This window comes from Kitasatospora sp. A2-31, from assembly GCF_022288725.1.
GTDB lineage: Bacteria > Actinomycetota > Actinomycetes > Streptomycetales > Streptomycetaceae > Kitasatospora.
The window spans coordinates 117525-232867 of the sequence record NZ_JAKNTA010000012.1 but is presented as its reverse complement, the minus strand read 5'-3'; the positions used below and the strand labels follow the sequence as shown (position 1 = coordinate 232867).

The window sequence follows — 115343 nt, the reverse complement described above, 5'->3', positions numbered from 1 at the left end:
GAGCGCGATCAGAGGTCAGTGGTGCCGAGCGCCAGGCCGATCAGGTCGTCGGCGTCCATGGCGTCGATCTCGTCCAGTTGGTCGTCCGCCTCGGCCGGGGGCTCCTCGGGCGCCGTGCCGGCGAGGGCGAGCAGCGCGTCGAGCAGGCCGGCGGCGCGCAGCCGGGCCGGCGCGATGGTGGCCAGCAGCCGGCTGACCTCGCCGTCGGAGGCGGCCGGGCCGTCCGGCTCGGCCGGTGCGGCCGGGGCCAGCTCGGCGAGCAGGTAGGCGGCCAGTGCGTCCGGTCGCGGGTGGTCGAAGACCAGCGTCGCCGGGAGCCGGAGCCCGGTGGCGGCGCCCAGCCGGTTGCGCAGCTCGACGGCGGTCAGCGAGTCGAAGCCGAGCTGCTTGAACGCGAGATCCGGCCGGATCGCCTCGTCGGTGGCGTGGCCGAGCACGACGGCCGCGTTGGTGCGCACCAGATCCAGCAGGGCGCGGGCCCGTTCGGCCTCGGGCAGGGCGGCCAGCCGGCGGGCCGGCGCGTCCGCCGCGCCGGTCCCGGTGACCGCCACCGACCGGCGGGCCGGCGAGCCGATCAGCCGGCGCAGCAGCGGCGGCACCGAGGAGGACTGGAGGGCGGTGCGGGCGGTCGCGACGTCGAGCCGCATCGCCACCAGCAGGGCCTCGTCGGCGTCCAGGGCCGAGTCGAACATCGCCAGGCCGTCGGCGTCGGAGAGCGGGCGGACGCCGGAGCGGCGCAGCCGGGTCAGGTCGGAGTCGTCGAGGTGGCCGGTCATCCCGCTGGCCTGCTCCCACAGGCCCCAGGCGATCGACAGGCCGGGCAGCCCGGCGGCGCGGCGCTGCTCGGCGAGGCCGTCGAGGAAGGCGTTGGCCGCCGCGTAGTTGCCCTGCCCGGGGCCGCCCAGGACGGCGGCCGAGGAGGAGAAGAGGACGAACGCGCCGAGGTCGGCGTCCCGGGTCAGCTCGTGCAGGTGCCAGGCGGCGTCCACCTTCGGGCGGAGCACCGCCGCCACCTGGGCGGGGGTCAGCGAGGCGATCACCGCGTCGTCCAGCACGCCGGCGGCGTGGACGACGCCGGTGAGCGGGTGCTCGGCGGGGACGGCGGCGAGCACCCGTGCCAGGGCGTCGCGGTCGGCCGTGTCGCAGGCGGTGACCGTCACCTGGGCGCCCAGCGCGGTGAGTTCGGCGGTCAGCTCGGCCGCGCCGGCGGCCTCCGGACCGCGCCGGCCGAGCAGCAGCAGGTGCCGCACGCCGTGCTCGGCGACCAGGCGGTGGGCGACCAGGCCGCCCAGCACGCCCGTGCCGCCGGTGATCAGCACGGTGCCGTCCGGGTCCGGCCCGGCGGGCATGGTGAGCACCACCTTGCCGGTGTGGCGGGCCTGGCTCATGAAGCGGAACGCGTCCGGTGCGCGCCGCACGTCCCAGGTGCGGGCGGGGATCGGGTGGAGCGTGCCGCGCTCGAACAGCGGCATCAGCTCGGCCGTCATCCGGCCGATCCGGTCGTAGCCGGCCTCGATCAGGTCGAACCAGAGGTAGGAGGTGCCGGGGTGGGCGGCGGTGACCTCGGCCGCGTCGCGGATGTCCGTCTTGCCCATCTCGGCGAACCGGCCGCCGTCCGCGAGCAGCCGCAGCGAGGCGTCGACGAACTCGTTGGCGAGCGAGTTCAGGACGACGTCCACGCCCCGGCCGCCGGTGGCGGCACGGATCCGCTGCTCGAAGCCGAGGTCGCGGGAGGAGGCGATCCGGTCCTCCGGGATCCCCAGCGAGCGCAGGGTGTCCCACTTGGCCGGGCTGGCCGTGGTGAACACCTCGGCGCCCAGGTGGCGGGCGAGTTGGATAGCGGCCATGCCCACGCCGCCGGTCGCCGAGTGGATCAGCACCGACTCGCCGGGGGCGAGCCGGGCGAGGTCCACCAGGCCGTAGTAGGCGGTGAGGAAGGCGATCGGCACCGAGGCGCCCTCGGTGAACGTCCAGTGCGCGGGCAGCGGGACGAGCAGCCGGTGGTCGACCACGGCGACCGGACCGAACGAGCCGGGCACCATGCCCATCACGCGGTCGCCCGGGGCGAACCCGGTCACGTCGGGGGCGGTCTCCAGCACCACGCCGGCGGCCTCGCCGCCCATGACGTCCTGGTCGACCATGCCCAGGCCGAGCAGCACGTCGCGGAAGTTCATCCCGGCGGCACGCACCGCCAGCCGGACCTGGCCGGGGCCGAGCGGCTCGGCAGCGGCGGGGTACGGGATGAGCGCGAGGTTCTCCAGGGTGCCCTTGGCGGTGGTGTCCAGCCGCCAGCCGGTGCCGTCCGCCGGTGGCTCCAGCAGCCGGCCGGTGGCGCCACGGACGAGTCGAGGGGCGTACAACCTGCCTTCGCGTACGGCCAGTTGTGGCTCGTCCGTGGCGAGGGCGGCGGCGAGCGCGTCCTTGGGGGCGGGGGAGCGGCGGTCGTCCAGGTCGATCAGGACGAGACGGCCCGGGTGCTCGGTCTGGGCGGACCGCAGCAGGCCCCAGATCGGCGCGGCGACCAGGTCGCGCACGCTCTCGCCACTGCCGGCCGGGACGGCGCCGGAGGTCAGGACGACCAGCCGCGAGGTGCTGAACTGATCAGCCGCTAGCCATTGCTGAAGCAGCGTCAGGGTACTGGTGGTGAGGTCGCGGACGGCGGTGGGGACGTCCGGCGAGTCGGCGCCGGTGCAGGTGACCAGCACCGCGTCGGGGACGGTCGCGCCGGCGGCGACGGCCTCGGCGAGGGCGGCGAGGTCCGGGTGGCCGCCGATCCGGAGGTCCTCGGACAGGCCCAGCCGGTCGGTGCCGAGCAGGACCCAGCGCCCGGCGGCGGCCTCGGCGGCGGGCAGCTCGGTCCAGTCCACCCGCAGCAGCGGGTCCGCGCCGTCCTGGCGCGCCGCCTGCAGCCGTTCCCGGTCCACCGGGCGGCTCGCCAGCGTCGCCACGGCGGCCACCGGGGCGCCGGACGCGTCGGCCACCTGGAGGGCGATCCCGTCCGGGCCGGCCGGGGAGACCCGCACCCGCAGGGCGGTCGCACCGGTGGCGTGCAGGGCGACACCGCTCCACGAGAACGGCAGCCGCACCTCGCCGGGCGAGGCGGCAGCGGTCGCGTGCAGGGCGGCGTCCAGCAGAGCGGGGTGCAGGCCGAAGCGCAGGGCGTCGTCGTGCTGCTCGGCCGGCAACCGCACGTCGGCGAACAGGTCGTCGCCCTGCCGCCAGAGCGCGCGCAGCCCCTGGAACGCCGGGCCGTAGCCGAGACCGTCCTCGGCCAGTCGGGGATAGAGCTCGGTGACGTCCACCGGAAGCGCGCCGGCCGGGGGCCACGCGGCGAGGTCCCAGGTCGGGCGCTCGGCGCCGACGGCCAGCACGCCGGTGGCGTGCCGTGACCAGGGGGCGTCGGGGCGGCCGGGCTGGTCGGGGCGGGAGTGCAGGGAGAAGGCGCGGCGGCCGTTCTCCTCCGGCGGACCGATCCGGAGCTGGAGCTGGACGGCGCCGTCGTCGGGGAGGAGGAGCGGTGCCTGGAGCGTCAGCTCGTCGAGGACGTCGCAGCCGGCGTGGTCACCGGCCTGGAGGGCGAGTTCGACGAGGGCGGTGCCGGGGAGGAGGGGGGTGTTGAAGACGGCGTGGTCGGTGAGCCAGGGGTGGGTGGTGAGGGAGATCCGGCCGGTGAGGATGATGTCGTCGCCGTCGGCGAGGGGGAGTAGTGCGGTGAGGAGGGGGTGGTTGGCGGGGGTGAGGCCGGCGGTGGTGACGTCGCCGGTCGGGGTGGGGGCGTCGAGCCAGAAGCGTTCGCGTTGGAAGGGGTAGGTGGGCAGGTCGAGGGGGTGGGTCGGGAGGGGCGGGTTGGTGGGCCAGGTGGGGGGGGCGCCGTGGACGTGGGCTTCGGCGAGGGAGGTGAGGAGGCGGCGGAGGCCGCCTTCGTCGCGGCGCAGGGAGCCGACGACGAGTGCCTGCCGGTCGGCGTTCTCGCTGATGTCCTGGACGGCCATGGTGAGGACGGGGTGGGGGCTGGTTTCGATGAAGGCGTGGTGGCCGTCGGTGAGGGCGGCGTGGGTGGCGTCGGTGAAGCGGACGGTCTGGCGGAGGTTGGTGTACCAGTAGTCGGCATCCAGCTGGGCGGTGTCGATCGGGGTGCCGGTGACCGTGGAGTAGAAGGGGATGGTGGCTGTCTTCGGCGTGATGCCGGCGAGCTTCTGGGCGAGCTGGGTTTGGATGGCTTCGACGTGGGGGCTGTGGGAGGCGTAGTCGACGTCGATGCGGCGGGCGCGGATGTCGTGTTGCTCGCAGTGGGTGAGGAGTTCGTCGAGGGCGTCGCGGTCGCCGGCGATGACGGTAGTGGTGGGGCCGTTGTGGGCGGCGATGGTCAGGCGTCCGTCCCAGCGGGTGAGGAGTTCGGCCGCGTTGTCGTGGCTGAGGGGGAGGGAGGCCATGCCGCCGTGGCCGCTGATGGCGAGGATGGCTTGGCTGCGCAGGGCGGCGATGCGGGCGCCGTCTTCCAACGAGAGGGCGCCGGCGATGGTGGCGGCGGCGATTTCGCCTTGGGAGTGGCCGATGACGGCGGCGGGTTCGATGCCGAGGGAGCGCCAGAGTTCGGCGAGGGAGACCATGACGGCGAAGAGGGCGGGTTGGATGACGTCGACGCGGGTGAGGTCGTCGTTGCCGCGCAGGACGTCCGTCAGTGACCAGTCGACGTACGGCGCGAGTGCGGCTTCGCACTGGGTGATCCAGTGGGCGAAGACGGTGGAGGTGTCGAGGAGTTCGGCGCCCATGCCGATCCATTGGGAGCCCTGGCCGGGGAAGACGAACACCGGACGGTCGAAGGTGCCGTGGCCCTGGAGGAGGCCGGGCGCGGTGGTGCCGTCGGCGAGGGCCGCGAGGCCGCTCAGCAACTCGGCACGGCTCTCGCCGATCACCACGGCCCGCTGCTCGAACACCGACCGGCCCGACACCAACGCCCCGGCCACCGCGGCCGGTTCCCATTCCGGGTGGGCTTCGACGGCCGCCCGCAACCGCCCGGCCTGCTCGCGCAGCGCCCGCTCGTCCCGCGCCGACAGCACCCACGGCACCACGCCACCCGCCGCTGCGCCGTGGTCGGCCGCCGGAACCTCCGGCGCCTGCTCCAGGATGACGTGTGCGTTGGTCCCGCTCACGCCGAACGAGGACACGGCCGCCCGTCGCGGGCGCCCGGTCCGAGGCCACTCCTGCGCCTGGGTGAGCAGCGAGACCGCCCCGGCCGACCAGTCGACGTGCGGCGTCGGCTCGTCGACGTGCAGGGTCCGCGGCAGCACGCCGTTGCGCATCGCCATGACCATCTTGATCACGCCGCCGACGCCGGCTGCGGCCTGGGTGTGGCCGAGGTTGGACTTCAACGACCCCAGCCAGAGCGGCCGTTCCGCCGGGCGTTCCTGCCCGTAGGTGGCCAGCAGCGCTTGGGCCTCGATCGGGTCGCCGAGCTTGGTGCCCGTGCCGTGCGCCTCGACGGCGTCGACCAGGTCGGGCGAGAGTTCGGCCTCGGCGAGCGCCTGCCGGATCACCCGCTGCTGCGAGGGCCCGTTGGGCGCGGAGAGGTTGCTGCTCGCGCCGTCCTGGTTGACCGACGACCCGCGCAGGACCGCGAGCACCCGGTGCCCGTTCCGCTCGGCGTCCGACAGGCGCTCGACCAGCAGCATTCCGGCGCCTTCGCCCCACGCCGTCCCGTCGGCCGCGGCGGCGAAGGACTTGCAGCGCCCGTCCCGGGCGAGGCCGCCCTGACGGCTGAACTCGACGAACGTGCTCGGGGTGGCCATCACCGTGACGCCGCCGGCCAGCGCCATCGTGCAGTCGCCGCGCCGGATCGCCTGCGCCGCCAGGTGCAGGGCGACCAGCGACGAGGAGCACGCCGTGTCCACCGTCACCGCCGGCCCCTCCAGGCCGAGGACGTAGGCGATCCGGCCGGAGGCGACGCTGCCCGCCGTCCCGCTCCCCAGGAAGCCGGCGACCGACTCGTCCACCGAGCCGAGGCGGGTGCCGTAGTCGTGGTACATCAGGCCCGCGAACACGCCGACCCGGGCCCCGCGCACCGTCGCCGGCCGGATGCCCGCCCGCTCGAAGGCCTCCCACGCGGTCTCCAGCAGCAGCCGCTGCTGCGGGTCCATCGCCAGGGCCTCGCGCGGGCTGATCCCGAAGAACGCGGGGTCGAACCGGTCCGCGTCGTCGAGGAACCCGCCCTCGCACACGTAGGAGGTGCCGGCGCGCAGGCCCTCGGGGTCGTAGAAGTCCTCGACCCGCCACCCGCGCCCGGCGGGCGGTTCGCCGACGGCGTCCCGCCCGGCGGCCACCAGCTCCCACAGCTCCTCCGGCGTCCGTACCCCGCCCGGGTACCGGCAGCTCATCCCGACGATCGCGATCGGGTCGCGGTCGGCCGCCTCCAGTTCGGCCACCCTGCGGCGTGCCTCGCCGAGCTCGGCGGCGGCCCACCGGAGGTGCTCGCGAAGCTTGTCTTCATGTGCCACTTGAGCCTGCTCCTATAGCCGGTGCGGGGTTCGACCTGGTTCTGCCTTCGCCCTCAGCGGGCGCGCAACTGGTCGAGTACGTCGAAGAGTTCGTCGTCGGTTGCCGAGGCGAGGTCGGGCCGGTCGGTGCCGTCCCGGCCGTCGTCGCCCCAGCGGGCGAGGAGGTCCTTCAGCCGGTGGGTGATCGCCGTCCGGGCGTGGTCGTCGTCGGTGTAGGGCGTCAGGAACTGCTCCAGTCGGTCGAGTTCGGCGAGCGCCGGGCCCACCGCCGTGGTCTCTCCGGTGTCGAACTCGGCGCAGAGGTGGTCGGCCAGCACCTCCGCGGTGGGGTAGTCGAAGACCAGGGTGCTCGGCAGCTGGAGGCCGGTGGCGTCCTGCAGCCGCTCCTGGAGTTCGAGGTTGGCGAGCGAGTCGAAGCCCAGGTCGACGAAGCCCTGGCCCGGGTCGATCGACTCGGGCGTGGACTCGGCCAGCACGATCGCCGCGTGGGTGCGCACCAGGTCGAGCAGGGCGCGTCGGCGGTCGGACTCCGGCATCGCCCGCAGGCGCTGCGCGAAGCCGGTCGTCCCGTCCTGCTCCTGGTCCGGCCCCGGCACGGGCGCCGACGCCACCGCCGTGGGCACCGGCGCCGTGGCCGACTCCCGCAGCAGCGAGGGAACTTGTCCCTGGTCGGCCCGGCCCCGCAGTACCGCGAGGTCCAGCCGAACGGGGACGAGCACCGACTCATTGATCATGATACGGGCGGTGTCGAAGAGATCAAGAGCCTCCGCCGTCGAAAGCGCACCGACGCCGTCCCGGGCCAACCGGCCGATGCTGAGCGGATCCAGACTTTCCGTCAGCTTGCTGCGCTCCGCCCACAGCCCCCAGGCCAGCGAGAGACCGGGCAGGCCCTCGGCACGGCGCCGCTGCGCGAACGCGTCGAGGAAGGCGTTGGCGGCCGCGTAGTTGGCCTGTCCGGCGGTGCCGAAGGTGCCCGAGGCGGAGGAGAACAGCACGAAGGCGTCGAGCGCGGAGTCCCGGGTCAGCTCGTGCAGGTGCCAGGCCGCGTCGACCTTCGGGCGCAGGACGGCGGCGAGCCGCTCGGGCGTGAGCGCGGCCAGCAGGCCGTCGTCGGCCACGCCGGCGGCGTGGACGACGGCCCGCAGCGGGTGGGCCGAGGGGATCGACCGCAGCAGGGCGGCCAGGGCCTCCCGGTCGGCGGTGTCGCAGGCGGCCACGGTGATCTCGGCCCCCTGCTCGGTCAGTTCGGCCACCAGCTCGGCCACGCCGGGCGTCCGCTCGCCCCGGCGCCCCGCCAGGAGGAGGTGCCGGGCGCCGCGCTCGACCAGGTGCCGGGCGACCAGGCCGCCCAGGGTGCCGGTGCCGCCGGTGACCAGGACGGTGCCGTCCGGGTCGAAGGCGGCGTCGCCACCGGTGGCCGGCTCGGCCTCCACCAGCCGTGGCGCCAGCAGGCCGGACCCGCGCAGCGCCAGTTGGGGCTCGTCGGAGGCGAGTGCCACGGCCAGGTCGGCCGCGGTGGGCGTCGCCACGTCGAGGTCCAGCAGGCCGAAGCGCCGGGGGTGTTCGGACTGGGCGGACCGCAGCAGTCCCCAGACGGCCGCCGCCGCGAGGTCGGGGGCGGGGTCGTCGGCTCCGGTGGACTGGGCACGGCTCGTCACCACGACCAGCCGCGCGGCGGCGAACCGCGGCTCGGCCAGCCAGGACCGGACCAGCCGGAGCGCGTCCGCGGTGGCGGTGTGGACGGCGGTCGGCACGTCGCCGCCGGTCGGAGCGATGGGGGCGAGGACCACGTTCGGCACGGGGGTACCGGCGGCGGCCAGCGCGGCGAGGTCGGGGTGGCGCTCCGGCGAGGCGTCCGGCAGCCCGGTGCCCACGACCGCCGTCCGCACGGTGGCGGGGTGCGGGGCCGGCGGCACCGGCGCCCAGCGGACGCGCCACAGCGAGCCGGAACCGCCGGCGGCCCCGGGCAGCCGGCGGGACCGCAGGCTCGCCACCGTGGCCACCGGCACGCCCGCCGGGTCTGCGGCCTCGACGGTCACCGCGTCCGGGCCGGCCGGGGCGAGCCGCACCCGCAGGGCCGTGGCGCCGGCCGCGCGGACCGAGACACCGTGCCAGGCGAACGGCACCGGCGTCGGCGCGTCCGCCTGCTCCGCGCCGGCCGCGTAGGCCTGCAGGGCGGCGTCCAGCAGCGCCGGGTGGAGGCCGTAGCGACGGGCATCGGCCCGGTCCGCCTCCGCCAGCGCCACCTCGGCGAACACCTCCTCGCCGCGCCGCCAGAGCGCGCGCAGTCCGCGGAAGGCGGGGCCGTACTCGATACCGAGGGCGGCGAAGCGGTCGTAGCAGCCGTCCAGGCCGACCGGCTCGGCGCCGGCCGGCGGCCAGACGACCAGGTCGGAGGAGGCCGTCGGCGCCTCGGGCGTCAGCGTGCCGGTGGCGTGCCTGGTCCAGACGGCGTGCTCGGGAGCGGCCGGGCGCGAGGACAGCTCCACCGCGCGGTGACCGGAACCGTCCGGGGCACCCACGGCCAGCCGGATCCGGACGCCGGCATCCGCGGCGGCCCCGGGCGCCGGAAGCTCCAGCGGCGCGTGCAGGGTCAGCTCGCCCAGGTCGGGGCAGCCCGTCCGCACGCCGGCCTCGCGGACCAGCTCGACCACGGCGGTGCCGGGCAGCAGCACGCGGCCCTGAACCGCGTGGTCGGCGAGCCAGGGCAGCTCGCGCGGGGAGAGCCGGCCGGTGAACAGCAGCCCGCCGCCATCCGGTAGTTCGATCAGGGCCTGGAGCATCGGGTGGCCCGTGGCCGTGAGACCGGCGGCGGTCACGTCGGGGTCGGCCGGCCCGTCCTCCAGCCAGTAACGCCGGCGCTGGAAGGCGTAGGTCGGCAGGTCCACCGGGCGGAGCCCGGCGACCGGGAACGCCGCCGCGAAGCGGACCGCCGCGCCGTGGACGTGCAGCTCGGCCAGCGCGGGGAGGAACCCGTCCGCGGCGGCGACCACCTGGACGTCCGGCCCGACCGTGGCGGTGATCCGTTCGGCCCGGTCGGTGCCGAGGACGACGAAGCGGCTGTGGCCGCGCTCCAGCAGCGTGCGCAGCGAGGCGTCCACGGCCTCGGTGAGCAGCGGGATCCGGCTCTCCGTCAGGGCGCCCGCCTCGCCGGACACCGCCGCGCGCGCACCCTCCACCAGGGACAGCGCCCCCGCGACGCAGGCGCCGGCGACCGCGCCGGAGCCCGGTGCCACCACGGCGGCCGGATCCACCCCGTGCTCCGCCCAGAGCCCGGCGAGGGCGACCAGCACCGCCCACGCCACCGCCCGGCCGACCTCGGGACGCGCCGGATCGGGCGCGCCCGCCGCGCCGCGCAGCACGTCCGTCGCGGACCAGCCGGCGACCTCGCGCAACGCGGCGTCGCACTCGGCGAGCCGCGCGGCGAACAGCGGCGTGGTGTCGAGCAGCCGCACCATCCGGTCGGGACGCTCCGGCGGCGAGTCCGGCAGCACGAACACCACCGGGCCGTCGTCCCGGGCGACGCCCGTGACCAGGCCGGGCCGGGACTCGCCCGCGGCCAGCGCCGCCAGGCCGGCCCGCAGGTCGCCGAGGTCCGCGCCCAGCAGCACGGCACGGTGCTCGAAGGCCGCCCGGTGGCGCGCCAGCGCCGCACCGACCTCGGCCGCGGTCTGCCCGGGATGCGCGGCCAGGTGGTCCAGCAGCCGCGTGGCCTGCGCGCGCAGCGCGGCTCCGGTCCGGCCGGAGAGCACCCACGGCACGGCCGCCCCGCCGGCGGGCCGCGGCCCGGCTTCCTCCCCCGGGAGGTCGGCGGCGGTCTCCTCGGCGGCCTCCTCCAGGATGAGGTGCGCATTGGTCCCGCTGACCCCGAAGGACGACACCCCGGCCCGGCGCGGCCGCCCCGTGGCCGGCCACTGCCGGGCCCCGGTCAGCGGCGCCACCGCGCCCGCCGACCAGTCCACGTGCGGATTGGGCTCGTCGAGGTGGAGCGTGCGCGGCAGCACGCCCTGCCGGATCGCCATCACCATCTTGATCACGCCGGCCACACCCGCCGCCGCCTGGGCGTGGCCGATGTTGGACTTCACCGAGCCGAGGTACAGCGGCTCCCCGCCGGACCGGTCCCGGCCGTAGGTGGCGAGCAGGGCCTGCGCCTCGATCGGGTCGCCGAGCGTCGTCCCGGTGCCGTGCGCCTCCACCGCGTCCACCTCGCGCGCGGCCAGCCCGGCGCGCTCCAGCGCCTGCCGGATCACCCGCTGCTGGGCGGGCCCGCTCGGCGCCGTCAGCCCGCTGCTGGCGCCGTCCTGGTTGACCGCGCTGCCCCGGATCACCGCGAGCACCCGGCGCCCGTTGCGCCGGGCGTCCGAGAGGCGCTCCAGCAGCAGCATCCCGACGCCCTCGCCGAGGCCCGTCCCGTCGGCACCGGCCGCGAAGGCCTTGCACCGCGCGTCGGTGGCCAGGCCGCGCTGCCGGCTGAACTCGACCAGGGCCATCGGCGAGGCCATCACGGTCACCCCGCCGGCCAGCGCCAGCGTGCAGTCGCCGTTCCGCAGCGCCTGCGCGGCCTGGTGCAGCGCGACCAGCGAGGACGAGCACGCCGTGTCCAGCGTGACGGCCGGGCCCTCCAGACCGAAGGCGTACGCGACCCGGCCGGAGGCGACGCTGCCGGTGCTGCCGTTGCCGACGTAGCCCTCGAACTCGCCCGGCACCCGGTGCAGCCGCGAGGCGTAGTCCTGGTAGATCACCCCGGCGAAGACGCCGGTCCGGGTGCCGCGCACCGACGCCGGGTCGATCCCGGCCCGCTCGAAGGCCTCCCAGGCCGTTTCGAGCAGCAGCCGCTGCTGCGGGTCGGTGGCCAGCGCCTCCCGGGCGCTCATGCCGAAGAACGCCGGGTCGAACTCGGCGGCGTCGTAAAGGAATCCGCCCTCACGGACGTACACCGAGCCGTGCCGGGCCGGGTCCGGGTCGTAGAGGTCCTCGCGCCAGCCGCGGTCGGTCGGGAGCGGGGAGATCACGTCCCGCTCCTCGGCCACCAGCCGCCAGAGGTCCTCGGGGGAGGTGACCCCGCCGGGGTAGCGGCACGCCATGCCGACGATCGCGATCGGCTCGCGGGCCCCCTCCTCGACCTCCTGCAGCCGCCGGCGCGTCCGGCGCAGGTCGATGGTCAGCCGCTTGAGGGTGTCGAGGACCTTCTCGTCGCTCGTCATTGCGCTGTGCGCCTCTCTGTTCAACGCGGGCTCCGACGACGGGGCCGGGTGGGCAGGTTCACGGGTTCCGCAGTTCGCCGTCGACGATGTCGAGGAGCTCGTCGAGCGTGGCGTCCCCGAACTCGTCCTCGTCGTCCGCGGGTTCGGCCGGCGCCGCGGCACTGCCGGCGCCGGTCGCGTCCAGCTGGGCGACCAGGCCGCGCAGCCGGGCGGCGAGCCGCTCGCGCCGCGGATCCCCGGCGGCGAGGTCGCGCAGACCGGCCTCCAGGCTGTCGAGGTCCAGCAGCTCCGGCTCCTCGGCCGGCCGCGCCAGCTGCCGCAGCAGCTCGCCGAGGTGCTCGGCGACGGCGACCGGCGTCGGGTGGTCGAAGACCAGCGTCGCCGGCAGCCGCAGGCCGGTGGCCGCGTTCAGCCGGTTGCGCAGTTCGACCGCGCGCAGCGAGTCGAACCCGGACTCCAGGAAGCCGCGCCCGCTGCCGACGTCCTGCGGCGAGGCGTGGCCCAGCACAGCGGCCACCTGAGCCCGCACCAACTCCACCAGGGCGTGGGACTGTTCGGCGGCCGAGAGCCCGGCGAGCGACAGTGCGGCCCCGGCCTCGGCCGGCGCGTCGGCCTGCGCCGCGCGTCGGGGTGCCGCGCCGAGCAGGGCGCGCAGCAGCGGGGACCGCCCCGCCGGCTCGCCGCCGCGCAGCGCGGGCAGGTCCAGCCGGACCGGCAGTACCAGCGGCCGCTCCTGGGCGAGGGCCGCGTCGAACAGCGCCAGACCCTCCGCGGTGGACATCGGCAGCACCCCGGAACGCTTCATCCGGGCCCGGTCCGCCTCGCTCAGGCCACCGGTCATCCCGCTGACCGCGGACCACAGCCCCCACGCCATCGACACCCCGGGCAGACCCAGCGCACGGCGGTGCGCGGCCAGGGCGTCCAGGTAGGCGTTGGCGGCGGCGTAGTTGGCCTGGCCCGCATTGCCCAGCAGCCCACCTGCCGCCGAGAACAGCACGAACAGCGCCGGCTTGGCGTCCCGGGTCAGCTCGTGCAGGTTCCACGCGGCGTCCGCCTTCGGCCGCAGGACGGCGGCCAGCCGCTCGGGCGTGATCGCGGCGAGCGTGCCGTCGTCCAGCACTCCGGCCGCGTGCACCACGCCGGTCAGCGGGTGCTCGGCGGGGACGGCCGCGAGTACCGCGGCCAGGGCCTCCCGGTCGGCGGCGTCGCACGCGGCGACCGTCACCTCGGCGCCCGACTCGGCCAGCGAGCGGACCAGTTCGTCGGCCCCGCGGGCCTGGCGGCCCTGCCGGCTGAGCAGCATCAGGTGTCGGACACCGTGCGTCTCGACCAGGTGCCGGGCGACCAGCGCGCCCAGCGTCCCCGTCCCGCCCGTGATCAGCACCGTGCCCTCGGGGTCCGGCGCGGGGGCGACGGACGGGCCGTCGGCGGGCCGCAGCCGCGCCAGCCGCGGCACGAACACCCGGCCGGCCCGGACCGCGTACTGCGGCTCGGCCCCGTCCAGCAGGAGCGACAGCGTGGCCGAGGCCTCGGCCAGGGCGCAGTCGAGGTCCACCAGGACCAGCCGGTCCGGGTGCTCGGCCTGCGCGGAGCGCACCGCGCCCCACACGGCGGCCGCGGCCAGATCGGGCGAGCCGGCCGCATCGTCGGCGTCGACGGCCCCGCGGGTCACCAGCACCAGGCGGGAGGCGGCGAACCGGTCGTCGGCCGTCCAGACCTGCAGCAGCGACAGCGCCCGCTCCACCGACTGCCGGGCGGCGTCCGCCGACACGGTGTCCGCGTCGGGCTCCGGCATCCACGGGACCACCACGGCCTCGGGCACCGGCGCCCCGGCGCCGACCGCGTCGGCGAGGGCAGCGAGGTGGGGGTACGACGCTCCGGCGATTCCCGCGAGCGCGGCCGGGCCGCCGAGCACGGCGGTACGGACGGCACGGGCGGCGGGGAGGCCGGACAGCTCGGTCCAGGCCACCTCGAAGAGCGAGTCGGCGGCGGCGCGCTGGACGGCCGAGCCGAGCTGCGCCCGGGCGAGCGGCCGGACGGCGAGCGACTCGACCGTGGCCACCGGCAGGCCGGTCTGGTCGGCCACCACCAGCGACATCTCGTCCGGCCCGGTCGGCGTGAGCCGGACCCGCAGCGCGCCGGCGCCGGTGGCGTGCAGGGCGACGCCGGTCCACGCGAACGGCAGCCGCACCCGCTCCGCGCCGTCGACCAGCGTGGTGTGCAGGGCCGCGTCCAGCAGCGCGGGGTGAAGGCCGAACCGGCCGGCGTCGGCGAACTGCTCCTGCGGCAGCCGGACCTCGCCGTAGACCTCCTCGCCGAGGCGCCACGCGGCACGGAGCCCGCGGAACGCCGGGCCGTACCCGAGCCCGTCCTCGGCCAGCCGCTCGTAGAGGCCGTCGAGGGGGACCGGCACGGCGCCGGCCGGCGGCCAGGCGGCACCGGTGGCCCATCCGGCGGCGGGCCCGGCCGGGGCGGCGGTGCCGGACGCGTGGCAGGTCCAGGCGGTGGTGGCCTCGGCGTTGTCGGGGGCGGAGTGGATGGTGAGGGGCCGACGGCCGGCGCCGTCCGACGCACCGACGCGCACGTGCACCCGGACCGCCTGCTGATCGGGCAGCACGAGGGGCACCTGGAGGGTCAGCTCCTCCAGACGGTCGCAGCCGAGCCGGCTGCCGGCGTGCAGGGCGAGCTCGACGAGCGAGGTGCCGGAGGCGAGGACGGTGTCCCACACGGCGTGGTCGGCCAGCCAGGGGTGGGTGGCGACGGAGAGCCGGCCGGTGAGGATCACGCCCTCGTCCTCGGGCAGCGGGACGGCGGCGGCGAGCATCGGGTGCTCGCCGGAGTCGAGTCCGGCGGTGCGCGGGTTGGCGGCTGCGGGCGGGGTGAGCCAGAAGCGCTCGCGTTGGAAGGGGTAGGTGGGGAGGTCGGGGTGGGGGGGGGGGTGGAGGGGGGGGGTCCAGTGGAGGGGGGGGCCGTGGTTGTGGAGGTGGGTGGCGGAGGTGAGGAGGCGGGTCCAGGTGCCTTCGTTGCGGCGGAGGGTGCCGGTGACGACGGTGTGGGGGGTGTCGAGGGTTTCTTCGATGGCGGGGGTGAGGACGGGGTGGGGGCTGGTTTCGATGTAGGTGGTGTGGCCGTCGGTGTGGGCGGCGTGGGTGGCGTCGGTGAAGCGGACGGTCTGGCGGAGGTTGGTGTACCAGTAGTCGGCATCCAGCTGGGTGGTGTCGATGAGGGTGCCGGTGACCGTGGAGTAGAAGGGGATGGTGGCTGTCTTGGGCGTGATGCCGGCGAGTTGGGTGGCCAGGTCGGCCCGGATGGCTTCGACGTGGGGGCTGTGGGAGGCGTAGTCGACGTCGATGCGGCGGGCGCGGATGTCGTGCTGTTCGCAGTGGGTGAGGAGTTCGTCGAGGGCGTCGCGGTCGCCGGCGATGACGGTGGTGGTGGGGCCGTTGTGGGCGGCGACGGTCAGGCGTCCGTCCCAGCGGGTGAGGAGTTCGGCCGTGTTGTCGTGGCTGAGGGGGAGGGAGGCCATGCCGCCGTGGCCGCTGATGGCGAGGATGGCTTGGCTGCGCAGGGCGGCGATGCGGGCGCCGTCTTCCAACGAGAGGGCGCCGGCGATGGTGGCGGCGGCGATTTCGCCTTGGGAGTGGCCGATGACGGCGGCGGGTTCGATGCCGAGGGAGCGCCAGAGTTCGGCGAGGGAGACCATGACGGCGAAGAGTGCGGGTTGGATGACGTCGACGCGGGTGAGGTCGTCGTTGCCGCGCAGGACGTCGGTGAGGGACCAGTCGACGTACGGCGCGAGTGCGGCTTCGCACTGGGTGATCCAGTGGGCGAAGACGGTGGAGGTGTCGAGGAGTTCGGCGCCCATGCCGATCCATTGGGAGCCCTGGCCGGGGAAGACGAACACCGGACGGTCGTGGGTGCCGTGGCCGGTGGGGGCGGTGCCGTCGGCGAGGGCGGTGAGGGAGGTGAGGAGTTCGTCGTGGTTGTGGCCGAGGGCGACGGCGCGGTGGTCGAGGGCGGCGCGTCCGGTGAGGAGGGTGTGGCCGACGGCGCGCAGGTCGGTGTCGGGGTGGTCCTGGAGGAAGGTGGCGAGTTGGGCGGCCTGGGCGCGCAGGGCGCGTTCGTCGCGGGCGGAGAGCACCCACGGCACCACCGCCGAGGGGGAGTTGACCTCGTTCGTTTCCTTCTGGGGCTCCTGCGGAGCCTCCTCCAGGATCACATGGGCGTTCGTCCCGCTGATCCCGAAGGCCGACACGCCCGCCCGGCGCGGACGCCCGTCCGCCTCCGGCCACTCCTGTGCCTCGGTGAGCACCGAGACCGCGCCGGACGCCCAGTCCACGTGCGTGGTCGGCTCGTCGACGTGGAGCGTGCGCGGGAGAACCCCGTGCCGGAGTGCGAGCACCATCTTGATGACCCCGGCGACGCCGGCCGCTGCCTGGGTGTGGCCGATGTTGGACTTCAACGACCCGAGCCGGAGCGGCCGTTCGGCCGGCCTCTCCTGCCCGTAGGTGGCCAGCAGCGCCTGCGCCTCGATGGGGTCCCCGAGCCGGGTGCCCGTGCCGTGCGCCTCGACCGCGTCCACGTCCGCGGCCGCCACCCGGGCGTCCGCCAGCGCCGCCCGGATCACCCGCTGCTGCGAGGGCCCGTTCGGCGCGGCGAGCCCGTTGCTGGCGCCGTCCTGGTTGATCGCCGAGCCGCGCACCACCGCGAGGACCGGGTGTCCGTTGCGCTGCGCGTCGGACAGGCGCTCCAGCAGCACCACTCCGGCGCCCTCGGCGAGGCCGAAGCCGTCCGCGGAGTCGGAGAACGCCTTGCAGCGGCCGCTCTGGGAGAGCGCCCCCATCCGGCTGAAGCCGATGAAGGAGTCCGGGGTCGGCATCACGACCGCGCCGCCCGCGATCGCCATCGAGCACTCGCCGTTGCGCAGGGCCTGGCCAGCCAGGTGCAGGGCCACCAGGGACGAGGAGCACGCCGTGTCGACGGTGATCGCCGGGCCCTCCAGGCCGAAGGCGTAGGCCAGTCGGCCAGAGATGACGCTGGTGACGCTGCCGGTGATGACGTAGTCCTCGATGGCCGACGGAGCCTCGGCCGAGCTGACGCCGTAGCCGTGCTGCATCGCGCCGACGAAGGCGCCGGTGCGGCTGCCGCGGAGCGTGGTGAGGTCGATGCCGGCGCGTTCGAAGGCCTCCCAGGAGGTCTCCAGCAGCAGCCGCTGCTGCGGGTCCATCGCCAGGGCCTCGCGCGGGCTGATCCCGAAGAACGCGGGGTCGAACCGGTCGACGTCCTGGAGGAACCCGCCCTGCTGGCCGGAGACCGCGTCCAGGTCCCAGCCGCGGTCGGTGGGCATACCGGAGACCACGTCGCCGTCCGTGACGAGCAACTGCCAGAGCGCCTCGGGGGTCGTGATGCCGCCCGGGAACCGGCAGGCCATACCGACGATCGCGATCGCCTCGTCGTCCGCGGCGCCGACCGACCCGGTCGGAGCGGCCGGGACGGCCTCCTCGACCGCACCCAGATCGAGCACCTCACGCCGCAGCTGGGCGGCGATCGCGGCCGGTGTCGGGTAGTCGAAGACCAGCGTCGCCGGCAGGCGCAGGCCCGTTGCGGCCGCCAGCCGGTTGCGCAGCTCGACCGCGGTCAGGGACTCGAACCCGAGCTCCTTGAAGGCTCGTTCGGGACGGACGGCTTCCGGGTCGCGCCGCCCCAGCACGGCGACGGCGTGGGTGGTGACCAGGTCCACGAGCACCCGGAGCTGCTCCGGCTCGGACAGGTCGGCCAGGGAACGGCGGAGTTCCGAGCCGGAGCCCGAGGTGTCGGCTTCCGCCTCGGCGGAGGACGCCAACACTGCCCGCGCCTCGGGAAGTTCGGCAAGCAACGGGCTCGGGCGCAGCGCGGTGAACAGGGGGACGAAGCGCTCCCAGTCGATCTCGGCCACCGCGACGAAGGTGTCGTCGTGGTCGAGCGCCTGCTGCAGGGCGGCGATCGCCGCCTCGGGACGCATCAGCGGCAGGCCCTGCCCACGCACGCGCTGACGGGTCCGCTCGACGTCCAGGTCGCCGAGGTTCCTCCAGGTGTTGACGGCGTCCTCCCAGACGCCCCAGGCCACCGACACCATCGGCAGACCGGCCGCACGGCCCTGTTCGGCCAGCGCGTCGAGCGCCGCGTTGGCGGCCGCATAGGCGGCGTGGTCCCCGCTGCCCCAGAAGCCGGCGATCGAGGAGAAGAGCACGAAGGCGTCCAGCGCCTCCGGGTCGAGCAGGTCGGCGAGGTGCCGGGCACCGTCCACCTTGGCGGCCAGCACCTTGTCGAAGCTCTCCAGCCCGGTGTCGGCCACGGACGTCAGCTCGATGAACGCGGCCGTGTGCAGGACCGCCCGCACCGTGTGGCCGTCCGCCCGCAGTTCCTCGAGCAGCGCGGACACCGCCTCGCGGTCCGCAATGTCGCACGCGGCCAGGGTGACGGCCACGCCCTGAGCCGTCAGCTCGGCCGCCAGTTCCGTCGCGCCCGCCGCGTTCGGGCCGGATCGGCTGGCCAGGACGAGGTGATCGGCGCCGTTGTCGGCCAGCCAGCGCGCGAGCCGCGGGCCGAGGCTCCCGGTACCGCCGGTGACCAGCACCGTGCCGCGCGGGCGCCATCGCCGGACCGGCCTGGCGTCCCCGAGCGGAGCGTGGACCATCCGCCGGGCGAACAGTCCGGCCGGACGCACCGCGATCTGGTCCTCGTCGGACGTCGCCGCCAGCACCCGGAGCAGCTGGCCGAGCGAGCGCTCGTCGGGCTGCTCCGGCAGGTCGACCAGGCCGCCCCAGAGCTGCGACTGCTCCAGAGCGACGACCCGGCCGAGGCCCCACAGCTGGGCCTGCACCGGATCGGCCGGAGCGTCGGACGGCCCCGTGGACACGGCGCCGTGGGTGGCGCACCAGAGCGGCGCCCGTACGCCGAGGTCGGCCAGCGCCTGGACGAGCGCAAGCGTCAGTGCGACGCCGACCGTCACCGTCCGCTTCTCGCGGTACCGGCTGTCGGCCAGGCCGAGGAACGACAGCACGCCGGCGTGGTCGGACGCGCAGTCGGCGAGCAGTTCGCTCAGTCGCCCGGCCAGGACCTCACGGTCCGCATCCCCGTCGGCCACCTCCAGCAGAACGCTCCGCGCACCGCGCACCCCGAGCACGCGGGTGGCCTCGGCGACCCACGCCGCCTCGGCGTGGCCGGCCGGAACGACGACCAGCCAGGTGCCGATGAGTGCGGACACGGCGTGCCCGGCGACCGGCTTCCAGGCGATCCGGTACCGCCAGTCGTCCACCGCGGAACGGTCGAGGCTCTGCCGGTGCCAGGAGGAGAGAGCGGGCAACAGGGCGGTCAGCGACCGGCGCTGCTCCTCGTCCTCGACCTCCAGCGTCGCGGCCAGAGCGGCGACGTCCTGCTCCGCGACGGCCTCCCAGAAGCCTGCGTCCACCGCCGTGCCCTCGGCCGGGCCCGAACCGACCGGGGCGGCGTCCTCGATCCACAGGTGCTGGTGCTGGAAGGGGTAGGTGGGGAGGTCGGGGTGGGGGGCGGGGTGGAGGAAGGGGGTCCAGTTGAGGGGGTGGCCGTGGTTGTGGAGGTGGGTGGCGGAGGTGAGGAGGCGGGTCCAGGTGCCTTCGTTGCGGCGGAGGGTGCCGGTGACGACGGTGTGGGGGGTGTCGAGGGTTTCCTCGATGGCGGGGGTGAGGACGGGGTGAGGGCTGGTTTCGATGTAGGTGGTGTGGCCGTCGGTGTGGGCGGCGTGGGTGGCGTCGGTGAAGCGGACGGTCTGGCGGAGGTTGGTGTACCAGTAGTCGGCATCCAACTGGGTGGTGTCGATCGGGGTGCCGGTGACCGTGGAGTAGAAGGGGATGGTGGCTGTCTTCGGCGCGATGCCGGCGAGTTGGGTGGCCAGGTCGGCCCGGATGGCTTCGACGTGGGGGCTGTGGGAGGCGTAGTCGACGTCGATGCGGCGGGCGCGGATGTCGTGCTGTTCGCAGTGGGTGAGGAGTTCGTCGAGGGCGTCGCGGTCGCCGGCGACGACGGTGGAGGTGGGGCCGTTGTGGGCGGCGACGGTCAGGCGCCCGTCCCACTGCTGGAGGAGTTCGGCCGCGTCCTGCTGGGCCAGCGGAAGGGAGGCCATGCCGCCGTGGCCGCTGATGGCGAGGATGGCTTGGCTGCGCAGGGCGGCGATGCGGGCGCCGTCTTCCAACGAGAGGGCGCCGGCGATGGTGGCGGCGGCGATTTCGCCTTGGGAGTGGCCGATGACGGCGGCGGGTTCGATGCCGAGGGAGCGCCAGAGTTCGGCGAGGGAGACCATGACGGCGAAGAGGGCGGGTTGGATGACGTCGACGCGGGTGAGGTCGTCGTTGCCGCGCAGGACGTCGGTGAGGGACCAGTCGACGTGGGGGGCGAGTGCTGCTTCGCACTTGGTGATCCAGTGGGCGAAGACGGTGGAGGTGTCGAGGAGTTCGGCGCCCATGCCGATCCATTGGGAGCCCTGGCCGGGGAAGACGAACACCGGTCGGTCGTGGGTGCCGTGGCCGGTGGGGGCGGTGCCGTCGGCGAGGGCGGTGAGGGAGGTGAGGAGTTCGTCGTGGTTGTGGCCGAGGGCGACGGCGCGGTGGTCGAGGGCGGCGCGTCCGGTGAGGAGGGTGTGGCCGACGGCGCGCAGGTCGGTGTCGGGGTGGTCCTGGAGGAAGGTGGCGAGTTGGGCGGCCTGGGCGCGCACGGCGCGTTCGTCGCGGGCGGAGAGCACCCACGGCACCACCGTGGAGGGGGAGTTGACCTCGGTCGTCTCCTTCTGGGGCTCCTGCGGAGCCTCTTCCAGGATCACATGGGCGTTCGTCCCGCTGATCCCGAACGAGGAGACGGCGGCTCGCCGGGCGCGTTCACCGGCCGGCCATTCCTTCGCCTCGGTGAGCAGTGACACGGCCCCGGCCGACCAGTCGACGTGCGTGGTCGGTTCGTCGACGTGGAGCGTGCGGGGCAGAACCCCGTTGCGCATCGCCATGACCATCTTGATCACGCCGCCCACCCCGGCCGCCGCCTGGGCGTGCCCGATGTTCGACTTCAACGACCCCAGCCAGAGCGGCCGTTCCGCCGGCCGGTCCTGCCCGTAGGTGGCCAGCAGCGCTTGCGCCTCGATCGGGTCCCCGAGCCGGGTGCCCGTCCCGTGCGCCTCGACCGCGTCGACCTCCGCGGCCGTCAGCCGGGCGTTCTTCAAGGCGTCCCGGATCGCCCGCTGTTGGGCCGGACCGTTCGGCGCGGAGAAGCCGCTGCTGCTCCCGTCCTGGTTGATCGCCGAGCCGCGCACCACCGCCAGCACCCGGTGTCCGTTGCGCTGCGCGTCGGACAGGCGCTCCACCAGCAGGATGCCGACGCCCTCCGCCCAGCCGGTGCCGTCCGCGGCGGCGGCGAAGGCCCGGCAGCGGCCGTCCGGAGAGAGCGCGCGCTGGCGGCTGAACTCGACGAACCCGCCCGGTCCGGTCATCACGGTGACGCCGCCGACGAGCGCCATCGAGCACTCGCCGTTCCGCAGCGCCTGTGCTGCCAGGTGCAGGGCGACCAGCGACGAGGAGCACGCCGTGTCGACCGTGACGGCCGGGCCCTCCAGGCCCAGGGTGTAGGCCACCCGGCCCGACACCACGCTGCCGAGGCTGCCCGTCATCAGGTAGCCCTCGAGGTCCTCGGGCGCCTGGCGCAGCCGCGCGGCGTAGTCCTGGTGCATCACGCCGGCGAAGACGCCGGTCCGGGTGCCGCGCACCGACGCCGGGTCGATGCCGGCCTGCTCGAAGGCCTCCCAGGAGGTCTCCAGCAGCAGCCGCTGCTGCGGGTGCATGGCCATGGCCTCGCGCGGGCTGATCCCGAAGAAGTCCGGGTCGAACAGCGGTGCCTCGTGCAGGAACCCGCCGGCCCGGGTGTAGGTCTTGCCGGCCGCCTCCGGGTCGGGGTCGTACAGCGCCTCGACGTCCCAGCCGCGGTCCTCCGGGAAGGCGGAGATCGCGTCCCGGCCGTCCGCGACCAACTGCCAGAGGTCGTCGGGGGACTTGACACCTCCGGGGTACCGGCAGGCCATGCCGACGATGGCGATCGGCTCGGAGGCCGCGGCGGTCAGCTTGCGGTTCTGCTGCCGCAGCGTCTCGGCCTCCTTGAGGGAGGCCCGCAGCGCCTTGACGACTTCTTCACTGGTGGTCATCGAGAACTCCGAAACTCCGAGCCGTTGAGACGTGGTGCGTAGTGGTCACTTGTCACCGAGGGCGACCCGGACGAGGCTCTCCAGGTCCATCGTGTCGAGCGCGCTTCCGTGCTCCTCCTCGTCGTCGTCCACCGCGGCGGATCCGTCGGCGGAGTCGGCGAGTTGGAGCAGCGTGCGGACCAGCCCGGCCTCCCGGAAGCGGTCGAGCGGGATCGCCGCCAGGGCCCGGCGGAACTCGTCCTCGCCGACCTCCGCGGGGTCCGGCTCCGCGGCCGCCTCCTCCGGCGGGAAGGCCGCGGCCTCCAGGTGCCGGGCGACGGCCGCCGGGGTCGGGTGGTCGAAGATCAGCGTGGCGGTCAGCCGGAGCCCGGCCTCCGCTCCGAGCCGGTTGCGCAGTTCGAGAGCGGTGAGCGAGTCGAGGCCGAGGTCGAGGAAGCCGCGGTCCGGTTCGACCCGGTCCGGCGAGGCGTAGCCCAGGACGGCGGCGACATGGGCACGGACCAGGTCGAGCACGGCGCGGGCCCGCTGCTCCGGCGACAGCCCGCCGAACCGCTCCCGGAACGACGTCGTCCCGGTGGCGACGGCCTCGCGGCGCCTGGGGGTGCGGATCAGGCCGCGGAGCAGCGGCGGCACCTCGGCCTGCGCGCGCAGAGCGGCGGTGTCCAGCCGGGCGGGCACCAGCACCGGCCGGTCCGTCCGCAGGGCGGCGTCGAACAGGGCCAGACCCTGGTCGGAGGGCATGGCCGCGAGGCCGGTACGGCTCAGCCGCACGAGGTCGGCCTCGGCGAGGTGCCGGGTCATCCCGCCGGCCTCCGCCCACAGGCCCCAGGCCAGGGACTGCGCGGGCAGGCCGGCAGCCCGGCGCCGCTGCGCGAGGGCGTCGAGGAAGGCGTTGGCAGCCGCGTAGCTCGACTGGCCGGACTGGCCGAGCACGCCGGCGGCCGAGGAGAACATCACGAAGGCCCGCAGCTCGCTCCCGCGCGTCAGCTCGTGGAGGTGCCAGGCCGCGTCGACCTTCGGCCGCAGCACAGCGGCGACGCGGTCCGGGGTCAGGGCGGTGATCACGCCGTCGTCCAGCACGCCGGCCGTGTGCACCACGCCGGCCAGCGGCTGCTCGGCGGGCACCGCGGCCAGGACGGCGGCGAGCGCGTCCCGGTCGGCGGCGTCGCAGGCCGCCACCGTCACCTGCGCGCCCGCGGCGGTGAGTTCGTCACGGAGTTCGGCCGCTCCGTCGGCGGCGAGCCCGTGCCGGCTGAGCAGCAGCAGGTGCCGCACGCCGTGCCGGGTGACCAGGTGGCGGGCGAACAGGCCGCCGAGCAGGCCGGTCCCGCCGGTCACCAGCACCGTGCCGGTCGGGCCGAACGGGCCCGCGGCCTCCGGCGCGTTCGGCGGGACGGTGGCCAGCCGGGCGGCGGACACCCGCCCGGCGCGCACGGCCAGTTGAGGTTCCGCGGAGGCGAGGGCCCGGACCAGCGCCGGATAGGAGTCGGGGTGCTCGTCGGTGTCGGCGAGGACGAAGCGGCCGGGGTTCTCCGACTGGGCGGACCGGAGCAGACCCCAGAGCGGGGCGTACACCAGGTCGGCGACGTCGTCCGCCGGGTCCGTCGCCACGGCGCCGCGGGTGAGCAGCACCAGACGGGAGGCGGCCAGCCGCTCCTCGGCCAGCCAGGCCTGGACGAGGCCGAGCGCGCCGGCGGCCGCCGCGTGGACGGCTGCCGCCGTCGGCTCGGCGCCGGGAAGGAACGGCACCACGACCGTCTCCGGCACCGGGGCACCGGCGGCGACGGCGGTGAGCAGGCCCGCGAGCTCGGCGAAACCCGGGCGATCTGCGGACGCGGCGTGTCCGGCGTGATCGGCGTCCAGCAGGAGCGGCGCGGCGGTTTCGGCGGCCGCGGGGGCGGCGGGCTGCACCGGCACCCACTCCACCTGGTGGAGCGAGTCGCGATGACCGTGGGCCGCGGCGCTGAACTGCTCGGCAGTGACCGGCCGCAGCGTCAGCGCACCGACCGAGACGACCGGGCGATCCCGTTCGTCGGTCGCCAGCAGCGAGACGGTGTCCGGGCCGGTCGGCGTCAGCCGGACCCGCAGCGATGTGGCGGAGACGGAATGGACGGTGACGTCGGACCAGGAGAACGGCAGGCGGACGCCGCTCGCGCCCTCCAACAGGCAGACGTGCAGGGCCGCGTCCAGCAGGGCGGGGTGCAGGCCGAAGCCGTCGCCGTGCCGCTCGGGCGGGAGGACGACCTCGGCGAGCAGTTCGTCGCCGCGCCGGCCGAAGGCGCGCAGCCCCTGGAACGCCGGGCCGTAGTCGAAGCCCGTGTCGGCCAGCCGGTCGTAGAGCGTACCGGCCGGCTCGAACGCCGCCGGCGGGGTCTGCCAGGCGGTCGGCGGCACCGCCGGGCCGTCGGCGGCCAGCACGCCGGTGGCGTGCCGGGTCCAGTCGTCGGTGTCCCGGGCCGAGTGGATCGTGAGGGGGCGCCGTCCGGTCGCGTCTGGGGCGCCGACACGGACCTGGAGACGGGTGGCGGGTCGCTCGGTGAGCGTCAGCGGGGCTTCGAGGGTGAGCTCTTCGAGGTGCTCGCAGTCGAGTCCGCGTCCGGCCTGGAGGGCGAGTTCGACGAGGGCAGTGCCAGGGAGGAGGGGGGTGCCGAAGACGGCGTGGTCGGTGAGCCAGGGGTGGGTGGTGAGGGAGATCCGGCCGGTGAGGATGACGTCGTCGCCGTCGGCGAGGGGGAGTAGTGCGGTGAGGAGGGGGTGGTTGGCGGGGGTGAGGCCGGCGGTGGTGACGTCGCCGGTCGGGGTGGGGGCGTCGAGCCAGAAGCGTTCGCGTTGGAAGGGGTAGGTGGGCAGGTCGAGGGGGTGGGGGGGGGGGGGTTGGTGGGCCAGGTGGGGGTGGCGCCGTGGACGTGGGCTTCGGCGAGGGAGGTGAGGAGGCGGCGGAGGCCGCCTTCGTCGCGGCGCAGGGAGCCGACGACGAGTGCCTGCCGGTCGGTGTCCTCGCTGATGTCCTGGACGGCCATGGTGAGGACGGGGTGGGGGCTGGTTTCGATGAAGGCGTGGTGGCCGTCGGTGAGGGCGGCATGGGTGGCGTCGGTGAAGCGGACGGTCTGGCGGAGGTTGGTGTACCAGTAGTCGGCGTCGAGTTGGGTGGTGTCGATCGGGGTGCCGGTGACCGTGGAGTAGAAGGGGATGGTGGCTGTCTTCGGCGTGATGCCGGCGAGCTTCTGTGCGAGCTGGGTTTGGATGGCTTCGACGTGGGGGCTGTGGGAGGCGTAGTCGACGTCGATGCGGCGGGCGCGGATGTCGTGCTGTTCGCAGTGGGTGAGGAGTTCGTCGAGGGCGTCGCGGTCGCCGGCGATGACGGTGGTGGTGGGGCCGTTGTGGGCGGCGATGGTCAGGCGTCCGTCCCAGCGGGTGAGGAGTTCGGCCGTGTCCTGCTGGGCCAGCGGAAGGGAGGCCATGCCGCCGTGGCCGCTGATGGCGAGGATGGCTTGGCTGCGCAGGGCCGCCACGCGGGCGCCGTCTTCCAACGAGAGGGCGCCGGCGATGGTGGCGGCGGCGATTTCGCCTTGGGAGTGGCCGATGACGGCGGCGGGTTCGATGCCGAGGGAGCGCCAGAGTTCGGCGAGGGAGACCATGACGGCGAAGAGTGCGGGTTGGATGACGTCGACGCGGGTGAGGTCGTCGTTGCCGCGCAGGACGTCGGTGAGTGACCAGTCGACGTGGGGGGCGAGTGCGGCTTCGCACTGGGTGATCCAGTGGGCGAAGACGGTAGAGGTGTCGAGGAGTTCGGCGCCCATGCCGATCCATTGGGAGCCCTGGCCGGGGAAGACGAACACCGGACGGTCGAAGGTGCCGTGGCCCTGGAGGAGGCCGGGGGCGGTGGTGCCGTCGGCGAGGGCCGTGAGGCCGCTCAGCAGTTCGGCACGGTTCTCGCCGATCACCACGGCCCGCTGCTCGAACACCGATCGGCCCGCCACCAAGGCCCCGGCCACCGCGGCCGGTTCCCATTCGGGGTGGGCCTCGACGGCCGCCCGCAACCGCCCGGCCTGCTCGCGCAGCGCCCGCTCGTCCCGCGCCGACAGCACCCACGGCACCACCGCTGGAACGGAGTTGGTCCTGGCCTCGTTGCCTTCCGGTGCTTCTTCCAGGATGACGTGCGCGTTGGTCCCGCTGATCCCGAACGAGGAGACGGCGGCTCGCCGGGCGCGTTCACCGGCCGGCCATTCCTTCGCCTCGGTGAGCAGTGACACGGCCCCGGCCGACCAGTCGACGTGCGGCGTCGGTTCGTCGACGTGGAGCGTGCGCGGCAGCACGCCGTTGCGCATCGCCATGACCATCTTGATCACGCCGCCCACCCCGGCCGCCGCCTGGGCGTGCCCGATGTTCGACTTCAACGACCCCAGCCAGAGCGGCCGTTCCGCCGGCCGCTCCTGCCCGTAGGTGGCCAGCAGCGCCTGCGCCTCGATCGGGTCGCCGAGCTTGGTGCCCGTGCCGTGCGCCTCGACCGCGTCCACGTCCGCCGCCGTCAGCCCGGCGTCGGCCAGCGCCGCCTCGACGACCCGCTGCTGCGAGGGCCCGTTGGGCGCGGAGAGTCCGTTGCTGGCGCCGTCCTGGTTGACCGCCGAGCCGCGCACGACGGCGAGCACCCGGTGCCCGTTGCGCTGGGCGTCCGAGAGCCGCTCCAGCAGCAGGACGCCCACGCCCTCCGCCCAGGCGGTCCCGTCCGCCGCGGTGGCGAAGGCCTTGCAGCGGCCGTCAGGGGCGAGGCCGCGCTGGCGGCTGAACTCCACGAACATGCCCGGCGCGGCCATCACGGCCGCCCCACCGGCGAGCGCCATCGAGCACTCGCCGTTCCGCAGCGCCTGCGCCGCCAGGTGCAGCGCGACGAGCGAGGACGAGCACGCCGTGTCGACCGTGATCGCCGGGCCCTCCAGCCCGTACACGTAGGACAGCCGGCCCGAGAGGACGCTCACCGTCGAACCGGTGAGCACGTGACCCTCGACGCCGCCGCCCGCCTCGTGCATGCGCGGGCCGTAGTCCTGCGTCATCGCGCCGACGTAGACACCGGTCCGGCTGCCGCGCACCGACGCCGGGTCGATACCGGCGCGTTCGAACGCCTCCCAGGAGGTCTCCAGCAGCAGCCGCTGCTGCGGGTCCATCGCCAGGGCCTCGCGCGGGCTGATCCCGAAGAACGCGGCGTCGAACCGGTCCGCGTCGCGCAGGAAGCCGCCCTCCCGGGCGTAGGTGTGGCCGCTCCGCTCCGGGTCGGGGTCGTACAGCGCCTCGACGTCCCAGCCGCGGTTGTCGGGGAACGGCGTGATCGCGTCCCGGCCGTCGGCGACGAGCTGCCACAGGTCCTCGGGGCTGCGGACCTCGCCGGGGAACCGGCAGGCCATCGCGACGATCGCGATCGGCTCGTCCGCGCCGGCCGACGCCGTGGACGCGGTGGGCGCCGTGGCCGCGAGGGACGTCGGGTCCTGGCCACCGGACAGCGCGGTGAGCAGGTACCGGCCCAGGGCCTCCGGCGTCGGGTGGTCGAAGAGCAGGGTCAGCGGCAGCCTCAGTCCGGTCGCCGCCGACAGCCGGTTGCGCAGCTCGACCGCCGTGGCGGAGTCGAACCCGAGGTCGCGGAAGGACCGGTCGCCGTGGGCTTCCACCGCCGTCCCGGGACCGCGCAGAGCGGCGATCTCGGCACGCACCAACTCGCCGACCCAACGGCGCTGTTCGGCGTCCGACCGGCCGGCGTCCGACCGAGCGGTGGCCGGCAGGGCGGCGCGGAACGGGTAGGTCGGCAGCGGAACCCGCCGTGCGCCGGAGCCGGCGAGGACGGCGGACCAGTCCACCGCCGTGCCGCGGACGTGCAGTTCGGCCATCGAGGCGAGCAGCCGGTCGGCCCCGCCCTGGTCGCGGCGGAGCGTGCCGACCACGGCGGCGTCGTCCGCCAGTCCGGTGTCCTCCAGGGTCTCCTGGAGGCCTCCGAGCAGTCCGGGGTGCGGGGCGACCTCCAGGAAGGTCCGGTGTCCGTCGGCCAGCAACGCGCGGGTGGCGTCCTCGAACCGGATCTCGTTGGTGATGTTCTCCACCCAGTACGCCCCGTCCAGCCCGGCCGTGTCGAGCAGGCCGCCGGTGAGCGAGGAGTAGAACGGGACGGCGGAGGTGTGCGGGCGGATGCCGGCGAGCTCGGAGAGCAGGCGCGCGCGGTCCAGGCGCAGGCCGGGCGAATGCGCGGCGAGCCCGTTGCTCAGCTTCTTCGCCGTGACGCCGTCGGCCGTCAGCTCGGCGAGGAGGGCGTCCACGGCGGCTCGGTCGCCGGAGAACAGGACGGACTGCGCGCCGTTGGTCCCGGCGACGTCCACCCGGCCGAGCTGCGGGTCGGCGGTCCGGCGGGCGAGCCGAGCCGCCAGCTGCTCGCGCGGGAGCAGGGCGGAGGCCAGGTCACCCTGACCGGCTGCGCCGGCCTGGGCCTGGCTCCACCGCGCCACCACCAGGGCGGCGTCGTCCAGGGTGAGCGCGCCCGCGACGTGGGCGGCGGCGATCTCGCCGAGGCTGGCGCCGACCACGGCGGCCGGCTCCACGCCGCAGGCGCGCCAGAGTGCGGCGAGCGAGACCATCACGGCGAACAGGACGGGCTGGACGACGTCCACCGGGACCAGGGCCGGGGCGCCCGGCGTTCCACGCAGCACGTCGGTCAGTGACCAGGGGACGTACGGTTCGAGCGCGTCCGCACACGCCTCCAGGTGCTCCCGGAACACCTCCGAGGACTCCAGCAGGTCGAGTGCCATGCCTGGCCACTGGGTGCCCTGGCCGGGGAAGACGAAGACCGCGCCGGTGGCGGCGCCCGCCGTTCCGGCCCCGGTGGCGGCCGTGCCGCGGACCAGCAGCGGGCCGAACTCGCCCTCGGTGAGGGCGCGCAGGCCGCGCAGCGCGTCCTCGCGGCCGTCGGCGACCAGGACGGCGCGCTGCTCGAACGCCGTCCTGGTCGTGGTCAGGGAGAGGCCGGCGTCGGTGATCCGGAGCTCGGGGTCGACCACGAGGCGCTCCTGGAGTGCCCGTGCCGTGGCGCGCAGGGCGGCGTCACTGCGGGCAGAGAGCACCAGCGGAGTGAATGGGGTGGCCAGCGGCCGCGGGGGAGCGGGCGCCGCCTCCGTGGGCTGGGCGTCGGCGGGCTGGGCGTCGGAGGACTGTGCCTCCGTGGCCTGGCCGGCGCGGTCCTCAGCGGCCACGGTCTGTTCGGCGACGGCCTGCTCGGCGACGGCCTCCGCGGGAAGGGCGCCGATCAGGGCGAGCGGGTCGCCGCCCGGCGCCGGGGCGGCGTCGGTGACGACGCCCATGATCCGGTCCCCGGCGCGTCGTGCCTCCGGCAGCCGCCGGAGCACCGCCAGGACGGTGCTGCCGTCGCCGGCGAGGGCGAGGTCGCACTCACCGCGCCGCAGGCTGGCCGCCGCCAGCGCGACGGCCGCCCGGGCGGCGGACGCCGAGGGCTCGACCACCGTCTGCGGGCCGCGCAGGTCCAGGACGGTGGCGAGGCGCTCCGCGGCGCGGTCCCCGGCCGACGTGGTGAGGAAGACGCCGGCCCGGCTCCCGCGCAGCGCGGCGGGGACGATCCCGGCGTCCTCCAGGGCGGCCCACCCGAGTTCCAGCGCGGCCCAGTCGGCCGGGCGGAACCCGGCGGCGCGTTCGGCCGGGACGCCGAAGAAGGCGGCGCCGCCGTCGGGGCCGTCGTGCCCCCGGGTGTCGGCGGCGGGTCCGGACGGCGGGCAGGACAGTCCGACGACGGCGACGGGGCCGTCCTCACACCTCGTCTGGTCCACGGCGTACTCGGCTTTCCTCTTCGTCTCGGCGCCTGCCCGGTCCGCCGGGGCAGGTGATGGCGCGTGCGGTGTGGTCGCCGCGAACTGCGGCCGGGTGTCCGGTGATCGGGCCGACCCGCGAACCGACCGGTGCGCGGTCGGCCGGGCGGCGACGTCCGGCGCGGTGGGCAGCCCGGGGCGGGGTGCGTCCCGGGTGCGTCGGTAGCGGTGCCTTCCCCTCCTCCGGCGGGCCGTCCGCGCCTTCGCGGCGGCTGCGTCCCGCCGTGCCCGGCGTGGTGGCGACCGCCTCGTGTTGATCTACGTACTCATCGAGCAGCACCCTGCCAGGGGCTTCTTGGTGGCGTCTTGGCGGTGACTTGGAGGGGACTTGGATCCGACTTGGAGCCTTCTTGGAGCGGCTTCGGACAACCGTCCCGACCTGCGAGGACGCGGACACGACAAAGAGTTGCCAAAGGTCTTGACTGGCATATCCATGTCAATCCAGCAAACCGAAACGGCCCGGTCGGCGGACGGGCGCGGGGCCCGCCGCCGACCGGGCCGTCCGCGGGGAACTTGCCGGGGTGACGCGTCGTCCGGCACCCCGCGCAGGGGTGCCGGACGGTGGTTCAGGCGGAACCGGCGAGGCGTTCGCCGCGCAGGATCGTGGCGAACAGCTCCTGCAACTCGCGGCCGGGGTCCACGCCGTACTCCTCCGCCAGTGTCCGGCGCGTCCGGTGGTAGGCGTCGATCGCCTCGGCCCGGCGGCCGGACCGGTAGAGCGCCTTCATCAACAGCCAGCTGAACCGTTCCCGGGCGGGGAACCGCATGGCGAGTGCGGGGAGTTCGGCGGCGATCATCGAGAAGTCGCGCTCCTCGGCCAACGCGGCCTCCCAGAGGCTCTCCAGCGCCAGGAGTCTCAACTCCTCGAAGCGCGAGGCCGCCTGCGCGCCCATCGCGTAGTCGCTCACTTCGGGGTAGGCGGACCCGCGCCACAGTGCCAGCGCCCGCTCCAGGGTCCGGCGCGCGTTCTGGTGCAGCCCGGCCTGGAGCTGCCGCCGGCCCTCGTGCAGCAGCCGCTCGAAGCGGAACGCGTCGATGCTGTCGTCGTCCACCGTCAGCACGTAACCGGTGGGCTCCCGCCGCAGGACCGTGTCCCGGCTGCGCGGCGGCCGGTTCGGCTCCAGCAGGCGCCGGAGGTTCGACACGTAGCTGTGCAGGTTCGCCATGACGTCGTTCGGTGGGTTCCGCGGCCAGACGGCCTCGGTGAGCTGTTCCGCCGTCATCGGCTGGCCGGGCGTCAGAAGGAGGGCGGTCAATACCGCCCGCTGGCGCGCCGACCCCGGATTCACTGGCCTTCCGTTGGCCTGAACCCCTAACGGGCCAAGAACACTGAAAATCACTGCGTGCCCCTCCGCCACAAGTCACCCCGAGTACCGCAGAAACGTCGTCGACCACCTGTCGGCAAGATCCTGATGCCGGGGGAGATCCCATGGAGCCGCACACGTTCTCGGACTGTCGGTGACAGAGTACTTGTAAATCCTCCCGAACTCAGGTCTGGATTCCTCGCGCTCGGGTTTGGTATGGCACGCCCGCATACCGGCTCGCCGCCGCCCGTCGAGGGACTTCCCCGGCGCCGCGGCCGCTCGCGCTACCGCTCCTGAGCTGCGACGACAACCCCCCGAGCGGCGGTTCCGGGCGTGACTCGGCCTCATCCGCCGAAAGCCGCGGGCATTTGAAGCCTGGACATCCGGCGCCCCGGTCCCGCCCGTACGTCCTCCTGTGCTGCGCCCCGACGGGAGGCCGACCGGCGCCGCGGCGGCAACCCGATTCCGGGCGTGCCGGGCAGCACTCGGATTGCGCCTCCCGGAGTCGTATTTGGCCGAATTCCTCTGGTGCGTCCCGCCGAGCGGCGGGCACCGCGGCGGCGTGTTCGGCGGTGTCCGGATCCCGTCGCCGCAGTGACCTGGAAGGGATGTCCGCGGCGGCTCCCAAACCCGTCGGCATGGTGATTTCGGCAACTCCGGCCGCTCCCTCGGAGGCTGACGGGAACCGCTCGACAGCCTCCCCGGACCGGCGCCCACCGGTCCCGCGGAGAGCTCCCGATGCTGTCAACGGGTAACTGCGGCGTGACAGTTGGTGTCCCCTGCCGGCAGGTCGAACCACCCCGGCGCGGAGAAGGCCGCCGGCCGCCCGGACACCGCCCGATCCGGCTCCGACCAGGCTCCGACCAGGCCGTCTCCGCCGGACCGAGCCTGCTCCGACGCCCTGCCTGCCGTCCGGAACAAGCCGATTGTTGGACTCATCGGACTCCGAAACGTCGCCCCGTCACGCGCCAGCGCGTGACCCGCGCGCAGCCCAGCCCGCGTGCCGTCGCGCTGCGGGCCGACGGGCCTGTCAGGGGTCTCGCCTAGAGTCCCGCCCATGACGACCTTGATGATCGACGGCGGGCCGATCGAGGCGGATGCGGTGGTCACCCGCGTGGGCGGTGGGCCGCTGGCACCGGAGGGGACCGCGTGGCCCTACTGCTCCTCCTGCGGCGGACCGATGCAGTTCCTCGCACAGATCGTCCTGGACGACCTCGACCGCGAGAGCGACAGCGACAGCGGCGGGAGCGGGGGCGGGGGCGGCCCGAGCGCGCACTGCGGAGTGCTCGCCCTGTTCGCCTGCCAGAACGCCCCCGGCGAGTGCGCGGACTGGGACGCGTCCTCCGGGGGTAACCAGGCGCTGGTCTTCCCGGTGGACGGCCTCCAGCCGATACCGCTGCCCCGGCAGGGCGGCTCCGGGGACGGGCTCGAAGAGGCCGAGGACGACGACGGGGACGACGACGGGGACGACGAGCGCGCGGACGAGAGTGTGCTGTTCCTCGGTACGACCCGGGCCGTCGGCCTGGCGTGCGAGGAGGACCCCGACTACGGCCGGGCCCGCGCGGCGTGGGCGGCGAGGACCGGTCGTGCGACGTCGGCCGTGCTCGGCCGGCTCGGCGGTGACCCGGACTGGCTCCAGTACGACGAGACCCCGTCCTGTTCCTCCTGCGCCCGCCCGATGTCCTTCGTCGCCCAGCTCCAGGAGGGACCGGACCCGATCACCGCGATGAACTTCGGGGGCGGTGGCACGGCTTACGCCTTCGCCTGCGCACCCTGTGCCGGAGCCGCCTTCCTCTGGCAGTGCTGACGAGCCCGTGGCCCGGGCCGGAGGGGGCGCCGGCCGGGGGGCATGGGGCGCGGGCTACTCGCCCTCGGTGAAGGCCTCGCGCAGACGGGCCTCCTCGTCCGCCGAGAGGTTGGTCTCCAGCAGCTCGGCGTGCCATCCCTCGAACTCGGCCCTGATCCGGTCGAGGACGGCGTCCGTGGTCAGCGCGAACAGCGCGGAGGAGCCGGGCGTCACCTTCTCCCGCACCTGCTTGATGAAGGCGTCGTCGATGCCGAAGTTGGCGAGGTGGCCGCCCAGCGCGCCCGAGGCCGCGCCGACCGCCATGCCGAGCACGGGGACGAAGAAGATCATGCCGAGGAGGAAGCCCCAGAACGCGCCGCCCAGGGCGCACATGCCGGTCATGTCGCTCAGGTGGCGGGTCTTGGGCTTGCGGGCGCCCTCGGGCCAGCTGACCACGGCGCCGTCCTGGACCTTGATCAGCTCCTGGCGTTGCAGCCGCTTCAGGGTGTCGAGGGCCTCATCGGCCCCGCTCGCGGTGGGGAAACGCCACACCGTCAGGGTCGCCATTTCGACCTCCGGTCTCGACGGACGGACACGCACAACGGCCTCCATCCTCGGCCCGGCCCCCGGACGCCGCCACACGAAGCGGTCCACCCGGGCGGCCCACCCGTCGAGGTGTCGTCAGGGGCGCGGGCGGTGATGTCGCCGTGCGAGGTGGTGGCACGGACGTCGAGTCCGGCGCTGCCGTCGTTCCGCAGGCCGTTGCCGATGCGGCCGTGGGCGGTGCCGGCGTCCAGGGTGGCGGAGACGCCGGCGGCGGCGCCGACGGTGATGTCGCCGGTGGTGTCATGGCACCGCGTCAGTCGCACAGGGCTGCCACGTGCGCCTTCACCAGTCCCATGCTCCGCGGGGCGCTCTGCTCGCGCCTCAGATCGGCCCCGAGATCGAAGACGTTGCCGACGAGGACCAGCTGCCGCTCAGCGTCCACGGTGGTGAGCGAAACGCTGGTGAAGCCGGGGCCTCCGCCGTCGGTCTCCCAGACACCGATCCGCCTGGCGTCCGGCCCCGAGCCGCAGGGCAGGTCGAGGTACTGAACGCCGAGTCCGTACGCCGCCGGGCCGGGGGTGGGCACCGTGGTCAGGAGTTCGCGCTGCTGGGCGGGGCGCAGCAGCTTGCCGGTGAACAGGGCGCGGTGGAACCGGGCCAGGTCGTCGACCGTGGAGATCATGGCGCCGGCGGTCCAGTCGTACGACGGGCTGAACCGGGTGACGTCCTGTCCTTTGAGGTCGTAACCGTGCAGGTGAGGGCCGTGAATGGTCGGGTCGGTCAGTGGGAAGGAGGTGTCCTTCAGGCCGAGCGGGGCGAGGATCCGCCGGTGGATCTCGGCGGGTGCACTGTGGTGTGTGACGGCTTCGATCACCAGACCGGCGAGCAGGTAGTTGGTGTTGGAGTAAGCCCAGCCGCGGCCGGGCAGCGGCTCGTGCTGGACGGCACGGGCGATCACTTCCCGCGGGGTGTACACGTAGTCCCAGTCATGGCGCTCCAGGTAGGGCGCGAAGAACGCCGGCTCGGTGGTCGGGTCGTAGATGCGCGAGGTGTGGTTGAGCAGCTGCCGGACGGTGACCGCTCGGCCGTCGTCGCCGTTCCCCCGGACTACGCCGGGCAGCCACTTCTCCACGCTGTCGTCCAGTGAGAGCCGTCCCTCGCCCTCCAGCTGCAGGAGCACCGTCGAGACGAACGCCTTGGTGTTGCTGGCGATCCGGAACCGCTGGTCCGGCCGGGCCCGCTCGCCGGTCGCCGTGTCCGCGAGGCCGGCCGCTACCCGCGACTCCAGCCCTCCGCGCCTGGCGTACGCCACGACTCCGGGGAAGCCGTCCGCGACCGCCTGCTCGATGCCCTCCCTGAGGCCGGCGGACTGCGATGCCGGCACCGGCTCCGCAACGGCCGCAGCCGGGAGGAACCCCAACACCGCCAACGCACAAATTCCCACCCGCAGTGCTGCGGCCCTCGCGCGTGCCCTCATCGATCGCCCCTGTTCGTGGTGTCCGTCCTGTTCGCGTCCAGCGTGCCGGGCGGCCGCGCGGTCGGCCATCGTGCTGCCACCCGGGTCGGTAGGGCGGTTTTCCGCACCCCCGGCCTTCCTGGCCCTCACCCTCTGTGCAGGGCGAAGTCCCGGCGGCGGGCCCACGGTCGGAGACCCGGCGGGCCTTGCCGGTTGCACCCCTAGCTGTCGAAGCCGAGGCCGCAGCGGTCCAGGGTGCGCAGCCAGAGGTTGCGCCGGCCGGCGTCGGCGTCGGCGCGGGTGAGGGCCCACTGGGTGATGCCGATGCCGATCGAGCGGGCCGGCTCGGGCGGGAACGGCAGCGGCTTGCGGCGGACCAGCTCCAGTGCGGTGCGCTCGGTGCGGGCACCGGCCAGCAGGTCGAGCATGACCTCGGCGCCGAAGCGCGTGGCGCCGACGCCCAGGCCGGTGAAGCCGGCGGCGTAGGCGACGCGGCCGCCGTGCGAGAGGTCGAAGAAGGCGCTGAACCGGGTGCAGGTGTCGATCGCGCCGCCCCAGGCGTGGCTGAAGCGGACGCCCTCCAGCTGGGGGAAGGTCCGGAAGAAGTGCCGGGCGAGGGTGGCGAAGGTCTCCGGCCGCTGGTCGCGCTCGGCCCGCACCCGGCTGCGGAACTGGTGGACGACGTCGTACCCGCCGAACAGGATGCGGTTGTCGGCGGAGAGCCGGACGTAGTGGAAGTGGTTGGCGCTGTCGGCGAAGCCCTGGCGGTGCTTCCAGCCGACCGAGGCGAGCTGCTGCCCGGTCAGCGGTTCGGTCATCAGCGCGTAGTCGTAGACCGGCACCGTGTACGGGCGGTGGCGGCGCAGCAGCGAGGGGAACGCGTTGGTGGCGAGCGCGACGCGGCGCGCGCCGACGCGGCCGTACGGGGTGCGGACGGTGATCCCGCGCGGGGAGTCGGTGAGCCCGGTGGCCGGGGTGTGCTCGTGGATGCACACGCCCAGGTCGAGACAGGCCTGCTTGAGGCCCCAGGCGAGGCGGGCGGGGTTGAGCATGGCGACGCCCTCGCGGTCCCAGAGTGCGCCGAGGAAGGTGGGGGAGTCGATCTCGGCGCGGACGGCCTCGCGGTCGAGGACGTCGGGCCGGCTTCCGTACCGGGCGGCGAGTTCGGCGAACTCGTGCAGGCCCTCGACCTGGTACGGCTCGGTGGCGACGACGAGGGAGCCGGTGCGCTCCCAGTTGCAGTCGATGCCGTGGCGCTCGACGGTGTCCTCCATGGCCTGGAGGTTGGCGGCGCCGAGCCGCTCCAGGGTGGCGAGTTCGCCGGGCCAGCGCTGGTGCCCGTTGGCGAGGCCGTGGGTGAGGCTGGCCTCGCAGAAGCCGCCGTTGCGGCCGGAGGCGGCCCAGCCGACCTCCTGGGCCTCGATCAGCACCACGTTCAGGGCGGGGTCGCGCTCCTTGGCGATCAGGGCGGTCCACAGGCCGCTGTAGCCGCCGCCGACCACCAGCAGGTCGCACCGGACGTCCCCGACCAGGGCGGGGGCGGGGGTGGGCCGCCGGGGGTCGTCCAGCCAGAACGGTACGGGCTGGGCGTCCTGGAGGGCGTGGACGGGGTCGGCCATGGGGGTGGCTCCTTCGGTGCGTGGGGGTTCGGGCCTCCGGATGCCGCCATCAGACCGCCGGGCCGACCTCAAGGTCAATGGCGTTGACATAAGGCTGTCCCGGCTCGCCGCCGCTCCGCGGTGGCCGGCTCAGCCCCGCCACTCCTCCGCCAGCAGTCCGAGTACCACCTGGTCCGTGAACTCCCCGCAGGCCCAGACCGAGACCGTCCGCCCGGTCTCGAGGGGTGCGGACGCAGGCTGAGTGCTGGACGGGTAAGGGTCCGGGCCCGCGACGGGGGTTGCGTCGCGAGCCCGGGGTGTGTGTGACCTGTATCAGCCGAGGGCCGTCAGGCGGTGCTGACGTAGAGCTTCCAGCGCTGGTTGGCGTTGCCGTTGCACTGCCAGAGACCGGGGACGGTCCCGTTGGCGTCGTTCCAGCCGGGCAGCTCCAGACAGGCGTTGGCGGTGGGGTTTTACAGCGAGCCGTCGCCTCGCAGCGTCCAGATCTGACCGGCAGCGCCGGTGCAGTCCATGATGGCGAGCGGAGTGCCCCAGCCGAGCTGGTTGTCACGAGTGGACACGCAGCGTCCGCCGGTGCGCAGAGTGCCGTCGGAGGGCAGGCCGAGCGGCGGGTGACCCGGACCGGGTCGCCCGCCGCCCCGCGGTGGCCGGCTCAGCCCCGCCACTCCTCCGCCAGCAGTCCGAGTACCACCTGGTCCGCGAACTCCCCGCAGGCCCAGGCCGAGCGGCGGAGCGTGCCCTCGGTGGTGAAGCCGGCCGCCGTGGCGGCGCGGACCATCGGCGCGTTGTCCGCGAGGGTCTCCAGCTGTAGCCGGTTCAGGCCGAGGACCGTGAAGCCGAAGCGGCAGAGCACTCGCAGGACGTCCGCGGCGAACCCGCGCCCCCGGTGGGCCGGCCGCAGTGCGATGCCCAGGTGGGCGGTCCGGTTGTGGGTGTCGATGCCCCAGAGCAGGGCCTCGCCGGCCAGTTCCCCCGAGGCCGTCTCGACCACGGAGAAGCAGGCGGCCTCGTCGGAGGCCCCGGAGACCGCGTACGGCGACTGCGTCGACCCCGGTGGGATGGGCCGCCAGGCTCGGGAGTCGGCCCGTGAGCGGGTCGCGACGTCGTCGTAGAGCTCGGCCTGGAGCACGGGGACGTCGGTCTCGTGCCGGGCTCGGAGGGTGATGTGGGCGCCTTGTAGCATGTCACATTGCTAGCATCGTGAGCTCGTCGGAGCCACGGGTTTTCGCGGGCCCGGCTTGGCGGCCGAGCTGTCCGGAGAGGGTGCGCTGTGGGCCCGCGTACCCCCTGACCACGGGAAACGCCCTCCCGGCGTGGATATCCTGAAAGCATGAGCGACGAACTCCCCCCGTGCCCGCAGTGCGCGGGCCAGTACACCTATGAGATGAACGGCCTCATGGTCTGCCCCGAGTGCGGCCACGAGTGGATGCCCGGCGACGGCGGCGAGGCCTCCTCCGCCGGGGCCGGCGAGCGGGTGATCAAGGACGCGGTCGGCAACGTGCTGGCCGACGGCGACACCGTGACAGTCATCAAGGCCCTCAAGGTCAAGGGCAGCGTCTCGGGCATCAAGGCGGGCACCAAGGTGCGCAACATCCGCCTGGTGGACGGCGTCGAGGGCCACGACATCGACTGCCGCATCGAAGGCTTCGGCGCCATGCAGCTCAAGTCGAGTGTGGTCAAGAAGGCCTGATCCGCGCCAGGGCCCGATCGTTGCCGGCCTCGGCGGTGCGGCGGGCTGCGGTAGGCGTGCGGGAAGGCTGTGCCTGGCGCAGTGAAGCCCTGCCCCGGCCTCCTCGTGCGGAGGCCGGGGCAGGGTGCGCCGGTCCGGGGTGTCCGGTCAGGCGGCGGCGCGCAGGGGGGCCAGTGCGGCGCTCCACGCGAGCAGTTCGTCGACGAGTTTCTGCAACTCCCCGACGTGCTGCTCCCGCGGCTCGAACTTCGTGAAGTCGACGAAGTCCTCCCGCAGCGAGAGCGCCAACTGCGGCCCGATGTCCGCCATCTGCAGCCGGCCGGCCTGCGCCCGCAGCTCCTGCACCGCCAGTACGGCGCCGAAGGAGCCGTAGCCGACGTACGCGACCGCCTTGCGCGTCCACTCCCGGTACAGGTAGTCGACGGCGTTCTGCAGGGGCGCCGGGGCGCCGCAGTTGTACTCGGGCGTCACGACGATGTACGCGTCGCAGGCGCCGACCCGCTCCGCCCACCGGACGGTGTGCGGCTTCCCGCCCGGCGCGACGAGCGCGGGAAGCGGCTCGTCCAGCAGCGGAAGGTCGAACTCCTTCAGGTCGAGCACGTCGAGGGACGCCCGGTCGCCCGCGTGCCGTTCGGCCAGTTCCCGCACCCACGCGGCGACCTGCTCGCCGTTCCGGCCCGGCCGGGTGCTGCCGATGATGATGCCGATCTTCGTCATCCCACGTTCTCCTCTTCCGAGTCGGTGTCGCACCTTCTGGGACGAGACGGCGCGGCCGGCTGTGACACGGTGTCGTGCCACAGCCGGCCGCGCTGTCGCCGCCGGGTTCTCGTGGGTGCTTCCGACGCCGTCGAGGACGGGACGGGCGGGACGGGCGAGACGGACGGGACGGTGCGCCGGTGGTCAGCGGAGTCGTTCGGCGGACCACTGCGGGTCGCGGCCGGTGAAGGCGAGCAGCAGCTCCTGGGCGTCGGCGCCCGGTGGGGTGGTGCGCGGCGGGTCGAACCGGCCGGTGCCGGCGAGGTTCCGGTAGTTCCGGAACTCCGCGAGCGCGTACCGGGCGGCGCCCGGCGGCATGGGGCCGCGCTCGCCCAGGGCCCGGGCGAGGTCCCAGCTGTGCACGACGGTCTCGGCGGTCAACTCGCGGGCGTAGCCGCCCACATCGCGCATCCCGTACGGCACGTGGACCAGCAGGTCCAGGGCGCCGGGCTGGTTGATGGCGCGAACGGCGGTGTCGACGGCCATCGTCCACACGCCGAGGGGGTTGCGGCCCAGGACGTCGCCCTCGAAACGGCGGCCGATCTGCTCCGGGGCGTAGCCGGCCACCGCCTGGCAGACCCAGAGGTGCTGTGCTGCGAGGTGGTTGACCAGGTTGCGGACGTCCCAGTCCCGGCACGGGGTTGGCGCCGCCCACTGCTCCTCGGTGACGGATTGCACCAGACGGGTCACCTCCGCCCCGGCCGTCGCGTACTGCTCGCGGACTTCGGTGTGGAATCCGTACGGGTGTGGGCAAGCCATCGCCGGGCCTCCCTTTCCTGCCCTGCTCACTCCAGTAAACCGCTACGGGGAGTGACATGCCAGGCTTCCGGGCCAAGGGTCCGCGGTGACGGCGGACGGTGACCGCCGTGCCACCCTGGGCGTTCAGTTCGGCCTGCCGGCGGGGGAGTTGGACCGATCCGGTGGACACTCGGTCACCGGATCGGTCACCCGCCGTGTCCGTCCGCGGGCAGGCCCACGGGTCCGCCGGCAGGCCGACGGGGCCGCGGGCAGGGCGACGGGTCCGCCGGCAGGCCGACAGGTCCGGCGGTCGCCCGGCCGGGCGGTTCGAGCAGCGCTAGCCGGCCAGTTCCTCCAGCACCGCCTGCGCCGCGTTGTGCCCGGGGATGCCGCTGACGCCTCCGCCGCGGACCGCTCCTGCGCCGCACAGCAGCACGTTCGGGTGCGCCGTCGCCACACCCCAGCGCGCCGCGGCACCGTCCGGGCTCCCTGCCGCGAAGGGGAATTCGAGGTCCCGGTGGAAGATGTGCCCGCCCGGCAGGCCGATCTCCCGCTCCAGGTCCGGCGGCGTCTTGGCTTCCACGCAGGGGCGCCCGGCGTCGTCGGTCGCCAGACAGTCGGCGATCGGCTCGGCCAGGACCGCGTCGAGCTGCGCCAGGCTCGCCGCCAGGGCGCGCTCCTTGGCCGCCGGGTCGGCGAACAGCCGCGCGGGCATGTGCAGTCCGAACAGCGTCAGGGTCTGGAACCCCTGCCGGACGGCCTCCGGCCCGAGGATCGAGGTGTCGGTCAGGGTGTGGCAGTAGATCTCGGACGGCGGCGCCGAGGGGATCCGCCCGGCCTCCGCCTCCGTGTAGGCGGTCTCCAACTGCCGGTAGCCCTCGGCGATGTGGAAGGTGCCGGCGAAGGCGTCCCGTGGATCGACGGCGGTGTCCCTCAGCCGGGGCAGCCGGCGCAGCACCATGTTGACCTTCAGCTGGGCGCCTTCGGGCGCCGGCCCCGGACCGGGCTCCTCGCCGAGCAGGCCGGTCAGTACCGCCGGGGCGGCGTTCACGAGCACCCGCCGGCCCACCGCCGTCTCCTCGCCGTCATGATGACGGTACGTCACCTCTGCGTCGCCGTTCCCGTCGGTGGCGATCGCGGTGACCTCGCAGCCGGTCCGGATCTCCGCGCCGGCCGCCCGCGCCGCCTCGGCCAGTGCGCCGGTCACCGCGCCCATCCCGCCGACCGGGACGTCCCAGTCGCCCGTGCCGTTGCCGATCACGTGGTAGAGGAAGCAGCGGTTCTGCCGCAGCGCGGGGTCGTGGGCGTGGGTGAAGGTGCCGATCAGCGCGTCCGTCAGCACCACGCCGCGCACCAGGTCGTCGGCGAAGGTCCGCTCGATCGTCTCGCCGAGCGGTCGTTCGAACAGGGCTTCCCAGGCGGCGTCGTCCGCGACCAGCCGGCGCAGCTCGGCGCGGGAGGGCAGCGGCTCGGTGAGCGTGGGGAACAGCCGGCGGGCGATCCGTCCGGTCGTCCCGTAGAAGCGCTGCCATGCCTCCCACTCCCGGTCCGCCCCGGTCAGTGCCCGGAACGACTCCCGCGTCCGGCCCGGGTCGGAGGCGTCCACCAGCAGCCCGGTGGGCTTCCCGTCCCGGACAACGGGCGTGTAGGAGGAGATCCGGCGCCGCCGCAGGTCGAGCCGGAGCCCCAGGTCGCGCACCACCTTCCGCGGCAGCAGGCTCACCAGGTACGAGTAGCGGGACAGCCGGGCGTCCACTCCCGCGAACGCCTGGGCCGACACCGCCGCTCCGCCGACCTGCGGCAACCGTTCCAGCACCAGCACCCGGAGGCCGGCCCGGGCGAGGTACGCCGCCGCCACCAGCCCGTTGTGCCCACCACCGACGATCACGGCGTCGTGCCGCGCGGACGAGTTCGCGTTCACGCGGCCACGCTACGGCACCGGGGAGGCCCGGGGAACCAGGCGTGCGGGCCCCGGTCGGCACCGCCCCGCGGCCGGCCGGGCGAGGACCGGAGAGGGCTGCGGGCCAGGACCGGAGGGATCGCGGATCCGGACCGGAGGGATCGCGGACCCGAGCGGAGAGGGCCGTGCACCGGATCGGCGGGATCATCGGAAGAGGGCGGCAGCGGCCGGACGCGAGGAGGAAGGCCATGATCGTCGACTGCGCGCACTATCGCGACGGACGCCGGCAGCACGAGGGTCCGATGCCGCTTGAGGAGGCGGCGGCGCGCTGCACCCAGGGCGGCTTCGTCTGGCTGGGCATGTTCGAGCCGGGGGAGGAGGAGCTGGCCAAGGTCCGCGAGAGCTTCGGGCTGCACGAGCTCGCCGTGGAGGACGCCCAGGCCTACCACCTGCGGCCGAAGGCCGAGCAGTACGAGGACGGCACGGAGCTGATCATCCTGCGCACCGCGCGCTACGACGACGAGCGCGAGGAGGTCGACACCGGCGAGATCAGCGTCTTCCTCGCCGAACACTTCGTGATCACCGTCCGCCAAGGGGTCGCCAGCGAGCTGGCCGGCGCGCGCAGCCGGCTGGAGCGCCGGCCCGAGCTGCTGCGGACCGGCAGCGCGTCCACGCTCTGGGCGATCCTCGACCAGGTCGTGGACGGCTACGCGCCGGTCGTCACCGAGCTCGAACGCGACATCGAGCAGATCGAGGCCACGGTGTTCTCCGGCACGGTCGCCCCGACCGAGCGGATCTACTTCCTGCGTCGCGAGGCCACCGACTTCTACCGTGCCGTGCACCCGTTGCTCGGCGTGTTGGGCCGCCGGCTGGAGACCGGCAGGGCGCCGACCGAGCTCCTGCCGTACCTGCGCGACGTGCACGACCACCTGTTGCTGGTCAACGAGGAGGTCGCGGCCCAGCGCGACCTGCTGGCGACCGTCCTGGAGGCGAACATCGCGGTCATCTCGGTCGAGCAGAACCGGATCAACCTCCGGCAGAGCGCCACGATGGAACGGCTCACGATCGTCGCGACCGTGTTCCTGCCGCTGTCCTTCGTGGTCGGCTTCTTCGGGCAGAACTTCGCGTGGCTGGTCGGCCACATCAGCGGATTCGCGGAGTTCCTCGTGCTCAGTGTCTGCGGTCTGGTGCTGCCCTGCGTGCTGCTGACCGTCTGGCTCCGCCGGCAGCGGCGTGCGGCGGCGCCGCCGGTGCCGGGGGTGGGCAACGGGCGGGCCGAACGGAACTCGTGACCCCGCCCGTCCACCCACGCCCCCCGCCCGCGCCGCCCACGCCCCCCGCCCACGCCCCCCGCCCACGCCCCCCGCCCACGCCCCCCGCCCGCGCCCCCCGCCCGCGCCCCCCGCCCGCGCCCCCCGCCCGCGCCGTCCGCGCGCGCCACCCACGTCGACCGCCCACCCGCGCCGCCCGTGTGGACGCTCCCGGCCCTCCGGCCCTCCGGCCGCCCGGCCGGCAACGGGACGGATGGCACCCGGCCGGGCCAGTATGGAGGGAGGCTACGGGCTCACTCGTCGGTTCGAACGGGGTTCGCTCGAATGGGGTTCTAGTGGTAGGCATGTCACGGGGTCCGTCCTCGGAGCCCGCGCCCGAGGCCGCCGAGGCGACGGCGGGGCGCGGCGCCGAGCTGGTGGCGCAGATCCTGCGGTCGGTGCCGGAACGCCTCGGCGCGCACATGGGCGGCCTGTACCTGTTCTCGGACGACCGGCAGCTGCTCGAGCTCGTCATGACGTTCGGGGCCGCCCGGCAGTTCACCAGACCGTGGCAGCACGTCGGCATGACCGTGCCGATCCCGGTGGTCGACGCGGCGCGCGACGGCCGGGTCGTCTGGGTGGGCGGCGCCGAGGAGATGGCGCGCCGTTACCCGCGGGTCGCGGTCGCCATGCCGTACGCGTTCTGCCTCGCCGCCGTCCCGCTGGTCGCGCGGGGCACGACGTACGGGGCGCTCTTCCTGCTCTGGCCCGGCGCGCACCCCTCGGAGCTGGCGCCCCGCGAACGCGACGCGCTGGATCAGCTCGCCCGGGGGCTGACGGAGGTCCTGGCGGAGGCGGCCCGGGCGGGCCGTCCGGTCCGGCCCGGCCCGATCCCCGTGGTGGCGGAGAACCGGTCCGCAGACCCCCTCGCCACCATGTCGGCCCGGCTGCCCGAGGGCGTCTGCGACATCGACCTGGACGGCCGGCTGGCCGCGGTCACCCCCACCGCGGCGGAGCTGCTGGGCGAGCCGGTGGAGAAGCTGCTGGGCGCGCGGCTGTGGTCGGTGCTGCGCTGGCTGCGCGATCCGGTGTACGAGTACCACTACCGGGCGGCGGTGATCGGCGGTCAGCCCACCTCCTTCGTCGCGCTGCGGCCGCCGGACCGGTGGCTGTCGTTCCGGCTGTTCCCCGACGCCTCCGGGGTCACCGTGCAGATCGCCGCCGCCGACGTCGCCCGGCCGGACGGACAGGGCGAGCGGCCCGCCGAGCGGACGGTGCACACCCGGCCCGGGGCGCTCTACCACCTGCTCCACCTCGCCAGCGCGCTGACGGAGGCCATCAGCGTGCAGGACGTGGTGACGATGGTCTCCGAACAGATCCTGCCGGGCTTCGGCGGCCAGGCCGTCGCCGTCCTGATGGCCGAGGGGGGCCGTTTGCGCATCGCGGGCCACCGCGGCTACCCGGCCGGGCTGGTCGACCAGTTCGACGGCACGTCGCTGAGCGAGTCCACGCCCGGCGTCCAGGCGTCGACCAACCCGGTGCCCGCGTTCTTCGAGACCCGCGCGGAGCTGGAACGGCTCTACCCGGACCGCCACGAGACCCAGGACGGCATGGCCGCCTGGGCCTACCTGCCGCTGGTGACCTCGCGCCGCCTGATCGGCACCTGCGTGCTGGCCTTCGCCGAGCCGCACCGCTTCGACACGGAGGAGCGCGCCGTCCTCACCTCGCTCGGCGGTCTGATCGCCCAGGCCCTGGACCGCGCCCGGCTGTACGACACCAAACTGGTCCTCGCGCACGGCCTGCAGGAGAGCCTGCTGCCCCGGGCGCTGCCCGCCGTCCCGAGCCTGGACATCAGCGCCCGCTACCTCCCGTGCACGGAGGACATGGACGTCGGCGGCGACTTCTACGACCTCATCCGGGTCGGGCCGGACTCCGTGGCCGTCGTCATCGGTGACGTCCAGGGCCACAACGTGAACGCCGCCGCGCTGATGGGCCAGGTCCGCACCGCGGTCCGCGCCTTCGCCGCGGCCGACGCCGACCCGAGCACCGTGCTGACCCGTACCAACCGCCTGCTGGCCGACCTCGACACCGCCCTGCTGGCCAGCTGCACCTACTTCTGCGTCGACCTCGTCCGCCGCGAGGCCTGGCTGGCCAGCGCCGGCCACCCGGTGCCGCTGCTCTACGGCCCGGACGGCCGGGCGCGCGCCCTGGAACCGCTCACCGGTGTGGTGCTGAACGTCGACCCCGCCGCCGAGTACCCGCAGATCCGGATCGACCTGCCGATCGGCACCACCCTGGTCCTGTACACCGACGGCCTCATCGACGCCCCCGGCACCGACCCAGACCAGGCGGTCGCCGGCCTGATCGCCACACTGGCCCGCTACGGCCGCGAACCGCTCGACCGTCTCGCCGACGCCCTCATCGGCCGAGCCGGCCAGGCCGACCACCGCACCGACGACATCGCCCTGCTCCTGGTGCGCTCCGTGCCCCGATAGGGCCTCTCCTCCGGATCCTGTCGCCCGCCCGGCAGGATCCGAGAGAGAGGCCCTGGACCCGCCGGCCCGGTGCCCGGAACGGGCGCCGCAACCCGGATGGCCCAGCACGGTTGCCGGCCGCCGCCGCAGGTCCGAGGGTGGCAACGGGTCACCGGGATCGCCGGCCGCGGGCGGTGCGGACCGGCCGCGGCGCCCGGTGCTCCGGGCCGTCGGGGGGCGTTACCGGCCGGACCGACGAGAGGGTGGTGCGGGCGATGGCGGACAGGCGGACGGCCGAGCGCATAGCGGAGTTCATCGAGCCGTTGCGGGTGGAGCCGGGGGCGACGGTGGACCTCGCGCGGGACTTCGACCCGCGCTACAAGGCGGGACTGAGGAAGCGGGACGGCGCGGAGCTGCTCCGCGCCGGGGTGGAGCTGCTGGCGGAGTACCAGGCGCGGCTGGCCGCCCAGGACACCCACGGGGTGCTGCTCTGCCTCCAGGCGCTCGACGCGGGCGGCAAGGACGGGACGATCCGCCACGTCATGAGCGGGGTGAACCCGCAGGGCGTGCACGTGAGCAGTTTCAAGGTGCCGTCCGCGGAGGAGCTCGACCACGACTACCTGTGGCGGTACGCGCAGCGGCTGCCGGCCCGCGGGGACATCGCCATCTTCAACCGGTCGCACTACGAGGAGGTCCTGGTGGTGCGCGTCCACCCGGAGAACCTCGACCGGCAGCGGCTGCCGGCGGAGGCGCGCGGCCGGGAGATCTGGCGCCGCCGCTTCCGCGAGATCAACGACTGGGAGCGTTACCTCACCGACAACGGGTTCAAGGTGGTGAAGGTCTTCCTGAACCTCTCCGAGGAGGAGCAGCGCATCCGCTTCCTGAAGCGGATCGACCTGCCGGAGAAGAACTGGAAGTTCTCCGCGGCCGACATCCGCGAGCGCGCGCACTGGGACGAGTACCAGGAGGCGTTCTCCGAGATGCTGTCGGCCACCAGCACGCCCTGGGCCCCCTGGTACGTGGTGCCGGCCGACCGCAAGTGGTTCGCCCGCATCTGCGCCGCGGCGGTGCTCGCGCACACCCTGATGGAGATCGATCCGCAGTACCCGACGGTCGGCCGGGCGGCCCTGAAGGAGCTCCGGGCCGCCAAGCGGCAGCTGGAGGCCGAGGCCCCGCACGGCGCCGAGCGCGACCCGTACGCGGCGCGCCACCGGGCCGGCTGAGCGGTCCGGCCGAGTGGTCCGGCCGCCGGGCCGGTACCGGACCCGGACAGGAGGAGCGAGAGATGGCCGAGCCGACCGAGCCGCCGGGAGCGGATGCCGGGACACCGTGGTACGCACGGTCCGCCGAGGAGACCGCCGCCCGGCTCGGGGTGGATCCGTCCACGGGGCTGAGCGCCGCCCGGGCGGCCGGGCTGCTCGCCGCGAACGGGCCGAACGCGCTGCCGGAGGAGCGGCCGAGGCCCGGCTGGCTGCGTTTCCTCGACCAGTACCGCAGCTACATGCAGCTCATCCTGGTGGCGGCCGCGGTGGTCTCGCTGGTGATCGGGGAGTGGTCCACCGGCATCCTGCTCGTCGTCCTGACGTTGTTCAACGCGGTGGTGGGCCTGCGCCAGGAGGGCAAGGCCGAGAGCGCGATGAACGCGCTGAAGTCGATGATGAAGGCGACCGCCCGGGTCCGGCGGGACGGCGCCGAGTCGGAGATCCCGGCCGAGGGGCTGGTCGTGGGCGACGTCGTGCTCGTCTCGGCGGGCGACCAGGTGCCGGCGGACGGGCGGATCGTGCGGGCCACCGCCCTGCAGATCGACGAGTCGGCGCTGACCGGTGAGAGCGTGCCGGCGGTGAAGGACACCGGCATCGTGCCGGGGGAGCGGCTGGCGCCGGGCGAGCAGTCGAACATGGCGTTCATGAACACCCCGGTCACCCACGGCAGCGGACTGCTCGTGATCACCGCGACCGGCTCCGCCACCGAGCTGGGCAAGATCTCCGGGATGCTCTCGGCGACGGAGAAGGAGCAGTCGCCGCTCACCCGCGAGCTCAACACCCTGACGCTGTGGATCGCGGGCGCGGCCGGACTGACCATGGTCGTGATGTTCGCGCTGGGCCGCAGCCGCGGGCAGGCGTGGGACGCCCTGTTCGTGAGCGCCGTGTCGCTGGCCATCGCCGCCATTCCGGAGGCGCTGCCGACCGTCAGCCAGGTCATCCTCTCGGTCGGCAGCCTCAGCCTGGCCAGACGCAACGCGATCGTGAAGGAACTGCCCTCCGTCGAGACGCTCGGCTTCACCTCGGCGATCAACTCGGACAAGACCGGCACCCTGACGATGAACCAGGTCACCGTCGTCGAGGTGCTCAGCCCCACCGACCGCTACACCGTCTCCGGCACCGGCTACCGCCTCGACGGCCGGATCCACCACGTCGCGGGGGCCTCGGCGGACGTCGAGGGCGCCGTCCTGCCGTTCCTGATCGCCAACGACGCCCAGCTGGTGGACGGCGAGGTGGTGGGCGATCCCACCGAGGGTGCGCTGCTCGTGCTCGGGCACAAGGCCGGGCTGGACATCGAGGCGAGCCGCGAGCGGTACCCGCGGCTCGCCACGCTGCCGTTCGACCCGACCTACAAGCTGATGGCGGTCTTCACCGACGCGGTGGACGCGGGCGGCCGGCGGGTGGTGCGGTGCTTCGTCAAGGGCGCCGCGCCCGCGGTGACGTCGCGGGCCACCACGGCGCTCGCCGAAGGGACGGGCATCGCCTGGGACGCGGACCTGCGCGGGCGCGCCGAGGCGCAGGTCGCCCGGATGGGCGCCGAGGGCCGCCGGGTGATGGCCGCAGCGTTCCGGGACCTCGACCCGGCGGACTTCGACCCCGAGGGCGACCTGCTGGGCTACGTCACCGGGTTGCGGATGACCAGCCTGGTCGGCATGGTCGACCCGCCGCGCGCGGAGTCCAAGGACGCCGTCGCCAGCGCGCAGGCCGCCCACATCCGGGTCCGCATGGTGACGGGCGACGACGTGACCACCGGCGCGGCCATCGCCCGGCAGCTCGGCATCCCCGGCGAGGCCGTGCTCGGTGCGGACTTCGCGGCGCTGCCCGAGCACGAGCGGCTGGCCCGGATCGACGGCATCGGCGTGGTCGGCCGGGTGGCACCGGAGCACAAGGTGCTGCTCGCCGACACGCTCAAGAAGAAGGGCGACGTGGTCGCGATGACCGGCGACGGCGTCAACGACGCGCCGGCGATCAAGGCCGCCGACATCGGCATCGCGATGGGCAGCGGCACCGACGTGGCCAAGAACGCCAGCCGGATGGTGCTCGCCGACGACAACTTCGCCACCATCGTGCACGCCGTGGCGGAGGGCCGGAAGCTCTACGACAACCTGACCAAGTACATCCGCTTCGTCCTCCTGCTGCTGGTCGCCTTCGTGCTGACCTTCCTCGGCGCCACCGTCCTCGACATCGCGGCCGGCGAGCCGTTCACCCCGCCGCAGGTGCTCTGGATCCACTTCGTGGTCAACGCCCCGTTCGGCTTCGCGCTCGGCTTCGACCGGGAGAGCCCGGGGCTGATGGCGCGCACCCCGCGCCCGCGCGGCGAGTCGGTGCTGACCAGGCCCGTGGTGGTCACCGTGGGGCTGGCCGGGCTGGCGGTCACGGCCGCGCTGCTCGGTTTGATCAAGCTGGGGGAGCGTCACTACGGCAGCGTTCACATCGGCAACTCGATCGCGTTCACCGCCTTCGCGCTCTGCCTGATCGTGGCGGCGTTCGAGTGCCGCAGCGAACGTGCGTCGGCGCTGAGCACGCACACCTTCGACAGCAAGCAGATGAACCTGGCGGCCCTGGCGGAGTTCGTCCTGGCGGTGCTGGTGACGCAGACGGACGCGTTCCGCCGCATCCTCGGCACCACCGAGCTCGACGCCCGGCAGTTCGGCTGGGCGCTGCTGGCCGCGCTCGCGCTGCTGCTGCTCTGGGAAGTGGGCAAGTTCCTCGCCCGCCGCCGTGGGCCCCTCCTGCCGGCCGGCGGGCAAGGGGGGCCCAACTCCCCGTCCATCACAGCTTCGTAACGTCCGGTCAGTACTGTAGATGTGATATTGCACATATCACATCATGCTCCCCATGAGAAAAGTCATCGCCCTGCTCTCGGCCGCCGTGGCCGTCGCCGCGTTCGGCGGCGCGGCCGCCGACGCCGAGCCCGTCGGCCCCGACGCGGTGGCCGCCGCCCCCGAGGACACCGGGCAGGGGAAGCTCGTCTGGAGCTCCTGCAACGACCCCGCCACGCCCGCGCTCCAGTGCGCGTTGCTGGAGGTCCCGGTCGACTACGCGGACCCGCACGGCCGCAAGATCAAGATCAAGGTCGACCGGCTCCCGGCCACCGCCCCCAAGGAGAAGCAGCAGGGCCCGATCCTGCTCAACCCCGGCGGACCCGGGATCTCCGGCCTCTGGATGCCCGCCTCCCTCTCCGGCCAGCTCCCGGCGGACGTCGCCTCGACCTACGACTGGATCGGCTTCGACCCGCGCGGCACCAACGGCAGCGAGCCCCACGTCGTCTGCGACCCCCACTACTTCGAGGCCGAGCGGCCCGACTACCAGGTGGACCGGGGTACGACGAAGGCCTGGCTGTCGAAGGCGGCCGGGTACGCCGCCGACTGCGCGGCCGACTGGTCCTGGCTGCTGCCGCACATGACCACCGTCGACAGCGCGCGCGACATGGACAGCATCCGCCGGGCGCTCGGAGCGCGCCGGATCAGCTTCTACGGCGGCTCCTGGGGCACCTCGCTGGGCTCCACCTACGGCCAGCTCTTCCCCTCGCGCGTCAAGCGGATGGTCCTCGACAGCATCGTGGGCCCGACGATCAGCTGGTACGACCACAACATCCTCCAGGACAAGGAGCACCAGCGCCGCTTCGAGGCCTTCGCGGCCTGGACGGCCAAGGCCGACGCGGTCTACCACCTCGGCACCGACCCGGCCGGCGTCGTCCAGGCGTACTACCGGGTCCAGGACGCCCTGCGGGCCGAGCCGGTGGCGGCCGACCCCGCCCCCGGCAGGATCGGCCCGGCCGAACTGGACGACACCTTCTACAGCGGTGGCTACAACTTCCTGCGCTGGCCGCGGATGGCCACCGTGCTCTCGGCCTTCGTGAACCAGCACGACACCCGGCCGCTGTCCATCGCCTACAACCGCTACGCCGCGCCCGGCGCCGACGACGGCGCCTTCCCGGCGTACAACGCGACGCAGTGCACCGAGAACGCCTGGCCGCGGGACTGGGAGTTCTGGAAGAAGGACCAGGCAGCGGTGAACGCCGTGGCGCCCTTCTACACCTATAACAACATGTGGTACAACGCCGCCTGCATGTTCTGGCCCTACCAGGGCAATCAGGCGGGCCGGCTGAAGATCACCGGCAAGGGCCTGCCGCCCGTGCTGCTCTTCCAGGCCACCGAGGACGCCGCCACCCCCTACGAAGGCGGTCTCGCCATGCGCGACGCACTGCCCGGTTCGAAGCTGGTCGTCCAGACCGGCGGCAGCTTCCACGAGATCCTCTTCCGCGGCAACGCCTGCCTGGACGACACCTTCACCGCCTACCTCCGGGACGGCAGCCTGCCCAAGGGCGACGGCCGGATCGCCAAGACCTGCGCCCCCACCCCGGAGCCCGCCCCGGTCCTCGTCACCCCGCCGCCGGCGGCCACCGCCAAGACGGCCACGGCCGGCGCGGACGCGGCCCCGCTCGCGCCGACCGACCCCGAGGCGGTCCGCGGCGTCCTCCGGTAGCCGGCCGGCAGCGGCCGCCCGCCGGGGCGGCCGCTGCCGGGGACCTCACCGCTCGGGGGCGAGGTAGCGGCGGCCCGGTATCTGCTCGAAGATCAGATTGGTCCGGGTCTGGGCGACCGCCGGATGGGTGGTCAGGTGGTCGACGACGAAGTCGCGCAGCGCCTCGGGGCCGGCGACGCCGACGTGCAGCAGGTAGTCGTCGGAGCCCGCCATGTGGAAGACCGCCAGCACCCCCGGCAGGTCGGGGGCGGTGCTGCGGAAGCTCTCGTTCTGCTCGCGGGTGTGCGCCCGGAGCCGGACCGAGATCATCGCCTGCAGCGGAAGGCCGATCGCCGCCGGGTCGACCTCGGCCCGGAAGCCCCGGATGATCCCGCGCTCCTGGAGCGCGCGCACCCGGGCCAGGCAGGTCGAGGGGGCGATGCCCACCGCCTCGGCGAGGGCGTTGTTCGGCAACCGGGCGTTGTCGGCCAGAGCGCGGATGATCGCCCGGTCGACGTCGTCGACGGGCGCCCGGCGGGGCTGCGGATTGTTCGGCACGGCTCCCAGGATTCCAGCCGATTCCGTGGATTCGCAAGATCGTGCGGGCTGCGGCCGAATGATGTTCGGAGACCCTTCCCTCCGGTGGCGAGAAGTTCCATCCTGGGGCGCGAGCGGCGAACGCCCTCCGCCGTTCCCGCCCACGGGCCGGCCGACCTGTGACCCCGGAGTGCCGCAGCCATGAGCCCCACCGCCACCTTCGCCGCCGCGCCCGCCGCCGCGCCCGCCGTCGACCCGGGTGCGGAGCTGGACGACCGGGACTTCGTGCTCCCCGCCGCAGGCCTCGACGACGACCAGCGGCTGCGCGCCCTGGACACGGTGGACGAGTACCTGACGCGCAAGCGCCGGCACCTGATGGGCTACCAGGCCACCCAGGACATCCAGGGCACCGCGCTGGACCTGGCCCGGTTCATGCCGAACAACATCAACAACCTCGGCGACCCGTTCCAGAGCGGCGGCTACAAGCCGAACACCAAGGTGATCGAACGCTCGGTGCTCGACTACTACGCGAAGCTGTGGCACGCCGAGCGCCCGCACGACCCCGCCGACCCCGAGTCGTACTGGGGCTACATGCTCTCCATGGGCTCCACCGAGGGCAACATGTACGCGCTCTGGAACGCCCGGGACTACCTGAGCGGCAAGGCGCTGATCCAGCCGCCGGCCGCACCCTTCGACGCCCTGCGGTACGTCCAGGCGGCGCCCGACCGGGACAACCCGAACGCCCACCGCCCGGTGGCCTTCTACTCCGAGGACACCCACTACTCCTTCGCCAAGGCCGTCCGCGTCCTGGGCGTCGAGACCTTCCACGCCGTCGGCCTGGAGAAGTACGCCGACGAGTGCCCGCTGGTCGACCCCGCCACCGGCCGCCGCGAGTGGCCCACCGAGGTGCCCTCCGCGCCGGGCCCCTCGGGCCGCTCCTGGGACGGCCCCGGCGAGATCGACGTCGACGCCCTGGCCGTGCTGGTCGAGTTCTTCGCCGCGAAGGGCCACCCGGTCTTCGTCAACCTGAACCTCGGCAGCACCTTCAAGGGCGCCCACGACGACGTCCGGCGGGTCTGCGAGCGGCTGCTGCCGATCTTCGAGCGGCACGGCCTGGTCCGCCGCGAGGTGGTCCACGGCAAGGACCCGCGCACCGGCGAGCCGCTGGTCGACGTCCGCCGCGGCTTCTGGATCCACGTGGACGGCGCGCTGGGCGCCGGCTACGCGCCGTTCCTGCGCATGGCCGCCCAGGACCCGGATGCGTACGGCTGGGCCCCCGAGGTCGAGCTGCCGGAGTTCGACTTCGGCATCCGGCTGCCCACCGCGGAGCTCGGCGACGTCGACATGGTCTCCTCGATCGCGATGAGCGGCCACAAGTGGCCCGGCGCGCCGTGGCCGTGCGGCATCTACATGACGAAGGTGAAGTACCAGATCTCCCCGCCCTCGCAGCCGGACTACATCGGCGCACCCGACACCACCTTCGCCGGCTCCCGCAACGGCTTCTCCCCGCTGGTGCTCTGGGACCACCTGTCCCGGCACTCCTACCAGGACCAGGTGGACCGCATACGCGGCGCCCAGGAGCTGGCCGGCTACCTGGAGGGCCGCCTGCGGACGATGGAGCGGGAGCTGGGCGTCGAGCTCTGGCCGGCCCGCACTCCGGGCGCCGTCACCGTGCGGTTCCGCCAGCCCAGCCCGGAGCTGGTGGCCAAGTGGTCGCTCTCCTCCCAGGACGTGCTGATGGTCCCGGGCGACGAGTCCACCCGCCGCAGCTACGTGCACGTCTTCGTGATGCCCTCGGTCGACCGGGAGAAGCTGGATGCCCTGCTGGCGGAGCTCGCCGAGGACCGGGTGATCCTGGCCGGGCCCTCCCTGTAGTGCGCCGAGGGGGCCGGGCGGTCGGAGGACCGCCCGGCCCCTGCCCGCCTACACCGGCACCGTCACGAAGGTGCGGCCCGCATCGTTCACCACCGAGACCGACGCGACGTCGTCCGGCGCCACCAGCGCCGAGCCGTCCAGGGACGTGCCCTTCTCGGCGCCGGCCGGGGAGACCAGCCAGCTCCCGGCGTCCACCTTCGCCCCGCTCCTGCCGTTGACCACCAGGCGGCAGCGCTGACCCGCCGGGATCCCGGTGACCGCCGCGCTCACCCGCACCCAGCCCATCGCCGGGGTGACCGTCAGTGTCATCCGGGCGCCCGTGGACGGCTCCGTCACCGAGGCGGTCCGGGTGCCCGCCGGGGGCGGTGCGACCGTCGCGGACGACGGGGCCGGACCGACCGCCACCGGCGGCTGGTCGGACACCGTGCTCCGGCCCAGCGACACGCCCGCGGCCAGCACCGCCGCGGCGGCGGCCACCGCGGCCACACCGGTCCAGGCCCGGCGTCGCAGGACGGCCGACCCCCGCTCCGCCCGTGCCTGCCGCAGGGTCCGCTGCAACAGCAGATCGCCGCCCTCGGGCGGCCCGTCCACCAGGATCTCGGGCGGCACCTCGCCCAGGACGCGCTCCAGTTCCTGCAACTCGGCCACCTCCTGGGCACAGGGCGCGCAGCCGGCCAGGTGCCGCTCGACCGCCGCCGCGTCCGCCGGCTCCAGCGCACCCAGGACATAGGCGCCGACGAGCTCCGCGTTCCGCTCGTGCTGCTCCGTGTTCGTTCCGTGCTGTTCCGTGCTCACACCGCCACCTCCTTCAACGTCCCGGCCTTGCCGGCGTACGACCGCTTGAGCGCCCGCAGCGCGTAGTGCGCACGCGACTTGACCGTCCCGGCCGGCACGCCCAGCTGCTCCGCGGCCTCGGCGACCGACAGTTGCTGGAAGTAGATCGACCGCAGCACGTCCCGGTGCTCGGGCGAGAGCTGTTCGAGGGCCTCCGTCATCACCAGCGCCTCCACCACGCCCTCGGCGTGGTCGCGCTGCACCGGCACGGTGGCCGACTGCTCGGACACCTCGGCGACCTCGACGGGGCGCGCGGCCCTGGCCCGGAACCGGTCGGTGATCAGGTTCCGCTCCACCGTCAGCAGCCAGCTGCGCACCGAGCCCCGGGCCTCGGTGAGGGCCTCGGGGTTCCGCCAGGCGCGGATCAGGGTCTCCTGCACCGCGTCCTCGGCCGCGGCCCGGTCACCCGTGAGCCGGATGGCGTACGCGAGCAGCGCACCGCCGTGTTGCTCGTAGAGCGTTCTGATCAGTGCCTCGTCGGCCGCGCCGCGCTGTGTCGCGGGTCGTGTCCTCGCCATCCGCCATTCCTCCGTCGTGGGGTGCCACGCAGAGCACGTACGCGGCGGCCTTCCGGTTCAACCGGATTCCCGGCAGCTGCGATTCTGGTTCAGACAGGCCACCAGCGCCGCCATCCGGTCGTCGGTCATGACGCCGATGAAGACCCCGTGGTCGGTGCGCGGGCTGTGGTGCTGCTCGGGGAAGGCGTCCACGGCGAACGCCCGGCCGGGCGGGGGCCGGTAGCCGAGGGTGACCCGGAGGTGGGGGACCGGGAAGGTCCGGGGCGGGCAGACCCCGGTGGCGGAGGGGAACACCGCATGGGCGCGGTGGTCGGGGCTGTCCGTGCCGCGGCCGTCCCAGCAGCTGGGGAAGTCGAGGGTGCGGGTGAGCAGGCTGCCGGCGGGGCAGAGCGGGTAGCGGTCGGTCGTCCGGTCGGGGTAGCCGGTGCAGCCCCACCGCGCCCTGGCGTCCGCGCCGCCGTCGGTGGCCGCGGTGGGATCGCCCTCCAGCAGCCGTAGGAAGCGCGGCATCGGTACGACCTTGCTCCACGGGTTGCCGCGGAACTCGACGGTGACCGTCTCGGGGACGAGGATCTCGCCCGCGTTGCCGTGCCCGCCGGGGCCGTCCTGGCCGTGGTCCCCGCCGTGCCCGGCGGCCGTACCTCCGCCGCGGTCGGTCCTGCGCAGCACCGGCCAGTAGTAGCTGGAGCGGTCGCCGCCGGTGCAGGTCGTCCCGGCGGCGGCGAGGGACGCGTCGGTGGCCAGGGCGTCGGTGGACAGGTTGCCGACGTAGTCGTGGACGTGGTGGGCGCCGCCCACGACTCCCGGCGAGATCACCACGTTGTCGCTGTTGCGGTGCCCCTCCAGGTTGCGGCCGCAGTCCTCGGTGGACGAGCCCGTGGAGGCGTCCGGGCCGGACTCCTCCGGCGCGGGCTCACCGCCGGCGGCGCCGGCGGCGTGGACGGCTCGGACGGCGCCGATGTCGACGTAGTCGCCGGACTCCGCGGCCTCCGGCCAGAGGCGCACCGTCAGGAGGGAGAGCGCGAGGACGAGGCAGAGCAGGACGCCGAACGGGAGGACGGCGCCCGCCGACCAGCGGTGATCACGAACCAGGTGCAGCACCGCGACAGTCTCGCGGGGGGCCGCCGCGGAGGCAAGCGCGCTCCCGAGGAGCCGCCCACCTCCCGCGACCACCGCTGTGCTGCGGGCCGGCCGGTCCGGTGGGTCGCCGTCCGGACGTCGGCCGTCCGGCGACCCGCGTCCCGTGGCCCGTCAGTAGCCGCTCGGGTAGCCGCCGGTCTGCGGCTTGCTGGCGGACGGCGCCGGAGCGCTCGCCTGCCCGGTGCCCGCGCCGCCGGCCGCGGCCTGGGCCTTCTTGCCCTCGGGCGTGCTGGCGAACCAGGTGCCGCCCACGCCCTGACCGTTGGTCTGCCCCGGCGCGGTGTCCCCGGCGAAGCGGTACAGCGGCCAGCCGTTCAGGGTGAGCTGCTTGCTCCCGTCGGGCCGGGTCACGGTGCCGACCAGGGCCGACTCGACGCCGGTGACGTCGACCTTCTCCTGGGCGGGGACCGGCGGCCACTTCGCGGCGCAGGCGTCGACGCAGGTGCTGGCGGAGGGCTTGCTGGTGTCCTTGTCGAAGCGGTAGAGCGTGCGGCCCGAGCCGTCGGTGACGATCGCGCCGAGCGTGGGCGAGTTCGCCGCCACCAGCCGGCCGCCGCCGGCCGTCCCGGCATCCCCGGCGGCCCCGGGCGCGGACGTCCCCGGGGCGGCCGGGGTGGCGGCGGTGGCGGCGGTCGTGGCGGCGGCGGTGGAGTTCTCCTCGCCGGGCCCGCAGGCGGTCGCGGCGAGCAGGACGGCGGCGAGGCCGGCGGCGGCGAGCAGACGACGGCTTCCGGTGAACTTGGACATGGCGAACTCCCCCTGGTGGTGGGTCTCTTGGCTTCGAGTGCGGCTCGGTGCCGCGTGCACCACCAACACGGATGCCGGCGCGAGGTGGTTCAAAGCCGGCGAGATTTCTTTTCCCGACGGCCCACCCGGCGCCGCTCGGCGGGACGCCTGCCCGCGGGGCCCGCACCGGTCGGGCGGCCGCCGGACCGGTGCGGGCCCCGTCGACCGGTCACTCGGGCGGGCTCACGCCCCGATCGCCCGGCGCCGGGTGCGCCGGTGGTGGGGCGGGCGGTCGGACGTCAGGTGCTCTCCGGCTCGGGGGTGATGGTGAACGGCGTCGGGGTGAGCCCCGCCACGCAGGTGGTGTCCGGCGCGGTCGGGTGGTCGAGGAAGGAGGCCAGGACGCGCGCCGCGCAGGGCGACCGGGGCACCACGAAGTGGCCGGTCCCGGGGACCTGCACGGGGGTGGAGCGGGTGAGCGTCCGGGCCGTGTAGGGGCCCCAGCTCGCCCCGGTCTTCGCATCGAAGGTCCCGGAGACGACGAGCGTCGGCACCTTGCTGTAGGTGGCCACCCGCTGGACCGCGGTGCGGTCCGGGACGTTCCAGACGCGGCACACGTCGTGCTCGAAGGGGAGCTGCGGCGCCTGGGCCAGGACCGTGTCCGGCCATCCGGGGAAGGCCCGGCGCCCCGCGTTCAGCAGGTCGGACTCCGAGGAGCCCGGCACCCACTCGGCACAGGCCACCGACTGCGTCAGGCCGTGCGCGACCTCGCCGACGGCGGGCGTCGCGCCGGCGGCCCGGGCACGCGCGAGGCGCTCGGGATTTCCGTGGGCGAGCTCGTCGAGCGCCGCGGGGACGTCGACGGACGGGACGGCGGCGCCGTCGGCGAGCAGGTTCACCAGGGCGCCCCCGTCGAGGACGACCCTGACCGGCTCTCCTCCCCCGGGTGGCGGCACCGTCAGCGTGAGGGGCTGCGCCTCCAGACGGCGGACCTGTTCCGTCAGCGTGCGCGGCAGGTCCGGGTAGCGGCTCCGGCAGCCGGGCTGGGCCTCGCACGCCGCGAAGATCGCGCCGATCCCCTCGCGCGCGCTGTCCCAGGTCCAGGGCAGGCTCACGACCTGCGGGGGCACGACCGAGTCGATGGCCACCGAGCGGATCCCCTGGGGGTGGAGGCGCAGGTAGGTGAGGGCGAGTTCGGTGCCGTAGGAGTAGCCGTAGACGTTCCAGTGCCTGACGCCGAGCGCGGTGCGCAGATCGTCGAAGTCCGCGGCGTTCTCGGTGGTGTTGTACGCGCTCAGCTCGATGCCGTCGGCCGTCAGGCGGTCCCGGCACTCCTGCGCCGCGCGCACCAGGCGCTGCCCGGTCGACGGTGCGCCGTAGGGCAGCCCCACCGCCTCCGCGTCGAAGCGGTCGATCTCGGGGCAGGCGAGGCTCGGCTGCGAACGGAGCGTTCCGCGCTGCGCCATGACGATCAGCTCGTGGTCCTGGTTGACGCCGGAGGCGATGAGGAAGGGGATCGCCCCGAACGCGTCGCCGCCGGGACCGCCCTCCATGAACACCACCGGGTCCGGCGCCGGCCTCGTCGACGCGGCCGGGATGACCGCGACGGCCAACCGGATCGTGCGCCCGTGCCGTTCACGGCTCCCGGACGGCCCGTGGTCCTCGGCCGCCGCACGGCTCTCGGGCACTTCCAGGAACCCGCACCGCCCGGGGACCGGCTCGGTTCTCTCCGGACAGGGAGCGGGCACGAACCGCGCCGCACCGTCCGAGCCCGACCCGCGGTCGGACGGTGCGGCACTGCTCGGTGCCACGCCCGCAGCGACGAGGAGGGCAGCCAGCACGCCCGCGACGAGCGCTGCTCCGCCGGGAGCGCCCCGGGAGCGCCCCCGTCCGTACCGGTGCCGCGCCCCCCTCCGTCCGGCCCGGCCCGCCCCGCGAACGGGCGGCAGGCAGCCCGGATCGATGCCCTGTTCCGCCATGTGCTTCCGTCTCCCTGCTCCCGGCCGCCCCGACGGGACGGCGCCGCGCGGCTGCGCCGGCCCACCGCGAGGTCACGGGCGGGCTCCGGCCAGCGTGCGGCGGTGGGGAGAGGTCCACCACTCGTGGGCTCCACTTGGAGCAGGTTCACGTCATCACACGGTCGGCTCCCGCGGCGGTCCTGTCGCCCGGTCAGCCCCGGCCCCGACGCGGCGGCGCGCGACCGGGGGGCGCCCCGGCGGAACCCCGGGCTCAGCCGAGCGACGCCGCGGACTCCACGACGACCCCGTACAGGTCGGCGACGGTCGCGAGCGCGCTGCGGTGGACCTCCCGGGCGGAGACCTCCGCGCCGCCCGAGGGCAGCGGCCGGGTCGCGCAGGCGTCGGCGACCACGGTCGGCCGGTTGCCGCGCAGGAACGCGCCGGCCGCGGTGAACGTGACGCACATGTGCGTCATGAAGCCGGCGACGACGACGTCCTTGCGGCCGGTCGCATCGATCCGCTCGCCCAGGTCGGTGCCGACGAAGGCGTCCGGGATCTGCTTGACGACGACGGGCTCGCCCTCGACCGGCGCCACAGCGGGGTGGATCCGGCCGATCTCGGCCCGGATGTCGTACGGGGTGTCCGGTCCGCCGTCGTTGACGACGTGGATGACCGGGGCGCCGGACTCCCGGGCCCGGGCCAGCAGCGCGGCGGCGGCGTCGATCGCCTCCTGCCAGCCGGTCAGCTCCATCACACCGGTGGTGTAGGTGTTCTGGTAGTCGATCAGGACCAGCGTCGCGCCGGCGAGGGACGGGGGCGTCTCGTCGAGGCCGTTGAGGGCGCGCAGGGTGGTCGTCGGCATGGGAGTACCGCCTCGGGGTGTGGTGGTCGGGATGGGGCGGCGCACCCGCGGTGGGCCGCCTCCGAAACGCTAGGGGCGGCTCCGGCATGTCGGCAATGTCGTCTAACATGCAGAAACCGACATCGGCGCTGTCGGTACCGCGGCTGCCGGCGCCGCAGTGGCCGACCCGGGCGGAGGCCCCATGAGCACCGTGGAACGACTCGTCGTCATCGTCCTCTTCGAGGGCGTCGACCTGCTGGACGTGACCGGGCCGCCCGAGGTGTTCTCGCTCGTGCAGCGTGAGATGGACGATGCGACCGGCTACCGGGTCGTCCTCGCCGCCGAGACCACGGATCCCGTCACGACCTCCGCCGGCGTGCGGATCCTCCCCGACCTGAGCTTCCGGGAGGCCTCCGCCCGCAGCATCGACACCCTGCTGGTGCCCGGCTCGGTCGAGGTCGACAGCCGGCGCCGGGTGCGCGCCCTGGCCGATCCGGCGGTGGTGGGCCGGGTGAAGGCGCTCGCCGAGCGGAGCCGCCGGGTCGCGTCGGTCTGCGTCGGGGCGCACCTCCTCGCCGCCGCCGGACTGCTCGACGGCAGGCGGGCGACCACCCACTGGTCCACCGCGCGGCAACTCGCCGCCGAATTCCCGGCGGTGACGGTCGACGCCGACCCGATCTTCATCCGCGAGGGCGACGTGTGGACGGGTGCGGGCATCAGCGCCTGCCTCGACCTGTCGCTCGCCCTGGTCGCCGACGACTTCGGGGAGGACGTCGCGCTGCGCGTCGCCAGGCAGTTGGTGATGTACCTCAAACGGCCGAGCGGGCAGAGCCAGTTCAGCGTGCCCCTCGAACCCGTCTCCACGACGCGGCGGATCGAGGACCTCCGTCTCCACATCGCGCGCAACCTGGCCGGCCCGCTGAGCGTCGCCGACCTCGCCTCCCACGCCCACGTCGGCGAGCGGCAGTTGACCCGGATCTTCAAGTCCGAGCTCGGGACGACGCCGAGCGCCTACGTCGAGTCGGCCCGCGTCGAGCGGGCCCGGAACCGCCTGGAGTCGACCGACGAGACGCTCGAACGCATCGCCACCGCCTGCGGCTTCGGCACGACCGACACCCTCGTCCGGGCGTTCCGCCGGCAGCTCGACACGACGCCGACGGAGTACCGGCGCCGGTTCCGGACCGGGGGGCCTGAGCCGGCCGCGCCCCGGACCGGCGCCGGTGCCGTGGACTCCGCCGGCGGCGTACGACGTTGACCGGCTACCGGCCGCCGGGACCGGCTCAGCCCATGCTCTTGGCGCCGTCCAGGGCCTCCCGGATGATGTCGGCGTGGCCGGCGTGCTGGGACGTCTCGGCGATGATGTGCAGCAGCACCCGGCGGGCCGACCAGTGGGTGTCCGTGAACCACGGGGCCGCCGGCAGCGGGTGCGCGGCGTCGAGGTCGGGCAGGGCGGCGACGAGCTCGTCGGTACGGCGGGCGACCGCCGCGTAGTCGGCCAGGATCCCTTCCAGGGTCTCGCCGGGCAGCATCCGGAACTGGCCGGCCCAGACGGCCTGGTCGGCCTCGGTCAGGGCCGTGAAGTCGGGCATCGCCGACGGGCCCTCCAGGATGAAGTCCGCCCACACCCGCTCCATCGCGGCGACGTGCTTGATCAGCCCGCCCACGCACAGCTCGCTCGGGGTGGTCCGCCGCCCGGCCTGCTCGTCGGTCAGGTCGCGGGTGGTGAAGCGGAGGAAGTGCCGGTGCTTGGCCAGCGCGGCCAGCAGGTCGGCGCGCTCGCCGGTGGGGGCCGGGGCCGGGGCGGCCGGGGTGGTGGCAGGGGTGTTCTCGATCGCGGTGCTGCTCATGGATTTCTCCTCCGTCGGTGTCGTTCCGTCGACGGGAACCACATCCGTCGACGGGAACCACAGTAGGAGGCAACTGGGTCAGATCCTGTCCTAGATCGCGAGGTCGGGGGACCGGTGTCCGCCCGGCCTCCCCCCGGAGACGGCTGTGCAGTTCCCTCCGGGGCAAGCCGGCGTGCAGCACGGGAGCACCGGCCCCGGGCCGGGCGGCCTAGCGTCTGTGCTGCGGCCGGAACGTTCCACCTCCGTCCGTCCCACCCAGCCCAGCCACCTCGACGGAGCGAACACCATGACCACCAACGACAGCCCGGGGAAGGGCGGTTCGGGCGGACGGCACTTCGAGGCGGATCTGCGCGGGATGACCCGGATCAACCTGCGTCCGATCGCCTCGCCGATGCCGCTCGGCTTCTACACGGTCGGCATCGCCTCGGTGATGGTGGGCTGCTTCCAGCTGGGCGTCTTCGAGGACGGCCGCCGGGCGGTCGGGCTGGCGGTCCTGCCGGCCTTCGTCCTGCAACTGGTCGTGGCGGTCTTCGCGCTCGGCGCCCGCGACGTCCTGGCGGCCACCCTGATGGCCTGTTTCTCCGGGCTCTGGCTGGCGAGCTCGCTCGTCCTGGTGCTGGAACCGCCCGGAGGCACCGAGGTGCTCGGTGTCCTCAACGCCACCTTCGCCGCGTTCGCCCTGATGATGGCGGCGGTCGCGGGCCGGAAGCGGGCGCTCTGGCTGGTGCTCTGCACCGCGGTGCCCCGCTTCGGGGTGGCCGCCGTGGCCAACCTGACCGGCGCCGCCTGGCTCGGCCGGCTCTCCGGCGGCCTCGGGCTGCTGCTCGCCGCCGTCGCGCTCTACACGGCGTTCGCCTTGATGCTGGAGGACATGAGGGGCGAGCAGGTGTTGCCGATCGGCCGCAGCGGTCCGGCCCACCACGCGGTGGTGGGCGATCTCGCGGTCCAGCTGCGCGATCTGGAACGCCAGGCGGGCGTGCGGCGCACGCTGTGACCGCCCCGTGGCGGCCGGCCCGCCGCCGCGAACCCCCTCCTACCTCCCGTCCACGCCGGTCCCGTCCGGGGCCGTGCACCCACCCCGGCGGCCGACACCGCTCAACACCACTCGAAAGGCCCACCATGCCCTACATCACCCTCGCCGACGGCTCCCAGAAGTACTACAAGGACTGGGGCACCGGCCGTCCGGTGGTCCTCTCCCACGGCTGGCCGCTGAACGCCGACGCCTGGGACGGCCTCGCCGTCGCCGTCGCCTCGGCCGGCTACCGGGTCATCGCCCACGACCGCCGCGGACACGGCCGTTCCACCCAGACCTGGGACGGCAACCACATGGACCAGTACGCGGACGACCTGGCCGAGCTGATGGACCGGCTCGACCTCACCGACGCCGTCCTGGTCGGCCACTCCACCGGCGGTGGCGAGGGGGCCCGCTACCTCGGCCGTCACGGCAGCGCCAGGGTGGCCAAGGCCGTCCTGCTCGGCGCCGTCCCGCCGCTGATGCTGAGGACCGACGCCAACCCCGAGGGCACCCCGATCGAGGCCTTCGACGGCATCCGGGCCGGCGTCGCCGCCGACCGGTCGCAGTTCTACTGGGACCTCAGCGAGTCCTTCTTCGGCTTCAACCGCGCGGGCGCGGAGGTCTCCGAGGGCAAGCGCCGCGAGTTCTGGCTCCAGGGCATGCAGGCCGGGCTGAAGGGCGCCCTGGACTGCATCGCGGCCTTCTCGGCGACCGACTTCACGGAGGACCTCAAGAAGATCGACATCCCGGTCCTGGTCGCGCACGGCGACGACGACCAGATCGTGCCGATCGCCGCCTCGGCGGAGAAGAGCGTGAAGCTGCTCTCCCAGGGTGTCCTGAAGGTCTACCCCGGCGCCCCGCACGGCCTGGTCGGCGCCTACGAGGCCGCCTTCACCCGCGACCTGATCGAGTTCATCGGCGCCTGATCCCGGTGCCCCGGGCGTCCGGTTCCGGACGCCCGGGGCGCGTTCAGCTCCGGGGCGCCGGAAGGGCGATCTCGAAGCAGCAGCCCCCGGCGACGTTGTGCACGCGCGCCCGGCCGGCGTGCGCCTCGACGATGCCGCGCACGATGGCCAGGCCGAGTCCGGCGCCGCTGTCCCCGCCCTCCCCGGCCGTGCCCGGGTCGCGCCGCGGGGTGCGGGCGGTCGCGCCGCGCCAGCCGGTCTCGAAGACCCGGGCCAGGTCCGGCTCGGGGATGCCGCCGCAGCCGTCGGTGACGGACAGCACCACCTCGTCCGCCTCCCGCCGGGCGGCCACCGTCACCAGGCCGTCCTCCGGGGTCGCGCGGATCGCGTTGACCAGCAGGTTGCCGAGCACCCGGGTGATCTCGCGGCTGTCCACCTCGACCGGCTCGGACGCCACCCGGTGGCTTTCCAGCCGGACGCCGCGCCGGCGGGCCAGCGGATGGGCCCCGGCGAGGGCGTCGTCGACCAGGTCGTACACGGACACGCGGCTGAGCGAGAGGGAGAGGGCGCCGGCCTGGATCCGGGAGAGCTCGAACAGGTCGTCCACCATCCCGGTGAGCCGCTCGACCTCGGTGCGGATCCGCGTCAGGTACCGCTCCGGCTCGTCGGCGACGCCGTCCTCCAGCGCCTCCGCCATGGCGCGCATACCCGCCAGCGGGGTGCGCAGGTCGTGCGAGATCCAGGCGATCAGCTCGCGCCGGGAGCGGTCGAGTGCCTGCTCGCGGGCCCGGGACTCGGCGAGCCTGGCACTGGTGGCAGCCAACTCGGCGCTGAGGTCGGCGAATTCGGCGCCGAGGGGGTGGGCGGGGGCGGTGAACCCGGCGTCCGTGCCGACGGTGCGGGCGGCGAGGGCCAGCGCCCGGCTGCCGGCCACCACCTGGCGGCCGAGCAGGGCGGCGGTGACCAACGACACCACGGCGGCCATGCCCAGGACGGTGATCACCACCCCGAGGTCGTGCGGGGAGAGGAACATCGCCTCCGCCACCGCGAACGTCCCGGAGGTCACCGCGAGCACGGTCACCACCGCGACGCAGAACAGCGAGAGTGCGACCGAACGGCGGCGCAGCAGCCGGACGGCGGGCCAGCCGAGGAGACCCGCCCCGCCCGCGCCGAGGGCGGCGAACACGGCGATCAGCAGCAGGTCGTTCATGCCCGGCCGTCCCCCAGGCCGGCCGGGTCGTAGCGGTAACCGACGCCCCAGACGGTGCTGATCAGCCTGGGCGCGGCCGGGTCGTCCTCGATCTTCTCCCGCAGCCGGCGGACGTGGACCGTGACGGTGGAGAGGTCGCCGAAGTCCCAGCCCCAGACCTGCTGCATCAGGTCCTGCCGGGAGAACACCGTGCCGGGGTGCTGCAGCAGGAACGCCAGGAGGTCGAACTCCCGCATGGTGAGGGAGAGCTCGCGCTCACCGCGGTGGGCGCGGCGGGCCCGGGCGTCGAGCGTGATGTCCCCGGAGGCGAGCCGACCGCCCCCCGGGCCGTCGACCGGCGCGGCGGCGGCGCCGGCGCGGGAGCGGCGCAGCACCGACTGGACCCGCAGCACCAGTTCGCGCGGGCTGAACGGTTTGGTGACGTAGTCGTCGGCGCCCAGCTCCAGGCCGAGGATCCGGTCGGCCTCGTCACCCTTGGCGGTGAGCATCACCACCGGCAGCCCGGCGCCGCCCTCGGTGGCCCGCAGCCGGTGCAGCACCTCCAGCCCGTCCATGCCGGGCAGCATGAGGTCGAGTACCAGCAGGTCGGGGCGGGCGGTCCGGGCGAGGGCGAGGCCCTGCGGCCCGTCGGCGGCCCGGTCGACGTGGTGTCCGGCGCGGGTGAGGTAGCCGGCCACGACTTCGGCCACGGTCGGGTCGTCGTCGACCACCAGGATGCGGGAGGTGTCGGTCACCCGCTGAGGATAGGAGGCCGCGCGGCCCGGCGGGCGCGCGCCCCTCTCCCGTTCGGGTTCCGTAAGATCCGCCGGACTCGCCGGGGCGGCGAGTCCGGGCGGACGCCCCGCCGCCGCGGCGCGGGGCGGGGGAGTCTGGGCCGGGGTCCGGGGGAGCCTTGCAGGGTGCCGGTCGTGCACCACGCGTGCGGCTGTCGCCCAACCGCCTCTCGGCTCCTCGGTCAGGGGTGCCCCGGCGGCACCCGTGGAGGCGTCGCGCCAGAGCCTGCCAGATGCGCCGGGCGGCAACAAGGGGCTGGGGGAAAGGCCGGAAGAGCGCCACAGGAGCAGCACAGGAGGCGCACAAGGAGGCCGGGGCCCGACCCGCCCCGGCGAGGCGCGCAGGTCAGCGGCCCAGGAGTGGCCCGCTCCGTCGTGCGGCGGCCGGCGGAGCCGCCGGGCGCCCTTGACCGAGGAGCCGAGGCGGTCCGGACGCCGGCCGGTGCGGGTCGGGCGCCTTCCCGGTCAGGCGCCGGGCACGCCCGGCAGGCCCGTCGTGACGCCGTCCAGGGTGTGCGAGCAGGTGCAGTCGCGAGTCGCCGGCAGGTGCTCCAGGGCCGCGAACAGGACGGTGCGCAGCCGGTCGACGTTGCGGGCGAAGACCTCCAGCACCTCGGCGTGGGTGACCCCGGCCCCGCTCTCCACCCCCGCGTCGAGGTCGGTGACCAGGCTCAAGGAGGTGTAGCAGAGCCCGAGTTCGCGGGCCAGCGTGGCCTCCGGGTGGCCGGTCATGCCGACCACCGACCAGCCGGCGGCGGCGAACCAGCGGGACTCGGCGCGGGTGGAGAAGCGCGGGCCCTCGATCACCACCAGCGTGCCGCCGTCCACCGCCTCCCAGCCGGCCGCGCGGGCGGCCTCGACCGCCACCCGCCGCCCGGCCGGGCAGTAGGGGTCGGCCATCGACACGTGCACCACCTCCGGGAGGGTGCCGTCGGGCAGTGGCAGGCCGTCGTAGAAGGTCTGCGGCCGGCCGGAGGTGCGGTCGACGAACTGGTCCGGCACCAGCAGCGTCCCGGGGCCGTACTCCGGACGCAGACCGCCCACCGCGCACGGCCCCAGTACCTGGCGCACTCCCAGGGAGTGCAGCGCCCACAGGTTGGCCCGGTAGTTGATCCGGTGCGGCGGCAGCCCGTGGCCCCGGCCGTGCCGGGGCAGGAACGCCACCCGCCGGCCGGCCACCCCGCCGATGAACAGCGCGTCGCTGGGTGCCCCGTACGGGGTGTCGACGCGCACCTCGGTCACGTCCTCCAGCAGTGCGTACAGGCCGGAGCCGCCGATCACGCCCAGTTCGGCGCGCGGCGCGGCGGGCTGATCCGTCGTCATGTCCTGTTCCTCCCTCGGTAGCCGTCCGACCACTCTAGGATCCGGCGGCGGCGACGCGGTCCGGTCCGTCTCCCCCCCCAGGCCGGGGCCGGGTCCTGGTCCGGGCCGAGGTCGAGGTCGCGGTCGGCCGTGGCCTCGGCCTCGCGGCGGGCGAGGCGGCACCACATGAAGAGGACGAACCCGGCGAAGACGAACCACTCGCCCGTGTAGCCGAGGTTCTGGAACGACTTGAGGGTCAGCCCGGTGCCGGCCTGCGCGGGCAGTGCGGCCACCGGGGTGAGGCCAGCCGGCGCGGCGTCGGCGGCGACCCAGCCGTCGTAGAGGGCGTAGGGGAGCAGATTGACCAGGGCCGCCGGGCTGATCGTGCCGAGCTGGCCGGCGGGCAGGCCCCCGGCCACCGCGCCGTGCTTTCCGCTGTTCTCCGGGGGGTGGAGGCGCCCGGTCACCGTCACCGGGCCGTCCGGCGCGTCCGGCGGTGGGGCGGCGGAGCCGGGGGCGCCGGCCGTCCAGCCGCGGACCACGGCCACGGCGCGGCCGGTGTCGGTGCGGAGCGGAGTGAGGACGTAGTAGCCCTGGCTGCCGTCGACGGTGCGGTTGGGCACGAGCAGTTGGTGCGCGTTGTCCCAACGGCCGGTAGCGGTCACGGTGCGCCCGGCCGTGTCGGTGCGAACCAGGGGCTGGCGGTCCGTCAGAAGGGCGTCCAGCGCGACGCTTTCGACGGCCGGGCGGGCGCGCTCGGGCCGGGTGGCGGCCGCCTTCTCGTGGAAGCGGCCGAGCTGCCAGGTGCCGAGCCAGAGGCAGACGGTCGCGGCGGCCAGCGCCAGGGCGGTGCCGCCCAGCCAGCGGGGGGTGAGCAGGAAGCGGTACGCGTTCGTCACGGGCCGGGCACCCCCGCCGACGGGCCGGCGGCCCGGCACTGCTCAGGCGCGCCGCAGGGCGGACGCGAGGGTGGCGTCCAGGGCGTCGAGCGCCTCCTCGGAGGTGAACCGGCCGGCCTCGACCTGGTCGCCGGCGGCCTGGACCAGGGCGTAGACGGTGCTGACCAGCCAGTGGGCCGGGAGGTCATCGCGGAACACTCCTTCCTGTCGGCCCCGGGTGATGAGGCGGTCCATCGCCGAGAGGATGCCGAGGTGGTGATCGTGGACGGCTTCGGCGGGCAGGGCCCGGCGGGCGGCGTGCAGCATGCGCAGGTTGCGGTCCAGGAGCTGCCAGGAGGACCGGATGAAGCTGCGGAGCGTCTCGTCGGCCGGGCCCTCGTCGAGGCCGGTGGCCTCCAGGACGGTGGCGACCTCGGAGAGGGCACGCTCCATCAGCTCGCTCAGCAGTGCCTCGCGCGAGGAGAAGTGGCCGTACAGGGTGACCCGGCCGACGCCCGCCGCAGCGGCGATCTCGGTCATGCTGGCGTTGGGGTTCTTCGCGAAGCAGCTGGTCGCGGCCGCGAGGATGGCGGCGATGTTGCGCTCGGCGTCGGCCCGACGGGGGTGGGCGGGCGCTCCCCGTCGGGCGTTCGCGGCGCCGCTGCGGTGTTCGGATTCCATGGGACGGAGTCTAAAGACCGATCGCGGTTCCCCTCAGTGGACGTGGACGCCGGCGGGCATCTCGGGCTTGCCCTTGGGGATGACCACCAGCGCGATCACCGCGGCCGCCGCCGCCGCGACGGCCAGCGCGGTGTAGGCGCCCGGGAATCCGGCCGAGGTGTGCGCGGCGATCCCGGCGGCGGCGACGGTGGACACCGTGGCCACCCCGACCGTACCGCCGACCTCGTGGAAGGTGTTGACGACGCCGGAGGCGATGCCGGCCTCGTCGTGGGAGATGAAGCCGAGCGCCGTGGTGGTGGCGGAGACGAAGACCGGGATGATGCCGACGGCCCCGACGGCCAGCCCCACGACCGTCCCCGCGGTGCTGTCCGAGACGGCGAGCACGACGCTGCCGGTCCCCGAGACGAGCAGCCCGGCCGCGGCGACCAGGCGGGTGCCGGCGTGGGCGATCAGGTGCGCGGCGAGGTGGGCGCCGACGGCCGTGGCGACGGCGACGGGCAGCAGCAGCGCACCGGTGGAGAGGGCGGACAGCTGGCGCACGTCCTGGAGGTAGAGCGAGCCGAGGAAGACGAAGCCGAGCAGCAGGCCGGTGGCGATGAGCATCAGGAACGAGCCGGCGGCGACCGGGCGCTTGGCGAGGATGCGCAGGTCCATCAGGGGTGAGGCGGTCCGGCGCTCGACCACGGTGAACGCGGCGTAGAGCAGGACGGCGGCGGCCAGCGGCAGCAGGGTGGCGGCCGATGCCCAGCCCGCGTCGCCCGCCTTGATCAGGCCGAAGATGAGCGACCCGGTGGCCGCGGTGACCAGCACCGCGCCGGGCAGGTCGATCCGGCGGTCGCCGGGGGCGGGGGTCGCGGGGAGCAGCCGGGGGAGCGCGGCGAGCAGGGCGGCGCCGACCGGGACGTTGATGAAGAAGACCCAGCTCCAGCCCGGTCCGGCGGTGAGCACGCCGCCGAGCATGGCGCCGACCGCGAAGCCGATGCCGCCGAGCATCGCCCAGATGCCCAGGGCCTTGTGCCGCTCGGGGCCGTGGAAGGTGCGGGTGATGGTGGCGAGCGCGGCGGGGGAGAGCAGCGCCGCGCCGACACCCTGGGCGAGCCGGCCGCCGATGAGGACGCCGGCGTTCTCGGCCAGTCCGGTCGCCAGCGAGGCGAGGGTGAACACGACCAGGCCGGTGAGCAGCAGCCGCCGGGCGCCGAAGGCGTCGGCCAGGCGGCCGCCGAGCAGCATCAGACCGCCGAAGCAGAGGGTGTAGGCGGTCACCGCCCAGGTGAGGGTGGCGCGGCTGAGCTCGAGGTCGGCGCCGATGCTGGGCAGGGCCACGTTGATCACGGTCACGTCCACGATCAGCATGAACTGCGAGAGGCAGAGCAGCGTCAGCAGCAGCCAGCGCTTCGGGTGCGCGGGCGGGTGGTCGTGGCCGTGCTCCTGCTCCTGCCCGTGTCCGTGTCCGTGGCCGTGTCCGTGTCCGTGGCGGCCGGCGTCGGCGGCCGGGTGGGTGGCGTGCGCCATGAGGCCCTCCTCGTCTCGTTATCTCGTACAGCGTGTACGAGATAGGGATACCGCACGAGGGATAAGTTGAACAACTCTGTTTGAGTTATGGTCTCCCTCCGGAGAGTCCGGCGGCCGGTCGCCGATGCCCCCGTGCAGGTGCATGTCATCGATTCGAACCCTTGACCCTATGCCGCCTAGTAGTTAAGTTGGACAACGTGTTCGACTTTCGGGCGCCCCGCTGCGCCCGCTCCACCTGATGCGACGCCATGTCGTGTGTCCAGCAGGGCCCTTGAGGACTCTCCGGTCGCCTGGGCGCATGTCCCGGTCCGGGCCTGAGCAGAGCCGCACCGCCCATCGCGGTGCGGCGTCCTCGTGAAGGAGCTTCGTGAACGTCATCGCCCGACTGGCGGTTGCCAGAAGAGGTCTGATCCTCGCCCTGACCCTGTTCGTCGCCGCCCTGGCGGGGTTCTACGGTGCGGGGGTCCAGCAGCACCTGGCCAACGGCGGGTTCCAGGACCCGGCGTCCGAATCCATGCAGGTGGACGAGGCGCTGGCCGGGGACTTCGGCACCGGCGCGCCCAACCTGGTGCTGATCGTCTCCGGACGCGGCGGCAGGCCGTTGGAGGACCCGGAGGTCGTCGCCGCCGCGAACGGCCTGGTCGAGCGCATCCGCGGGTTCGACGGCGTGGTCTCGGCCGACTCCTACTGGAGCGCCGGCCGGCCCGCCTCGCTGCGGGCCGGGGACGGTGCCAGCGGGCTGGTGCTGGTCCGGCTCGGCGGGAACGAGGGCGTCTACCAGGCCACGGCGAAGCGGATCGTCCCCCGACTGGGCGACGACCGGCTCGACCTGAGGGTCACCGGGATCGCCCAGACCTACGTCGAGGTCGAACGGGTGTCCGCCGACGACCTGCTGCGGGCCGAACTGATCGTCGCACCGATCACGCTCGTCCTGCTGGTGCTGATCTTCGGCAGCCTCGCCGCCGCACTCGTGCCGCTCGCGGTCGGCGGGATCTCCGTGCTCTCCACCACCGCCGTGCTGCAACTGCTCACCGAGGTCACCCCGGTGTCGGTCTTCGCACTGAACGTCACCACGGCGCTCGGGCTCGGACTCGCCATCGACTACAGCCTCTTCGTGATCAGCAGGTTCCGCGACGAGCTCGCCGCCGGCGCCGACGTGGCCGCGGCGGTGCGCACCACCGTCCGCACGGCGGGCCTGACCGTGCTCTTCTCCGGCGTCACGGTCGCCCTCTCGCTCGCGGCGCTGCTGGTCTTCCCGATGTACTTCTTCCGCTCGATCGCCTACGGCGGCATCGCCGTCGTGCTGGTCGCGGCGCTGACCTCGGTGGTCGCGCTGCCCGCGCTGCTGGCGGTGCTCGGCCACCGGGTGAACGGCCTCGACCTGTTCGGCAGGTTCCGGCGCCGCACGCCGAGCGGGTTCTGGCAGCGGCTGGCGCTGGGTGTGATGCGGCGCCCCCTCCCGATCGTGACCGTGATCGTCGGCCTGCTCCTGCTGCTGGGCAGCCCGTTCCTGTCCGCGTCGTTCAGCCTCGCGGACGACCGGGTCCTGCCGGCCTCCTCGCCGGCCCGCCAGGCGGCGCAGTACCTGCGGGACAACTACGACCCGGGGGAGACCAACCCGATCCCGGTCGTCGTCAAGGGGGTGGCCGGAGCCGAGGCCCAGCGGGTGCTCCCCGGGTACGCGGAGCGGCTCTCGACGGTGCCGGGCGTGCGGCGGGTGGACACCCTCACCGGGTCCTACGCGGCGGGTCGGCCGGTCGCACCGCCGACGCCGGCCGCCGAACGCTTCACCGCCGCGGCGGGCAGCTGGCTGTCGGTCGTCTCCACCGTGGAGCCGTACTCGCCCGAGGGGCGCGCGCTGGTGGCGGCCGTCCGGTCCGCCGACGGGGCGCCCGGGCCGGTGCAGGTCGGCGGGCAGGCCGCGCAACTCGTCGACACCACGCACGCCACCGGCGGGAAGCTGCCGCCGGCGCTGGGTCTGATCGCGGTGATGACCTTCGCCCTGCTCTTCCTGTTCACCGGCAGCCTGCTCATCCCGGCGAAGGCGATCCTGCTGAACCTGCTGAGCCTCACCGCCACTTTCGGATCCATGGTCTTCGTCTTCCAGGACGGCCATCTGAAATGGCTGGTCGGGGATTTCGTCACGACCGGGATGATCGATGCGACGATGCCGGTCCTGATGTTCTGCATCGCGTTCGGACTGTCCATGGACTACGAGGTTTTCCTGCTTTCCCGGATCCGGGAGGAATTCCTCCGCAGCGGGGACAACGCGCGGGCCGTCGCGCTCGGCCTGGAGCGGACCGGGCGGGTGATGACCGCGGGTGCCGTGCTGATCGGAACGGTCTTCGTCACCTTCGCCTCCTCCGGGCTCACCCTGCTCAAACTCCTGGGCGTGGGCCTGGCCTTGGCGGTCGTGGTGGACGCCACGCTGGTCCGCGGCCTGCTGGTGCCCGCCTTCATGCGGCTCGCCGGGCGGGCCAACTGGTGGGCGCCGCCCCTGCTGCGCCGGCTGCACGACCGGATCGGTCTGCGGGAGTACGCCGACGAGCCGCCCGGTGCATTTCCGGCGACCGCTGCGCCGCTCGTGCGACGGGAATCCGTGGATCCTCCGGAGGAATCCGTCGAGGACCGTCCGGAAACTGTTCGAAGCGCCAAGTAGTTTGACGTCGACCGGGCTCTCTTGTAAGGTCCCGGAGGCGAATGCGCCGGGCCTTGACCAGCCGCCCGGGAATCGAATGTGAATTCTTCGAAGATGTCGCAACGGGGAGATTTGAAATGCTGCTGGACGTGCTCAGAGAAATGCCCGCCGAGGGAATCGAACTGCGTTTCCCGGCAGGCCCGTCGGCGCCGGAGCTGCCCACCGCGACCCCCGCGGGGCAGCAGCCGGCCGGCGGCTCGACGGTCCGGCGGCAGCGCCTCGGCGCGGCGGCCTGGGCGGCCGTCCGCGCCGAGGCCGAACTCCGCGGGCTCGCCCCGGCGGCCGTCCTGCTCACGGTCGGCGCCGACGTGCTGCGCCAGTGGTCCAAGCAGCCCGACTTCAGCCTGGACCTGGCCCTGCCCGGCCGGGGCGCGGCCCGGACGCTCGCCTTCGACGCGCTCCCCGAGGACTCCTTCGCCGCCCGCGCCGAGCGGCTCCAGCAGCAGCTCCTCCAGGAGCTCCCCGGCGACGCACCCGCCGAGCGGGAACCGGCCCGATGTCCCGGCTACTCCGCCGTCGAGGAGGAGGGCGGGCTCGCCCTCACCTGGACCGACCCCGACGGGCTGCTGCCCGAGGGCCTGACCGCGGACCTCGCCGCCGTCGCCGCCGACGCCCTGGAGCGACTGGCGGCCGGGGCACCGGCCTGGGACACCCGGGCCAGGCTGACCGCACTGCCGGCCTGGCAGCGTGCGGAGCGCGAGAGCGCCAACGCCACCGCGGCCGACCTGCCCGTCACCACCCTCTGCCGGCTCGTCGAGACCCGGGCCGCCGAACACCCCGACGCCGTCGCCGTCATCGCCGAGGACGGCCGCCTCAGCTACGGCGAGGTGGTGACCGACGCCCGGCGCCTCGCCCGCCGCCTCACCGACCTCGGCGCCACCCCCGGCACCCTCGTCGGCGTCGTCGTCGACAAGGGCCGCGCCCAGGTGCCCGCCGTCCTCGGCGTCACCCTCTCCGGCGCCGCCTACCTGCCGGTCGACCCGGCCTGGCCGGCCGCCCGCCGGGCCCAGGTCCTGGCACGGGGCGGGGTGCGGATCGTCGTCACCACGCCGCGGCTGCGCGATGCGGCCGAGTGGCCCGCCGGCCTCACCCTGGTCACGCCCGACGACGCCGAGGTGCGCGCGGCGAGTGCCGAACCCCTCGCCACCGCCCCCGCCCCCGAGGACCTGGCGTACGTCATCTTCACCTCAGGCTCCACCGGGCAGCCCAAGGGCGTGATGATCGACCACCGCGGGGCGGCCAACACCGTCCAGGACGTCAACCGGCGCTTCGGCATCGGCCCGGACGACCGCGTGCTCGCGCTCTCCTCGCTCAGCTTCGACCTCTCGGTCTACGACGTCTTCGGCACCCTCGCCGCCGGCGCCGCCGTGGTGATGCCCGCCCCCGGCCGCGCCCACGACCCGGAGCACTGGAGCGCGCTCGTCGCCGAACACGGCGTCACCGTCTGGAACTCCGTCCCCGCGTTGATGCGCCTCTGGCTGGACAACCCGGCCGGCGTCCCCTCCGGCGCCGCCTCCCCCGTCCGGGTGGTCATGCTCAGCGGCGACTGGATACCCGTCTCGCTGCCGGACGCGATCCGCGCCGCCCACCCCGCCGCCCGGGTGATCAGCCTGGGCGGTGCCACCGAGGCGTCCATCTGGTCCGTCGCCTTCCCCGTCGGCGAGGTGCCCGCGCACTGGAGCCGCATCCCGTACGGCAAGCCGCTCGCCAACCAGACCATGCACGTGCTCGACCACCGGCTCGACCCGTGCCCGGTCTGGACGACCGGCGAGATCCTCATCGGCGGCATCGGCGTCGCCAAGGGCTACTGGGCCGACGAGGCCCGCACGGCCGAGCGCTTCGTCGACCACCCCGTGACCGGCGAGCGCCTCTACCGCACCGGTGACCTGGGCCGCTACCTGCCCGGCGGCGACATCGAGTTCCTCGGCCGCGACGACACCCAGGTCAAGCTCAACGGCTACCGCATCGAGCTCGACGAGATCGCCGCGGTGCTCCGCCGCCGGCCCGGGGTCGGCGAGGCCGTCGTCACCGTCGACACCAACCCGGCCACCGGCCGCCGCCAGCTCATCGCCCACCTGCTGCCCGAGGACGCCGCCGAGGCGGTGCCCGCCCAGGACACCGACGCCGTCCACGCCCGGGTGCTGGCGGCCGGCCAGGCCGAGGTGCGGCGCGCCGCCGCCGAACTCGCCCCCGCCATCGCCGGCTTCCGCGACCTCTGGCACCGGCTGGAGGCACTGGCCCCCACCGTGATGGCGCGCAACCTCGCCCGGCTCGGCGCCCTCACCGCCGCGGGCGGCAGCGCCACGGCCGACACGATCGTCGCCGCCGGCGGTGTGCGCCCGCTCTACCGCGGGCTGATCCACCAGTGGCTGACCGTCCTCGCCGCCGAGCGGCTGCTCACCGCCACCGGGACGCCCGGCGAGTACCGCACCGAGCAGCCCCTCGACGCCGACGCCCTGGACGCGGAGATCAAGGCCGCCCTCGGCGCCCTCACCGCCACCGGCACCGACCGCGTCCTCCTGGACTACTTCACCGCCTGCATCGACCAGCAGCTCGCGATGCTCCAGGGACAGGTCCGCCCGCTCCAGCTGCTCCTGCCCGACGGGGACTGGAAGGTCACCCGGGCGCTGTACGCGGGCAATCCGGCCGCCCGGCTGCAGAACCTGGTCGCCGCCGCGACGGTCCGCTCCTTCGTCGACCAGGCCCCGGCCGACCGTACCGTCCGGATCCTCGAGATCGGCGCCGGCACCGGTGCGACCTGCGACCAGGTGCTGCCCGCCCTGCCCGCCGACCGGGTCCGGTACCGCTTCACCGACATCTCGACCGCCTTCACCGCGCCGGCCCGGCAGCGCTACGCCGACGCCTACCCCTTCGTCGACTACGGCCTGTTCGACATCGACGACGACCCGGCCGCCCACGGGCTGGCCCCCGGCTGCGCCGACGTCGTCATCGGCGCCAACGTCCTTCACGACGCCAAGGACCTCGGCCGGGCCCTGCGCGGCGTCCGCGGCCTGCTCGCCCCCGGCGGCCTGCTGGTGCTGATCGAAGGCACCGTCAACTCCCCGCTGAACATGATCAGCTTCGCTTTCCTCGAAGGCTTCGGGAACTACCAGGACCAGCGCGAGGCCACCCTGCTGTCCGTGCCCGAGTGGCAGGAGCAGCTGGCGGCCGCCGGCTTCACCCGGACCGCCTCCGTGCCGGAGGGCGCACCGGCCGTGGACGCCCTGGCCCAGCACGTGCTGATCGCCGGCGCCCCCGCCGGCCGCGCGGCGCTCGACACCGCCGCCCTGCACCGGGAGCTCGGCGAGCTGCTGCCCGACTACATGCTCCCGCACCACTACCTCGTCCTCGACGCGCTGCCGCTGAGCGCCAACGGCAAGGTCGACCGCTCCGCCCTGCCCTCGCCGTGGCGTGAGAGCGCGCCCGAGGACCGGACCTCGCCGCAGTCGGCCCTGGAGCAGCGGCTGTTCGAGATCTGGAGCGAGGCGCTGGGCCGCAACGACTTCGGCGTGGCGGACAACTTCTTCGATCTCGGCGGCGACTCGCTGCACGCCGTGCGCATCATCGGCCGGCTGCGCGCCGAGCTCGGCCTCACCCAGTCCGGTGACGAGGCCGTCGACATGCTGTTCGAGGCGCCGACGATCGCCGAACTCGCCGCGGTCCTGGCCGACCGGCCGGAGGCGGCCCGGTGACCGCCCACGACCCCTTCCCCCTGACGCCGCTGCAGGAGGCCTACCTCGTCGGCAGCTCCCGGCTGGTCGAGCTCGGCGGCTTCAGACCCGCCTACTACGTCGAACTGGACCTGGTCAACGCCGACCTGGCCCGGGCCGAGCGGGCGCTCCGGCAGCTGGTGCGCCGGCACGGCCACCTGCGCACCGTGATCGACGAGGGCGGCACCCAGCGGGTGCTCCCGGAGGAGCAGGCCCCGCCGGTCCGCCTCGCGGTGACCGACCTCGGCGGCCTCGACGAGGACGCCCGCCGGGCCGCGCTCGCCCGGACCAGGGAGACCATGTGCCGTGCGGGCGTCGCGCCCACCGGCCGGCAGCTCTTCGAGATCAGGGTGAACCGGCTGCGCCCGCGCCGGGTCCGGGTGCACCTGGCGATGAGCCTGCTGCTGCTCGACGGCCGGGGCATCCGGCAGGTCATGGACGAGTGGCGGGCCCTGTACCACGACCCCGACGCCGAGCTCCCCGAGCCCGGGGCGACCTACCGCGACTGCCGCCTGGAGCTGCTCGCGAACGAGGACACGCCGGGCTACCGGGACCAGTGGCGGTACTGGGAGCAGCGGCTCGACGAACTGCCGGACGCCCCCCGGCTGCCGCTGGCCGTCCAGCCGGCGGCGATCGCCGAGGTACGGTTCACCCGCCGCACGCACCGGCTCACCCGCGAGCAGTGGCAGCGGCTCTCCGCCGCGTTCCGCCACCACCGGGTGCTGCCGACCACCGCGCTCTGCCACGTGTTCGCCGAGGTGCTCGGTGCGTGGGCCGAGGCACCGCACTTCAGCCTGAACCTGCTGCACCAGAACTGGGCCACCACCCGCCCGCACATGGCGGGCGTGGTCGGCCAGTTCGGCGCCACCCTCCCGCTGGAGGTGGACCTGCGCGGGTCGGACGACTTCTGGGAGCGCGCCCGGCTGCTGCAGCGCCGGATCTGGCAGGACCTCCAGAACGCCGACGTGGCCGGGGTGCGGATCACCCGCGAGCTGGCCGCCCGCCGCGGCTGGACTTCCCGCGCCGCCCTGCCGTACGTCTTCACCAGCATGCTGAAGGCCGGCGGCGCGACCGCTCCGACTCCGGTGGACGGCCGGGACCGGCTGGCCTGCCGCGAGGTGGTCAGCGATCTGCGCACCCCCCAGGTGCTGGTGGACAATCAGCTCCACGACGGGCCGGACGGCGGCGTCGACTGCGTGTGGGACGTGGTCGACGAATCCTTCCCGCCGGGCCTGCCCGAGCTGATGTTCCGAGCCTACGGGCGGATGCTGGACGAACTGGCCGGGCCCGACGGGGCCGCGGCCCGGCCGGACCCGGTCCCGGCCGCCCACCGGGCCAGGATCGCCGAGCTGAACGCGCCCGCCGGGCCGGCGCCGGCCGAGCGGCTGGAGGACGGATTCCTGCGGCAGGCCGCCCGCCGCCCGGGCGTCATCGCGGTACTGGCCGCCGACCGCGTGCTGAGCTACGGCGAGCTGGAGGCCCGTTCGCGCGCGGTCGCCTGTTGGCTGGGCGCCCAGGGCGTGGGCCGGGGCGAGGTCGTCCCCGTCGTCATGACCAAGGGCTGGGAGCAGGTGGTCGCCGTCCTCGGCGTGCTGCGGGCCGGTGCGGCCTACTGCCCGGTGGACGCCGACCTGCCGGACGAGCGGATAGCCCAGCTGCTCGACGGCTGCGCCGCGACGGTCACCCTGGTGCAGTCCGCGGCCGAGGAGCGGATCGGCGCGCTCGGCCCCCGTCCGCTGCTGGCCGTCGACCGGGCGGAGCCCGACGCGGGGCGGACCTGCGCCCGGGTGGGCGACCCGGCCGACCTCGCCTACGTCATCTACACCTCCGGATCGACCGGGCAGCCCAAGGGCGTGATGGTCGACCACGCGGCGGCCGTCAACACGGTCGCCGACATCAACCGGCGGGTCGGACTCACTCCCGACGACCGGGTGTTCGGGATCTCCTCGCTCAGCTTCGACCTCTCCGTCTGGGACGTCTTCGGCACGCTCGCCGCCGGCGCCGCGCTGGTGCTGCCGGCGGCGGGCCGCCGCCCCGACCCGCTGGGCTGGGCCGCGACCGCCGTCCGGCACGGCGCGACGGTGTGGAACTCGGTACCCGCCCTGGCCCAGATGCTGGCCGAGGTCGTCGGGCAGCGGCCGGAGGCCGGTGTCCCGCCGGTCCGGGCCTTCCTCTTGAGCGGCGACTGGATCCCGACCGATCTGCCGGACCGGCTGCGCTCGATCCGGCCGGCCGCCCGGGTGATCGCGATGGGCGGTGCGACCGAGGCCGCCATCTGGTCGAACATCCACGAGATCGACCGGACGGACCCCGCCTGGCGCAGCGTCCCCTACGGCGTCCCGCTGACCAACCAGACCATGACGGTGCTGGACCACCGGATGGAGCTCCGTCCGCCGTGGGCGGTCGGCCGGATCCACATCGGCGGCGCCGGCCTCGCCCGCGGCTACTGGCAGGACGCCGCGCGCACCGACGAGCGGTTCGTCCGGCACCCGCGGACGGACGAGCGGCTGTACACCACCGGTGACCTCGGTTGCTACTGGCCGGACGGCACCATCGAGTTCCTCGGCCGGGAGGACCGCCAGCTCAAGATCCAGGGCTTCCGGGTCGAGCCGGGCGAGGTCGAGGCGGCGATCCGGGAGCTCCCGGCCGTGCGGGACTGCGCGGTCAGCGGTGAGGCCGCTGCGGGTGGCCAGCGGCGCCTGGTGGCGCTGGCGGTCCCGCGCGAGGGCGCGTCGCTGTCGCGGCAGGCCCTGCTCGACCACCTGCGTGCGCGCCTGCCGCACTACCTGGTGCCCGCGCGGATCGAGCTGCTGGAGCGGTTGCCGCTGACGCCCAACGGCAAGGTGGACGTGGCCGGCGCGCTGGCCGGCCTCGCCGGGCCCGAGAGCGCCCCGGCCGAGGCGGCCGGCGCCGAGGGGTATTGCGCCGAGGGGGAGGGCGACGCCGGGCTGACCGGGCGGCTGCAGGAGGTCTGGGCCGAGCTGCTCGAACTGCCGGCGGTCGAGCCGGACGGCGACTTCTTCGCGCTCGGCGGCAACTCGCTGCTCGCGCTGCGGCTGATCAACCGGATCCGCACCGAGCTGGGCGTCGAGCTCCAGTTCGGCCAGGTCTTCGAGGCCCGGACGGTGCGGGCGCTGGCCGGGCGGATCGCGGCGCAGGAGCGCGCCGCCGGCTGCCGCGTCACCCTGGCCGACGGGTCGGGCGCACCGGACGGCGGCGCTCCCGAGCTGTTCCTGTTCCACCCGGTGGGCGGTTCGGTGAGCAGCTACCCGGCGGTGGCCCGCGCCTGGGCCGGTCCCGTCCACGCCTTCCAGAGCCGGGCGCTGGCCGAGGGCACGACCGCCGCCCTGGAGACCGACCTGGTGACGATGGCCACGGCCTACCGCGAGGAGCTGCAGCAGGTGGCGCCCGAGGGGCCGTACCTGCTGGGCGGTTGGTCGATGGGCGGTGTGCTCGCCCACGAGGTCGGCCGGCAGCTGGCCGAACGCGGCCACCAGGCCCGGGTCTTCATGATCGACAGCGACCTCACCGAGGTCCGGCCGACCGGCTCGGAGGCCGACGGCCACCTGGAGTTCCTCGCCGACCTCGCGGGCGGACACCTGCCGGCCGCGGTGCGGACGGGCGTCCTGGACGCCCCGGAGGGCACCCGGGCCCGGGCCGCGGCGCGGCTGGCAGGTGACCACGGCTGGCTGCCGGAGGGCACCGACGAGCAGCAGTACGACCTGCTGATGCGCGTCCACGCGCACAACCTTGCGGCCCTGGGCGCCTACCGGCCGGAGAAGTCCGACGTGCCCACGCTCCTCCTGGTGGCGGGCGCCGTGGACCGGGCCGACCCGGTACCGGCCTGGCGTGACCTCTGCCCCGGCCTCGACGTCGAGGTCTGGCCGGAGGACCACTACTCGATCGTCGCCGGTGACCGGCCCGCGGCGATCGCCGAGCGGGTCGCGGCCTGGTCGGCCGACCTGCGGCCCACCGGGCGTTGACCGGCCGCCGGGCCGGCCCGGCGCACCCGCGCGAGCGCGCCCCGAGAGCGCGGCACCACGTCCGGGGACCAGCCCGGACCCAGCGTCAGCGCCTCAGCGCGTTCAGCGCCTTCAGCACCTTCGGATCCACCTTCGCGATCCACCTTCACACGCACAGGCAACGGGGGAGTTCGACCATGCGGTTCCTGGAAACCGAGCGCCAGACGCTCGAGAAGTTCATGCCGGGCCTGGACGACCGGCTCGCGGCCGTCCCGCTCACCGAGCTGGAGCGGCCCGGCAACCCCGCCCTCGCCCTCTTCAAGGCGTCGGGCGGACCCAACCTGCTGATCCCGGCCGAGCAGGGCGGCGCCGGCGCCACCGCCCTGGAGGCGACCCGGGTCATGCGGGCGATCGGAACGCGCTCGCCCTCGCTCGGCGTCGCGTCGACCATGCACCACTTCTCGGTGGCCAGCCTCGCCGAGGCCAGCCTGGGCGACGGCTTCGAGTGGATGCTGCTGGAGGGGATCGCCGCCGGGAACCTGCTGCTCGCCTCCGGCTTCGCCGAGGGACGCACCGGCGCCTCCATCCTCGCCCCCAACCTCCGCGGCGAGTGGCGTGACGGCAACCTCGTCGTGACCGGCGCCAAGAAGCCCTGCTCGCTGTCCCGTTCGATGGACCTGCTCACCGCCTCGGTCGCGGTCACCGACGAGGACGGTCGCGAGCGGATGGCCGTCGTCGTCATCCCCTCGGACAGCCCCGGCCTGGAGATCAGGCCGTTCTGGAGCAACTTCGTGCTGGCCGGCGCGGAGAGCGACGAGGTCGTCCTCACGGACGTCGAGGTGCCCAAGCGCCTCGTCGTCATGACCGACAGCACCGACGCCCGGCGGCCCGACCGGCTTCAGACCAGCGGGTTCATCTGGTTCGAACTGCTCGTCACCGCGTCCTACCTGGGTGCCGCCTGCGCCCTGGTCGAGCAGGTGCTGGCGGTCGGCCGGGCGGACGCCGTCGAGCGCGCCGCCCTCGTCATCGAGGCCGAGGCCGCGACGGCGATGCTGGAGGGCGTCGCCCGTGCCAAGGACGCCGGCGAGCAGGGCGAGGAGATGCTGGCCGAGGTGCTCTGCGTCCGCTACGCGGTGCAGGACGCCATCGGGCGGATCAACCGCCGGGCCGTCGAGCTGCTCGGCGGGATGGCCTACATCGGTTCGAGCGACGCGGCCTACCTCTCGGCCGCCTGTGCGGGTCTGATGTTCCACCCGCCGTCCCGCACCCACATGTCCGAGCAGCTGTGCGAGCACTTCGCCGGCCGCCCGCTGCGCGTCGGCTGAGAGAGCGGTCATGAGTGTCACTGTGAAGCCCCGCGCGACCGTCCTGCTCACCGGAGCGAGCGGCGTCGTCGGCCGGGCGGTGCTGGAACGGCTCGCCGACCACGCCGTCGTCTGCCTCACCCACCGCAAGCCGGTGGACGCCCCGCACGCGGTCGGCGTCGCCGGCGACCTGACCCGCCCCTACTTCGGCCTGGGGCGGGCGGCCTACGAGGAGCTCGCCGACCGGGTCGACGCGGTCGTGCACTGCGCCGCCGTCACCGGTTTCGGCGTCGACGCACACCTGACCGAGGACCTCAACGTCCGCGGCACCGGGCGCGTCCTGGCCTTCGCCCGGCAGGCGGGGGGGGGGGGGCCCCCCGTCAGCACCGCCTTCGTGACCCGCCGCGACCTCGCCCGGGACGGCGGCGGCACGGCCCGGCCCGAGGTCTACCTGGACAGCAAGCGCCGCGCGGAGCAGGCGCTGCTGGAATCCGGCGCGGCCGTGAACGTGATCCGGCCCTCGGTGGTGATCGGCGACTCGGTCACCGGCCGGATCTCCCAGTTCCAGGGCCTGCACGCGATCGCCGGCGCACTGCTGAAGGGCGCCCTCCCGCTGCTGCCGCTCGACCCCGGCAACCGGATCGACTTCGTCCCGCAGGACGTGGTCGCCGACGTGATCGCCGCCCTCGTGCGGGCCGGGACGACCGGCGGCGAGTACTGGGTCACCGGGGGCGCGGACGCCCCGACCGCGCGGCGCGTCGTCGAGCTGGGCCTGGAGCTCGGCCGCAGCCTCGGCCTGGAGCCGGAGCGGCCGCGCTTCGTCGAGCCGGACATGGTGGACCGGCTGATCCGGCCGGTCTTCCTCGACGCCCTGCCGCGCAGCGGGCGGCGCCGGGTCGACGACATGCTCGCGATGACGGCGCTGTTCGACACCGCCGAGCCGTTCGCCAGCACCTACCACCACGCCCCCGGCGTCGAACGGCTCTCCGCCGAGCGCCTGGAGGACGCCTTCACCGCCTCGATGCGCCACTACGCGCAGGAGAAGGGCCTGGTCCGGCCGAGCGAGGTGGCGGCATGACCGTGCAGACCGGGTGGTCGGAGCCGGCCGTCGCCGACCTCTACCGCCGCCACCTCAGCCGGGGCCGGGCCAGCCTGGCGGAACTGACCGGCGGGGACCTCGAACTCTCCTCGCACGGCGCCTACGTGTACGGCGCCGACGGCCGTCGCTTCCTCGACTGCGGCGGGTACGGGGTCTTCCTCGTCGGGCACACCCACCCGGCCGTCGTCGAGGCCGTGGTGACGCAGGTCCGCACCCACCCGATGTCGACGAGGCTGCTGCTGGAGCCCACGGCGGCGCTCGCGGCGGCTGCCCTCGCCGGTGTCACGCCCGCCGGGCTCGACCGGGTCCACTTCGTCAACTCCGGTGCCGAGGCGGTCGAGGCGGCCGTCAAGCTGGCCCGGGCGCTCGGCAAGCGGCGGCTGGTCTCGGCCCGGGGCGGCTTCCACGGCAAGACCATGGGGGCGCTCTCGCTCACCGCCAAGGAGGTCTACCAGGAGCCGTTCCGGCCGCTGCTGCCGGACGTCGCGCACGTGCCCTACGGCGACGTGTCCGCGCTCGCCGACACCGTCGACGCGGACACCTGCGTCGTCCTCGAACCCGTCCAGGGCGAGGGCGGGGTGGTCGTCCCGCCGGCCGGCTACCTCACCGGGGTCCGGCGGCTGTGCACCGAACGCGGGGCGCTGCTGGTCCTGGACGAGATCCAGACCGGCCTGGGCCGGCTGGGCACCTGGTGGGGCGCCGACCGGGAGCAGGTCGCCCCCGACGTGCTACTGGTCGGCAAGGGGCTGAGCGGCGGGGTGGTGCCGGTCGCGGCCATGGTGGCCACCGACGCCGCCTACGAGCCGTTCAACCGGGACCCGTTCCTGCACACCTCCACCTTCGCGGCCTCGCCGATCGCGATGGCCGCCGCCCGCGCCGCCGTCGGCACGATCCGCACCGAGGGCATGGTCGAGCGCGCCGGCACGCTCGGCCGCACCCTGCTGGACGGCCTGGCCCGGATCGCCGCCGAGCGCTGCCCCGGGCTGGTCACCGAGGTCCGCGGCGCGGGGCTGCTGATCGGCGCCGAGTTCCGGGACGAGCACACCGCGGGCTCCTTCGTCCTCGAACTCCAGGACCGCGGCGTCCTGGTCAACCACAGCCTCAACGCCCACCGGGTGATCCGCTTCACCCCGCCCGCCGTACTCACCCAGAGCGACGTCGACTGGCTGTTCACCGCCTTCGACGACGCGGCCACCACCCTGGAAGGATCCCTGTGACGCGACAGGTCACCCTGGAGGCCCTCGTCTCCGACGCCGACGCCGACACCGTCTTCGCCCGGCTCGCCGACTTCGAGCGCTACCCCGAGTTCACCGACGCCGTCCGCGAGGTCCGCGTCACCGAGCGGGAGGACGGCGTGATCGACTCCGCCTGGGCCGTCAACTTCCGCAACGGCGTCCTGCGCTGGAGCGAGAACGAGGTGATCGACCCGGCCGCCCGGACCATCACCTTCGCCCAGACCACCGGGGACTTCGAGTCCTTCGACGGCACCTGGCGGGTGGAGGAGCGGGACGGCGGCGTGGTCATCCGCTTCGAGGCCGAGTTCGACCTCGGCATGGCCAGCCTCGCGGCGATCATCGACCCGATCGCCGAGCGCGCCCTGGTCGAGAACCTGCAGCGCATCCTCACCGGCCTGAACGGGCCGTCCACCAGCTACCCCGGTCGGGCGTGAGCGCGATGAGCGGAGGAACCCCCCGCACCCACGCCACGGAGCCGTCGCTGGAGGACGTCCGGCAGGCCGTGGCCGGGCTGCTCCAGGTCGAGCCCGGCACGATCGGCGACGCCGACAACCTGATCCGCCACGGCATGGACTCCATCCGGATGATGCGCCTGGCCGGCGGCTGGCGCCGCACCGGTGCGGACGTGAGCTTCCAGAAGCTGGCCGAGACGCCGACCGTGGAGCACTGGCACCGGCTCCTCACCGTCCCCGCCGCGGTGGCCGCCGCCCCCGAGGCCACCGCGGCGGTCCGGCCGCCGGTCGAGACCGGCGCGCCCTTCGACCTCACCCCGGTCCAGCGGGCGTACTGGATCGGCCGCGGCGACGACATGGCCCTCGGCGGCGTCGGGTGCCACGCCTACCTGGAGTTCGACGGTCGTGCCGTCGAGCCGGCCCGGTTGGAGGCGGCGGTCCGTCAGGTCGCCCAGCGGCACGGCATGCTGCGGGCGACGTTCCTCGACGACGGGCGGCAGCGGATCCTCGACCGCAGCCCGTGGCCGGGCCTCACCGTCCACGACCTCACGGCGGCCGGCGGGCCGGGCGGCCCCGCGGCAGCAGATCAGGCGGGTGCCGCGGTGGAGCAGGGCCTCGCGGCGGTGCGGGCCGGGCTGTCGCACCGCCGGCTCGACGTCGCCGCCGGCGAGGTGTTCGACGTCCAGCTCTCGCTGCTGCCCGGCGGCCGGACCAGGATCCACCTCAACATCGACCTCCTGGTCGCGGACGTCGCCAGCATCGAGGTGCTGCTCGCCGACCTCGCCGCCGCCTACCGCGCCCCGGAGCGGCTCGCCCCGGCGGGCGACTACGGCTTCGCCCAGTACCTGGCGGACTACCGGGCCTCGGCCGGCAGCCCCGCCGACCCCGGCAGCCCGCTCGCCGCGGCCCAGCGGTACTGGAAGGAGCTACTGCCGGAACTCCCCACCGACGGCCCGCGGCTGCCGCTGGCCAAGCTCCCCGGGGAGCTCGGCCGGACGCGCTTCTCCCGCCGCAGCTTCGTGCTCGGGGCGCAGGAGTGGCAGCGCATCACGGCCCGGGCCCGGGAGCACGGCCTCACCACCGCGATGGTGCTGGCCACCGCCTACGCCGAGGTCCTGGGGGCGTGGAGCGAGGAGCCGGCCTTCCTGCTCAACGTGCCGCTCTTCGACCGGCAGCCGCTCCACCCGGCGGTGGCCGGCATGATCGCCGACTTCACCAACCTGGTGCTGCTGCCGGTGGACCTGAGCCGGCCCGCACCCTTCGCCGAGCGGGTGCGCGGGCTCCAGCGCTCCGTCCAGCGGAACGCCTCGCACGCCCAGTACCCGACGCTGAACGTCCTGCGGGACCTGCGGCGCGCCCACGGCGGCCGGCGCGTCGGGGCCCCGGTGGTGTTCGCCTGCAACCTCGGCTCGGACTTCGTGGCCCCCGACTTCCGGGCCGAGCTCGGAGAGCTCACCTGGATGCTCTCGCAGACGCCCCAGGTCTGGCTGGACCACCAGGTGTACCGCACCGACGACTCGGTACAGCTCGCCTGGGACGCCGTGGACGAGCTGTTCCCGGCGGGGCTGCTGGACGCCATGCTGGGCGCCTACCGGGCGCTGCTGGAGCGGCTGGGCGCAGCGGAGGACCGCTGGCACCTGCCCGCCGAGGTGGCGGCCGGGGCCGCCGCGGACCGGGCCGCCGCGGACCGGGCCGCCGCGGAGCCGACCGCCGCCGAGCCGACCGCCGCGGAGCCGACCGCCGCCGGGGCCGTCCGGTGAGCGCGGCGGTCGCGGCGGACTCCCGCTGGCTCAAGCGCTTCCACCCGGCGGACGGCGCGCAGGCCCGCCTGGTCTGCCTGCCGCACGCCGGCGGGGCGGCCGGATTCTGGTTCCCGCTCTCCGAGCGCCTGGCCCCCGGGATCGAGACGCTCGCCGTGCAGTACCCAGGGCGTCAGGACCGCCGGGCGGAGCAGGGGCTGGGCGACGTCGCCGAGCTCGCCGACGGCATCGTCGAGGCCCTGCTGCCACTGCTGGACGGGCGGCCGCTGGCCCTGCTCGGCCACAGCATGGGGGCCGTCCTGGCCTACGAGGCGGCGCGGCGCCTGGAGCACGAGGCCGGCTCCCGGCCCGACGCGCTGTTCACCTCCGGTCGCCGCGCGCCCTGCCGGCGCCGCGAGGAGAACGTCCACCGGCAGTCGGACCAGGCGCTCCTGGCGGAGTTGCGCGAGCTGGGCGGGACCGCCCCCGAACTGCTCGACGACCGCGACGTGATGGCCCTCCTGCTGCCCTCCGTCCGTCGCGACTACCAGGCGATCGAGACCTACCGGCACCGCCCCGGCCCGGAACTGAGCTGCCCGATCACCGTGCTGACCGGCGCCGACGACCCCCGGACCACGGTCGACGAGGCGCGCGACTGGCGGCGGCACACCTCGGCCGACTGCACCGTCGAGGTGTTCCCCGGGGGCCACTTCTTCCTCGGGGACCACCTGGCGCAGGTGGCCGCCCTGATCACCGGCCGGCTGCTGCCGCTGCGGCGGTAGGGCCGCCCGCCCCGGCTCCCGCCGCGCCTGCGCCGCGTCCCCGCCGCGCCCCGCGGGCCGGTCGGACCGCAGACCCGCCCCGCCACCGCCCCCACCGTCCCGCACGCCGGCCACCGCGCCGGCGGCCCCCACCGCCCGCACCCCGGGCGCCCGAAACGAGGTAGCAACCCATGAACCGTTACCAGGACCTGACCGTCGACGGGCCGTTCGACCCGCTGGTCGCCGCCACCGCGCTCGCCCGCGCGGGGCTCTTCGACAGCCACGTCGTCTACGAACGCGAACAGGAGTGGTGTTACGCCGGCGGAGCCCTCGCCGAACTCGTCCTCGACGCCGACCGGCTGCGGGTGCGTTTCGACGGCGAGGAGAGTGTCGAGCCGCTCGGCGACCGCCCGCTCGCCCAGGTCGGCGCGGCCCTGCAGCGCCTCCCGATCGCCGGTTGGAACGCCTACGGCTGGCTGGCCTTCGAGCTCAGCTACCTGGCCCACCGCCCCGCCGACATCCCGGCCGGCGCGCCGCTGCTCCACGTGGTCGTGCCCCGGACCGAGGTCCGGCTGCGCGCCGACCGGGCCGTGATCCGGACGACCGGGCAGCTGCCCGCGGACGACGTCCGCAGATTCCTGGAGAACCCGCCGGCCGAGCCGGCCGGGACGCCGGCCCCCGTCGCGGTCGACAGCTACGGTGCCGAGATGTACCGGAAGTCGGTCGCGGTCGCCGTCGACGACATCCGCCGCGGCGAGCTGCAGAAGGTGATCCTCTCCCGGCCGGTCCCGATCGGCGGGCCGGTCGACCTTCCCGCGACCTACGTGCACGGCCGCCGCCGCAACACCCCCGCCCGCTCCTTCCTGCTCGACCTCGGCGGCTGGCGCGCGGCCGGCTTCAGCCCGGAGACCGTGGTCGAGGTGGACGACGCCGGCACCGTCTCCACCCAGCCGCTGGCCGGCACCCGGGCGCTCGGGCTCGGCGCCGAGGAGGACGCCCGCCTCCGCGAGGAGCTGCTCGGCGACGCCAAGGAGATCTTCGAGCACGCCATCTCGGTGAAGCTGGCCCACGAGGAGCTGCTCACCGTCTGCGACCCCGACTCGGTGGTGGTCGGCGACTTCATGACCGTCAAGCCCCGCGGCAGTGTCCAGCACCTCGGCTCCCGGGTGCTCGGGCGGCTCGCCCCCGGCCGGACCGCCTGGGACGCCCTGGCCGCACTCTTCCCGGCGATCACCGCCTCCGGGGTGCCCAAGGAGGCCGCCTACGAGCGCATCGTCCGCCTGGAGCCGAGCGCCCGCGGGCTGTACTCCGGCGCCGTCCTGACCGCCTCCAGCGACGGCTCGATGGACGCGGCGCTGGTCCTGCGCGCGCTCTACGAGAAGGACGGCCACGCCTGGCTGCGGGCCGGCGCGGGCATCGTCGGCGACTCCGTGCCCGCCCGCGAGCTGGAGGAGACCCGCGAGAAGCTGTCCAGCGTGGCCCCGCACGTGATCGGCGCCGGCCCGGCCGCCGAGGCGTCCGCCCCCGCCGCCTGACCCGCCACCGACCACCGACCCGACGACCAGAGGGAGCCGAATCAGATGCTTGCGGGTTTCACGCCGTGGCCGGAGGAGCTGGCGCAACGGTACCGGGAGGAGGGCTACTGGCAGGACGTCACCATCGGCGGTCTGCTCACCACCTGGGCGGACGCCTACGGCGACGCCGTGGCCGTCACGGCCGGCGACCGCCGGGTGAGCTACCGGGAGCTGGACGGCTGGGCCCACCGACTGGCCGGCGGCCTGCGGCGACTCGGCATCGCCCCCGGCGACACCGTCCTCCTCCAGTTGCCCAACGTCGTCGAGTTCCTGCCCGTGTTCTTCGCGCTCTGCCGGATCGGGGCCCTGCCCGTGCTGGCGCTGCCCGCCCACCGGGAGCACGAGATCGGCGCACTGGCCGAACTGACCGGGGCGAGCGCGTACGTGATCGCCGACCAGGACCTCGGCTTCGACTACCGCGAGCTGGCCCGCCAGGTGCGGCGCCGGGCCCCCGGCCTCAAGCACGTGGTGGTGGCGGGGGACGCCGCCGAGTTCGTCCCGCTGGCGAGCCTGGACGCGCCGGGCCGGGCGGACGGCGACGCGCCGGCCCCGGGCCGCCCGGTCGCCGAGGACGTGGCGTTCTTCCTGCTCTCCGGCGGTACCACCGGGCAGCCGAAGCTGATCCCGCGGACCCACACCGACTACGCCTACAACGTCCGGGCCAGCGCCGAGGTCTGCGGACTGGGCCGCGACACCGTCTACCTGGCGGCCCTGCCGGTCGCGCACAACTTCGCGCTCGGCTGCCCCGGAGTGCTCGGCACGCTGCACGCCGGCGGCCGGATCGTGCTCACCACCGACGCGAGCCCGGACACCGCCTTCGCGCTGATCGAGCGGGAGGGCGTCACCGTCACCGCCCTCGTGCCGCCGCTGGCGCTGCTCTGGATGCAGGCCGTGGAGTGGCTGGACGACGACCTCGCCACCCTGGAACTGCTCCAGGTCGGCGGGGCCAAGCTGCCGGCCGAGGCCGCCCGCCGGGTGCGCGGCACGCTGGGCTGCACGCTGCAGCAGGTCTTCGGGATGGGGGAGGGGCTGCTCAACTTCACCCGGCTCGACGACCCGGACGAGCTGGTCGCCACCACCCAGGGCCGGCCGCTCTCCCCGGCCGACGAGCTCCGGGCGGTGGACGAGGAGGGCCGTGAGGTGGCGCCCGGCGAGGCCGGACAGCTGCTCACCCGGGGCCCCTACACCCTGCGCGGCTACTACCGGGCGGGGGACCACAACGCCACGGCCTTCACCCCGGACGGCTTCTACCGCACCGGCGACCTGGTGCGGCTGCTGCCCGACGGGTACGTGGTCGCGCTCGGCCGGACCAAGGAAGTCATCAACAAGGGCGGCGAGAAGGTGGCCGCCGAGGAGCTGGAGAACGAACTGCTGGCCCACCCGGCCGTCCGCGAGGTGGCCGTCGTACCGATGCCCGACGCCGACTTCGGCGAGCGGATCTGCGCGTTCGTCGTCGCGCCGGGCATCGGCCTGGGCCTCGCCGAGGCGGTCGACTTCCTCGTCGGGCGTGGCCTCGCCACCTACAAGCTGCCCGACCGCCTCGTGGTCGTCCCGGCCCTGCCGCTGACCACGGTGGGGAAGGTGAACAAGCGGGCGCTGACGGACCGCCTGGCGGCCGAAGCGGCCGGGTGACCCGCGGCGGCCGGCCCGGACCCCTCGCCCGGGCCGGCCGCCCCCGGCCGTGCCGCCAGGGCCATCGCGCCGACCGGACCCGCCGCGCCGACCGGGCCCGCCGCGCCGCCGACCGGGCCCACCGCACCGCCGACCGGGCCCACCGCGCCGCCGGACCGCCGGTGCACCGCCGCCGCGCCGCCGGACCGCCGACCAGTCCATCGGATCCATCGGAGAGAGAACCGCTGATGTCTTCCTTCCCGGCCGAGGGCTCGAGAGTTCTCGCCGACGACGAACCGCTGGTCTGGGACCTGCTGCCCGCCGCGCAGCAGCCCGACTGGCGGGACCACGCCGCCTACCGGCCGACCCGCCGCGCCCTGTTGCAGGCCGCGCCGCCGGTGCTCTTCGCCGAGACGGCCGAGCTGCACCGGAGCCTGGCCGAGGTCGCCGCCGGCGGGGCGTGGCTGCTGCAGGTCGGCGACTGCGCGGAGAGCCTCGCCGAGCAGACGCCCGATCACCTCGCCGCCCGGCTGGCCGTCCTGGACACGCTCGGCGACCGGCTCGCCGACCGGATCGGCGGACGGGTCGTCCGGGTCGGCCGCATCGGCGGGCAGTTCGCCAAGCCCCGCTCGGCGCCGACCGAGCTGCACGACGGCGCCGAACTCCCGGTCTTCCGGGGACACCTGGTCAACTCCGAGGAGCCCACCCCGCAGGCCCGTCGGCACGACCCCCGGCGGATGCTGCTCGCCCACCGCGCCGGTGCACGCGTGTGCGAGCAGCTGCGCCGGATCCGGCGCGAACGTGCCGGTACGGACGCCGGCCGGCCCGCGGCCGGGCCCTGGGCCAGCCACGAAGCGCTGGTCGTCGACTACGAGGGCCCGCTGGTGCGCCCCGCCCCCGGCGGTGGGGAGTACCTCGCCTCGACCCACTTGCCGTGGGTCGGGGAGCGGACCAGGCAGCCCGACGCCGCGCACGTCGAGCTGCTGGCCGCGGTCCGCAACCCGGTCGCCTGCAAGATCGGACCGACCGCGAGCCCGGCCGACGTCCTCGCCCTCTGCCGGCGGCTCGACCCCGAACGCATCCCCGGACGGCTGACCCTCATCCTGCGGTTCGGCCGCACCGAGGTCGACCGGGTGATGCCCGACCTCGTCGACGCCGTCCGGCGGGCCGGCCATCCCGTGGTGTGGGCGACCGACCCGATGCACGGCAACACCGTGCGCGCGACCGGCGGCCTGAAGACCCGGCACCTGCGGGCGATCGCAGAGGAGGCCGCCGCCTTCCGCCGCGTCCTCGAACGGCGCGGCCGGCACACCGGCGGCCTGCACCTGGAGACGGCCGCGACCGACGTCACCGAATGCCTCGGCGGGAACGTCCGGACCGAGACCGCGCTGACCGACCGCTACCGGACCCTGTGCGACCCGCGGCTCAACCCAGAACAGGCGAACGAGCTGATCGACCTGCTCTTCCCCGCGTAGGGTCGCGGGGTGAGGCCCGGGGCATCCCCGCAAGGTCCCTTGAAAGGCAGAGCACTGATGAAGGACACCGCCATCCCCGTGGGCACGGTCGGCGAACTGTGGCGCTACCCCGTGAAGTCGATGCTCGGCGAGCGCCTGGCCGCCGCCGACGTCACCGAACGCGGCGTCGACGGCGACCGCCGGCACGCGCTGCTCGACCCGCACACCGGCCGGGTGGCCAGCGCCAAGAACCCGCGCCTGTGGCGCCACCTGCTCGCCCTCACCGCGGCGACCACCGCCGACGGCGTGCGGATCACCGACGCGGACGGCACCGAACTCGGCCCGGAGGGCCTGTCGGCGGCGGTCGGCCGCCCGGTCGCGCTCGTCGCCGAACCGCCGGCCGAGGCCACCCTCGACCGGGCCGAGCCCGAGGAGGTGCTGCGCGGCGGCCCGGACGCCGACGTCCCGCTGCACGCCATCCGGATGCCCGCCGGCACCTTCTTCGACCACTCGCCCCTGCACCTGCTGACCACCGCCACCCTCGACCGGATCGGCGAGCTGAGCCCGAACGGCCCGGTGGACCTGCGGCGCTACCGGCCGAACCTGGTGGTCCGCACCGCCGGCAGCGGCTTCGTCGAGAACGCCTGGATCGGCCGGGAGCTGGCCGTCGGAGCGCAGCTGCGCCTGCGGATCACCGTGCCCACCCCGCGCTGCGCCGTGCCGACGCTCGCCCACGGCCCGCTGCCCCGGGACCCGGAGGCGCTGCGGGTGCCGGCCCGGCACAACCGGCTGGAGCCGCTGCCGGGGATGGGCCCGCACCCCTGTGCGGGCGTGCACGCCCAGGTGCTCGCCCCCGGCCGGATCAGCGAGGGTGACCGCGTCCTGCTTCTCTGAGGCCGGTGCGTGCGCGGGCTCAGCCGAGTACCGGCCCGCAGGTCAGAAAGTAGGGGAGCGCCGCGGCGGCGACACCGAGCAGCAGGACGGCGCAGCGCGCGGCCGGATGGAGCGGGGTGCCCGGGCGCAGCAGCCGCTTGAGCCGGACCAGCACGGCCGCGCCGTCGGCGGCGAAGGCCGACTGCGGGGTGGCGCCCGTCGCCACCTCGCACATGGCGTCCGCGAGCGCCCGCGCCGAGGAGGTGCGCAGCGCGCGGTCGTCGCAGGCCATCTCGATCAGTTCGGCGGTGCGCTCCCGCGCGGCGCGGGCCAGCGGCAGGACGCGGTAGGCACGGCCGAAGGCCTCGGCGGCGGCCATCGCGAGGTGGTGGCGGCCGGTCAGGTGGGCCCGTTCGTGGGCCAGGACGGCCTGCAACTGGGCGGGGGTGAGGGTGTCGATCGCGGCGCTGGTCAGGACGACCCGGGCGGGCCGACCGGGCAGGCAGTAGGCGGCCGGGCGGTCGTGGTCCAGGACGACGGCGCCGAGCTCGGGCACGGGTCGGCCGACCAGGTCGAGCAGCCGGGCGTGGCGGCGGCGCCGGCGGCGGGCGGAGACGGTGACCGCCGCGAACCACGCCGCCGGCCAGAGCGCGGTGAGGCCGACCGGCACCAGCAGCCCGAGCCCTTCGGCGCCCCCGGCGGCGTGCGGCTCGCCGAGCCACTGCTCGGCCGCCCCGAGCAGTCCGTGCAGGTGCCGCCCGGACGCCGTGACGTGGTACCAGGCGAGTGCGACGGTGACGACGAACGCCGCCATCAACGCCTGCCAGAGCAGGATCGCCGTGCGCGGGGCGCGCAGCGGCCACCGGGCCCGGGCGAGCAGCGGAGGGACGGCGTATCCGAGGACGGCGGCGTAGCCGGTGAGGACGAGGGAGCCGATCACTCCGGGTCGCCGCTGGTGAGCGCCCGCAGCGCCTGCCGGAGCGCCTCCTGCTCCTCCGGGGCGATCTGCTCGACGAAGTGGGCCAGGGCGCTGGAGCGGTCGGTGCTGGAACCGAGGGCGTCCTGCATGAGCGCCGCGGTGTACGACTCGCGGCTGCGGGTCGGCTCGTAGAGCCAGGCCCGGCGCTGCTTCTCCCGGCGGAGCACGCCCTTGCCGTGCAGCGTGTCGGCCACGGTCATCACCGTGGTGTACGCCAGGGGACGTTCCCGGTTGAGGTCCTCGACCAGCTCGCGCACGGTCGCGGGCCGGCCCCAGCTCCACAGGCGGTCCATGATCTGCGCTTCCAGATCCCCCAGCCGTCGCACCCCCGGTTCGCCCCCGTCTCGTTCCCGCTTGTCCCGCCACGCGTCGTGGACGGTCGTCCCGGCCATCGTAGACGGACCTGACGCAGCCCCAAAAGACGGCCGCGCACAACCCCTTGTTGGTGCAATTTCACATTGCTATGTTCCGCTCGCGTCGTCGTCGATGACGTAACACCCCACGGCCGCCCCCGGGGCGGCCCTTCCCGGCTCGGTGGGCCACGGCCGCCGCCGCCCCGGCCGCCCCCACCCCGAGCGCGCAGACCCAGGACGCGCCGCAGACCACCGCCTACGACGAGGTGGACCACCTCGGCGACTCCGCGCCCAAGGCCGGCACCGCCGCGCCCGCACCGGGCGGCGTGGCCGGCAGTCGCCGCCCGCGCCGCCTGCGCCGCCGAGGCGGTCCCGGGGCCGTGCGTCAGGCGCCGGCCGCCGCGGCGGCTGCCGCCCGGCGGTGCGGGCGGAGCGCGAGCCGGGCGTAGGCGCGGACGTCGGCGTCGGAGTCGGCCAGGCGGGCGCGCAGGGCCTCGGCGACCGCGGGTTCGGCCGCAGCGGGGGCCGAGGCACGGACGGCGGCCTTGCGGACGTCGGCCTCGCGGTCGTCCAGCAGCGCGAGCAGCGGCGGCAGCAGACCGGCCGCGCCGAGGGCCGCCGCGGCCGCCTTGCGGACCTGCCAGGAGTCGTCCCCGGCGGCGGCCAGCCGGGCCAGCTCGGGTGGGCAGCCGATGCCGGCGGCGCCGGTGAGGGCTGCGGCCCGTACCAGCGGGTCGGGATCGCCCGCCAGCCGGACCAGGGCCGGGGTCGCGGCCGGGTCGCCGACGGTGCCGAGACCCTCGCCGACCGCCACCCGCACCTCGCGGGCGGGGTCCGCGACGGCCACCGCCAGCGCGGGTCCGTCGTCCAGCGACACCAGCCCGTGCACGGCCTGCAGCCGCACGGCCACGGCGGCGTCGGCCAGCCCGGCGGCGAACAGCCCGGACGAGCCGGTGCGCAGCACCCGGGCGAGCTCCAGGGCGCCGGCCCGGACCACCGGGTCCGGCGACCCGGCCGCGCGGGTGAGGTCGGCGCCGAGCGCCGCCCCGTCCAGCACCTCGGCCAGTTCGCGCAGCCCCGCCACCGCCGACGCCCGGACCCGCTCGTCCGCGTCGCCCAGGGCCCGGGCGAGCGCGGGTCCGGTGCCCGCCGGGGCGCTCTCGGTGAGGACGGAGACCGCCGTCCGGCGGACGTCGGCGACGGGGTCGACGAGGTAGGGTGCGACGTCGTCGAGACCGGGCTGCCGTTCGGCGAGCCGGAGCAGGTCGAGCAGGCGGGGGGAGACGGACCCCGCGGCCGCCCCTGGCCGCGCGCTGGCCTCCGCACGGGAGGTCGCGGTGCCGGTGGCCGCCGTGGTGCGGCCGACCGGCTGCGGGTGCACCTCGCCGAGCACGGTGACCGGGAGGTCCGGCGGCTCCAGCCCGTCCACCGGCACCAGGTAGGGGGCGACGGGCCGGGTGAGGAACTCCATCGCGCCGGCCGCGTTCTTGCGCAGGTTCAGGTGGCTGAACCACCGCCTGTCGTCCCGCCCCGGGTGGTCGAGCCGCTGGTGGTAGAGGCCCCAGCGGCTCTCGGTGCGGGCCAGCGAGGAGCGGGCGGCCATCTCGGCGCAGTCCCGGATGAAGTCCACCTCGACCGCGCGCATCAGCTCGTGCGGCGTGCGGGCGCCCATCCGCGCGATCTCGTCGCGCATCCGCTCCACGTGCTCCAGGGCCAGCGACAGCCGTGCCCCGGTCTTCGGCGGGGCGACGTAATCGTTGACGAAGCGCCGCAGCTTGTACTCGACCTGCGGCTGCGGGGGCCCGTCCGGGTTGCGCAGCGGGCGGTAGACCAGCTCGTGCGCGGCCCGGACCTGGTCCAGCGGCAGCTCGGCGCGGTCGGCCGGCAGGTGCTCGGCGGCGTGCCGGCCGGCGAGGTCGCCGAAGACGAACGCGCCGATCATGTAGTTGTGCGGGACGCAGGCGAGGTCCCCCGCCGCGTACAGGCCGGGCACGGTGGTGGCGGCGTTCTCGTCCACCCAGACGCCGGACGCGGAGTGGCCGCCGCACAGGCCGATCTCGGAGATGTGCATCTCGACGTCGTGGGTACGGTAGTCGTGCCCGCGCCCGGAGTGGAACGTGCCCCGGGTGGGTCGCTCCGTCGTGTGCAGGATCGACTCCAGGGCCTGGACCGTCTCCTCCGGCAGGTGCGTGGTGCGCAGGTACACCGGGCCGCGGTCGGAGGCGAGTTCGGCGGCGAACTCCGCCATCATCTGCCCCGACCAGTAGTCGGAGTCGACGAACCGCTCGCCGTGCCGGTTGACCTGGTAGCCGCCGAAGGGATTGGCCACGTAGGCGCACGCGGGCCCGTTGTAGTCCTTGATCAGCGGGTTGATCTGGAAGCACTCGATGCCGCTGAGCTCGGCGCCCGCGTGGTACGCCATGGCGTAGCCGTCGCCGGCGTTGGTCGGGTTCTCGTAGGTGCCGTACAGGTAGCCGCTCGCGGGCAGGCCGAGCCGGCCGCAGGGGCCGGTGGCCAGCACCACCGCGCCGGCCGAGACGGTGACGAACTCCCCGCTGCGGGTGTCGAATCCGGCGGCCCCCACCGCCCGGCCGCCGGCGGTGAGCACCCGGACCGGCATCACCCGGTTCTCGATGGTGATCCGCTCGCGCAGCCGGCGCTGCCGCAGGACGCGGTAGAGCACCTTCTTGACGTCCTTGCCCTCCGGCATCGGCAGCACGTAGCTGCCCGAGCGGTGCACCTGGCGCACCAGGTACTCGCCGTGCTCGTCCTTCTCGAACTTGACCCCGTACCGCTCCAGCCGCTGGACCATCGCGAAGCCGCGGGTGGCGGTCTGCCGGACGGTGCGCTGGTCGACGATGCCGTCGTTGGCGCGGGTGATCTCCGCGACGTAGTCGTCCGGGTCCGCACGGCCCGGGACGACGGCGTTGTTGACGCCGTCCATGCCCATGGCCAGCGCGCCGGAGTGCCGCACGTGCGCCTTCTCCAGCAGCAGGACGCTCGCCCCGGACTCGGCCGCGCTGATCGCGGCCATCGACCCGGCGGTGCCACCGCCGACCACCAGGACGTCGCAGCTCAGCCGGCGGGCCCCGGCGGGGTCGGGGATCTTCATGAGGAGCCTTTCTCGGGACTCCGGCGGCTCTCGGGACTCCGCCGGCCGGGGTCGGACAATTGGTCGAGCAGGAGGGTGCGCAGCGCGAGGACGGCCGGCTCGCCGCGGGCGGCGGGTTCGCGGGCGTGCGGGACGCCGTGGACCGCTGCCAGCGTCCCGCCGCCGAGGACGGCCACCCGGTCGCCCAGCAGCAGCGCCTCGTCGACGTCGTGGGTGACGAAGACCACCGTGCAGCGCTCCTCCTCCCAGACCGTCAGGAGCAGCTGCTGCATCGCGGCCCGGGTCTGGGCGTCGAGGGCGCCGAACGGCTCGTCCATCAGCACCGCCCGGGGTGAACCGACCAGTGCGCGGGCGAGCTGGACGCGCTGGCGCTGCCCGCCGGAGAGCTCGCGCGGCAGCCGCCGCTCCAGCCCGGCCAGACCGACCCGCTCGATCCACCCGGCGACCGGCGCCCGGCGCCCCGCCCGCGGGGTGCGCCGTACGGCGAGCGGGAGTTCCACGTTGCGCCGCACCGTCCGCCAGGGCAGCAGGCCGTCCTCCTGGAAGACCAGTGCACGATCGGCGCCGGGTCCACGCAACGGCTGCCCGTCGGCGAGGAGCTCACCGCCGGCAGGCTCCGCCAGGCCGGCGAGGGCGCGCAGCAGGGTGGACTTGCCGCACCCGGAGGCGCCGACCACGGTCAGCACCTCGCCGGGGGCGACGTCCAGGTCGACGCCGTCGAGCACCGGGTGCCCGGGGTGTCCGAGGCGCAGGCCCCGGGCGGTCAGCCGCAGGCTCATACCCGTGCCTCCTGCGGGTCGGGCACCGCGGGCGGTGCGGTGCGGGACGCGGCCGGTGCGGTGGCCGGTGCGGTGGCGGGCCGCGGGGGCCGAACCGCCGCGCGGGCCGGGGGCAGCCAGGAGGTGAGCCGGCCGCCGATCAGCTCCACCGCGCCGGAGGTGGCCCAGCCCAGCAGCCCGATGGTGGCCATGCCGACGAACACCCCCGGGTAGTCGAGCACGGTGTACGCCGCCCACGTCCGGTAGCCGACGCCGAACTGCCCGGACACCATCTCCGCCGAGATGACGCAGATCCACGCCACCCCGATGCCGACGGACAGGCCGCCGACGATGCCGGGCAGTGCGCCGGGCAGGACGACGCTGCGCAGCACGCGCGCCCGCCCGCCGCCCATGGTCCGGACGGCCTCCTCCCAGAGCGGCGGCACGGCCCGGACGGCGTGCCGGGTGGAGACCAGAACGGGGAAGAACGCGGCGGTGCAGGTGATGAACACGATCCCCTGCTCGTTCTCGGGGAAGAGCATGATCGCGACCGGTACCAGCGCGATCGCCGGGATCGGCCGGACCACCTCCAGCACCGGCCCGAGCAGATCGGCCGCCCACCGGGAGCGGGCGGTCAGCACCCCGGCGGCCACCCCGAGCACGGCCGCCAGCAGGAAGCCGCTGCCGATCCGTCGAAGGCTGTCCGCGAGGTCCTGCCAGTACTCGTCGGTGGCGAGCCGCCGCCCGAAGGCCTGCCAGACCTGGACGGCCGTCGGCAACTGGTCGAACCGCACCCAGAACCGGACCCGCTGCTGCGTCAGCACCTGCCAGAGCCCCACGAACGCGAGCAGCGCCGCCGACTGCCGCAGTCGTTGCCGGATCCGGGCACCGCGCCGGTGGCCGGGCCGGTCGTCGGGTCCGGGGTCGGGTCGGATGTCCCGCAGGGCGGCTGACCGGCGGCCGGGCCGGGCGCCCGGCAGCGGGCGGGTGCGGCGAGGGGCGCCGGTGCCCGGGGGCGCCGTCATGACGCCGCCAGCGCTTCCCGGTAGGACAGCTGCCGGGCACCGGGGTGGGCCCCCAGGTACGCCGTGGCGCCGTCCTCGGTGGTGAACGGCAGCAGCGCGGCGCCGTCCTGCACCCACCAGTCCTTGTCCGCGAACCAGCGCGTCCCGGTGACGGCGTCCGGCACGTAGGCGGCGCGGACCTTCCTCCCCGGGTCCTTCAGCGCACGCAGCAGGCAGCCGGGGTCGGCGGCCGGGCGGGTGGCGTCCTCGCCGTCGAACCAGATCTCCCCGGCCAGCTTCGGGTCCTCCACCGGCCGGCCGCAGACTGGGTCGGTACCGGTGATCCGGGCCGGGGCGATCGCCGGCAGTCCGGCCTGCTGCTGGTACGAGGGGTCGACGAACCTCTCGACGTCCAGCGCCTTGAGCACGCCCACCGACCGGAGGAACGGCACGTCCTCGCGCAGCGCGTCCAGCAGTCCGGCGTCCAGCGGGGTGGCGAAGGTGGCGATGCCGTTCGGGCCGTTGTAGAGGTGCACCACTTCGGGCGCCAGCCCGGTCGCCTCGGCGACCTTCCGGCTCGCCTCCAGCGGGTGCTCATTGAGGTAGCGGGTGGCGGCGGCCTGGGCCTGGAGGAAGGCCCGGACCACCGCGGGGTGCTCGGCGCCGTACTTCTGGCGGATCACCACGCCGTGCAGCGTGGGGCGGCCGAGCGCGGCCCCGTCGTAGAGCAGCCGGCCCTCACCGGCGAACACCACGGCGCCGGGCCAGGCAACGAACTGGGCCAGCGCGTCCACGCCGCCGGCCTTCAGCGCGGACGCTCCGACGGCGGGCTGCTGGTTCTGCTTCTGGATCCCGGCCTCCGACACGCCGGCCTTGGCGAGCGCCTGGACCAGGGTGCCGTCCGCGGCCGAGCCGACCGAGGTGGACACCTTCTTCCCCTTCAGGTCCGCCAGCGTGTGCGCGGGCGAACCGGTCGGCACCACGACGGAGTTGAGCGCACCGAGCAGGTTGTAGCCGGTGACGGAGACCAGCCGGGTGCCGGGCCCGCCGGCCTCCTGGGCGCGGGAGCCGTTGATCAGCAGGGGGTAGTCGCCCATCGAACCGATGTCGATCTTCTCGGCGAGCATCTGCGCGGTGATCGGTGCTCCGGAGTCGTAGTCCTGCCAGGTGACCCGGTACGACGTCCCGTCCCGGCGGCCCAGCTCGGCGAGCTGCTGCTCGAAGTAGCCCTGGGCGCGCAGCAGGGTCCCGGCGGTCACGGTGTTGATGGTCTTCGACTGGTAGCCGACGACCACTTCGACACGGCCGCCGCCCTCCGCGGCGGGCGAGGAGGAGCAGGCGGTGGCGGCGGTCAGTACGGCGGCGGCGAGCAGCGCGGGGGCGGATCTCACGGGTGGTGCGGTACGGCGCATCTGGCGGTCCTCAGCGGAGTAGGTAGGGCATGTTGACGGTGACCGCGCCGGTGGGGCAGCGGGCGGCGCACGGGCCGCAGTACCAGCACTCGTCGACGTGCATGTAGGCCTTGCCGGTGTCCGCGTCGATGGCCAGCGAATCCAGCGGGCACACCTCGACGCACAGGGTGCAGCCGTCGATACAGAGCGAGGCGTCGACGGTCACGGGCACGTCGGAGCGGTGGTCGGCGAGTGCCATGGGGCTTCCTCGGGGGCTCGGGGCTGAGGGGTTCGGGTCAGGGGGGTCGGACGGGTCAGGCAGGTCGGACGGGTCGAGTTGGTCGGGCGGGGCAGGGCTCCCGGGCTCAGGTGAGGTCGCGGAGCAGCCGGCCCTGCATGGTGATCCGGTCGCCGCGGAAGCGGACGTACTCCAGGTCGACGGGTCGGCCGTCGACCAGTGAGGTGAGCCGCTCCAGCATCAACAGGGCCGACCCGCGCGGGACTTCGAGCACGGCGGCGGAGTGCGGGTCGGCGTTGACCGCCTCCAGGGTGATGTCCGCCCGGCCGAGCGGCCGGCCGGTGACCTCCTCGATCAACCGGAAGATGTCCTGGGTGGCGAGGTCCTCGGCCGAGAGCTCGGCGCCGATGTCCGGCGCCAGGTAGGTGAGGTCGAGCGAGAGCGGCAGTCCGTTCAGCCGGCGCAGCCGCTCGACGTACACCACGTCCGCACCCTCGGGCAGGCCGAAGCGGCGGGCCACCGGGCCGGGCGCGCGGACCGGGCCGAACGCCCGGACCTCGTTCGCCACGTCGCCGTGCTCGTGCAGGGTCTCGGCGAGCCCCTGTAGCCGGTTCAGCCCGTGCGGCACCTTGTCGGCGACCACGAGCGTGCCCGAGCCGGGCACCCGGCGGACCAGCCCCTCGCCGCGCAACAGGTCCAGCGCCTCCCGGACGGTGTTCCGCGAGGCGGCGAACTCCTCCGCCAGGCGGTCCTCGTGCGGCAGCGGGCCGTCCTTGAAGGCGTCGCTCAGCACCTGTCGGCGCAGGACGTCCGCCACCTGCCGGGCCCGGTCGGCGCGCAGCCGCCGGGCTCCGGCCCGGGTCGGGTTCTCGCTGGTCATCGGCGCTGCTCCGGGTCGGGGGACGGGTTCGGCGAGAACCATAGAGCGGTACCCACGGGTTTTTCGTTGCCACCGCGTTACGCCACCTGATGCCCCGTCGAGCACCCGCCTCACCTGGGCGAACACCGTCGGTGCGGGGCGAACTGCCACCGGCCGGGCAGGCCGCCGAGCGGTCCCCGGCGCGGCGCCCCCGGTGACTCCGAAGCCCCGGTCCGGTCCGACCCGCACGCGCCGCGGACGGGGACCGGGTGCGCGGCAGAATGGCGGGCATGAACGAGAACCCGAACGGCGGTGCGCCCGTCGCCGAATCCAGGCCGCCGCTCACGGCCGCCCTCACCGGGGCCGAGCTGCAGCGCTGGTACTGGACCCTGGAGGAGCTCACCGCTCTCGCCCGGGCGATGGGCGTCGCACGGTCGGGCGGCAAGACGGTGCTCACCGCCCGGCTCGTGGCGGCGCTGGACGGCCTGCCGCTGCCCGCCGCCCCGGCCCGCCGCCGGCCGGCGGCCGCGCAGCTGGCCGGGCCCGTCGACGGCGACACCGTGATCCCGCCCGGCCAGCGGTGCAGCCAGGTCCTGCGGACGTACTTCGTCGAGGCGATCGGCCCCGGCTTCCACTTCGACGCCTTCATGCGCGACTTCATCGCCCGGAGCGCCGGCCGGTCCCTGGCGGACGCGGTGGCCCACTGGCACGCCACCCGCCCGGACGCGGCCCGGCCGCGCGAGATCGCGGAGCAGTTCGAGTTCAACCGGTTCACCGTCGCCTGGCACCGCCGGAACCCGGCCGGCACCCGCGCCCAGGCGCGGGAGGCCTGGTTCGCCCATCGTGCACTCCCCAGGACGCCCGCCGGGGGCTGATCCGGACGGCACCGCGGAGAGCCCGCCCGCCACTTCGGCGCCCACGAGGGGAACGTCGCCCCGGTGGTCACGAGCCGCCGAGGTTCTCCGGGAAGTGGCAGGCCACGCGGTGGCCGGGTGCGAGTTCGCGGAGCGGGGGTTCGACCTCGCGGCAGATCCGTTGGGCCTTCCAGCAGCGGGTGTGGAAGCGGCAGGCCGGCGGCGGGTCGATGGGGGAGGGGACGTCGCCGGTGAGCAGGATGCGTTCGCGCCGCCGGCTCGGGTCCGGCTCGGGCGTGGGCACGGCGGACATCAGGGCCACGGTGTAGGGGTGCATCGGCCCGGCGTACACCGACTCCCGCGAACCGATCTCCACGATCTTCCCCAGGTACATCACCGCCACCCGGTCCGAGACGTGCCGGATCACCGAGAGGTCGTGGGCGATGATCAGGTAGGTCAGGCCGAGCTCCTGCTGGAGGTCGTCCAGCAGGTTGACCACCTGGGCCTGGATCGACACGTCCAGGGCGGAGACCGGCTCGTCTGCGACGATCATCTTCGGCCGCAGGGCCAGTGCCCGCGCCACTCCGATGCGCTGGCGCTGGCCGCCGGAGAACTCGTGCGGGTAGCGGTTGTAGTGCTCGGGGCTGAGCCCGCACAGCTCCAGGAGCTCCTGGACGGCGTGCTTGACCCCGCCGGGGGGCTTCATCCCCTGCAGCCTGAAGGGTGCGCCGACGATGGTGCCCACGGTGTGGCGGGGGTTCAGCGACGAGAACGGGTCCTGGAAGATCATCTGGAGGTCGCGGCGCAGCGGGCGCATGGCTCCGCGCGAGAGGTGCGAGATGTCGCGCCCCTCGAACTCGATCGAGCCGGCGGTCGGTTCCTCCAGCCGCAGGACCAGCCGGCCGGTCGTGGTCTTGCCGCAGCCCGACTCGCCGACGACGCCGAGCGTCTCGCCGGCGTCGACGGTGAAGTCGATGCCGTCCACCGCACGGACGGCGGCGACCTGACGGCGCAGCAGGCCTTCGGTGATCGGGAAGTGCTTGACCAGGCCGCGTACCGTGAGCAGCGGTTCCTGGCCTCCGGGCCGGGCGGCCTCCGGGCGGCGAGGGCGATCGGGACGAGCGGCGGGCTGCCCGGTGCTCGGCTGTCCGGTGCTCGGCTGCCCGGCGTCCGGCTGTGCGGTGCTCGGCTGCCCGGCGTCCGGCTGTCCGGTGCTCGGCTGCCCGGCGTCCGGCTGTGCGGTGCTCGGCCGCCCGGTGCTCGGCTGTCCGGCGTCCGGCCGCCCGGTGTGCGGCTCAACGGCGTAGCTCTCCACGGCGTTCGGCCCCGCGTCACAGCCGCGGGGCGACCTCCTCCCGGAAGATCCGCCGGCGCAGCTCCGGCGGCAGGTGGCAGGCCACCAGGTGTCCGGCTCCGGCGGCGCCGGTCAGCTCGGGCACCTCGACGTAGGACCGGTCGCCGTTGCGGACGGCGTACGGGCAGCGCGGGTGGAAGGAGCAGCCGGGCGGCAGCCGGATCAGGCTGGGCGGGTTGCCGGCGATCGGCACCAGCCGCTCCTGCCGCTCGCGGTCGATCCGCGGCATCGAGCTCAACAGCCCCCAGGTGTAGGGGTGTTCCGGTGCGGAGAACAGCTCCTCGGCCCGGCCCTTCTCCATGCAGGTGCCGGCGTACATCACCAGGATCTCGTCGGCGAGTTCGGCGACCACGCCCAGGTCGTGGGTGATGATGATCACCGCCGAGCCGAAGGCCTGCTGCAACTCCCGGATGAGGTCGAGGATCTGGGCCTGCACGGTGACGTCGAGGGCGGTGGTGGGCTCGTCGGCGATCAGCAGGTCCGGGTCGTTGATCAGGGCCATGGCGATCATGGCGCGCTGGCGCATGCCGCCGGAGAACTGGTGCGGGTAGTCGTCCACGCGCCGGTCGGGCCGGGGGATGCCGACCCGGCCGAGCATCTCGACGGCGCGGGCGCGGGCGCGGCCGCGCGGGGCGTCGGGGTGGTGCACCCGGTAGGCCTCGACGAGCTGCCAGCCGATCGTGTAGTAGGGGTGCATCGAGGTCAGCGGGTCCTGGAAGATCATGGCCATCTTCCGGCCGCGCAGGTGCCGCACCACGTCGGGTTCGGTGCCGATGACCTCCTGGCCGTCGAGGCGGACGGAGCCGCTGATCACGGCCCGCTTGGAGCGGTGCAGGCCCATGACGGCGAGCGAGGTGACGGACTTCCCGGAGCCGGACTCCCCGACGATGCCCAGCGTGTGGCCGCGGTCGAGGGAGAAGGAGATCCCGTCGACGGCGCGGACCAGGCCGTCGTCGGTGTCGAAGTGGACCCTGAGGTCCTCGACCTCCAGGAAGTGGGTCATCGGTACCTCACCCGGGGATCGGCGGCGACGTACAGGACGTCGACGACGAGGTTGGCCACGATGATGAAGAACGCGGCGAGCGTGGTGACCGCCATGATCTTCGGCAGGTCGTTGTCGGCGATCGCCTGCACCGCGTACTGGCCCACGCCGGGCAGCGAGAACGCCGTCTCGGTGAGGACGGCACCGCCGAGCAGCAGGCCGAGGTCCAGGCCGAAGATCGTGATGATCGGGGTCAGTCCGGCCCGTAGGCCGTGCCGGACCACCACCCGCCGCTCGGTCAGCCCCTTGGCCCGCGCGGTGCGGATGTAGTCCTCGCTCATCGCCTCCAGCATTCCGGCACGGGTCAGCCGGGCGTACAGCGCGGAGTAGAGGAAGGACAGGGTCACCCACGGCAGCACGAGGTTCTTCGCCCACAGCAGCGGGTTGTCGGTGAACGGCACCCAGTGGAGGTTGGCGAAGACCGGCCATCGGTAGCTGAACAGCGCCAGCGAGACCAACGCGGTGAAGAAGATCGGGAGGGAGACGCCGGCCAGCGCCACGGCCATCGAGAAGCGGTCGAAGATGCTGCCGCGCTTGAGCGCCGAGATGACGCCGATGGTGACGCCGGTCCCGAGCCACAGCACCGCCGCGCCGAAGGCCAGCGAGAGGGTCACCGGGATGCGGGCGCTGATCTGCGGCCAGACCGGCAGGTGGGACTTGAAGGAGTAGCCGAAGCACGGCACGGCGCAGTGGGAGGCGTCCGGGCCGTAGTGGAAGTCGCGGCCGACGACGATCCCGCTGACGAACTGCCAGTACTGCTCGTACAGGGGCTGGTCGAAGCCGAGGTTCTTGCGGACGGCCGCCAGCGCCTCGGGGCTGGGGTCGCGCCCGACGTACTGGGCGGCCAGCTGGTCGGTCGTCTCGCCGGCGAGCCGCGGCACGAGGAAGAAGATGGCGAAGGTGACGGCCGTGACGACGAAGAGCAGCAGCACCGCGGCGAGGAGCCTGCGGACGATGTACGCGCCCATGGCTGCGGCCCGGCCCCCGCGGGGCGCGGGGGCCCGGGGCCAATCACCTCCCCGTGATCACTTGGTGCCGATGTTGAGGTAGTCGTACATGCCGTACGCCGAGGTCACGTAGACGTTGGTGGCGCTGTCCGGCCGGTACAACGGGTCCTTGCGGTCGAGCAGCGGGACCAGCGGGGCCTGCTGCATGGCCGCCTGGTCGATGTCGCCCCAGGCCTTGGTCCGGGCTCCGCTGTCGGTGTTGCCGATGGCGGAGGCGAGCATCTGGTTGATGGCGGGATCGTTCAGCTCGGATAGGTTGGAGTTGCCCGAGGCCTTGATCGTCTGGCCGTCGAGGATCTGCTCCAGGAAGCCGTAGCCGGTCGGCCAGTCGGCGGCCCAGGCCATCATCATGAGGCCGATGCCGTGGTCGTGGACGAAGGCCGGCGCACCGGCGTTGTCGGTGAAGTACTTCCCGGACGGGTACTGCTGGATGTTGGCGGTGATCCCGACCTGCTTGAGCGAGGCCTGCACCGCCTGGGCGAGCGCGATCTCGTTCGGCCGGTCGGAACGGGCGGACAGGTTGGTGGTGAAGCCGCCGGGCTGCCCGCACTGGGCGAGCTGGTCCTTGGCCTTGGCCAGACCCTCGGGGGAGTTCGCTCCCTTGTGGTCGGGGGTGGCGTACGGATCGTCGTACTGGCGGTAGCCGTTGACGGTCGGCGGCAGGATGCCGGTGGCGATGTCGCCGTGGATGTCACCGCCGGTGGCGGTCTGCGCCGACAGCCGGTCCACCGCGTACGCGACGGCCTGGCGGCAGTGCAGGTTGTCGAACGGTTTGACGGCCGTCGAGATCGCGACGTAGGCGAGCGCGCCGCTCTGGGCGTCGTCGATGTGGGCCTTCTGGGACGGGTTGGACAGGGCGGTCGCCTGGGTGGCCGCCGCGATGCCGGCACCGCCGAGGTCCATCGTCGCGTTCCCGGCGATCAGGTTCTGGTCGATGGTGGTCTGCGCGACGTTGAACTGCACCACGATCTTGTCGGGGTACTGCTTGCGGATCTGATCGCTGTCCGCGCTCCAGTTGGGGTTGCGCACCAGCGTCGCGCCCACACCGTCCTGGTAGCTCTGGAACATGTACGAGCCCGAGGAGACGATGTTCTTGACGTAGTCCGCGCCGCCGTCCTTGGCCTGCGGCACGGGCGCCGCCTGCGGGTTGGCGACCAGGTAGTCGAAGTCGGCGAACGGCTGGCTGAGGTGGAAGACGATCGTGGTGTCGTCGGGCGTCTCGATCGAGTTCAGGCCGCCGCCCTTGTCCTTGTAGGGCCCCTGGTAGTCGGGGGAGTTGTTCACCAGGTACTGGTTGAAGTAGGTCGGGCCGTTGGACAGCACGTCGGGTGCGAAGTTGCTGCGCTCGACGGCGTACTTGACGTCCTTGGTGGTGATGGGCGTGCCGTCCGAGTACTTCAGACCGGGCCGGATGTGGTACGTCCAGGTCTTCCCGTCGTCGCTGGCGGTGCCCAGCCCGGTCGCCAGGTCCGGGACGACCTTGAGCCCGTCCTGGCCCGGAGCGGGCTGGTAGGTGGTCAGCGAACGCGCGTACAGCCGGGAGAAGTCCCACATGAAGGCGTAGTAGGTGTTGCCCGGATCCATCGAGTCCGGGGTGCTGGACAGCTGGTAGGTGACCGTGCCGCCCGCGTGGGTGGACGGGTTGACCACACCGTCCAGGCCCGCGTTGTACTCGGCCGAGGCCGCGTCGCCCCCGCCCGCGCCGGTGGCGGAACCCTGACCGGAGCCGGAGGCGCAACCGGTCACGGCGATCAGCAGGGCGGCCGCCGCGGCGGCGAGTCCGGTGGTTCGTGATCTCCTCATGGTGGGTCTCTTCTCATCCTTTGCCCGCGCGTCAGTTGCTCCGCGGGTCGAGAGCATCCCGGAGCCCGTCGCCGAGCAGGTTGAACGCCATGACGGTGACGAAGATCGCCAGGCCCGGCACGACCATGAACTCCGGATCGGCCTGGTACAGTCCGACGGCCTGGCTGAGCATGCCGCCCCAGGACGCCTGCGGCGGTTGGATGCCCACCCCGAGGAAGCTCAGACCGGCCTCGAACAGGATGTTGGTGGGGATCAGCAGCGTCGAGTACACGATGATCGGGGCCACCAGGTTCGGCAGCATCTCCTTGAACAGGATGTGCGGGCCGCGGGCGCCCAGGCTCCGGGCCGCGTCGACGAACTCGCGCTCGCGCAGCGACAGTGTCTGGCCGCGGATGATCCGGCCCATGTAGGGCCAGTTGAAGAATCCGATCACGAAGATCAGCACACCCATGTGGAGGGTCAACCCGTGCAGGCCGAAGGCGCCGCCCTGAAGTGAGGCCGACAGCGCGATGGCGAACAACAGCAGCGGGAAGGCCAGGAAGATGTCCATCAGCCGGCTGATCACCGTGTCGATCCAGCCGCCGTAGTAGCCCGCCGTCACCCCGAGGACCGTGCCGATCAGCACCGACAGCAGGGTCGCGCCGAACGCCACCGCGAGGGAGACCCAGGAACCCTCGATGATCCGGGCCAGCAGGTCCCGCCCGTACTGCGGCTCGATGCCCAGCGGGTGCGCCCAACTGATCCCGCCCAGCGCTCCCTTGGGGCGCAGCAGGACCGGATCGATCAACTCCTGGTGGAACTTGTCGGGTTCGAGGGAGAAGATCGACTCGACCACCTTGGAGAACACCGCCAGCAGCATCAGGCCGATCACCACGACGCCGCCCGCGACCGCCAACTTGTCCCGCTTGAACCGCATCCAGGCGATCTGGCCCAGCGACCGTCCCTCGATCCGCTCGCCCATCCCGGACAACACGGAGTCCGGCTGCGCCTCGGCAGCCGAGCCCGGGACATCCAGCGGTGAGGTCATGACCTGCACTCCGCTTCCGGCGACGAGTCCGACACTGTGACGTGCGGCTTTCCACTTCGCCGGGTTCTAATCGGCCGGGTTCTAATCCGCCGGGTTCGATCCGGTTCCCGCGGGATCCGGAACCGGCCGTTCGCGGCGGGCGCGCGGTCGGGCGGTCGTGGGTCGCCCGGGCGCCGGCGCTCGGTCAGGCGTCGGTGGCCGGCCCCGGTCGGACGTCGGTCGCGGGGTCAGGCGTCCGTGGGCAGGGCCGTGGGGGCGGGCCGGGGAACCGCGGTGCGGGGCTGGGGCGGGAGCGGGAGGGTGAGCGCGTCGGCGGAGCCGGCGGGCAGGGCGAGGGCGGCGGCGGCCTCGGCGGGGAGCTCGCGCAGGCCGAGCAGGCCGGCGCCGAGACGGGCGGTGGCGCGGTGCCAGTCGCCGATCCGCTGGAGCAGCGCGTGGCCGCTGCCGACCACCGTGTAGCCGCAGACCCGGGCCCCGGCGGCGCGGCTGCGGGCGGCGAAGGCGAGCGTGTCGGCGGGGGCCGTCACCCGGTCGCGGTCGCCGTGCAGCATCAGGACGTCCCGGCCGGCGAGCTGCTCGCAGGCGTCCTCGGCCGGGCACCACGGGGCCAGGGCGATGACCCCGGTCACGTTGGGGTGGCCGGCCGCGTAGAGCGCGGCGCGGCCGCCCATCGAGTGGCCGACCAGGACGGTGGGAACCCGGCCCAGCTCCTCGGCGAGGTCGCCGAGGGCGGCACGGGTGTCCCGGCCCGCGTCGGCGCGCTCGCCGTTCCAGCCGCGGTGGCGGTAGCGGACGGTGCCGATCGCCACGCCGGCTCCGGCCGTCTCGCGGCGCAGCGCGCGGACGAAGCCCTGCATCCGCAGGCCCGGCAGGTTGATCGGGCCCGGCCGGGAGAGGCTGTGCTCCTCGCCGCCGTGCAGTACGAGGACGGCGGCCGCCGGCCGTTCCGGCAGCTCGCGCCAGATCAGGGCGCGGTGCCCGCCCACGCCGGCCTCGCGGCCGGTTCTCACCGTGTGCGCCGTGTCGCCGTCCCTGCTCATCAGCTACCGCCCACCCTGCTCTCCGTCCGTCGACCGCCACTGTACGCGGCCGCGCCCCGGCCGCGCCTTGGTGGTTCCGCGCCGATCAGGAGATGGCCGGGGTGCGATCGGAAAGCGACGGGAAGCGGGCAGAGGTGGTAGGCAGAGGCGGCAGGGGGCGGGACCGAGCGCTCAGGGGGCGAGCAGACCGTGCTCGCGCGCCAGCCAGCAGACCGCGGTGAGCCGGTGCACCGCGTACTCGTGCGCGGCCCGGTCCAGTCCGCCGCTCTCGGCGAGCGCGTCGAGCAGGCCGAGCGCGTAGTCCGACAGATCCGCGCGGCCCAGACGGCGGGGGAGCAGCTCGGGGCCCTGGGCGTACAGCAGCTCGCGCACGGCCGCGGCGTGCTGGTCGACCGCCGCCAGGAAGCCCGGCTCGACGGCCGGCCCGGCGAGCCGCGGGCCGAAGGCGGCGGCGATCCAGGGCAGGGGGCACCCCGCCGGCTGCTGGGCGGAGCGCCGGCGGAACTCGTCGGGCGTGGCGAACATCCGTCCACGGTAGGCGACCGGTCCGCCGGGTACGGCAGCCCGCGGCGGATCGGTGTTGAGACCTTGGCCACCTCCCGGGGAGCGCGGCCGGCGGCCGGCGGCGTTCCGACCGCGGTGCGGCGGCGCTCCGCCGCCGCTGCGGCGGGGATCGGCGGATCGTCCCGGAGCGCGGGGTGCTCTGCACCAGAATGGGCCTTATGGATCTTCGCATCTTCACCGAACCCCAGCAGGGCGCGAGCTACGACACGCTGCTCACCGTCGCCCGCACCGCCGAGGAGCTGGGCGCCTTCAGCGCCTTCTTCCGCTCCGACCACTACCTGAAGATGGGCGGTGTGAGCGGCCTGCCCGGCCCCACCGACGCCTGGATCACCCTGGCCGGCCTCGCCCGCGAGACCAGCACCATCCGTCTCGGCACCCTGATGACCGCCGCCACCTTCCGGCTGCCGGGCGTGCTCGCCATCCAGGTCGCCCAGGTCGACGCGATGAGCGGGGGCCGGGTCGAGTTCGGCCTCGGCGCCGGCTGGTACGAGGAGGAGCACACCGCCTACGGCGTCCCCTTCCCCAAGGAGAGGTTCGGTCGGCTGGAGGAGCAGCTGGCGATCGTCACCGGGCTCTGGTCCACCAAGCTCGGCGACACCTTCGACTTCGAGGGCGAGTACTACCGGCTGTCCGACTCGCCGGCGCTGCCCAAGCCGGTCCAGGAGAAGATCCCCGTCCTGGTCGGCGGTACCGGCCCGACCAGGACGCCGGCGCTGGCCGCCCGCTTCGCCGACGAGTTCAACCTGCCGTTCACCTCGATCGAGGGGAGCGCCGCCCAGTTCGGCCGGGTCCGGGCCGCCGTCGAGCGGGCCGGCCGCCGGCCTGAGGAGCTGGTGTACTCCAACGCCCTGGTCGCCTGCGTGGGCCGTGACGACGCCGAGGTGGCCCGCCGGGCGGCTGCGATCGGCCGCGAGGTGGACGAGCTGAAGGCGAACGGGCTGGCCGGTACCCCGGACGAGGTGGTGGAGAAGCTCGGCCGCTACGCCGAGGTCGGTACCGAGCGGGTCTACCTGCAGATCCTGGACCTGGACGACCTCGACCACCTGGAGCTGATCGCCTCCCGGGTCGCGCCGCAGCTCGGCTGACCGCCGGGCCGGCGTGCGCCGTGGCCGTCTGCCCTGTGGCGCCACCACCCGCGTCCCCGGGCGTTCCGGAGCGGCCCGCACCCCCCGGGCGTTCCGGAACCACCCGGGCCCCCGGGCACCTCGGGGTCCCGGACTCGCCGGCGCGCGCGCCCCGGACCCGGCCCCGCCCGCCCGCCGCCGAGGGCGGGCGGGGGCGCGGTGTTGTGGGCGGTCGGTGAAAGGACTCGGCCGGACCGTGGCTGAGCACTAGTCTTTACTCTCTCTTGAGCAGGGAAGGCTCCTTGCGAGGCGGAGGCCGGGGAGTCAGGGGGAGTGCCGGTGGTGGAGGTCGAGGCCGAGGTGTCCGGGGCCGGGGCGCCCGTGCCGAGAGCCGTGGGCCGGGCCGGCCAGCGCGCGGCCGGCGAGCGCGTAGCCGGGGAGTGCGCGGCAGACGAGTGCGCAGCGGGGCCTGTGCTGCGCCCGCGCGGGCTGCACGACCTGCGCCGGGCGGCCCGTGGCGGTGCCGCCGGCCCCGTCGACGCCGCCGGCCCCGCCGGCGCGCCGGTCGCCCTGCACTACCGCGCCGACGACCTGCTGGTCGTCTCCGGGCTTCCCGGCAGCGGCAAGAGCACCCTGATGCGCCGGTGCATCCGGGCCGGACTGGTCGACTCCCAGCAGGTGCGGGAGGAGTTCGCGAAGCGGTTGCCCGACCGGTTGCCGTACTTCGTCTACCGGCCGCTGGTCCGCGTCGCGCACTACCGACGGCTTCGCCGCGCGGTGCTGGACGGCGGGCCGCTCGCGGTGCACGACTGCGGCGCGCTGCCCTGGGTCCGGCTCTGGCTCACCCGCGCGGCCGCGCGCCAGGGGCGGCGGGTGCACCTGATCCTGCTGGACGCCACCGCCGGTGAGGCCCGCGAGGGCCAGCGCGCCCGCGGCCAGGGGGTCTCGGCGTACGCGTTCGCCCGGCACCGGAAGGCAGCCGGGCGGCTGCGCCGCAGGCTGGCGGGAACGGGGGAGCCGCCCGCCGGCTGTGCGTCGGCCGTGGTACTCGACCGGGCCGGTGCGCGCGCCCTGCGGGAGATCGTCTTCGTGGCGTCGTAGTCTCGGCGAGGCGGTGCGGGGCCGTCCGCCGAGCCGTCCGGGGTGCCTCTCCGGAGCCCCGTCGGGCGGACGGCAAGTCAATTTTCGGACAACCCGGGGGCATCACCCCGATCGCTGGACACCGGAAATGCTCCATCTGAGACCGGCGTCGATCGATCGGGCTTCCGGGCGCCGTCCGATTTGTCGTCAGAACTTTCAGGCCGAAAGAGAACTGACGCGTACACGTGGCCCTGCGTAGCCTTTGGACTCGGCGGTCCCCCAACGGCCGCCACCCCCCACAACTCCCTTTCAGGAGCGCAGATGCGTCGTTCTGCCCGCGTCCCCTCGCGTGTCCCCCGCAGATTCCTCAGCGCCGCCGCCCTCGTCGCCGCCCTCGGCCTCAGCCAGTTCGCCGCGCCGTCCGCGTTCTCCAGCGTCGCCCAGGCCCCCTCCGCGGCCCAGTGCGTCGGCGGCGAGAGCGGTGCGAGCCAGGACGCGGCCGCCCGCAAGCCCGCCGGCAGCGCCACGACCCAGGAGCCCAACGCCGTCTCCGACCTCCAGGCCAAGGCCATGGACGCGGACCTGCAGGCCCGGCTCGCCAAGCTGGCGAACTCCGCCCAGGGCAACGCGCTGCTCGCCCCCGGCACGCTGGCCGCCACCACCACCATCCCGGTGTACGTGCACGTCGTCCACTCCGGGTCGACCGGCAAGCTCAGCGCCGCGACCATCGCCCAGCAGATCTCCGTCCTGAACGCCGCCTACGGCGGCCAGGGGGCCGGCAACACCCCGAGCCAGTTCCAGTTCCAGCTGGTGGGGACGGACTACACCGACAACGCGACCTGGTACAACGGCATCACCCCGGGTTCCGCGGCCGAGAAGTCGATGAAGACCTCGCTGCGCAAGGGCGGCGCCAACGCCCTCAACCTCTACACCGCCAAGCTCGGCCAGTCGCTGCTCGGCTGGGCGACCTTCCCGAGCTCGTACCGGTCGAACCCGTCCGACGACGGCGTGGTCATCCTCGACTCCTCGTTCCCCGGCGGCTCGGCCGCCAACTACAACGAGGGCGACACCGCCACCCACGAGGTCGGCCACTGGCTCGGGCTGTACCACACCTTCCAGGGCGGCTGCAGCGGCCAGGGCGACTACGTCTCCGACACCCCGGCCGAGAAGAGTGCCGCCTACCAGTGCCCCACCGGTCGGGACACCTGCACCGCCACCGGGGTCGACCCGATCCACAACTTCATGGACTACACGTACGACTCCTGCATGACGCAGTTCACCGCCGGCCAGGTCGCCAGGATGGCCAACTCCTGGGCCGCCTACCGGGCCTGACGGCCGGCGCCGTCTCCGGTGGCTCCTGCCGCGTCCGGGCGGGGGTCGCGGGGCGGCCGACGCAGCGCCGTCCGCGAAAACGCTGGCGGGTGCGCGGGGGATGGGACCCGTGCACCCGCCAGTACCAGTTCCGCACGCCGGTGCGGGGCCCGTGCGGTGCCAGCCGCCGGTCGCACCCGCGGGTCCGAAAGCGCCGGGAGTCGCGGCGTGCCAGTTCGCCGGTGAATGTCCGTGTTGATCTATGTTTGGGGCGTCGAGTCGGCCTTCGGGCTCCTTCGGACCGAGCGGGCCGCCCGCCCGTCAGGTCGGGAAGCCGGGGGCCGGGCAAACCGAGCAAGGAGCAGCGGCATGGCCAACAGCGCGCACCCCCGGATCGTCGTCGGCGTGGACGGCTCACCCGCCTCGGAGCAGGCACTGCGCTGGGCCATCGACTACGCCGGCCTGACCGGGGGCACCGTCCACGCCCTCGCGGCCTGGGACTACCCGGCGTTCTACGGCTGGGCCGGGCTCAGCGCGCCCCCGCCCGAGGGTCTCCACCCCGAGGAGCTGGCCGGGCAGGCGCTCTCCGAGACGGTCCGGCGGGTGGCCGGGGACGACGCCGGGGTGCCGATCTCCGAGGCCGTGGTGCCGGGCAACGCCGCCAAGGCGCTGCTGGACGCCGCGAAGGGCGCCGCGCTCGTCGTGGTCGGCAGCCGGGGCCTCGGCGGGTTCACCGGGGCGCTGCTCGGATCGGTCAGCCGCCACCTCACCGAGCACGCGCCCTGCCCGGTCGTCGTGGTCCGCGAGGGGTAGCCGTCTTGTGGATCGACCGGGCGGAGGCAGGATGGTGGCATGCCTGAAGGTGACTCCGTCTTCCGTGCGGCGGCCCGGCTGCACGACGTCCTCGCCGGCCGGGTGCTGACCACCGCCGATCTGCGGGTGCCCGCCCACGCCACCGCCGCCCTCGCCGGCCGCCGGGTCCTGGAGGTCACCCCGCGCGGCAAGCACCTGCTCACCCGGTTGGAGGGCGGCCTCACCCTCCACACCCATCTGCGGATGGACGGCCGCTGGGAGGTCTACCGCCCCGGCGAGCGGTGGGCGGGCGGTCCCGCCTGGCAGATCCGCGCCGTCCTCGCCACGGAGGCCGGGACGGCGGTCGGCTACCGGCTGCCCGTCGTCGAACTGCTGCGCACCGCGGACGAGGAGCGCGCGGTCGGCCACCTCGGGCCGGATCTGCTCGGCCCCGACTGGGATCCGGCGGAGGCCGTGCGCCGACTGCTCGCCCACCCGGGCAGGCCGGTCGCCGAGGCGCTGCTCGACCAGCGCAACCTGGCCGGCATCGGCAACGTCTACGCGAACGAGCTCTGCTTCCTGGCCGGTGTCACGCCGTGGACCGCGGTCGGTGAACTGCCGCGCGCCGACCGGCTGGTGGAACGGGCGCGGCAGCTGCTCGACGCCAACCGGCTGCGCGAGGGCCACATCACCACCGGCGACACCAGGCGCGGCTACCGGCACTGGGTGTACGGACGCGCCGGTCGGCCGTGCCCGCGGTGCGGCACGCTGGTGCTGACGGCCACCCAGGGCACGCCGCCGCAGGAGCGGGTGGCCTTCTGGTGCCCGTACTGCCAGCGCGGCCCGGCGCCCGAGGCGGTCCGGCCCGGCGCGGGGGCCCGCCGCCCGACGCGCTGAGCGGCCCGCCGCGGGCGTCCACCGCGGCGGAACCACCCGTCCCTACGGGTGCTCGACCAGGGCCGGGTGGCGGGGGTCGTCCACCCGGACGGTGACGTCGGCGGCCTCGGCCGGACCGGTCTCGGCCTCGTAGCGGGCGAAGGCGGGCAGCGTCCACTGCTCCTCCGGCGCCGTACGACGGGCCAGGGCGGCCGGGGTGAGCGCCAGATGGACGGTCAGCTCGAAGGGCAGCCAGCGCCCGAGCAGCAGCGCGCCGTCCAGCAACAGCACGCCGCCCGGCGGCAGTTCCCGGTAGGGTGCGCGGGTCGAGCGGTCGGTCACGGGATCGCGCAGGGACGGCAGGACGCGGCCGGTGCCGCCGGGGTCCAGCGGGGCGAGGACCTCGCGGAGCAGGGCACCGTCGTCGAGCCAGAGGTCGTGGAAGGCGTCCGCGTCCTGCCTGCCGTACTCCAGCCGGACCGAGGCGGGGCGGAGGAAGTCCGCGGCCGACACGCGCAGCGCGGGGCGACCGCGCAGGCGCAGCGGCTCCACCAGCGCGTCCGCGAGCGCCCCGGGCCGGGCGGCGGCCGCGCCGTCCACCGCGACCCGCTGCCACGTGCCGTCCGCCCCGGGGAGAGCGGCGATGCGGTCGGCGAGCAGTTCGGCGAGCCGGTCGGGCGAGATCGGGTGTACCTGCACCCGCCCATCCTGCCCCGGCCCCGGCCGCGGCGGGGCCGCGGGGGCGGATCCGTCCGGTGCGCCCGGCGACCTCAGGCGCCCGGCCGGGACCGCGGCGGCCCGGACGGGGCCGGGGCGG

General features: G+C 74.5%; 73 protein-coding genes and 4 pseudogenes. 31 read left to right on the top strand and 46 right to left on the bottom strand.

Translation table 11 applies throughout. The features are described 5' to 3' along the window. Window positions 1-8: 8 nt before the first annotated feature. The 8 genes and pseudogenes from MCM47_RS29640 to MCM47_RS29615 all read right to left on the bottom strand — a co-directional run bounded on the left by MCM47_RS29640 (window position 9) and on the right by MCM47_RS29615 (window position 31035). On the bottom strand, window positions 9-6422 hold the full coding sequence (locus tag MCM47_RS29640; protein WP_374209233.1) for a type I polyketide synthase: 6414 nt from the start codon (window positions 6420-6422) through the stop codon (window positions 9-11). Window positions 6423-6440: 18 nt separating this feature from the next. Next, window positions 6441-6494 (bottom strand): annotated as a pseudogene (locus MCM47_RS44170) (polyketide synthase docking domain-containing protein); the annotation flags it as partial. Between the two features lie 53 nt (window positions 6495-6547). Then, window positions 6548-11722, bottom strand: coding sequence for an SDR family NAD(P)-dependent oxidoreductase (locus tag MCM47_RS29635; protein ID WP_374209228.1), 5175 nt, complete (start codon window positions 11720-11722; stop codon window positions 6548-6550). A gap of 34 nt (window positions 11723-11756) precedes the next feature. Beyond that, window positions 11757-21863, bottom strand: a complete 10107-nt coding sequence (locus MCM47_RS29630) for a type I polyketide synthase (protein WP_374209232.1) — start codon at window positions 21861-21863, stop codon at window positions 11757-11759. A 75-nt stretch (window positions 21864-21938) separates the two neighbouring features. After that, window positions 21939-24311 (bottom strand): type I polyketide synthase, encoded by a 2373-nt coding sequence (locus MCM47_RS29625; RefSeq protein WP_374209231.1) that lies wholly within the window; start codon window positions 24309-24311, stop codon window positions 21939-21941. A 99-nt stretch (window positions 24312-24410) separates the two neighbouring features. Then, window positions 24411-24602 (bottom strand): annotated as a pseudogene (locus tag MCM47_RS44165) (hypothetical protein); the annotation flags it as partial. 242 nt (window positions 24603-24844) lie between these two features. Further along, window positions 24845-29707, bottom strand: a pseudogene (locus tag MCM47_RS29620) (acyltransferase domain-containing protein); the annotation flags it as partial. A 605-nt stretch (window positions 29708-30312) separates the two neighbouring features. Beyond that, window positions 30313-31035 carry an AfsR/SARP family transcriptional regulator gene (locus tag MCM47_RS29615; RefSeq protein ID WP_308222506.1) on the bottom strand — a complete coding sequence of 241 codons (723 nt, stop codon included), beginning with the start codon at window positions 31033-31035 and terminating at the stop codon, window positions 30313-30315. A gap of 1072 nt (window positions 31036-32107) precedes the next feature. Between MCM47_RS29615 and MCM47_RS29610 the strand changes: the two genes are divergently transcribed. Then, a complete protein-coding gene (locus tag MCM47_RS29610) occupies window positions 32108-32857 on the top strand; it encodes a DUF1963 domain-containing protein (RefSeq protein WP_238864750.1) in 750 nt (249 codons plus the stop codon). 54 nt (window positions 32858-32911) lie between these two features. Here the strand turns inward: MCM47_RS29610 and MCM47_RS29605 are convergent, their stop codons facing one another. From MCM47_RS29605 to MCM47_RS29590, 5 genes are all read right to left on the bottom strand, one after another. After that, on the bottom strand, window positions 32912-33403 hold the full coding sequence (locus tag MCM47_RS29605) for a DUF1269 domain-containing protein (RefSeq protein ID WP_238864749.1): 492 nt from the start codon (window positions 33401-33403) through the stop codon (window positions 32912-32914). A 292-nt stretch (window positions 33404-33695) separates the two neighbouring features. Then, a complete protein-coding gene (locus MCM47_RS29600) occupies window positions 33696-34766 on the bottom strand; it encodes a serine hydrolase (protein WP_238864748.1) in 1071 nt (356 codons plus the stop codon). 293 nt (window positions 34767-35059) lie between these two features. Next, window positions 35060-36457, bottom strand: a complete 1398-nt coding sequence (locus MCM47_RS29595; RefSeq protein ID WP_238864747.1) for an FAD-binding oxidoreductase — start codon at window positions 36455-36457, stop codon at window positions 35060-35062. A 326-nt stretch (window positions 36458-36783) separates the two neighbouring features. Next, window positions 36784-36888: a hypothetical protein gene (locus MCM47_RS44160; RefSeq protein WP_374209230.1), complete on the bottom strand. Its 105-nt coding sequence runs from the start codon at window positions 36886-36888 to the stop codon at window positions 36784-36786. A gap of 221 nt (window positions 36889-37109) precedes the next feature. Beyond that, window positions 37110-37640: a GNAT family N-acetyltransferase gene (locus MCM47_RS29590; protein WP_238864746.1), complete on the bottom strand. Its 531-nt coding sequence runs from the start codon at window positions 37638-37640 to the stop codon at window positions 37110-37112. Between the two features lie 147 nt (window positions 37641-37787). Between MCM47_RS29590 and MCM47_RS29585 the strand changes: the two genes are divergently transcribed. Beyond that, window positions 37788-38147 (top strand): zinc ribbon domain-containing protein YjdM, encoded by a 360-nt coding sequence (locus MCM47_RS29585; RefSeq protein WP_238864745.1) that lies wholly within the window; start codon window positions 37788-37790, stop codon window positions 38145-38147. A 147-nt stretch (window positions 38148-38294) separates the two neighbouring features. On the opposite strand, the gene MCM47_RS29580 is transcribed toward MCM47_RS29585, so the two are convergent. From MCM47_RS29580 to MCM47_RS29570, 3 genes are all read right to left on the bottom strand, one after another. After that, window positions 38295-38864: an NADPH-dependent FMN reductase gene (locus MCM47_RS29580; protein ID WP_238864744.1), complete on the bottom strand. Its 570-nt coding sequence runs from the start codon at window positions 38862-38864 to the stop codon at window positions 38295-38297. Window positions 38865-39047: 183 nt separating this feature from the next. Then, on the bottom strand, window positions 39048-39662 hold the full coding sequence (locus MCM47_RS29575; RefSeq protein ID WP_238864743.1) for a TIGR03086 family metal-binding protein: 615 nt from the start codon (window positions 39660-39662) through the stop codon (window positions 39048-39050). A 316-nt stretch (window positions 39663-39978) separates the two neighbouring features. Then, on the bottom strand, window positions 39979-41562 hold the full coding sequence (locus MCM47_RS29570) for an NAD(P)/FAD-dependent oxidoreductase (protein WP_238864742.1): 1584 nt from the start codon (window positions 41560-41562) through the stop codon (window positions 39979-39981). 227 nt (window positions 41563-41789) lie between these two features. Between MCM47_RS29570 and MCM47_RS29565 the strand changes: the two genes are divergently transcribed. The 5 genes from MCM47_RS29565 to MCM47_RS29545 all read left to right on the top strand — a co-directional run bounded on the left by MCM47_RS29565 (window position 41790) and on the right by MCM47_RS29545 (window position 51015). Continuing rightward, window positions 41790-42833 (top strand): magnesium and cobalt transport protein CorA, encoded by a 1044-nt coding sequence (locus tag MCM47_RS29565; protein ID WP_238864741.1) that lies wholly within the window; start codon window positions 41790-41792, stop codon window positions 42831-42833. A 323-nt stretch (window positions 42834-43156) separates the two neighbouring features. Then, on the top strand, window positions 43157-45286 hold the full coding sequence (locus MCM47_RS29560) for a SpoIIE family protein phosphatase (protein ID WP_238864740.1): 2130 nt from the start codon (window positions 43157-43159) through the stop codon (window positions 45284-45286). A gap of 254 nt (window positions 45287-45540) precedes the next feature. Continuing rightward, window positions 45541-46488: a polyphosphate kinase 2 family protein gene (locus tag MCM47_RS29555; RefSeq protein WP_238864739.1), complete on the top strand. Its 948-nt coding sequence runs from the start codon at window positions 45541-45543 to the stop codon at window positions 46486-46488. A 62-nt stretch (window positions 46489-46550) separates the two neighbouring features. Next, window positions 46551-49313: an HAD-IC family P-type ATPase gene (locus MCM47_RS29550; RefSeq protein WP_238864738.1), complete on the top strand. Its 2763-nt coding sequence runs from the start codon at window positions 46551-46553 to the stop codon at window positions 49311-49313. A gap of 52 nt (window positions 49314-49365) precedes the next feature. Beyond that, window positions 49366-51015, top strand: coding sequence for an alpha/beta hydrolase (locus MCM47_RS29545; RefSeq protein ID WP_238864737.1), 1650 nt, complete (start codon window positions 49366-49368; stop codon window positions 51013-51015). 45 nt (window positions 51016-51060) lie between these two features. On the opposite strand, the gene MCM47_RS29540 is transcribed toward MCM47_RS29545, so the two are convergent. Continuing rightward, a complete protein-coding gene (locus MCM47_RS29540; protein ID WP_238864736.1) occupies window positions 51061-51552 on the bottom strand; it encodes an Lrp/AsnC family transcriptional regulator in 492 nt (163 codons plus the stop codon). 180 nt (window positions 51553-51732) lie between these two features. Between MCM47_RS29540 and MCM47_RS29535 the strand changes: the two genes are divergently transcribed. Then, window positions 51733-53406, top strand: a complete 1674-nt coding sequence (locus tag MCM47_RS29535; protein ID WP_238864735.1) for a histidine decarboxylase — start codon at window positions 51733-51735, stop codon at window positions 53404-53406. Window positions 53407-53454: 48 nt separating this feature from the next. Here MCM47_RS29535 and MCM47_RS29530 read toward each other — a convergent pair whose 3' ends face one another. From MCM47_RS29530 to MCM47_RS29505, 6 genes are all read right to left on the bottom strand, one after another. Next, window positions 53455-54201 (bottom strand): zf-HC2 domain-containing protein, encoded by a 747-nt coding sequence (locus MCM47_RS29530; RefSeq protein ID WP_238864734.1) that lies wholly within the window; start codon window positions 54199-54201, stop codon window positions 53455-53457. After that, window positions 54198-54758, bottom strand: coding sequence for a sigma-70 family RNA polymerase sigma factor (locus MCM47_RS29525; RefSeq protein WP_238864733.1), 561 nt, complete (start codon window positions 54756-54758; stop codon window positions 54198-54200). The genes MCM47_RS29530 and MCM47_RS29525 overlap by 4 nt, the downstream gene beginning before the upstream one ends. Before the next feature lie 57 nt (window positions 54759-54815). Then, window positions 54816-55859: a DUF1996 domain-containing protein gene (locus MCM47_RS29520; protein WP_238864732.1), complete on the bottom strand. Its 1044-nt coding sequence runs from the start codon at window positions 55857-55859 to the stop codon at window positions 54816-54818. A gap of 150 nt (window positions 55860-56009) precedes the next feature. After that, entirely contained in the window at window positions 56010-56645 is a 636-nt protein-coding gene (locus tag MCM47_RS29515; protein WP_238864731.1) for a hypothetical protein, read from the bottom strand. Between the two features lie 278 nt (window positions 56646-56923). Continuing rightward, a complete protein-coding gene (locus MCM47_RS29510; RefSeq protein ID WP_238864768.1) occupies window positions 56924-58177 on the bottom strand; it encodes an alpha/beta fold hydrolase in 1254 nt (417 codons plus the stop codon). Between the two features lie 676 nt (window positions 58178-58853). Beyond that, window positions 58854-59444 carry a cysteine hydrolase family protein gene (locus tag MCM47_RS29505; protein ID WP_238864730.1) on the bottom strand — a complete coding sequence of 197 codons (591 nt, stop codon included), beginning with the start codon at window positions 59442-59444 and terminating at the stop codon, window positions 58854-58856. Window positions 59445-59625: 181 nt separating this feature from the next. Between MCM47_RS29505 and MCM47_RS29500 the strand changes: the two genes are divergently transcribed. Further along, window positions 59626-60678: a GlxA family transcriptional regulator gene (locus MCM47_RS29500; protein ID WP_238864729.1), complete on the top strand. Its 1053-nt coding sequence runs from the start codon at window positions 59626-59628 to the stop codon at window positions 60676-60678. Window positions 60679-60703: 25 nt separating this feature from the next. On the opposite strand, the gene MCM47_RS29495 is transcribed toward MCM47_RS29500, so the two are convergent. Then, window positions 60704-61270 (bottom strand): DinB family protein, encoded by a 567-nt coding sequence (locus MCM47_RS29495; protein WP_238864728.1) that lies wholly within the window; start codon window positions 61268-61270, stop codon window positions 60704-60706. A gap of 286 nt (window positions 61271-61556) precedes the next feature. On the opposite strand from MCM47_RS29495, the gene MCM47_RS29490 reads away from it, so the two are divergent. Next, window positions 61557-62264, top strand: a complete 708-nt coding sequence (locus MCM47_RS29490) for a GPR1/FUN34/YaaH family transporter (protein ID WP_238864727.1) — start codon at window positions 61557-61559, stop codon at window positions 62262-62264. Between the two features lie 125 nt (window positions 62265-62389). Then, entirely contained in the window at window positions 62390-63211 is an 822-nt protein-coding gene (locus tag MCM47_RS29485) for an alpha/beta fold hydrolase (RefSeq protein ID WP_238864726.1), read from the top strand. Between the two features lie 43 nt (window positions 63212-63254). Here the strand turns inward: MCM47_RS29485 and MCM47_RS29480 are convergent, their stop codons facing one another. The 6 genes from MCM47_RS29480 to MCM47_RS29455 form a co-directional block, all read right to left on the bottom strand. After that, window positions 63255-64400 (bottom strand): sensor histidine kinase KdpD, encoded by a 1146-nt coding sequence (locus tag MCM47_RS29480; protein WP_238864725.1) that lies wholly within the window; start codon window positions 64398-64400, stop codon window positions 63255-63257. Beyond that, entirely contained in the window at window positions 64397-65116 is a 720-nt protein-coding gene (locus MCM47_RS29475; RefSeq protein WP_374209229.1) for a response regulator transcription factor, read from the bottom strand. Before MCM47_RS29475 ends, MCM47_RS29480 begins: the two co-directional genes overlap by 4 nt. A 522-nt stretch (window positions 65117-65638) precedes the next feature. Beyond that, on the bottom strand, window positions 65639-66496 hold the full coding sequence (locus tag MCM47_RS29470) for an S-methyl-5'-thioadenosine phosphorylase (RefSeq protein ID WP_238864723.1): 858 nt from the start codon (window positions 66494-66496) through the stop codon (window positions 65639-65641). Further along, the gene (locus tag MCM47_RS29465; RefSeq protein WP_238864722.1) at window positions 66493-67374 is read right to left on the bottom strand and encodes an SURF1 family protein; all 882 of its coding nucleotides are present in this window, start codon (window positions 67372-67374) and stop codon (window positions 66493-66495) included. The genes MCM47_RS29470 and MCM47_RS29465 overlap by 4 nt, the downstream gene beginning before the upstream one ends. A 42-nt stretch (window positions 67375-67416) precedes the next feature. Further along, window positions 67417-68034, bottom strand: coding sequence for a TetR/AcrR family transcriptional regulator (locus MCM47_RS29460; protein WP_238864721.1), 618 nt, complete (start codon window positions 68032-68034; stop codon window positions 67417-67419). A 33-nt stretch (window positions 68035-68067) separates the two neighbouring features. After that, complete coding sequence (locus MCM47_RS29455) at window positions 68068-69546, bottom strand: MFS transporter (protein ID WP_305068038.1); 1479 nt, start codon at window positions 69544-69546, stop codon at window positions 68068-68070. Between the two features lie 367 nt (window positions 69547-69913). Between MCM47_RS29455 and MCM47_RS29450 the strand changes: the two genes are divergently transcribed. The 13 genes from MCM47_RS29450 to MCM47_RS29390 all read left to right on the top strand — a co-directional run bounded on the left by MCM47_RS29450 (window position 69914) and on the right by MCM47_RS29390 (window position 92039). Further along, window positions 69914-72205, top strand: a complete 2292-nt coding sequence (locus tag MCM47_RS29450) for an MMPL family transporter (RefSeq protein WP_238864720.1) — start codon at window positions 69914-69916, stop codon at window positions 72203-72205. 116 nt (window positions 72206-72321) lie between these two features. Next, a complete protein-coding gene (locus MCM47_RS29445) occupies window positions 72322-75936 on the top strand; it encodes an amino acid adenylation domain-containing protein (RefSeq protein ID WP_238864719.1) in 3615 nt (1204 codons plus the stop codon). Then, window positions 75933-79937 (top strand): amino acid adenylation domain-containing protein, encoded by a 4005-nt coding sequence (locus tag MCM47_RS29440; RefSeq protein WP_238864718.1) that lies wholly within the window; start codon window positions 75933-75935, stop codon window positions 79935-79937. Before MCM47_RS29445 ends, MCM47_RS29440 begins: the two co-directional genes overlap by 4 nt. Window positions 79938-80113: 176 nt before the next feature. Further along, complete coding sequence (locus MCM47_RS29435) at window positions 80114-81241, top strand: acyl-CoA dehydrogenase family protein (RefSeq protein ID WP_238864717.1); 1128 nt, start codon at window positions 80114-80116, stop codon at window positions 81239-81241. Between the two features lie 10 nt (window positions 81242-81251). Further along, window positions 81252-82298: an SDR family oxidoreductase gene (locus tag MCM47_RS29430; protein WP_238864716.1), complete on the top strand. Its 1047-nt coding sequence runs from the start codon at window positions 81252-81254 to the stop codon at window positions 82296-82298. Next, window positions 82295-83536: an aspartate aminotransferase family protein gene (locus MCM47_RS29425; RefSeq protein ID WP_238864715.1), complete on the top strand. Its 1242-nt coding sequence runs from the start codon at window positions 82295-82297 to the stop codon at window positions 83534-83536. Before MCM47_RS29430 ends, MCM47_RS29425 begins: the two co-directional genes overlap by 4 nt. Then, the gene (locus MCM47_RS29420; protein WP_238864714.1) at window positions 83533-83988 is read left to right on the top strand and encodes a type II toxin-antitoxin system RatA family toxin; all 456 of its coding nucleotides are present in this window, start codon (window positions 83533-83535) and stop codon (window positions 83986-83988) included. The genes MCM47_RS29425 and MCM47_RS29420 overlap by 4 nt, the downstream gene beginning before the upstream one ends. 5 nt (window positions 83989-83993) lie before the next feature. Further along, window positions 83994-85766, top strand: a complete 1773-nt coding sequence (locus tag MCM47_RS29415) for a condensation domain-containing protein (RefSeq protein ID WP_238864713.1) — start codon at window positions 83994-83996, stop codon at window positions 85764-85766. After that, window positions 85763-86527, top strand: a complete 765-nt coding sequence (locus tag MCM47_RS29410; protein ID WP_238864712.1) for a thioesterase II family protein — start codon at window positions 85763-85765, stop codon at window positions 86525-86527. The genes MCM47_RS29415 and MCM47_RS29410 overlap by 4 nt, the downstream gene beginning before the upstream one ends. A 170-nt stretch (window positions 86528-86697) precedes the next feature. Then, window positions 86698-88041, top strand: a complete 1344-nt coding sequence (locus tag MCM47_RS29405; protein WP_238864711.1) for a salicylate synthase — start codon at window positions 86698-86700, stop codon at window positions 88039-88041. Between the two features lie 45 nt (window positions 88042-88086). Then, window positions 88087-89712: a (2,3-dihydroxybenzoyl)adenylate synthase gene (locus MCM47_RS29400; RefSeq protein ID WP_238864710.1), complete on the top strand. Its 1626-nt coding sequence runs from the start codon at window positions 88087-88089 to the stop codon at window positions 89710-89712. Between the two features lie 227 nt (window positions 89713-89939). Then, a complete protein-coding gene (locus MCM47_RS29395; RefSeq protein ID WP_238864709.1) occupies window positions 89940-91166 on the top strand; it encodes a 3-deoxy-7-phosphoheptulonate synthase in 1227 nt (408 codons plus the stop codon). A 57-nt stretch (window positions 91167-91223) separates the two neighbouring features. After that, a complete protein-coding gene (locus tag MCM47_RS29390) occupies window positions 91224-92039 on the top strand; it encodes an MOSC domain-containing protein (RefSeq protein ID WP_238864708.1) in 816 nt (271 codons plus the stop codon). Window positions 92040-92058: 19 nt separating this feature from the next. Here the strand turns inward: MCM47_RS29390 and MCM47_RS29385 are convergent, their stop codons facing one another. The 8 genes from MCM47_RS29385 to MCM47_RS29350 form a co-directional block, all read right to left on the bottom strand. Next, a complete protein-coding gene (locus MCM47_RS29385) occupies window positions 92059-92958 on the bottom strand; it encodes a M56 family metallopeptidase (protein ID WP_238864707.1) in 900 nt (299 codons plus the stop codon). After that, complete coding sequence (locus MCM47_RS29380) at window positions 92955-93323, bottom strand: BlaI/MecI/CopY family transcriptional regulator (RefSeq protein ID WP_238864766.1); 369 nt, start codon at window positions 93321-93323, stop codon at window positions 92955-92957. Before MCM47_RS29380 ends, MCM47_RS29385 begins: the two co-directional genes overlap by 4 nt. 412 nt (window positions 93324-93735) lie before the next feature. Next, window positions 93736-96462, bottom strand: coding sequence for a fumarate reductase/succinate dehydrogenase flavoprotein subunit (locus MCM47_RS29375; RefSeq protein WP_238864706.1), 2727 nt, complete (start codon window positions 96460-96462; stop codon window positions 93736-93738). Beyond that, window positions 96459-97241 (bottom strand): ABC transporter ATP-binding protein, encoded by a 783-nt coding sequence (locus MCM47_RS29370; protein WP_238864705.1) that lies wholly within the window; start codon window positions 97239-97241, stop codon window positions 96459-96461. The genes MCM47_RS29375 and MCM47_RS29370 overlap by 4 nt, the downstream gene beginning before the upstream one ends. Next, on the bottom strand, window positions 97238-98245 hold the full coding sequence (locus MCM47_RS29365; RefSeq protein ID WP_238864704.1) for an ABC transporter permease: 1008 nt from the start codon (window positions 98243-98245) through the stop codon (window positions 97238-97240). Before MCM47_RS29365 ends, MCM47_RS29370 begins: the two co-directional genes overlap by 4 nt. After that, complete coding sequence (locus MCM47_RS29360; RefSeq protein WP_238864703.1) at window positions 98242-99636, bottom strand: ABC transporter substrate-binding protein; 1395 nt, start codon at window positions 99634-99636, stop codon at window positions 98242-98244. Before MCM47_RS29360 ends, MCM47_RS29365 begins: the two co-directional genes overlap by 4 nt. 10 nt (window positions 99637-99646) lie before the next feature. After that, window positions 99647-99874 carry a ferredoxin family protein gene (locus tag MCM47_RS29355; protein ID WP_238864702.1) on the bottom strand — a complete coding sequence of 76 codons (228 nt, stop codon included), beginning with the start codon at window positions 99872-99874 and terminating at the stop codon, window positions 99647-99649. 106 nt (window positions 99875-99980) lie between these two features. Further along, window positions 99981-100733: a GntR family transcriptional regulator gene (locus tag MCM47_RS29350; RefSeq protein WP_238864701.1), complete on the bottom strand. Its 753-nt coding sequence runs from the start codon at window positions 100731-100733 to the stop codon at window positions 99981-99983. A 269-nt stretch (window positions 100734-101002) separates the two neighbouring features. On the opposite strand from MCM47_RS29350, the gene MCM47_RS29345 reads away from it, so the two are divergent. After that, entirely contained in the window at window positions 101003-101587 is a 585-nt protein-coding gene (locus MCM47_RS29345) for a DUF6434 domain-containing protein (RefSeq protein ID WP_238864700.1), read from the top strand. 67 nt (window positions 101588-101654) lie between these two features. Here MCM47_RS29345 and MCM47_RS29340 read toward each other — a convergent pair whose 3' ends face one another. Next, window positions 101655-102632 carry an ABC transporter ATP-binding protein gene (locus MCM47_RS29340; protein WP_238864765.1) on the bottom strand — a complete coding sequence of 326 codons (978 nt, stop codon included), beginning with the start codon at window positions 102630-102632 and terminating at the stop codon, window positions 101655-101657. Between MCM47_RS29340 and MCM47_RS44155 the strand changes: the two are divergent. Next, window positions 102603-102755, top strand: a pseudogene (locus tag MCM47_RS44155) (hypothetical protein); the annotation flags it as partial. The gene MCM47_RS29340 and the pseudogene MCM47_RS44155 overlap by 30 nt on opposite strands. 142 nt (window positions 102756-102897) lie before the next feature. Here MCM47_RS44155 and MCM47_RS29335 read toward each other — a convergent pair. From MCM47_RS29335 to MCM47_RS29310, 6 genes are all read right to left on the bottom strand, one after another. Next, window positions 102898-103923, bottom strand: coding sequence for an ABC transporter ATP-binding protein (locus MCM47_RS29335; RefSeq protein WP_238864699.1), 1026 nt, complete (start codon window positions 103921-103923; stop codon window positions 102898-102900). Further along, complete coding sequence (locus tag MCM47_RS29330) at window positions 103920-104930, bottom strand: ABC transporter permease (protein ID WP_238864698.1); 1011 nt, start codon at window positions 104928-104930, stop codon at window positions 103920-103922. The genes MCM47_RS29335 and MCM47_RS29330 overlap by 4 nt, the downstream gene beginning before the upstream one ends. A gap of 57 nt (window positions 104931-104987) precedes the next feature. Further along, complete coding sequence (locus tag MCM47_RS29325) at window positions 104988-106772, bottom strand: ABC transporter substrate-binding protein (RefSeq protein WP_238864697.1); 1785 nt, start codon at window positions 106770-106772, stop codon at window positions 104988-104990. Window positions 106773-106803: 31 nt separating this feature from the next. Further along, entirely contained in the window at window positions 106804-107799 is a 996-nt protein-coding gene (locus MCM47_RS29320; RefSeq protein WP_238864696.1) for an ABC transporter permease, read from the bottom strand. A gap of 227 nt (window positions 107800-108026) precedes the next feature. Further along, window positions 108027-108839, bottom strand: coding sequence for a serine aminopeptidase domain-containing protein (locus tag MCM47_RS29315; RefSeq protein WP_238864695.1), 813 nt, complete (start codon window positions 108837-108839; stop codon window positions 108027-108029). 171 nt (window positions 108840-109010) lie between these two features. Then, window positions 109011-109364 carry a DUF6401 family natural product biosynthesis protein gene (locus tag MCM47_RS29310; protein ID WP_238864694.1) on the bottom strand — a complete coding sequence of 118 codons (354 nt, stop codon included), beginning with the start codon at window positions 109362-109364 and terminating at the stop codon, window positions 109011-109013. 197 nt (window positions 109365-109561) lie between these two features. Between MCM47_RS29310 and MCM47_RS29305 the strand changes: the two genes are divergently transcribed. The 5 genes from MCM47_RS29305 (at window position 109562) to MCM47_RS29285 (ending at window position 114547) form a co-directional block, all read left to right on the top strand. Further along, window positions 109562-110488, top strand: a complete 927-nt coding sequence (locus MCM47_RS29305; protein ID WP_238864693.1) for an LLM class F420-dependent oxidoreductase — start codon at window positions 109562-109564, stop codon at window positions 110486-110488. A gap of 318 nt (window positions 110489-110806) precedes the next feature. After that, entirely contained in the window at window positions 110807-111568 is a 762-nt protein-coding gene (locus MCM47_RS29300) for an ATP-binding protein (RefSeq protein ID WP_238864692.1), read from the top strand. A 300-nt stretch (window positions 111569-111868) separates the two neighbouring features. Further along, window positions 111869-112879 carry a zinc metalloprotease gene (locus MCM47_RS29295; protein WP_238864691.1) on the top strand — a complete coding sequence of 337 codons (1011 nt, stop codon included), beginning with the start codon at window positions 111869-111871 and terminating at the stop codon, window positions 112877-112879. Between the two features lie 348 nt (window positions 112880-113227). Then, entirely contained in the window at window positions 113228-113671 is a 444-nt protein-coding gene (locus MCM47_RS29290) for a universal stress protein (protein ID WP_238864690.1), read from the top strand. 39 nt (window positions 113672-113710) lie between these two features. Further along, window positions 113711-114547: a DNA-formamidopyrimidine glycosylase family protein gene (locus MCM47_RS29285; protein WP_238864689.1), complete on the top strand. Its 837-nt coding sequence runs from the start codon at window positions 113711-113713 to the stop codon at window positions 114545-114547. 42 nt (window positions 114548-114589) lie between these two features. On the opposite strand, the gene MCM47_RS29280 is transcribed toward MCM47_RS29285, so the two are convergent. Beyond that, a complete protein-coding gene (locus tag MCM47_RS29280) occupies window positions 114590-115225 on the bottom strand; it encodes a uridine kinase (protein ID WP_238864688.1) in 636 nt (211 codons plus the stop codon). Between the last annotated feature and the right edge of the window lie 118 nt (window positions 115226-115343).

Excerpts from the sequence above, each read along its gene's own strand:
- MCM47_RS29510 (WP_238864768.1), bottom strand. The coding sequence starts at position 58,177 with ATGGAGGGCGGTCCCGGCGGCGACGCGTTCGGGGCGATCCCCTTCCTC.
- MCM47_RS29305 (WP_238864693.1), top strand. The coding sequence starts at position 109,562 with ATGGATCTTCGCATCTTCACCGAACCCCAGCAGGGCGCGAGCTACGAC.
- MCM47_RS29565 (WP_238864741.1), top strand. The coding sequence starts at position 41,790 with ATGATCGTCGACTGCGCGCACTATCGCGACGGACGCCGGCAGCACGAG.
- MCM47_RS29575 (WP_238864743.1), bottom strand. The coding sequence starts at position 39,662 with ATGGCTTGCCCACACCCGTACGGATTCCACACCGAAGTCCGCGAGCAG.
- MCM47_RS29500 (WP_238864729.1), top strand. The coding sequence starts at position 59,626 with ATGAGCACCGTGGAACGACTCGTCGTCATCGTCCTCTTCGAGGGCGTC.
- MCM47_RS29515 (WP_238864731.1), bottom strand. The coding sequence starts at position 56,645 with ATGTCCAAGTTCACCGGAAGCCGTCGTCTGCTCGCCGCCGCCGGCCTC.
- MCM47_RS29585 (WP_238864745.1), top strand. The coding sequence starts at position 37,788 with ATGAGCGACGAACTCCCCCCGTGCCCGCAGTGCGCGGGCCAGTACACC.
- MCM47_RS29580 (WP_238864744.1), bottom strand. The coding sequence starts at position 38,864 with ATGACGAAGATCGGCATCATCATCGGCAGCACCCGGCCGGGCCGGAAC.
- MCM47_RS29365 (WP_238864704.1), bottom strand. The coding sequence starts at position 98,245 with ATGACGGCGCCCCCGGGCACCGGCGCCCCTCGCCGCACCCGCCCGCTG.
- MCM47_RS29330 (WP_238864698.1), bottom strand. The coding sequence starts at position 104,930 with ATGGGCGCGTACATCGTCCGCAGGCTCCTCGCCGCGGTGCTGCTGCTC.
- MCM47_RS29525 (WP_238864733.1), bottom strand. The coding sequence starts at position 54,758 with ATGGCGAGGACACGACCCGCGACACAGCGCGGCGCGGCCGACGAGGCA.
- MCM47_RS29610 (WP_238864750.1), top strand. The coding sequence starts at position 32,108 with ATGACGACCTTGATGATCGACGGCGGGCCGATCGAGGCGGATGCGGTG.
- MCM47_RS29285 (WP_238864689.1), top strand. The coding sequence starts at position 113,711 with ATGCCTGAAGGTGACTCCGTCTTCCGTGCGGCGGCCCGGCTGCACGAC.
- MCM47_RS29460 (WP_238864721.1), bottom strand. The coding sequence starts at position 68,034 with ATGGAATCCGAACACCGCAGCGGCGCCGCGAACGCCCGACGGGGAGCG.
- MCM47_RS29550 (WP_238864738.1), top strand. The coding sequence starts at position 46,551 with ATGGCCGAGCCGACCGAGCCGCCGGGAGCGGATGCCGGGACACCGTGG.
- MCM47_RS29290 (WP_238864690.1), top strand. The coding sequence starts at position 113,228 with ATGGCCAACAGCGCGCACCCCCGGATCGTCGTCGGCGTGGACGGCTCA.
- MCM47_RS29400 (WP_238864710.1), top strand. The coding sequence starts at position 88,087 with ATGCTTGCGGGTTTCACGCCGTGGCCGGAGGAGCTGGCGCAACGGTAC.
- MCM47_RS29485 (WP_238864726.1), top strand. The coding sequence starts at position 62,390 with ATGCCCTACATCACCCTCGCCGACGGCTCCCAGAAGTACTACAAGGAC.
- MCM47_RS29395 (WP_238864709.1), top strand. The coding sequence starts at position 89,940 with ATGTCTTCCTTCCCGGCCGAGGGCTCGAGAGTTCTCGCCGACGACGAA.
- MCM47_RS29325 (WP_238864697.1), bottom strand. The coding sequence starts at position 106,772 with ATGAGGAGATCACGAACCACCGGACTCGCCGCCGCGGCGGCCGCCCTG.
- MCM47_RS29370 (WP_238864705.1), bottom strand. The coding sequence starts at position 97,241 with ATGAGCCTGCGGCTGACCGCCCGGGGCCTGCGCCTCGGACACCCCGGG.
- MCM47_RS29535 (WP_238864735.1), top strand. The coding sequence starts at position 51,733 with ATGAGCCCCACCGCCACCTTCGCCGCCGCGCCCGCCGCCGCGCCCGCC.
- MCM47_RS29505 (WP_238864730.1), bottom strand. The coding sequence starts at position 59,444 with ATGCCGACGACCACCCTGCGCGCCCTCAACGGCCTCGACGAGACGCCC.
- MCM47_RS29315 (WP_238864695.1), bottom strand. The coding sequence starts at position 108,839 with ATGAGCAGGGACGGCGACACGGCGCACACGGTGAGAACCGGCCGCGAG.
- MCM47_RS29595 (WP_238864747.1), bottom strand. The coding sequence starts at position 36,457 with ATGGCCGACCCCGTCCACGCCCTCCAGGACGCCCAGCCCGTACCGTTC.
- MCM47_RS29425 (WP_238864715.1), top strand. The coding sequence starts at position 82,295 with ATGACCGTGCAGACCGGGTGGTCGGAGCCGGCCGTCGCCGACCTCTAC.
- MCM47_RS29430 (WP_238864716.1), top strand. The coding sequence starts at position 81,252 with ATGAGTGTCACTGTGAAGCCCCGCGCGACCGTCCTGCTCACCGGAGCG.
- MCM47_RS29555 (WP_238864739.1), top strand. The coding sequence starts at position 45,541 with ATGGCGGACAGGCGGACGGCCGAGCGCATAGCGGAGTTCATCGAGCCG.
- MCM47_RS29320 (WP_238864696.1), bottom strand. The coding sequence starts at position 107,799 with ATGACCTCACCGCTGGATGTCCCGGGCTCGGCTGCCGAGGCGCAGCCG.
- MCM47_RS29470 (WP_238864723.1), bottom strand. The coding sequence starts at position 66,496 with ATGACGACGGATCAGCCCGCCGCGCCGCGCGCCGAACTGGGCGTGATC.
- MCM47_RS29445 (WP_238864719.1), top strand. The coding sequence starts at position 72,322 with ATGCTGCTGGACGTGCTCAGAGAAATGCCCGCCGAGGGAATCGAACTG.
- MCM47_RS29495 (WP_238864728.1), bottom strand. The coding sequence starts at position 61,270 with ATGAGCAGCACCGCGATCGAGAACACCCCTGCCACCACCCCGGCCGCC.
- MCM47_RS29605 (WP_238864749.1), bottom strand. The coding sequence starts at position 33,403 with ATGGCGACCCTGACGGTGTGGCGTTTCCCCACCGCGAGCGGGGCCGAT.
- MCM47_RS29390 (WP_238864708.1), top strand. The coding sequence starts at position 91,224 with ATGAAGGACACCGCCATCCCCGTGGGCACGGTCGGCGAACTGTGGCGC.
- MCM47_RS29375 (WP_238864706.1), bottom strand. The coding sequence starts at position 96,462 with ATGAAGATCCCCGACCCCGCCGGGGCCCGCCGGCTGAGCTGCGACGTC.
- MCM47_RS29455 (WP_305068038.1), bottom strand. The coding sequence starts at position 69,546 with ATGGCGCACGCCACCCACCCGGCCGCCGACGCCGGCCGCCACGGACAC.
- MCM47_RS29590 (WP_238864746.1), bottom strand. The coding sequence starts at position 37,640 with ATGCTACAAGGCGCCCACATCACCCTCCGAGCCCGGCACGAGACCGAC.
- MCM47_RS29295 (WP_238864691.1), top strand. The coding sequence starts at position 111,869 with ATGCGTCGTTCTGCCCGCGTCCCCTCGCGTGTCCCCCGCAGATTCCTC.
- MCM47_RS29490 (WP_238864727.1), top strand. The coding sequence starts at position 61,557 with ATGACCACCAACGACAGCCCGGGGAAGGGCGGTTCGGGCGGACGGCAC.
- MCM47_RS29545 (WP_238864737.1), top strand. The coding sequence starts at position 49,366 with ATGAGAAAAGTCATCGCCCTGCTCTCGGCCGCCGTGGCCGTCGCCGCG.
- MCM47_RS29335 (WP_238864699.1), bottom strand. The coding sequence starts at position 103,923 with ATGACCCACTTCCTGGAGGTCGAGGACCTCAGGGTCCACTTCGACACC.
- MCM47_RS29480 (WP_238864725.1), bottom strand. The coding sequence starts at position 64,400 with ATGAACGACCTGCTGCTGATCGCCGTGTTCGCCGCCCTCGGCGCGGGC.
- MCM47_RS29415 (WP_238864713.1), top strand. The coding sequence starts at position 83,994 with ATGAGCGGAGGAACCCCCCGCACCCACGCCACGGAGCCGTCGCTGGAG.
- MCM47_RS29360 (WP_238864703.1), bottom strand. The coding sequence starts at position 99,636 with ATGCGCCGTACCGCACCACCCGTGAGATCCGCCCCCGCGCTGCTCGCC.
- MCM47_RS29345 (WP_238864700.1), top strand. The coding sequence starts at position 101,003 with ATGAACGAGAACCCGAACGGCGGTGCGCCCGTCGCCGAATCCAGGCCG.
- MCM47_RS29435 (WP_238864717.1), top strand. The coding sequence starts at position 80,114 with ATGCGGTTCCTGGAAACCGAGCGCCAGACGCTCGAGAAGTTCATGCCG.
- MCM47_RS29350 (WP_238864701.1), bottom strand. The coding sequence starts at position 100,733 with ATGACCAGCGAGAACCCGACCCGGGCCGGAGCCCGGCGGCTGCGCGCC.
- MCM47_RS29405 (WP_238864711.1), top strand. The coding sequence starts at position 86,698 with ATGAACCGTTACCAGGACCTGACCGTCGACGGGCCGTTCGACCCGCTG.
- MCM47_RS29310 (WP_238864694.1), bottom strand. The coding sequence starts at position 109,364 with ATGTTCGCCACGCCCGACGAGTTCCGCCGGCGCTCCGCCCAGCAGCCG.
- MCM47_RS29560 (WP_238864740.1), top strand. The coding sequence starts at position 43,157 with ATGTCACGGGGTCCGTCCTCGGAGCCCGCGCCCGAGGCCGCCGAGGCG.
- MCM47_RS29355 (WP_238864702.1), bottom strand. The coding sequence starts at position 99,874 with ATGGCACTCGCCGACCACCGCTCCGACGTGCCCGTGACCGTCGACGCC.